This is a genomic window from Actinomycetota bacterium, from assembly GCA_019347575.1.
In the GTDB taxonomy this organism is placed as follows: domain Bacteria; phylum Actinomycetota; class Nitriliruptoria; order Nitriliruptorales; family Nitriliruptoraceae; genus JAHWKY01.
Map to the genome: position 1 here is coordinate 1 of JAHWKY010000004.1, position 115,343 is coordinate 115,343.

The 115,343-nt window shown below is 71.1% G+C and carries 104 protein-coding genes, 1 pseudogene and 1 riboswitch (1 of these 106 running past the window's edge); of the genes and pseudogenes, 76 read left to right on the forward strand and 29 right to left on the reverse strand.

Features of this window, described 5'->3' with window-relative positions; genetic code table 11:
* Positions 1-292, reverse strand: a 292-nt coding sequence (locus KY469_03265; GenBank protein MBW3662096.1) for a catalase-peroxidase, incomplete at its 3' end; no start/stop codon positions are given.
* Between the two features lie 158 nt (positions 293-450).
* Here KY469_03265 and KY469_03270 point away from each other — a divergent pair.
* Positions 451-900, forward strand: a complete 450-nt coding sequence (locus KY469_03270; protein MBW3662097.1) for a response regulator — start codon at positions 451-453, stop codon at positions 898-900.
* Positions 901-909: 9 nt separating this feature from the next.
* Here the strand turns inward: KY469_03270 and KY469_03275 are convergent, their stop codons facing one another.
* A complete protein-coding gene (locus KY469_03275; GenBank protein MBW3662098.1) occupies positions 910-1,665 on the reverse strand; it encodes a response regulator in 756 nt (251 codons plus the stop codon).
* A gap of 126 nt (positions 1,666-1,791) precedes the next feature.
* On the opposite strand from KY469_03275, the gene trpD reads away from it, so the two are divergent.
* The 3 genes from trpD (at position 1,792) to KY469_03290 (ending at position 5,343) form a co-directional block, all read left to right on the forward strand.
* Positions 1,792-2,802 (forward strand): anthranilate phosphoribosyltransferase, encoded by a 1,011-nt coding sequence (gene trpD / locus KY469_03280; protein MBW3662099.1) that lies wholly within the window; start codon positions 1,792-1,794, stop codon positions 2,800-2,802.
* Positions 2,803-2,848: 46 nt separating this feature from the next.
* Positions 2,849-3,193 (forward strand): tRNA-binding protein, encoded by a 345-nt coding sequence (locus KY469_03285; protein ID MBW3662100.1) that lies wholly within the window; start codon positions 2,849-2,851, stop codon positions 3,191-3,193.
* 92 nt (positions 3,194-3,285) lie between these two features.
* On the forward strand, positions 3,286-5,343 hold the full coding sequence (locus KY469_03290; protein MBW3662101.1) for a beta-propeller domain-containing protein: 2,058 nt from the start codon (positions 3,286-3,288) through the stop codon (positions 5,341-5,343).
* 6 nt (positions 5,344-5,349) lie between these two features.
* On the opposite strand, the gene KY469_03295 is transcribed toward KY469_03290, so the two are convergent.
* Positions 5,350-7,098 carry a DEDD exonuclease domain-containing protein gene (locus tag KY469_03295; protein MBW3662102.1) on the reverse strand — a complete coding sequence of 583 codons (1,749 nt, stop codon included), beginning with the start codon at positions 7,096-7,098 and terminating at the stop codon, positions 5,350-5,352.
* Between the two features lie 433 nt (positions 7,099-7,531).
* Entirely contained in the window at positions 7,532-7,843 is a 312-nt protein-coding gene (locus KY469_03300; protein MBW3662103.1) for a WhiB family transcriptional regulator, read from the reverse strand.
* 399 nt (positions 7,844-8,242) lie between these two features.
* Here KY469_03300 and KY469_03305 point away from each other — a divergent pair, with 399 nt between their 5' ends.
* Together KY469_03305 and KY469_03310 are read left to right on the forward strand one after the other, a co-directional pair.
* Positions 8,243-9,118: a 3-keto-5-aminohexanoate cleavage protein gene (locus KY469_03305; GenBank protein ID MBW3662104.1), complete on the forward strand. Its 876-nt coding sequence runs from the start codon at positions 8,243-8,245 to the stop codon at positions 9,116-9,118.
* A gap of 119 nt (positions 9,119-9,237) precedes the next feature.
* Complete coding sequence (locus KY469_03310) at positions 9,238-9,819, forward strand: DUF3152 domain-containing protein (protein MBW3662105.1); 582 nt, start codon at positions 9,238-9,240, stop codon at positions 9,817-9,819.
* An 8-nt stretch (positions 9,820-9,827) separates the two neighbouring features.
* Here the strand turns inward: KY469_03310 and KY469_03315 are convergent, their stop codons facing one another.
* Both KY469_03315 and mutM read right to left on the reverse strand, forming a co-directional pair.
* Positions 9,828-10,175, reverse strand: a complete 348-nt coding sequence (locus KY469_03315; GenBank protein MBW3662106.1) for a hypothetical protein — start codon at positions 10,173-10,175, stop codon at positions 9,828-9,830.
* Positions 10,172-10,990, reverse strand: coding sequence for a bifunctional DNA-formamidopyrimidine glycosylase/DNA-(apurinic or apyrimidinic site) lyase (gene mutM, locus KY469_03320; GenBank protein ID MBW3662107.1), 819 nt, complete (start codon positions 10,988-10,990; stop codon positions 10,172-10,174). Before mutM ends, KY469_03315 begins: the two co-directional genes overlap by 4 nt.
* Before the next feature lie 71 nt (positions 10,991-11,061).
* On the opposite strand from mutM, the gene KY469_03325 reads away from it, so the two are divergent.
* The 10 genes from KY469_03325 to KY469_03370 all read left to right on the forward strand — a co-directional run bounded on the left by KY469_03325 (position 11,062) and on the right by KY469_03370 (position 20,094).
* Positions 11,062-11,634 carry a DUF309 domain-containing protein gene (locus tag KY469_03325; GenBank protein ID MBW3662108.1) on the forward strand — a complete coding sequence of 191 codons (573 nt, stop codon included), beginning with the start codon at positions 11,062-11,064 and terminating at the stop codon, positions 11,632-11,634.
* A gap of 5 nt (positions 11,635-11,639) precedes the next feature.
* Complete coding sequence (locus KY469_03330; GenBank protein MBW3662109.1) at positions 11,640-11,906, forward strand: hypothetical protein; 267 nt, start codon at positions 11,640-11,642, stop codon at positions 11,904-11,906.
* A 190-nt stretch (positions 11,907-12,096) separates the two neighbouring features.
* A complete protein-coding gene (locus tag KY469_03335) occupies positions 12,097-12,399 on the forward strand; it encodes a hypothetical protein (protein MBW3662110.1) in 303 nt (100 codons plus the stop codon).
* Positions 12,400-12,430: 31 nt separating this feature from the next.
* Positions 12,431-13,561, forward strand: a complete 1,131-nt coding sequence (locus KY469_03340; GenBank protein ID MBW3662111.1) for an NYN domain-containing protein — start codon at positions 12,431-12,433, stop codon at positions 13,559-13,561.
* Between the two features lie 134 nt (positions 13,562-13,695).
* Positions 13,696-14,994: a DUF3071 domain-containing protein gene (locus KY469_03345; protein MBW3662112.1), complete on the forward strand. Its 1,299-nt coding sequence runs from the start codon at positions 13,696-13,698 to the stop codon at positions 14,992-14,994.
* Positions 14,995-15,096: 102 nt separating this feature from the next.
* Positions 15,097-15,786, forward strand: coding sequence for a hypothetical protein (locus KY469_03350; protein ID MBW3662113.1), 690 nt, complete (start codon positions 15,097-15,099; stop codon positions 15,784-15,786).
* Entirely contained in the window at positions 15,783-17,114 is a 1,332-nt protein-coding gene (locus KY469_03355; GenBank protein ID MBW3662114.1) for a M48 family metalloprotease, read from the forward strand. The genes KY469_03350 and KY469_03355 overlap by 4 nt, the downstream gene beginning before the upstream one ends.
* Positions 17,096-18,220 carry a glycosyltransferase family 4 protein gene (locus tag KY469_03360; GenBank protein ID MBW3662115.1) on the forward strand — a complete coding sequence of 375 codons (1,125 nt, stop codon included), beginning with the start codon at positions 17,096-17,098 and terminating at the stop codon, positions 18,218-18,220. The genes KY469_03355 and KY469_03360 overlap by 19 nt, the downstream gene beginning before the upstream one ends.
* A gap of 86 nt (positions 18,221-18,306) precedes the next feature.
* Positions 18,307-19,275 carry a DUF368 domain-containing protein gene (locus tag KY469_03365; GenBank protein MBW3662116.1) on the forward strand — a complete coding sequence of 323 codons (969 nt, stop codon included), beginning with the start codon at positions 18,307-18,309 and terminating at the stop codon, positions 19,273-19,275.
* A 30-nt stretch (positions 19,276-19,305) separates the two neighbouring features.
* Positions 19,306-20,094 (forward strand): alpha/beta fold hydrolase, encoded by a 789-nt coding sequence (locus tag KY469_03370; GenBank protein ID MBW3662117.1) that lies wholly within the window; start codon positions 19,306-19,308, stop codon positions 20,092-20,094.
* Here the strand turns inward: KY469_03370 and KY469_03375 are convergent.
* Both KY469_03375 and KY469_03380 read right to left on the reverse strand, forming a co-directional pair.
* Positions 20,091-20,519 (reverse strand): hypothetical protein, encoded by a 429-nt coding sequence (locus KY469_03375; GenBank protein ID MBW3662118.1) that lies wholly within the window; start codon positions 20,517-20,519, stop codon positions 20,091-20,093. The two genes, KY469_03370 and KY469_03375, sit on opposite strands and share 4 nt — an antisense overlap.
* Positions 20,520-20,578: 59 nt before the next feature.
* Positions 20,579-21,832, reverse strand: coding sequence for a caspase family protein (locus KY469_03380; GenBank protein MBW3662119.1), 1,254 nt, complete (start codon positions 21,830-21,832; stop codon positions 20,579-20,581).
* A 73-nt stretch (positions 21,833-21,905) separates the two neighbouring features.
* On the opposite strand from KY469_03380, the gene KY469_03385 reads away from it, so the two are divergent.
* The 8 genes from KY469_03385 to KY469_03420 all read left to right on the forward strand — a co-directional run bounded on the left by KY469_03385 (position 21,906) and on the right by KY469_03420 (position 29,470).
* A complete protein-coding gene (locus KY469_03385) occupies positions 21,906-22,406 on the forward strand; it encodes a hypothetical protein (protein ID MBW3662120.1) in 501 nt (166 codons plus the stop codon).
* Positions 22,403-23,125, forward strand: a complete 723-nt coding sequence (locus KY469_03390) for a zinc ribbon domain-containing protein (GenBank protein MBW3662121.1) — start codon at positions 22,403-22,405, stop codon at positions 23,123-23,125. Before KY469_03385 ends, KY469_03390 begins: the two co-directional genes overlap by 4 nt.
* A gap of 86 nt (positions 23,126-23,211) precedes the next feature.
* Complete coding sequence (locus tag KY469_03395) at positions 23,212-24,396, forward strand: ArsA family ATPase (GenBank protein ID MBW3662122.1); 1,185 nt, start codon at positions 23,212-23,214, stop codon at positions 24,394-24,396.
* Positions 24,393-24,752, forward strand: a complete 360-nt coding sequence (locus KY469_03400) for a hypothetical protein (protein ID MBW3662123.1) — start codon at positions 24,393-24,395, stop codon at positions 24,750-24,752. Before KY469_03395 ends, KY469_03400 begins: the two co-directional genes overlap by 4 nt.
* The gene (locus KY469_03405) at positions 24,749-25,684 is read left to right on the forward strand and encodes an ROK family protein (protein ID MBW3662124.1); all 936 of its coding nucleotides are present in this window, start codon (positions 24,749-24,751) and stop codon (positions 25,682-25,684) included. The genes KY469_03400 and KY469_03405 overlap by 4 nt, the downstream gene beginning before the upstream one ends.
* On the forward strand, positions 25,681-26,658 hold the full coding sequence (locus tag KY469_03410; protein ID MBW3662125.1) for a carbamate kinase: 978 nt from the start codon (positions 25,681-25,683) through the stop codon (positions 26,656-26,658). Before KY469_03405 ends, KY469_03410 begins: the two co-directional genes overlap by 4 nt.
* Positions 26,655-27,362, forward strand: a complete 708-nt coding sequence (locus KY469_03415) for a hypothetical protein (protein ID MBW3662126.1) — start codon at positions 26,655-26,657, stop codon at positions 27,360-27,362. Before KY469_03410 ends, KY469_03415 begins: the two co-directional genes overlap by 4 nt.
* Positions 27,359-29,470: a prolyl oligopeptidase family serine peptidase gene (locus KY469_03420; GenBank protein MBW3662127.1), complete on the forward strand. Its 2,112-nt coding sequence runs from the start codon at positions 27,359-27,361 to the stop codon at positions 29,468-29,470. The genes KY469_03415 and KY469_03420 overlap by 4 nt, the downstream gene beginning before the upstream one ends.
* Before the next feature lie 276 nt (positions 29,471-29,746).
* Here KY469_03420 and KY469_03425 read toward each other — a convergent pair whose 3' ends face one another.
* The gene (locus KY469_03425) at positions 29,747-31,066 is read right to left on the reverse strand and encodes a TIGR00300 family protein (GenBank protein MBW3662128.1); all 1,320 of its coding nucleotides are present in this window, start codon (positions 31,064-31,066) and stop codon (positions 29,747-29,749) included.
* Between the two features lie 32 nt (positions 31,067-31,098).
* Positions 31,099-31,305, reverse strand: coding sequence for a hypothetical protein (locus KY469_03430; GenBank protein MBW3662129.1), 207 nt, complete (start codon positions 31,303-31,305; stop codon positions 31,099-31,101).
* Positions 31,306-31,506: 201 nt separating this feature from the next.
* Here KY469_03430 and KY469_03435 point away from each other — a divergent pair, with 201 nt between their 5' ends.
* The 6 genes from KY469_03435 (at position 31,507) to KY469_03460 (ending at position 38,165) form a co-directional block, all read left to right on the forward strand.
* The gene (locus KY469_03435) at positions 31,507-32,229 is read left to right on the forward strand and encodes a 1-acyl-sn-glycerol-3-phosphate acyltransferase (protein MBW3662130.1); all 723 of its coding nucleotides are present in this window, start codon (positions 31,507-31,509) and stop codon (positions 32,227-32,229) included.
* Positions 32,230-32,381: 152 nt separating this feature from the next.
* Positions 32,382-34,109, forward strand: a complete 1,728-nt coding sequence (locus KY469_03440; GenBank protein ID MBW3662131.1) for an ABC transporter substrate-binding protein — start codon at positions 32,382-32,384, stop codon at positions 34,107-34,109.
* An 81-nt stretch (positions 34,110-34,190) separates the two neighbouring features.
* Positions 34,191-35,195: an ABC transporter permease gene (locus KY469_03445; protein ID MBW3662132.1), complete on the forward strand. Its 1,005-nt coding sequence runs from the start codon at positions 34,191-34,193 to the stop codon at positions 35,193-35,195.
* On the forward strand, positions 35,192-36,088 hold the full coding sequence (locus KY469_03450) for an ABC transporter permease (GenBank protein MBW3662133.1): 897 nt from the start codon (positions 35,192-35,194) through the stop codon (positions 36,086-36,088). The genes KY469_03445 and KY469_03450 overlap by 4 nt, the downstream gene beginning before the upstream one ends.
* A gap of 14 nt (positions 36,089-36,102) precedes the next feature.
* Positions 36,103-37,110 carry an ABC transporter ATP-binding protein gene (locus KY469_03455; protein ID MBW3662134.1) on the forward strand — a complete coding sequence of 336 codons (1,008 nt, stop codon included), beginning with the start codon at positions 36,103-36,105 and terminating at the stop codon, positions 37,108-37,110.
* 5 nt (positions 37,111-37,115) lie between these two features.
* Positions 37,116-38,165, forward strand: a complete 1,050-nt coding sequence (locus KY469_03460; protein MBW3662135.1) for an ATP-binding cassette domain-containing protein — start codon at positions 37,116-37,118, stop codon at positions 38,163-38,165.
* A gap of 7 nt (positions 38,166-38,172) precedes the next feature.
* Here the strand turns inward: KY469_03460 and glpK are convergent, their stop codons facing one another.
* Positions 38,173-40,038 (reverse strand): glycerol kinase GlpK, encoded by a 1,866-nt coding sequence (gene glpK, locus KY469_03465; GenBank protein MBW3662136.1) that lies wholly within the window; start codon positions 40,036-40,038, stop codon positions 38,173-38,175.
* On the opposite strand from glpK, the gene KY469_03470 reads away from it, so the two are divergent.
* Positions 39,947-40,726 carry a hypothetical protein gene (locus tag KY469_03470; GenBank protein ID MBW3662137.1) on the forward strand — a complete coding sequence of 260 codons (780 nt, stop codon included), beginning with the start codon at positions 39,947-39,949 and terminating at the stop codon, positions 40,724-40,726. The two genes, glpK and KY469_03470, sit on opposite strands and share 92 nt — an antisense overlap.
* 5 nt (positions 40,727-40,731) lie before the next feature.
* Complete coding sequence (locus KY469_03475) at positions 40,732-42,924, forward strand: PAS domain S-box protein (protein ID MBW3662138.1); 2,193 nt, start codon at positions 40,732-40,734, stop codon at positions 42,922-42,924.
* A gap of 161 nt (positions 42,925-43,085) precedes the next feature.
* On the opposite strand, the gene KY469_03480 is transcribed toward KY469_03475, so the two are convergent.
* Positions 43,086-44,555, reverse strand: coding sequence for an AMP-binding protein (locus tag KY469_03480; protein ID MBW3662139.1), 1,470 nt, complete (start codon positions 44,553-44,555; stop codon positions 43,086-43,088).
* 66 nt (positions 44,556-44,621) lie between these two features.
* Here KY469_03480 and KY469_03485 point away from each other — a divergent pair, with 66 nt between their 5' ends.
* Together KY469_03485 and KY469_03490 are read left to right on the forward strand one after the other, a co-directional pair.
* On the forward strand, positions 44,622-45,656 hold the full coding sequence (locus KY469_03485; protein MBW3662140.1) for a 6-phosphofructokinase: 1,035 nt from the start codon (positions 44,622-44,624) through the stop codon (positions 45,654-45,656).
* Positions 45,653-46,459, forward strand: coding sequence for an inositol monophosphatase (locus tag KY469_03490; GenBank protein MBW3662141.1), 807 nt, complete (start codon positions 45,653-45,655; stop codon positions 46,457-46,459). Before KY469_03485 ends, KY469_03490 begins: the two co-directional genes overlap by 4 nt.
* On the opposite strand, the gene KY469_03495 is transcribed toward KY469_03490, so the two are convergent.
* Positions 46,452-47,093 carry a maleylpyruvate isomerase N-terminal domain-containing protein gene (locus KY469_03495; GenBank protein MBW3662142.1) on the reverse strand — a complete coding sequence of 214 codons (642 nt, stop codon included), beginning with the start codon at positions 47,091-47,093 and terminating at the stop codon, positions 46,452-46,454. The genes KY469_03490 and KY469_03495 overlap by 8 nt on opposite strands.
* Before the next feature lie 105 nt (positions 47,094-47,198).
* Between KY469_03495 and KY469_03500 the strand changes: the two genes are divergently transcribed.
* Entirely contained in the window at positions 47,199-48,227 is a 1,029-nt protein-coding gene (locus KY469_03500) for a low specificity L-threonine aldolase (GenBank protein MBW3662143.1), read from the forward strand.
* A 227-nt stretch (positions 48,228-48,454) separates the two neighbouring features.
* On the forward strand, positions 48,455-51,874 hold the full coding sequence (locus tag KY469_03505) for a tetratricopeptide repeat protein (GenBank protein ID MBW3662144.1): 3,420 nt from the start codon (positions 48,455-48,457) through the stop codon (positions 51,872-51,874).
* A gap of 32 nt (positions 51,875-51,906) precedes the next feature.
* Here the strand turns inward: KY469_03505 and KY469_03510 are convergent, their stop codons facing one another.
* From KY469_03510 to aroF, 4 genes are all read right to left on the reverse strand, one after another.
* Positions 51,907-52,560: a hypothetical protein gene (locus KY469_03510; protein MBW3662145.1), complete on the reverse strand. Its 654-nt coding sequence runs from the start codon at positions 52,558-52,560 to the stop codon at positions 51,907-51,909.
* Positions 52,561-52,583: 23 nt separating this feature from the next.
* Positions 52,584-57,959, reverse strand: a complete 5,376-nt coding sequence (locus KY469_03515) for a DNRLRE domain-containing protein (protein ID MBW3662146.1) — start codon at positions 57,957-57,959, stop codon at positions 52,584-52,586.
* A 630-nt stretch (positions 57,960-58,589) separates the two neighbouring features.
* Entirely contained in the window at positions 58,590-59,297 is a 708-nt protein-coding gene (locus tag KY469_03520) for a conjugal transfer protein TraF (GenBank protein ID MBW3662147.1), read from the reverse strand.
* 135 nt (positions 59,298-59,432) lie between these two features.
* Positions 59,433-60,500 carry a 3-deoxy-7-phosphoheptulonate synthase gene (aroF, locus tag KY469_03525; GenBank protein MBW3662148.1) on the reverse strand — a complete coding sequence of 356 codons (1,068 nt, stop codon included), beginning with the start codon at positions 60,498-60,500 and terminating at the stop codon, positions 59,433-59,435.
* Between the two features lie 360 nt (positions 60,501-60,860).
* On the opposite strand from aroF, the gene KY469_03530 reads away from it, so the two are divergent.
* Entirely contained in the window at positions 60,861-61,934 is a 1,074-nt protein-coding gene (locus KY469_03530; GenBank protein MBW3662149.1) for a zinc ribbon domain-containing protein, read from the forward strand.
* Here the strand turns inward: KY469_03530 and KY469_03535 are convergent.
* From KY469_03535 to KY469_03545, 3 genes are read right to left on the reverse strand one after another with little or no spacing between them, the layout of a single operon-like run.
* The gene (locus KY469_03535) at positions 61,912-62,859 is read right to left on the reverse strand and encodes a DMT family transporter (protein ID MBW3662150.1); all 948 of its coding nucleotides are present in this window, start codon (positions 62,857-62,859) and stop codon (positions 61,912-61,914) included. The two genes, KY469_03530 and KY469_03535, sit on opposite strands and share 23 nt — an antisense overlap.
* A 22-nt stretch (positions 62,860-62,881) precedes the next feature.
* Complete coding sequence (pknB, locus tag KY469_03540) at positions 62,882-64,852, reverse strand: Stk1 family PASTA domain-containing Ser/Thr kinase (protein MBW3662151.1); 1,971 nt, start codon at positions 64,850-64,852, stop codon at positions 62,882-62,884.
* 3 nt (positions 64,853-64,855) lie between these two features.
* Positions 64,856-65,305, reverse strand: coding sequence for a hypothetical protein (locus KY469_03545; protein ID MBW3662152.1), 450 nt, complete (start codon positions 65,303-65,305; stop codon positions 64,856-64,858).
* Positions 65,306-65,368: 63 nt separating this feature from the next.
* Between KY469_03545 and KY469_03550 the strand changes: the two genes are divergently transcribed.
* The 7 genes from KY469_03550 (at position 65,369) to KY469_03580 (ending at position 70,684) form a co-directional block, all read left to right on the forward strand.
* Positions 65,369-65,719: a hypothetical protein gene (locus KY469_03550; GenBank protein MBW3662153.1), complete on the forward strand. Its 351-nt coding sequence runs from the start codon at positions 65,369-65,371 to the stop codon at positions 65,717-65,719.
* A gap of 63 nt (positions 65,720-65,782) precedes the next feature.
* Positions 65,783-65,893, forward strand: a riboswitch (TPP riboswitch).
* Positions 65,887-67,044 (forward strand): glycine oxidase ThiO, encoded by a 1,158-nt coding sequence (gene thiO, locus KY469_03555; GenBank protein ID MBW3662154.1) that lies wholly within the window; start codon positions 65,887-65,889, stop codon positions 67,042-67,044. Its footprint overlaps the riboswitch before it by 7 nt.
* Positions 67,041-67,253 carry a sulfur carrier protein ThiS gene (thiS, locus tag KY469_03560; protein MBW3662155.1) on the forward strand — a complete coding sequence of 71 codons (213 nt, stop codon included), beginning with the start codon at positions 67,041-67,043 and terminating at the stop codon, positions 67,251-67,253. Before thiO ends, thiS begins: the two co-directional genes overlap by 4 nt.
* Before the next feature lie 11 nt (positions 67,254-67,264).
* Positions 67,265-68,047 (forward strand): thiazole synthase, encoded by a 783-nt coding sequence (locus KY469_03565; protein ID MBW3662156.1) that lies wholly within the window; start codon positions 67,265-67,267, stop codon positions 68,045-68,047.
* Positions 68,044-68,373: a hypothetical protein gene (locus tag KY469_03570; GenBank protein MBW3662157.1), complete on the forward strand. Its 330-nt coding sequence runs from the start codon at positions 68,044-68,046 to the stop codon at positions 68,371-68,373. Before KY469_03565 ends, KY469_03570 begins: the two co-directional genes overlap by 4 nt.
* Before the next feature lie 71 nt (positions 68,374-68,444).
* On the forward strand, positions 68,445-69,053 hold the full coding sequence (thiE, locus tag KY469_03575; protein ID MBW3662158.1) for a thiamine phosphate synthase: 609 nt from the start codon (positions 68,445-68,447) through the stop codon (positions 69,051-69,053).
* A gap of 77 nt (positions 69,054-69,130) precedes the next feature.
* The gene (locus KY469_03580) at positions 69,131-70,684 is read left to right on the forward strand and encodes a M36 family metallopeptidase (GenBank protein MBW3662159.1); all 1,554 of its coding nucleotides are present in this window, start codon (positions 69,131-69,133) and stop codon (positions 70,682-70,684) included.
* A 10-nt stretch (positions 70,685-70,694) separates the two neighbouring features.
* Here the strand turns inward: KY469_03580 and KY469_03585 are convergent, their stop codons facing one another.
* Both KY469_03585 and KY469_03590 read right to left on the reverse strand, forming a co-directional pair.
* Positions 70,695-71,279, reverse strand: a complete 585-nt coding sequence (locus tag KY469_03585) for a DUF3105 domain-containing protein (protein MBW3662160.1) — start codon at positions 71,277-71,279, stop codon at positions 70,695-70,697.
* Positions 71,276-72,208: a twin-arginine translocation signal domain-containing protein gene (locus KY469_03590; protein ID MBW3662161.1), complete on the reverse strand. Its 933-nt coding sequence runs from the start codon at positions 72,206-72,208 to the stop codon at positions 71,276-71,278. The genes KY469_03585 and KY469_03590 overlap by 4 nt, the downstream gene beginning before the upstream one ends.
* A 96-nt stretch (positions 72,209-72,304) precedes the next feature.
* Here KY469_03590 and KY469_03595 point away from each other — a divergent pair, with 96 nt between their 5' ends.
* The 3 genes from KY469_03595 to KY469_03605 all read left to right on the forward strand — a co-directional run bounded on the left by KY469_03595 (position 72,305) and on the right by KY469_03605 (position 76,186).
* Positions 72,305-73,303 (forward strand): hypothetical protein, encoded by a 999-nt coding sequence (locus KY469_03595; GenBank protein ID MBW3662162.1) that lies wholly within the window; start codon positions 72,305-72,307, stop codon positions 73,301-73,303.
* Positions 73,304-73,424: 121 nt separating this feature from the next.
* Positions 73,425-73,670, forward strand: a complete 246-nt coding sequence (locus tag KY469_03600; protein ID MBW3662163.1) for a nucleotidyltransferase — start codon at positions 73,425-73,427, stop codon at positions 73,668-73,670.
* A 77-nt stretch (positions 73,671-73,747) separates the two neighbouring features.
* Positions 73,748-76,186 carry a glycosyl hydrolase gene (locus KY469_03605; protein MBW3662164.1) on the forward strand — a complete coding sequence of 813 codons (2,439 nt, stop codon included), beginning with the start codon at positions 73,748-73,750 and terminating at the stop codon, positions 76,184-76,186.
* 97 nt (positions 76,187-76,283) lie between these two features.
* Here KY469_03605 and KY469_03610 read toward each other — a convergent pair whose 3' ends face one another.
* Positions 76,284-76,556, reverse strand: a complete 273-nt coding sequence (locus KY469_03610) for a hypothetical protein (GenBank protein ID MBW3662165.1) — start codon at positions 76,554-76,556, stop codon at positions 76,284-76,286.
* Between the two features lie 197 nt (positions 76,557-76,753).
* On the opposite strand from KY469_03610, the gene KY469_03615 reads away from it, so the two are divergent.
* The 3 genes from KY469_03615 to KY469_03625 all read left to right on the forward strand — a co-directional run bounded on the left by KY469_03615 (position 76,754) and on the right by KY469_03625 (position 84,302).
* Positions 76,754-78,877, forward strand: coding sequence for a cell wall-binding repeat-containing protein (locus tag KY469_03615; protein MBW3662166.1), 2,124 nt, complete (start codon positions 76,754-76,756; stop codon positions 78,875-78,877).
* A gap of 213 nt (positions 78,878-79,090) precedes the next feature.
* Complete coding sequence (locus KY469_03620) at positions 79,091-82,792, forward strand: DNA polymerase III subunit alpha (protein ID MBW3662167.1); 3,702 nt, start codon at positions 79,091-79,093, stop codon at positions 82,790-82,792.
* 103 nt (positions 82,793-82,895) lie between these two features.
* Positions 82,896-84,302, forward strand: a complete 1,407-nt coding sequence (locus KY469_03625; protein ID MBW3662168.1) for a GAF domain-containing protein — start codon at positions 82,896-82,898, stop codon at positions 84,300-84,302.
* A 31-nt stretch (positions 84,303-84,333) separates the two neighbouring features.
* On the opposite strand, the gene KY469_03630 is transcribed toward KY469_03625, so the two are convergent.
* Positions 84,334-85,035: a VOC family protein gene (locus tag KY469_03630; GenBank protein MBW3662169.1), complete on the reverse strand. Its 702-nt coding sequence runs from the start codon at positions 85,033-85,035 to the stop codon at positions 84,334-84,336.
* Positions 85,036-85,183: 148 nt separating this feature from the next.
* Here KY469_03630 and KY469_03635 point away from each other — a divergent pair, with 148 nt between their 5' ends.
* Positions 85,184-86,383: a DNA polymerase IV gene (locus tag KY469_03635; GenBank protein ID MBW3662170.1), complete on the forward strand. Its 1,200-nt coding sequence runs from the start codon at positions 85,184-85,186 to the stop codon at positions 86,381-86,383.
* Here KY469_03635 and KY469_03640 read toward each other — a convergent pair.
* Entirely contained in the window at positions 86,366-87,091 is a 726-nt protein-coding gene (locus KY469_03640; protein MBW3662171.1) for a hypothetical protein, read from the reverse strand. The genes KY469_03635 and KY469_03640 overlap by 18 nt on opposite strands.
* A gap of 285 nt (positions 87,092-87,376) precedes the next feature.
* Here KY469_03640 and KY469_03645 point away from each other — a divergent pair, with 285 nt between their 5' ends.
* The 3 genes from KY469_03645 to KY469_03655 all read left to right on the forward strand — a co-directional run bounded on the left by KY469_03645 (position 87,377) and on the right by KY469_03655 (position 88,914).
* Entirely contained in the window at positions 87,377-88,174 is a 798-nt protein-coding gene (locus KY469_03645) for an enoyl-CoA hydratase/isomerase family protein (protein MBW3662172.1), read from the forward strand.
* A gap of 88 nt (positions 88,175-88,262) precedes the next feature.
* Positions 88,263-88,511 carry a flagellar FlbD family protein gene (locus KY469_03650; protein ID MBW3662173.1) on the forward strand — a complete coding sequence of 83 codons (249 nt, stop codon included), beginning with the start codon at positions 88,263-88,265 and terminating at the stop codon, positions 88,509-88,511.
* A gap of 76 nt (positions 88,512-88,587) precedes the next feature.
* Positions 88,588-88,914 carry a DUF3040 domain-containing protein gene (locus tag KY469_03655; protein MBW3662174.1) on the forward strand — a complete coding sequence of 109 codons (327 nt, stop codon included), beginning with the start codon at positions 88,588-88,590 and terminating at the stop codon, positions 88,912-88,914.
* Between the two features lie 95 nt (positions 88,915-89,009).
* Here KY469_03655 and KY469_03660 read toward each other — a convergent pair whose 3' ends face one another.
* From KY469_03660 to KY469_03675, 4 genes are all read right to left on the reverse strand, one after another.
* Positions 89,010-91,355: a DUF3488 and transglutaminase-like domain-containing protein gene (locus KY469_03660; protein MBW3662175.1), complete on the reverse strand. Its 2,346-nt coding sequence runs from the start codon at positions 91,353-91,355 to the stop codon at positions 89,010-89,012.
* Positions 91,352-92,605, reverse strand: a complete 1,254-nt coding sequence (locus KY469_03665; GenBank protein ID MBW3662176.1) for a DUF58 domain-containing protein — start codon at positions 92,603-92,605, stop codon at positions 91,352-91,354. Before KY469_03665 ends, KY469_03660 begins: the two co-directional genes overlap by 4 nt.
* Before the next feature lie 7 nt (positions 92,606-92,612).
* Complete coding sequence (locus KY469_03670; GenBank protein ID MBW3662177.1) at positions 92,613-93,578, reverse strand: MoxR family ATPase; 966 nt, start codon at positions 93,576-93,578, stop codon at positions 92,613-92,615.
* A 165-nt stretch (positions 93,579-93,743) separates the two neighbouring features.
* Positions 93,744-94,004 carry a hypothetical protein gene (locus KY469_03675; GenBank protein MBW3662178.1) on the reverse strand — a complete coding sequence of 87 codons (261 nt, stop codon included), beginning with the start codon at positions 94,002-94,004 and terminating at the stop codon, positions 93,744-93,746.
* A 258-nt stretch (positions 94,005-94,262) separates the two neighbouring features.
* On the opposite strand from KY469_03675, the gene KY469_03680 reads away from it, so the two are divergent.
* The 22 genes and pseudogenes from KY469_03680 to KY469_03785 form a co-directional block, all read left to right on the forward strand.
* Complete coding sequence (locus KY469_03680; GenBank protein MBW3662179.1) at positions 94,263-94,856, forward strand: TetR/AcrR family transcriptional regulator; 594 nt, start codon at positions 94,263-94,265, stop codon at positions 94,854-94,856.
* A 121-nt stretch (positions 94,857-94,977) separates the two neighbouring features.
* A complete protein-coding gene (locus tag KY469_03685) occupies positions 94,978-95,523 on the forward strand; it encodes an HNH endonuclease (GenBank protein ID MBW3662180.1) in 546 nt (181 codons plus the stop codon).
* A 317-nt stretch (positions 95,524-95,840) separates the two neighbouring features.
* The gene (gene mraZ / locus KY469_03690; GenBank protein MBW3662181.1) at positions 95,841-96,374 is read left to right on the forward strand and encodes a division/cell wall cluster transcriptional repressor MraZ; all 534 of its coding nucleotides are present in this window, start codon (positions 95,841-95,843) and stop codon (positions 96,372-96,374) included.
* Between the two features lie 5 nt (positions 96,375-96,379).
* Entirely contained in the window at positions 96,380-97,339 is a 960-nt protein-coding gene (gene rsmH / locus KY469_03695) for a 16S rRNA (cytosine(1402)-N(4))-methyltransferase RsmH (protein ID MBW3662182.1), read from the forward strand.
* A complete protein-coding gene (locus KY469_03700) occupies positions 97,336-97,764 on the forward strand; it encodes a hypothetical protein (GenBank protein MBW3662183.1) in 429 nt (142 codons plus the stop codon). Before rsmH ends, KY469_03700 begins: the two co-directional genes overlap by 4 nt.
* Before the next feature lie 13 nt (positions 97,765-97,777).
* Complete coding sequence (locus KY469_03705; GenBank protein ID MBW3662184.1) at positions 97,778-99,736, forward strand: penicillin-binding protein 2; 1,959 nt, start codon at positions 97,778-97,780, stop codon at positions 99,734-99,736.
* A gap of 124 nt (positions 99,737-99,860) precedes the next feature.
* Positions 99,861-101,405 (forward strand): UDP-N-acetylmuramoyl-L-alanyl-D-glutamate--2,6-diaminopimelate ligase, encoded by a 1,545-nt coding sequence (locus tag KY469_03710; protein MBW3662185.1) that lies wholly within the window; start codon positions 99,861-99,863, stop codon positions 101,403-101,405.
* Positions 101,405-102,793 carry a UDP-N-acetylmuramoyl-tripeptide--D-alanyl-D-alanine ligase gene (locus tag KY469_03715; GenBank protein MBW3662186.1) on the forward strand — a complete coding sequence of 463 codons (1,389 nt, stop codon included), beginning with the start codon at positions 101,405-101,407 and terminating at the stop codon, positions 102,791-102,793. Before KY469_03710 ends, KY469_03715 begins: the two co-directional genes overlap by 1 nt.
* Entirely contained in the window at positions 102,790-103,824 is a 1,035-nt protein-coding gene (mraY, locus tag KY469_03720) for a phospho-N-acetylmuramoyl-pentapeptide-transferase (protein ID MBW3662187.1), read from the forward strand. The genes KY469_03715 and mraY overlap by 4 nt, the downstream gene beginning before the upstream one ends.
* A complete protein-coding gene (gene murD, locus KY469_03725) occupies positions 103,817-105,202 on the forward strand; it encodes a UDP-N-acetylmuramoyl-L-alanine--D-glutamate ligase (protein MBW3662188.1) in 1,386 nt (461 codons plus the stop codon). The genes mraY and murD overlap by 8 nt, the downstream gene beginning before the upstream one ends.
* Entirely contained in the window at positions 105,195-106,385 is a 1,191-nt protein-coding gene (ftsW, locus tag KY469_03730) for a putative lipid II flippase FtsW (protein ID MBW3662189.1), read from the forward strand. Before murD ends, ftsW begins: the two co-directional genes overlap by 8 nt.
* Positions 106,382-107,533, forward strand: a complete 1,152-nt coding sequence (gene murG / locus KY469_03735) for an undecaprenyldiphospho-muramoylpentapeptide beta-N-acetylglucosaminyltransferase (protein ID MBW3662190.1) — start codon at positions 106,382-106,384, stop codon at positions 107,531-107,533. The genes ftsW and murG overlap by 4 nt, the downstream gene beginning before the upstream one ends.
* A 56-nt stretch (positions 107,534-107,589) precedes the next feature.
* The gene (murC, locus tag KY469_03740) at positions 107,590-108,894 is read left to right on the forward strand and encodes a UDP-N-acetylmuramate--L-alanine ligase (GenBank protein MBW3662191.1); all 1,305 of its coding nucleotides are present in this window, start codon (positions 107,590-107,592) and stop codon (positions 108,892-108,894) included.
* Positions 108,891-109,826: a UDP-N-acetylmuramate dehydrogenase gene (gene murB / locus KY469_03745; GenBank protein ID MBW3662192.1), complete on the forward strand. Its 936-nt coding sequence runs from the start codon at positions 108,891-108,893 to the stop codon at positions 109,824-109,826. The genes murC and murB overlap by 4 nt, the downstream gene beginning before the upstream one ends.
* Positions 109,823-110,578, forward strand: coding sequence for an FtsQ-type POTRA domain-containing protein (locus tag KY469_03750; GenBank protein MBW3662193.1), 756 nt, complete (start codon positions 109,823-109,825; stop codon positions 110,576-110,578). The genes murB and KY469_03750 overlap by 4 nt, the downstream gene beginning before the upstream one ends.
* A 192-nt stretch (positions 110,579-110,770) precedes the next feature.
* Positions 110,771-111,718: pseudogene (ftsZ, locus tag KY469_03755) on the forward strand (cell division protein FtsZ).
* A 200-nt stretch (positions 111,719-111,918) separates the two neighbouring features.
* Positions 111,919-112,626, forward strand: a complete 708-nt coding sequence (locus tag KY469_03760; protein MBW3662194.1) for a polyphenol oxidase family protein — start codon at positions 111,919-111,921, stop codon at positions 112,624-112,626.
* Entirely contained in the window at positions 112,623-113,414 is a 792-nt protein-coding gene (locus tag KY469_03765) for a YggS family pyridoxal phosphate-dependent enzyme (protein MBW3662195.1), read from the forward strand. The genes KY469_03760 and KY469_03765 overlap by 4 nt, the downstream gene beginning before the upstream one ends.
* Positions 113,411-113,905, forward strand: coding sequence for a cell division protein SepF (gene sepF, locus KY469_03770; GenBank protein MBW3662196.1), 495 nt, complete (start codon positions 113,411-113,413; stop codon positions 113,903-113,905). Before KY469_03765 ends, sepF begins: the two co-directional genes overlap by 4 nt.
* Complete coding sequence (locus tag KY469_03775; GenBank protein ID MBW3662197.1) at positions 113,902-114,159, forward strand: YggT family protein; 258 nt, start codon at positions 113,902-113,904, stop codon at positions 114,157-114,159. Before sepF ends, KY469_03775 begins: the two co-directional genes overlap by 4 nt.
* Positions 114,160-114,172: 13 nt before the next feature.
* The gene (locus KY469_03780; protein ID MBW3662198.1) at positions 114,173-114,805 is read left to right on the forward strand and encodes a DivIVA domain-containing protein; all 633 of its coding nucleotides are present in this window, start codon (positions 114,173-114,175) and stop codon (positions 114,803-114,805) included.
* 95 nt (positions 114,806-114,900) lie between these two features.
* Positions 114,901-115,343, forward strand: partial view of a hypothetical protein gene (locus tag KY469_03785; GenBank protein ID MBW3662199.1) — the 5' portion only. It continues 310 nt past the right edge of the window; the window shows 443 of its 753 coding nt (coding positions 1-443); the start codon lies at positions 114,901-114,903; its stop codon lies beyond the right edge, outside the window.

Below are 115,343 nucleotides of genomic sequence, written 5' to 3' on the forward strand. Positions count from 1 at the left end.
CAGCAGCGTGCCAGCTCATCCGGATGAACAGCGGCCCGTAGTGGCCGTAGTCGGCGGGCCACCAGTCCTGCGACGTCGTCATGACCTCGAAGACGTCCCGCTTCAGCGCTTCGACGTTGAGGTCCTCGAACTCCTCGGCGTAGTCGTAGTCCTCGCCCATGGGGTTGGCCCGGTGCGAGTGCTGGTGGAGCACCTGAAGGGCAAGCTGGTCGGGCCACCAGTCCCGGTTCGACCTGGGCCGGGTCCGCTCAGGCTCCGGGGCGGGGATGACGGGGTTCTCGCTCTCAGACACGTCGACCCTTCTCCTCTCGCGATCTCCACTTCACTGCTGGTGCATCGCACCCGCGAACGATGCGATGTAGCAGCATCGATGTCAGTCTAGTGGGGCCGAGTTGCTCGACCTGGATCCGTCCGGGAGGATGCTGGGTCACCACCCCCTGGAGGAGCCACGTGCGCGTCCTGATCGTGTCCGAGGATCCCGCCGTGCGCTCACGCGCGGCGACCGCGCTGCACCTGCACGGGGAGGCGGACGTCGTCCACGCCAGTGGGGCCGAGGAGGCGCACGCCCTGGTCACGGCAGGCTCGTTCGACGTGATCGTGATGGACGGCGACCTGTCGCCCGAGGGCGGGTTCTCGGTGCTGTACGAGATCCGTGCTCAGGGCGAGCTCCGCGGGGAACTCACCCCGCCGGCCGTGGTGATGGCGGGGCGAGCCGATGACCGGTGGTTGGGAGACTGGGCGGGCGCCAACGTCGTGCTGGTCAAGCCGGTGGACCCCTTCGTGCTCGCGGCGCGGGTCGCGGAACTCGTCGGCGCGGCACCGGCTCCCGCGGATGCTGGCGACGAGTCCGGAGGGGAGGTCCGGGCCGCACGCCACGACGGCATCGCGCCCGGCACCTGACGACGACCCTCAACGCTCGAGCAGGCGCGCCATCGTGTCGGCGACGTCGTCCGGAGGGACCCCTAGCTTGCGTGCGATGCGCTTGCGCGTGGCGTACACGTTGCTCCGGGACACACCCAACTCGTCGGCTAGCTCGCGGGCGCCGCGCCCCCACCCGAGCTGCTCGGCGACGTAGCGCTGCTTGTCGGTGAGCCGCGACAGGCGTGTCAGCTCCTCGTCCGTCGGAGCGTGCTGACCGCCCTGCGGCTGCGGGGCGCGCTCGATCTTGGACCAGCGGACACCGCCCTCGCCGGTGCGGCCCGAATCCAGCTCGGCCAGGCGCTGCAGCAACGTCCGGACGCGTTCACGGCGACGGTCACGTTCCTCGTCGTCCGGCTCCGTGAGGCTCTCCTCGACCGCTCGGAGCAACGTCGCCATCTCGAACGGCTTGGTGACGTAGCGGATCGCTCCTTGGAGGTGACCGCGGATGAAGTCGCGCTCCTGGCTGAGCGCGGTCAGCATGACGACGGGGATGTCCTGTGTGGCGTCGTGCTCCTTGAGCGATCGCAGCACCTGCCAGCCGTCGAGGACGGGCATCATCACGTCGAGCAGGACCAGGTCGGGGGGGTCGCTGCGGATGCTCGCCAGCGCCTCCGCCCCGTCCGCCGCCGTGTCGACGGTGTACCCCGCGAGCTCGAGGTTGATCCGGACGAGCTGGGACAGGTCGTCCTCGTCCTCCACGACGAGGACGCGTTCGCCGTCGCCCTGCGAGGGTGCTGGCCCCATGTACCTCTCTCCGCTGCCCGGATCGCAGCCGGGTTCCGTGCGTACCGTAGTGTGCAGCCTCATCCCGAGGTTGGAGGCGTTCCTGTGGGATCGGCCGAGGTCGTGTGGGGCGACGTGCTCGAGGGCCTGCTCGACGGTCACGATCTGAGCGAGGAGCAGGCCGAAGCGGTGCTGGGCGCGATCATGGCGGGCGAGGCCGAGCCGTCGCAGGCAGCCGGCTTCCTCGTGGCACTGCGCGCCAAGGGCGAGACCGCGGCCGAGCTGGCCGGCCTGGTCCGGGCGATGGTGGCGGCGGCGGTGCCGCTGGAGGTCTCCGGCCCCTTGGTGGACACCTGCGGCACGGGTGGTGACCGGGCGGGGACCTTCAACATCTCCACGGTGTCGGCCGTGGTGGTCGCGGCCGCCGGGGCGCGGGTGGCCAAGCACGGCAACCGAGCGGCATCGAGTGCCTGCGGATCGGCTGACCTGGTGGAGGCGTGGGGGATCGACCTCGAACTGCCCCCTGCTGCCGTCGCCACGACGATCGAGGAGCTCGGTATCGGGTTCCTCTACGCGCGGTCGTTCCACCCCGCGATGCGCCACGTCGGTCCCATCCGTCAGCAACTCGGCATCCGCACGGTGTTCAACGTCCTCGGCCCGCTGTGCAACCCGGCTCACGCCGAGCGGCAGGTCGTCGGGGTCGCCGACGCGGCCCTCGCCCCGGTGATGGCCGAGGCACTGGCCCGGCTCGGTCGACGGGCGATGGTCTTCCGGGGTTCCGACGGGCTCGACGAGCTGACGACCACCGGCCCCAGTGACGTGTGGGATGTGCGGGACGGCGAGGTCACACCGGGCACGATCACCCCGGACGAGCTCGATCTGCCCCGCGTGCGCCCCGAGGATCTGCTCGGGGGGGACCTCGACACGAACGTCCGGATCGCCGAGCGGGTGCTGGCTGGCGAGCCGGGACCCGCTGCCGACGCGGTGGCCCTCAACGCCGCGGCGGCGCTCGTCGTGGCCGACGTCGTCTCCGACCTCGCCGCAGGCGTGGCCCGCGCTCGAGAGGTGCTGTCCTCGGGAGCGGCCATGGAGCTGCGCGACCGGTGGGTGGCGCGAGTCCGCGAGCTGCAGGGCGAGGAGATGGTGGACGGTGACTGATCGGCACCGCATCGACCCCGCGACGCGCCCCTACGACCCGGCGGAGCTGGCGCGCAAACCGGAGGTCGAACCCGGTGACTTCTTCTCGATCGACCTGCGTGTCGGGCGTGTGGTCGCGGTCGAGCAGTTCCCGGAGGCGCGCAAGCCGGCGTGGAGGATCCGGGTCGACTTCGGACCGGTCGTCGGCGAACTGGCCTCCAGCGCCCAGATCACCAACTACTCGGCTGACGAGTTGAACGGACGGCTCGTCGCGGCCGCGATAAACCTGGGGGAGAAGCGCATCGCCGGCTTCGTGAGCCAGTTCCTGGTCCTCGGGGCGCTCGAGCCCGACGGCACCGTCCGGCTGCTCGAGATCCCCGAAGACGTCGTGCCCGGATCGCCGATCGCCTGACGTGGAACTCCGGCCCCCCGGGCCGCGTCCCACCCACCAGGCAGCGATCGATCGGGAGTCGGATCATGCGGCGGATGTTGGCAGGAGCGACCGTGGTCGTCCTCGCGGCGGGGGTGGCGCAGGTGGTGACGCAGGAGCCGGCGCCGCTGGAACCCGGTCCGGCACCGATCGCGGTCGGACACGCTGCCGCGCTGCGGACCTTCGAGGCCTGCGATGACGCGCTCGCGCACATCCGCGCGGAGGCGGCCGATCGCGTCGGACCGTGGGGCCTCGAGGGCCAGTACTGGGCGTTGGCCGACGGCCAGGCGGTCGCCGCCGAAGGCGATGCCACCAGTGGCGCGGGCCTCGACGACGCTGCAGCCCCGGCGGCACGCGTCGCGGGAGCGGACTACTCCACGACCAACGTCCAGGAGGTCGGGGTCGACGAGCCCGATCTGGTGAAGACCGATGGGTCCTACCTGTACACGGTCGTGCAGGGACGTCTGCGCGTCCTCGACGTGCGGGGGGCGGACCCCGCGGTTGTGCACGACGAGCCGCTCGGCAACTCGTGGGATCACCAGCTGCTGCTCGATGGCGATCGGCTGCTGGTCCTCAGCTCACGATCAGGCGTCTTCGCCGGCCGGGAGGCGCCCGTGGACCAGCCGATGTCGGACGTCGCCTTCACGCCGGTCCACGATCTCGGGACCGCCACCGCGACCCTCTACGACGTCAGTGATCCGGCCGCCCCGCACGAGATCGAACGCCTCGACGTGGAGGGTTGGCGCGTCGCCGCTCGGATGATCGACGGGGTGGCACGGCTGGTCGTGCGCGCGGACCCGGCCGGCATGCCCTGGGCGTTCCCGATGGAGGGCGGGCCAGAGCAGGAGCGGGCCGCGTTGGCGGCCAACCGTGAGCTCGTGATGCGTTCGACCCTGAGTGACTGGCTACCAGCGGCGGTCCACACCGATCGCACCGGCGCGACACCTCTCGTCAGCCGGGAACCGATCGTCCCCTGCGACCGTATCCACACGCCGGTCGAGTTCTCGGGGTTCGGATCGCTGTCGGTGCTGACGCTCGACCTCGCGGGCGGGTGGGACGATGCCGAGGCCGCCACCGTCCTCGCCGGAGGCGACACTGTCTACGCCTCGGCGACGTCGCTGTACGTCGCCACCAACCGGTGGATCGAGCAAGCCGCCGACGGGCAGATGGGGGACGGGGCCGACGACGCCATCTGGAGGCCGTGGGTTCCGGGAGCGACGCAGACGGACCTGCACGTGTTCGACATCGCCGACGCGTCGGGTGCGACCTACCTCGGGTCCGGCTCGGTGCCCGGTCAGCTGCTGAACCAGTTCTCGATGTCGGAGCACGACGGGTACCTGCGCGTCGCCACCACCGTGGAGGCCACCCCGGAGCGCCCCAGCCAGAGCGCGGTCCGGGTGCTCGAACTGCGTGGCGATCGCCTCGCCGAGGTCGGGTCCGTCGGTGGTCTGGGACTCGATGAGCGCATCTACGCGGTCCGCTACCTCGGCGACGTCGCGTACGTCGTCACGTTCCGCGAGACCGATCCCCTCTACACCGTCGACCTGTCCGACCCCACGGCCCCGCACGTCCGCGGCGAGCTGAAGATCCTGGGCTACTCGGCTTACCTGCACCCGGTCGGGGACGGCCTGCTGCTGGGCATCGGTCAGGACGCGACCGAGCAGGGGCAGACGCTCGGGACCCAGGTCTCGCTGTTCGACGTCAGCGATCTCGACGCGCCCCGCCGCGTCGCGAACACGACCGTGCAGCAGGGCTACTCCGACGCGGAGTACGACCACCACGCGTTCCTGTGGTGGGCGCCCACCGGGATGGCGATGCTGCCGGTCAGCATCTGGAGCGATACGGGATCGTGGTCAGGCGCCATCGGTTTGCGTGTGGACACCGGGGCGCGCACGCTCGACCGCGTCGGCCAGGTCAGCCACGACAGCATCCTGAACGGGGCGGTGGCGCAATCCGACCCGGCTGCGGACCCTGCTGCGCTGGAGGAAGCCAGGGTCGCTCTCGCCGAGGGTTGGGTCCCACCGATCGTACGCTCGGTCGTGATCGACGGGTCGGTGTACACGTTCAGCGAGATCGGCCTCGTCGTCGCCGATCTCGACACCCTCGAGGTGGAGTCGTCGCTGGCGTGGTGAGCGGTCTCACGCCCCGCGGCGTGCCACCTTCGTCCCGCTGAGCACCTGCCGGTCACGCCGTACGGCACGCTCGACGTGGCGGGCCTCGCGCCGGGTGATCGCGAGGGCGGCGCCGCCCGCCACGGGTTCGGCGTACGTCCCGTCGGACCAGAGCACGACCGCCCCGTCGTCGAGCCACGACCGCACGAGACGCAGCTCGGCGACGGCGTCGGGACCGATCGGTCCGGGACCGGGGGGCGGGTGGGGGAGCGCACCCAACCGTAGGCGCAGCTCGTCCACGTGCGGCAGGGTCGCGGCGACCTCGGTTGCGACGAGTCGCCCCTGCCGGATCAGCGCGATCTCCCAGCCTTCCTCCGAGGGACACGCTGCGAGGAGCTCGGGCACCCGCGCCAGGCTGTCCAGCCGGCGCGCTTCGCGCAGCAGCGTCGCCGCGGTGTGCAGGCGTGCGCGCACGCCGGCTGCCCGCTCGAAGCGCCCGGTACGCGCGAGCTGCAGCATCCGGGTCCGCAACGGTCCGAGCAGCGCGTCCACGTCGCCGGTGAGTGCGGACACGTACCGACCGACGGTCGCGCCGTAGTCGTCCACGGACTGCGTGCCGTCGCACGGGGCACCACAGCGCCCGAGCTCCTTCAGCACGCACGCCCCGTGGTCCTGGGCCACCCGGATCCGCATCGTGCACTGCCGCAACGGGATGGCCTCGTGCACCGCCTCGACGAACTCCTCAGCGGTTCGTCGCGACGCCACCGGACCGAGGTAGTGCGCCCCGTCGTCACGCGGCTGGGTCACGATGGACAGCCGCGGGAAGCGCTCGCGGGTCAGCTTGACGAACACGGCCCGCTGGGGGTGACGTGACCTGCGGTTGAAGCGCGGTCGCTCGTCCTGGATGGCCCGCACCTCACGCACCTGCGCCTCGAGGTCGGTCGGAGCGAGGTCCCACTCGACCCGCGCCGTCAGCCGCACCATGTCGGCGATCCGTCGGCGCCGGTCCTGGCCGAAGTAGCGACGGAGACGCTGGCGCAGGTTCCTGGCCTTGCCCACGTAGAGCGTCTCGCCGCGCTCGTCGAGGAAGCGGTACACGCCAGCCGCATCCGGTGCGGACCTGACGAGGTCCACCTTCCGGAACAGCGGGTCGGACGTCGAGCGGCAGTAGTCGAGCAGGTCCTCGAGCGTGACGACCCCGAGGCTCCCGGTGCGCTCGAGCAGGCCGTGGAGGACGTCGACGGTGGCACGCGCATCGGCCAGCGCCCGATGCTCGGGTGTGAAGCGGCTGCGGAGGTGGCGAGCCAGGGTGCTCAGACGGCAGTCGCGAACCTCGCCGCCCAGAGCCCGGCGGGCCAACCGTGCGGTGTCCACGACCGTGTTGGTCAACCGAGGCCGTCCGCTGCGTGCCAGCTCGTGGTCCAGGAAGCCGACGTCGAAGCCGGCGTTGTGCGCGACCAGGACCCCGTCACGGAGGAACTCGAGCAAGCTGGGCAGGACGGCCTCGATCGGCGGGCTCGAGCGCACCATCGCGTCCGTGATCCCGGTCACGGCCGTGACCGCCGCCGGCACTCGGCGCCCGGGGTGGACCAGGGTGTGGAACTCGCCCAGCACCTCACCAGCACGGACCTTCACCGCCCCGACCTCCGTGATGCGATCGCTCGCCGGTGACAGACCCGTGGTCTCGAGATCCACGACTACGAAGGTGACGTGGATGAGCGCCGGACCGAGGTCCTCGAACGATCGCTGCGTCGCCCCGGCGGTCTCGCCCACCACCGCTGCCCTCCGTTCGCCGTGGCGCGTGTCGGTCGTGCACCAGGAGCGCTGGCCGCTTGAACGTACGTTCCGTACGCTAGCGCGGCGGCGCTGCGGCCGGGCCGCACGATCAGCGGCAGCCCAGCGGAACCACATGCCTGTGGTTCATCGTGGTGGGAGGGTGTGACACAGCGAACTCCGCAGCCGTCGAGATCGAGCAGCCGGGTCAGCAGGTGGCCCCCCGAGCTGTGCGCTCGGAGCACACCCGGCGCCGTTGCCGCGGCGGGATCTACCCGGGAAAGACGACGCCCCGGCGCGGGGGGAGCCGGGGCGTCGAGGTGCGAGGCGAAATCACCGAGGATCTGGAGGGGGAAGCCAGACCTCTCGATGTTGCGGGGAGGACACCGGGACTCGGGCGGGGGGGTCCGAAGCCCGGTGAACTGCAGCTCGGCCGCTACGCGGCATCGTGCTGCTTACGACGGTCGCGTTCCTCGCGTTCGCGACGTCGTAGGTCTCGGATGATGGCGCGGCGTTCGGATTCCTGCATGCCGCCCCAGATGCCGTACATCTCGCGCTCCTGGATCGCGTGCTCGAGGCACTCGCGACGGACAGGGCAGGACTGGCAGAACTCCAGAGCGCGGCGCTGGTCGTCCTCGTCGAGGGAGAAGAACAGATCGATGTCCGCGTCGCGGCAGGCCGCGCGCTCCTGCCAACCACCGCCGGCGTAGGGGTGGTCGACGCCGAAGAGCGTGGGGGAAACGGCCACAGCGGTCCCTTCGTCGGTCGTGGCGCCAGGGTCTGCTCGTCTCCCTCGCGCCGTTCTGGTCCCAACCGGGAGGTGCGCCCTGGACGCTGACGAGCGGCCTGTCGGCTCAGGCTCGTCGAGCGCACGTCGTACCTCCCCGCGGTTCGCTTGCTCACGGTCCGTTCCGGCTCGTCGATGACGGGACGCTACGGTGCCGTCCGCCGCCCGGACCGGCGACACGTGGGAAGCATGGTCGATGCACCCGCTACCCGGTACCGACGGAAGTAGGGGTTCGGTCGCGCCGGCGCGGCCGCCGGTCCGTACGGCCAGGCACAACCCGGCCCTCGGGACCCCCGCAGACGGCCAGGGAGAGGGTCGAACAGCCTCGGAACGGGCAGTTCGGACACCAGGAGGAGCACCATGGCGTTCTCGGATCCGTGTGTGGTGACCTGTGCCATCAGCGGCGCGGTCACCACGAAGCAGCAGCACGACGCGATCCCCTACACCCCGGAGGAGTACGGCAAGGAGGCCCGTGGGGCGCGAGACGCGGGCGCCGCCGTGGTGCACATCCACGCCCGGACCCCCGACGGGACGCCGACCTGGGAGGTGGAGCACTACCGCGCCATCACCGACGCCATCCTCGAGGCCGCCCCCGACATCATCATCAACTACTCGACCGGAGCCGTCGGTGTGCCCCTCGAGACCCGCCTGCGGTTCCTGCGCGAGTTGAAGCCGGAGATGGGCGCGCTCAACATGGGCTCGATGAACTACGCGAAGTGGTCCAACTCGCGCGACGACTTCGTGTTCAACTTCATCTTCGAGAACTCGTTCGACGACATCATGGCGTTCGTCGAGACCATGCACGACAACGACATCCTGCCGGAGATGGAGTGCTTCGACGTCGGCCACGTCGAGTCCATCGAGCCGCTGGTGGCCAAGGGATGGCTGCGCGAACCGATGCAGTTCTCGCTCATCCTGGGGGTCCTCGGCGGTATCCAGGCCGACCCGCGCAACCTCGCGCACCTGGCGTCGCGGGTGCCGCCGGGCTCGAACTGGGAGGTCATCGGCATCAGCCGGGACCAGTGGATGCTGATCGCCGCCGCCGCGTCGCTGGGCGGCAACGTGCGGGCCGGACTCGAGGACAACTTCTACCTGGCGAACGGCGACTTGGCGTCGGGCAACGGGGCGTTGATCGCCCAGGCCGTGTCGATCGTCGAAGCGCAGGGCCGGCGCACCGCCACCCCCAACGAAGCACGCGAGCTGCTGGGTCTTCCGATCCCCGACCGCGCCCGCTGATCCGCACGATCGGCGCCCTCCTCGCCGCGGTGCTCGCGGCGTGCTCTCCAACGGCGCTGCCTGCCGGCTCGCCGACGACCTCGGCGGTCCCGGCGCCGGACCCTGGCTCGCCGGTGCCGATGTCCCCGACGTCGTCTCCGGAACCGCGCGGGACCGAGGTCCGCTACCGCGTCGAGGTGCTCGCGTCGGAGCTCGACCCGGCCGCGGTGACCGCTACGATCGATGCCATCCTGACCGATCCCCGCGGGTGGAGGCGTGCCGGCTTCCTCTTCGTCCTCGCCGATGGTGGGGAGCACGTCATCACGGTCGCGGAGGGCCCCGAGGTCGACGCGCGCTGCGCCCCCTACGACACGGGCGGTCGCTACTCGTGCCAGCTCGGCCCCACCGTCAACCTGAACGCGGACCGCTGGCGGACCGCGACGCCGCAGTGGCCCGGTTCGCTGGAGGACTACCGCGTCATGCTCGTCAACCACGAGGTGGGACACCTGATCGGACTGCACCACCCCAGGCCACAGTGTCCAGGTGCGGGTCTCCCCGCTCCCATCATGGCGCAGCAGTCCACCGAGCTGGGCGAGTGCCTGGCGAACCCCTGGCCGCTGCAGTGGGAGATCGACCTCGCAGCGAGCGGCACGGAGCCGTTCGCACCCGGCTACGAGTCCGACCCGCCGGGGCGGCCCTCACCTCCGCCGGTCACGCGGTGAGCGATCGATCACGCGACGTAGCTGTACACGAGGTAGCCGAGGGTGGCGAGGGTCGGCAGTATCGCGAGCAGGGCCCACCGGGTCCAGGGCGTGAGGACGAGCACGATCCGCGCGACGACGATCCCACCGACGTGCAGACCTGCGCCCACGAGGAGCATCCCGAGCGACCCGAGGAGGTTCGCGTCGCTGAGGCACCACGTCCCGTCGCCGCAGAACTCGGGGTCGACGCCGACGTAGATGCCGAAGAGCAGCGCTATGGCACCGAACCAGGCGGTGATGGCCACCGCCACGGCGGCACCGACCCAGCGCAGCGGCTCGAGCCGCACCTGATCGACGAGTCGCTGCCAGGCCGTCACGGGCGCTGACACCGGGCGCAGTAGGTCGTGCCCCGCTGCGCGACGACGATCTTGCGCATCGGGGTACCGCAGCGACGGCAGGGCAGGCCCTCCTGGCCGTAGGCGTCGAGGAAGTCGGCGTTGCGACCGCTCTCGCCGTTCACCATCCGGTAGTCGCGGAAGGTCGTGCCCTCACGCTCCACCGCCTCGCTCAGCACGGCACGGATGGCGCCGTGGAGCGCCTGGGCTCGTGAGCGTCCGACCCGACGCGACAGCGGGTGGATGCGGGCCCGCCAGAGCGCCTCGTCGGCGTAGATGTTGCCCACCCCCGCGACCAGACGCTGCCCGAGCAGCGCAGCCTTGACCGGTGCTGTCGTCGCGCTGAGCCGGGCCGCGAACGTGTCCGGGTCGAAGTCGTCGGTGAGCGGCTCGGGTCCCAGCGCGGCCAGCGTCGGGATCGAGGCGTGGTCGCCAGCGGGGACCACCGAGACCCTGCCGAAGCGGCGTGGATCACGGAACACCAACGTGCGACCGTCATCGAGATCGAAGGTCGCGCGGGCGTAGGCATCACGGCGGTCGAACGCGAACGAACCCGTCATCCCGAGGTGCAGCACCAGTTCCTGGTCGGGCTCGCCACCGGCGCCAGCCTCGACCAGGGGCAGCAGCAGGAACTTGCCACGTCGCTCGACCGCGATCACGCGGCCCCCGACCGCGTCGTCGACGTCGTTGAAGCGCTGCTGGGGGTGATGGTCCCACCACACATCGACGATCGTCCGGCCCGTCAGCTCGGGAGCGAGCTGACGGCGGACGGATTCGACCTCGGGCAGCTCGGGCACGGGCCGAGCCTAACGAGTGACGTCACCTACGCTCCCGGTGACGCTACGACTCAGAACACTCGGAGCAGACCGTGTCCGATGACCGACCACGTGACGTGCGCCGGTTCGACCGCGACCGCGATGCGGCGGGGCGGCCCGAGAACGCGCGACCGCGCGACCTGCTCGGGCAGCCACTGCCGTACGGGACGGAGCGGACCGATCTGGCGAGGGACTGGGAGTACGACACCGTCGAGGAGGCGCTCGCGACCGGTGTGGAGCTGTGGAACCACGAGCGCTACTTCGAGGCGCACGAGTGCCTCGAGGATGTGTGGCACCGCGCCCTGGACCCCGACCGGCTGTTCTGGCAGGGCGTGATCCAGGTGGCGGTTGCGTGCTGCCACCACCAGCGCGGCAACGCCGACGGCGCGAGCGCGCTGTTCGACCGCGCCGCCGACAAGCTCGAGGCGTACCCGGATGTGCACCACGGCGTGGACGTGGAGCAGCTGCGGGTCTTCGCGCGCGGCGCCGCGGAGGCGGTTCGCCAGGCCGGCTTCACGGTCGAGATCGGCTACCCGGAGTTCCCAGCGATGGACGACGGCCCGTGGTTCGAGCGGGGCGCCGCCGCCACGCCTCTGGGAAGGTCGGATGAACGGCGCACGACGTGAGCGACCTGGCCGCCGGACTCGAGCCGGGTCAGCGCTACCGCTGCGACGGTTGCGGCAACGTGACCCGGTTCGACGTGGTCGAACGGGCTCGCACCCGCCGCTACCACCACGTGGACCTCGCTGGCCACGCTCACACCGAGGAGGAGGAGGAGGTGCTCGAGCGCACGACCGAGTCGGTGACGTGCCGCTGGTGCGGCCGTGACGACGCCATCTCGGTCGAACCCGTGCCGGGGGGAACGGACGGATCGGACATGGACGCGTCGGCCTCGTAGATGCCCGCCGCGGGCCCCCCCGAGGCGGTACCGTGTGTGCATGGAGCCGAGCAGCAGGATCAGGTCCCGTCTCAGCGGGGGGACGGTTGCTTGGATCCTCGCCGTCGCTGGCGCCATCGTGGTCGGCACGATCGTGGTCGCGAGCCGTTCCCGTCGCAGGGCGGCCGATGCTCCGATCGTGGAGGCCGACGTGCCATCCGCATCGCCCTCGGGTGTCGTCGCCAGCGATCGAGAGGAACGACGCCGTGGTACGCCCCACGACCGCGGACGCATGCCAGCGTACGCGCTCGACGTCGAGCGGATCCGGACGCGGGAAGGCATGGAGCCGGTCGTGCAGTACCTGACGTTCATCCAGTCGCAGCGTGGAGACGACTCCACCCTCCTGTTCGTCAGGTACGAAGACATCGATGCCATGGCTGCCATCGAGGGCACCGAGACGGGCGACTTCCTCGAGCGCCTCGATCAGCTCGGTGTCGTGGTGTCCAACAACTGATCGGATGACCACGGCGGTGCCCGTACCGACCGTGGATCTGCTCCTGAGCCTGTCCTCCGATCACTGGGCGACGTTGCAGCGCCACGTCCGTGCGGTCATGCACGAGCTGGAGCCGCCGGAGCTCACGCCGCGCCTGGTCCAGCTGCGCGCGCTGCCGGCCGGTCGGCTCGTTGGTGGGCGCGCACGACGTGATCTGTCGGAGGCACTCGCCCAGGGCGGGGCGCTGTGGACCGCAGCCGTGGGCGCCCTCCGCCACGACCCCGCCGCGGGTGAACTCGTCGAGGTGCTGCGGGGAAGCGAGCAGCCGGAACCGGCGCCCGCGCCCCCACCCCAGGGCGATGTCGCGCCCGATGCAGCGTCCGACGCCCTCCGGCGGCGCGTTCGGGAGGTGCTCGAGGAACGCGACGACGCGCGGCGGCGGTTCGAGGGAGCCGAAGCGCGTGCTCGTGCGGCGGGGGAACGCGTCGCGGCGGGCACCGCCGAACTCGACGCTGCCAACGCGCGTATCGCTGAGCTCGAGGACGAGCTCCGCAGCGCCGACGAGCGGCACCGCCAGGCCGTCGACCGGGAACGCCGCCGCGCGCAGTCCGAGATCGACGCGCTGACCGACGAACTCCGCCGACACCGGCGCCTCGCGGAGGAGCGGCGTGCCCGCTCACGACGACGTGCGGAGCAGGATGCCGCGGAGCCGACGTCCCCGCCTCCGACGCCGCCGCGACGGACGCCGCCGAGGACTCCACCCGACCCAGCCACGCTCCGTGCGGGCACGACCGAGCACGCTCAGGCGCACCTCCGTCGCGATCGACGGGTCATCGTCGACGGCTACAACGTCACCCGACAGCACCGCGGCGACGTGCCGTTGGCAGATCAGCGCGCCTGGCTGGTCAAGCTGCTCGAGCAGGCCGTCTCGCGCTACGGCATCAGGGCGACGGTCGTCTTCGATGCCGAGGAGGCGCTGCCACCGGGTTCGACGGCGCCCTCGCGGATCGTGACCGTGGTGTTCGCGAGCCGGACGGCCACGGCGGACGACGAGATCGTGTTCGAGGTCGAAGCCGCCGAGGACGTGCTCGTCATCACCGACGACCGCGAGCTACGCGAGCGCGTCGGTGCCGCAGGTGGGGACAGCGTGGGCACGCTGCCGTTCCTCTCGGCGGTGCAGTAGCCTGCCGCCCGCGAACGGCTACGGCGGGGGGCGGCCCGAGTCCTCGCGTCACCGTTCGTGGCCTCGCAGGCCGTCGGAGGGGCCTCCGACGCCGCCCGCGTCCGACGGCGCCCCGACACTCCGCGGAGGAACCGGTGATCGACGTCCACCTGATCGGCTACACCGCCGACCTGCGGTACGTCGTACTGGACCTCGACGCCGAAGCCGGTGGCCGCTACCGGCTCCTCATCGACGGCGACCTGTTCGCCACGCTCGACGAGGTGCATGAGCTCCGGATCGAGTCGGGACTCGCCGAACCCGGTACCCGCTCGCCCGGGTCGGTCGACGAGGGCCTCGACGAGGATGGTGACGTCGAGCCGGACGACGAGGCCGCTGTCAGCACCGACCTCGAAGACGACGAGCCGTTCTCGGCCGACGCGGCGCCGTCCCCGATCCCGTTGCTGCGAGATGCGGCCGAGGGTCTCGAGCGTGATGTGGCCGAGGCGACCGCGGCGGCTGATGCTCCGTTGAGCTTCATCGACGAGCACCTCGATCGCGATCCCTTCGAGGACCGTATCGACGACCGGTCACCGTTCGCTCCGCCGCGTGAGGGCAGTGCGGGCGGGGGCGTGCGCATCGTGCCTCGACCCGCGGACCCGCCGCCCCCGGCGCCGCTGTTCGACAGGCTCGACCTCGACGAAGATGATGACGACGAGCTCGGCCCGGCCGCAGCGGCCGACGAGGTCGCCGATGTCGAGTCCGCTCCCGAACCGGAACCCGAACCGGAACCCGAGCTGCAACCCGAGTCGGAACCCGAGCCCGCGCCCGAGCCGGAACCGGACATGGCCGAGCCGGAGTCCCGACCCCCACCATCGCCTCCCGAGCCCGAGTCCCGACCGCGTTCGCCGAGTCCTCGGCAGGAGCGTGCGCCCGAGCCGGCTCCCGAACCGCAACTCAGCCCGGCGGAGATCCAGGCGCTGCTGCGGTCGGGGAAGTCGCCGCGGATGGTCGCCGAGCAGGCTGGGACCGACGAGGCGTGGATCGAGCGCTGGCTGCCACCCATCCTCGAGGAGCGCGCCCGCATCCTGCGCGACGCACAGTCGATCAAGCTGGAACGACCGCGGCTGGGTCGATCCCGCGATGCACTCGGGGATGCGGTCCGCAAGAGCCTCAAGCGGCGCAACGTCGATCCGGAGGACGCTTCGTGGGAGACGACCCGGCGCGCCGACGGCCGCTGGCGGGTGAGCGTCCGGTTCCGGCACCGTGGCCGGAGCCGCACGGCGTCGTGGGTCTTCGATCCTCGCGAACGCGAGCTCGACGCTTCGAGCGAGCTGGCCCGCGACCTGGGCTTCACCCGACGACGCAACGGCACCTCCCCGAACAAGTCGGGGTCACGGGGTCAGGGCTCGGGCCGCCCGAAGGGCGGCGCGAAGGGCGGCGCGAAGCGTCGCTGAGCTGACGCGACGAGCACGTACCCTCCCCGTCCCATGCGTCGTCCCGTCGCTGTGTTCTGTGCCCTCCTCGCCCTGGCGGCTCCCGCCTGCGGCGGTAACAGCGTGGGGTCGCAACCCACCGCGCCGGTCGACGACACCTCGATCCGCGTCGCCGCGCTCCATGACGAGATGGCCGAGGTCGCGGAGCACCAACAGGTCGCCGACCTCGCCCTCGCCGATGCGCTCTCGGCCGTGCGCCGGCTGGAGGAGGTCGTCGCGCAGCTGCGTGATCCCGAGCGGGTGGACGACGCCCAGGACACGTCGGAGGGTGTGGACGCGGCGTTCACCGGCGTCGATCCCGCCCGTCTGCGGCAGCCGTTCATCGACCTCGCGCTCGCGGTCGACGACGCTCGTGCCACGCTGCGTTCCACCCGCGAGGTCCTCGACGAGGACTGGCAGCGGGGCTACCTCGACGCCGAGGACCAGGTCCTGACGGCCGTGCGGGCCTACGCCGAGACGGCCGACAAACTGGTCCAGGTGGTCGTGCGCCACTGGCCCACGTTCGAGTCCGCCCACGCGGTCGCCGCGCGGTTCGTCGAGCAGAGGTGGTTCTACCGCAGCGCACAGGAGGCTGCCGACGCGTTCGAGGTGCAGATCGGCGATCTGCTCCCACGACTCAACTCCGCGCAGCGAGAGATCGCCAAGTTCGTGGCGCAGCGTCAGGACGCCGCGAGGGCCGTCAACGAGGCATCCGAGACCGCGTCCCGGCACTGGCGCAGGCGTCCCGGTGGCGATCCCACACCGACGCCGTGAGACGTCCGTCGGGACGCACCCTCGTGGTGGCCGTCGCGGTCGCACTGGCCGTCACCGGTGTGGTCGCGAACCTCTGGCGGCCGGTCGCCCCGCCGCCCTCCGGCGGTCCGCCGGCGGTCGCGACGTTCCCGGTGGAGGTGTTGGCGGTGATCGAGCGCTACGCGATGCCCCGGTACCTGGCAGCACTCATGAGCCTGGTCCTGGCGACCGCCGTTCCCATCCTGGTGGTCGCGACCCGTCCGGGACGCCGACTCGTCGCGTGGCTCGCCGGACCGGAGGGGCGGCCGCGACCCCTCGCCGCCTTCGCCGTGGTCGGAGGCATCGTGCTCGCGGCTGCGATCGTCACGCTCCCCATCGACCTCTGGCGCGGTTACCTGCACGAGCAGGCGTGGGGGTTGCGCACCGCCGGCGCGGTGGGTTGGTGGCGTGACCACCTGCTCGACGTCGGCATCGTGACCGTGGTGGCCGGACTCGTCGGAGCCGGCCTGTTGACGGCGGTCCGACGCTGGCCGGCTTCGTGGCATTGGGGGCTGGTGCCCATCGTGACGCTGCTCGCCGCCGCGTTCGCCCTGGTCCTCCCCCTGATCGTCCAGCCGCTGTTCCTGTCGACGCAACCGCTCGCACCCGGCCCGGTACACGACGCAGTGGCGGAGGTGCTGACACGGGCGGGGGAGGACGAGCTCGAGGTCGAGGTGGCCGATGCCAGCCGTCGCACGACCCGGTCGAACGCATTCGTCACCGGCCTGGGACCAACTCGGCGGGTCGTGCTCTTCGACAACCTCGTGGCCGCCCCGGCGGATCGCGTGGCCGCGACCGTCGCCCACGAGCTCGCGCACCGCGAGCACCGTGACATCGCCCGTGGGATCCTACTGACCGCGTCCGGCGTGCTACCCGTCGCGCTGGTGCTGCGATGTCTGTGGGGATCGCGATGGGCGGCCGCACGGATGCGAGCCCGATCACCATCGGACCCACGTCTGCTGGCGGTCGCGCTCGCTTTGGTCGCGGTCGCCCAGGTGGTCGGCCAACCGGTCGCCAACTGGGTCTCCCGTCGGGCGGAGGCGAGCGCTGATCACCGCGCGGCGGAGCTGACCGACCGGCCCGAGGCGCTCATCGAACTCCAGCGTTCGTTCGTGCTGCGCGACCTCGCGAACCCCTCACCACCCGGCTGGGTGACGCTGCTGTGGGGCACCCATCCCTCGGTCTCTCGACGGATCCACGCTGCGGCGACGCAGGCCGACGAGCTGGACTGCGAAGGTGTCGGCCCGCCGCCGGGCGAGTGGCATCCCCGCCTACCCGTACGCTTCGGTCGATGCGCGTCCTCTGGGTGACCAACGACCTGCCGCCCCGGTCGGGCGGGATCGAGCAGTTCGTGCACAACCTGCTCGTCCGCGTCCACGCCGCGACCACGGTCGTGCTCGGTCCTGCCCACGGCGATGCGCGCGCTCACGATGCCGATGTCCCGTACCGGGTCGAACGCGCGGATGGGCCAGTGCGGCCAACGCGGGCCATCCGCGCCGACGTCGAGAGGTTGGTCGAGGACCACGATCCGGTCGTCGTGGTGCTCGGGGCGTCCTGGCCGCTGGGCGAACTCGCACCCTGGCTGCGGGATGGGCTCGGCCTCCCCGTCGTCGGTCTCACCCACGGGCTCGAAGCGGGTCTGTGCCGGATCGGGCTGGGCGCGCTCGTGCGGCGAGCGACCCGCAGCCTCGCCGCTGCGACGACCATCAGCGATTTCGCACAGGATGCGATGGGCGACCGTCTCGCTGCGCAGCGCATCCGTCGCATCCCCCCTGGTGTTGATCCCGACGTCTTCGCACCGGCGCGGCCGGGTGCCCTGGCGATGCGCACGCGTTGGGGTGTCCCCGATGACGCCCCGCTCGTCGGCTGCATCTCGCGACTCGTCCGCCGGAAGGGCCAGGACACCTTGCTGAGGGCCTGGCCGGCAGTGCACAACGCTCATCCCGGCGCGTGGCTCACCGTCGTCGGCACGGGGCCACTGGAGGGGACGCTGCGTGACGCGGCGCGGGATCTGCCGAACGTGGTCGTCACGGGCGAGGTCTCGTGGGCCGAGCTCGCGGACGCCCACGCCGCGTTGGAAGTGTTCGCGATGCCGTGCCGGACACGGCTGCTCGGAACCGACGTCGAGGGACTCGGCATCGTCTATCTCGAGGCCCAGGCTTGTGGTGTCCCCGTGGTCGCGGGGCGCTCGGGAGGCGCTCCCGAGGCCGTGCGCGATGGTGAGACGGGCCTGGTCGTCGACGGACGCGACGAGACGGAGGTCGCGGCCGCCGTGACCCGGCTGCTCAGCGACCGGGACCTGCGCGAGGACCTGGGGCGCGCCGGTCGTGAGTGGGTGCTGCAGAGGTGGACCTGGGACGTTATCGCTGAGCGCTTCGAGGGGCTCCTGGACGAGGTCGCGGCGGCGAAGCCGTAGGTCCGGTCGGGCGATCGTCCACCCCGCCGGTACCTTGCCGCCTGCCGTCGCCCCACATCCCTCCTGGAGATCCTCTCGTCGACGCCGTGACCACCCGGGACGACACCGCCGACACCGAGCCCCGGCCGCCGCTCGGTATCGCCGGGCAGCTGGTGCGCGGCTTCGCCATGGGCAGCGCCGATCTCGTGCCGGGCGTGTCGGGCGGGACGGTCGCACTGGTGCTCGGCATCTACGAACGCCTCGTCGACACCGTCCGCGACGGCGCGGTGATGCTCGGGACGCTGCTGCGTGGTCAGGTCCGCGAGGGTGTCGCGCGGTTCCGCGCCATCGACTGGCGCTTCCTGCTGCCACTGCTCGGTGGGATCCTCGCCGCCATCGTGACGCTTGCTGGCCTGCTCGGGACGCTGCTCGACGAGCACCCCGTAGCCATGTCGGGGTTCTTCGCCGGCCTCGTGGCAGGATCGATCGTGGTCACGTTGCCGGACGTGCGCCGTTGGGACGCGACGCGCGGAGCCGTCCTCGTCGGTGTGGCTGTGCTCACGTTCTTCGTGCTGGGTCTGCGCGGTTCATCGCACGACGAGGCCGCCGTGGTCGCCCTCGTGGGCGCCGGTGCGGTGGCCATCTGCGCCATGATCCTGCCTGGGATCTCGGGCAGTTTCATCCTGCTGATGATCGGGCTCTACGACCACGTCCTCGACCTGGTCCACGAACGTCGGGTGCTCGACCTCGCCGCAGTGGCGCTCGGGGCGGTCACCGGACTCGCGCTGTTCTCGACCGGCTTGTCGTGGCTCATCGACAACCACCGTGACACGGTGATCGCCGCTCTCATCGGCCTCATGGCCGGGTCGCTGCGGGTCCTCTGGCCGTGGCCAGCGACCTCCGGGGTCGGCGACACCCGCATCGAGGCTCCTGGCGACGCGATCGTGGCCGCGACGTTGCTCGCGCTCGGGGCGTTCGTCGTCGTTCTCGCCGTCGGCCGGTGGGGCCGCGTGCGGACGCCTCCTACGGGCGAGCACCCTCTGGGCGCGGATCGAGGCGTCCCGCTCAGTGGCTAGCCTGCGCCGCGCCGACCGGCAGGAGCTCGTGTGTCGACGATGACCTACCCCGTCATGGACGGTGCCGAGGCGTGGTCCTCGCCTGGCAAGGGCGACACCGCGCAGACCGGCGTGGTCGTGGTCCACGGGCTCACCGGCAACCCCCACTCGACCCGACCCATCGGCGAGCTGCTCGCCGACGATGGGTACGCCATCGAGGTCGTCCGCCTACCCGGTCACGGCACGCACTGGAAGGACATGGCCGCGACGCGCTACCTCGACTGGCGCGGCGAAGCCGAGCGCGTGACCGATGAGCTCAAGGGTCGCTGCGACCGAGTGGTCCTCGTTGGACTGTCGATGGGTGGGACGATCGCCCTCGACATCGCGTCACGCAAGCCCGAGGGTATCGCTGGTGTCGTGGCGATCAACGCGCAGCTGCTCGACCCCGATCAGTTCCTCGCCAAGCTGAGCCCCATCCTGCAGCACGTCGTCCCAGCCGTGAAGCGTGACCTGGCGGGCCTGCCTTCCGACGACATCGCCAAGCCGGGTGGGGACGAGCGCGCGTACGCGATGGTGCCCAGCAAGGCAGCGCGCTCCCTCGTGGTCGAGCTCCCGCGGATCCGGGCGCAGCTCATGGACCTCGAGATGCCGATCCTCGTCGCGTACTCGCCCCAGGACCACACGGTCCCAGCGAAGAACTCCCTGGCCATCAAGCGGCTCGCATCGAGGGCCGACGTCACCGAGCTCGAGCTGGCCCGCAGCTATCACGTCGCCACCCTCGACTGGGACCGCGACCTGTTGGAGCAGGCGATACTCGACTTCGTGAAGCGGGTCTCCTAGGCGGGGGGTTCCAGGACGAGGTCGGGTGGGGGGTCGGTGGGGATGCGCCAGACGATGAAGGCTTTGTCGAACTCCACGTGGTAGCGGTTCGCGGCCTCGACCATGGCGTCGAACGCGGTGTTGAACGCCTCGAGGTCGCCGGCCTCGAGGGCCGCGAGGACGGGTCGGCAGTCCGCGTCGATGAACGCCGTGATGGACTCCTGGTACTTCGGCCGCACGATCGGCACCGTGCGGAGCACCTTCAAGCCCGAGCGGAACAGGTACCGGGTGAGGTCCCAGTTCCCCGCCTGGGCCGCGTGCCACGACCCACCGATCCGCGGCCCGACCTCGGCCATGAGGCGGGCGGTACCCGGCAACGTCATCCCCAGCTCGTCGAGCGTTAGGCTCGACTTGCCGGTCGGGATGCTGATGTCGTCGGCGGTCACGGACGCTCCGGTCGGGCGGGGCCCGGAGGCTAGCTGACGTCCGTGTCAGGCTCTGGGTCTCAGCGATCGCAGAAGGGGTCGGGCAGCGTGCAGGGGTTCGGCTGGGGTGATGGACGGGGTCCATCCGGTTCCGGTTCGGGCTCCGAGGAAGGGGGCGGGGGTGGCGGCGGCGGCGGCGGCGGCGGGGGGATCCTCAGCGACAGCTCGCCAGCGAGGTCGTCCATCACGACGGCGGTCTGAGGACCGTGGGACTGGCGCTCCGTGCGCGTGTGCGCGCGCGGCCCCGCGTAGTGGAACGCCTCCTCGACCGTGACCTCACCATCGCCGTTGCCATCGCCGTACCCGGCCAATGCCTCGAACAGGTAGTAGCCGTAGACGGTGTTGCCCGTGGAGGGGTCCTCGTACGATTTCTGGTGCTCCGCGGAGGAGAACGTCAGCAGCCGGCCTGGCTGGCGTAGCCCGGGATCGGCGAACCCCGCGGCCTCACACGCGACCAGGTTCACCCACAGCGTCCCCGCCCGTACCGCCGCCATCCGGGCGACGAACTCGCTGTCCACCATGCGGTCGTTGTCGGTCGGCCACAGCCCCTCGTCGGGGATCTCGCCGTCGCCGTCGACGTCCACACCGTGCCACTGCTTGGTGTGGCCGGCGTAGTGGAACACCGCGACCGAGTCACCGTCGGTCTTGCGAGCTAGCCACGCGATCCCCTGCTCGAAGTTCTCCCGCGTGGCGACGTGGTCGGTCACGAGCACGATGTGGTCATCGCGCCACCCGAGCGCGAGCAGGTGGGCGCGCAGATCCTCGGCGTCCTGGCGTGACGTGAGGTTGTCCCGGGTCCGACCCGAGTGCTCGTTGATCCCGATCAGCAACGCCCACCGGGTGGTCGCGGGATCCGAGAGGTCCTGCACCGCTGCGGCCTGCGCCGGGAAGATCCGCTCGAAGCGCGCCTGTGCGGGGTCCGGCGGCGGGGGTGGTGGCTGCGCGGCCTGGTCGGGCGCCATGGCAGGCGGCGGGGGAGGCGGACGACGCACGGCCGGCGCGGTCGCGTCGGCGCCGGCGTCGTCAGGTGTCGTGACGCGGAGGTCACCCGGCTCGGCGGTCTCCGTCGAGTCGGGCGTCTCGGTCGAGGCGTCCGCCCAACGGGGAGCCGCGGTCGGCGGCTCCGGCCAGCGGGAGAGGTCGTCGGCTGACACCTGGGTGACGGGCGGAGCGGCGGTCGACGCGCCGGACCCATCCTGGTCGGGGCGGTCACGGAGCCGTGCATCGAGCACGCTCAGCTGCACGATCAGCAGTAGCGCTGCCAAAGTGGCCAAGGGCCGCACGTCGCCGTCCCTCTCCCCAGCGGTCTCCCCACCGCCGGTGTCGAACGAGGCTACCGGTACGCTCGTGGCGATGGATCCGCACGACACCGCCCACCAGTCCACCGACCCTCCCCGTTCCGACCTGCACCTCGACGACGACGGTTTCGTTCGCGCCCCGGTACCGCTGGTGTACCGGCGCATCACCGACATCGCGGCGTGGGAGGAGTGGTGGCCGGGGTTGAAGGTCGAGCCCCGATCAGCCCCAGGGGAGGCCGAGCGGTTCGACCTCACGCTGCGGCGTCGGACCGCGCTGGGCTCGCTGCGACTCGAGATCCGCCCGCACTCGTGGCAGCACCACGACCGGTTCTCCTTCGAGTACCGCGGCGCGCTCGTCGGCCACGGTCAGTGGTGGCTCGAAGCCGGCTGGGGCGGCACGGTCGTGCACCACTGGTTCGTCGGGCACAGCGAACGCAGACAGCCCTTGAAGGTCCTCGCGGCCTACCGCCGCGCGTTGCGCCGTGGCCTGTGGGGGTTCAAGGACCACGTACAGTCGCTCGTGAGGACCGAAGCGGGGCGCCCCGCGTGAGGTGCCCGGCGTGCAACGCCCGCAACCCCGATGGCGCCGAGTGGTGCAGCCAGTGCTTCACCGACCTGCGCACTCCGACTCCGCAGCCCACACCTCCGCCGCCGGTCGAGGAGCACGATCGCCCCGTGCCCGCCGCGGTCGGCGCCGCGCCGTCCGTGCGGTCCGAAGGCGCCGTCGAGGGCTCGGCCCGGTTCCGCCGGACGGACCAGGGGATCGACTGGCGCTGCGCTGCCTGCGACACGTGGAACCCGCTGGAGGTGACCAGCTGCACGGTGTGCGGGGCGGCGTTCGCGCGGACCCTCCGTGCGGACGAGCCGGAGGGACCGCAGCCGGTGGAGCTGTCCGAGGGCGTCGCCCTGGCGGCCTCAGTCGCGCTGCCGGGCCTGGCGCACATCCTCGCCAAGCGCACCGCCACCGGCGTCCTCCGCGCGCTGTTCTTCGTCTCGTGGGTGGTAGGGGGCGTGCTGCTGGCGCGCGAAGCGGCCGGCAGCGGCCAGGCGATCACGGCCAGCCTGCCGCTCTTCCTCGGGGCGCTGATCATCTGGGTCGGTTCGGTCCTCGACGCCCAGGCGATCACCCGGACGGGCGAGGACGTGGTCCTCGTCCCGAGGGTGTTCATGTGGGTGGTCGTAGGCGTCGTGGGGCTGCTGATGGTGACGTTCCTGGCCACGTCCCTCAGTGTCGGTGGCAGCGAGACCACCGTCGACGTCCCGGGCTGACCCGCCCCCCGCTTCCCGTGTCCGACGGGCCTCCGCTAGCCTCGCGTGTCTCACGTCCGACCTCCCGACCGGCAGGGTCCACCCTCTTGCGTATCCAGCTGTTCACGGGCAAGGGCGGCGTCGGCAAGACCAGCGTCGCAGCGGCGACCGCGGTCCGCGCGGCCGATCGTGGACTGCGCACGCTCGTGACCTCGACCGATCCCGCGCACTCGCTCGCTGATGCCTTCGATGTTGTGCTCGGCGACCGTCCGACCCCGGTCGCGACCCGCCTCGATGCACAGCAGATCGACGCCCAGACCCGGCTCGAGCAGCACTGGCGTGACGTGCGCGACTACCTCGTCGAGCTGCTCTCCTGGGGTGGCATCGGCGACGTGCAGGCCGAGGAGCTGGTCCTGCTGCCCGGTCTGGACGAGATCTTCAGCCTCATCGACCTCCGGCGCCACGCCGAGTCGGGGGACTACGACCTCGTCGTGGTCGACTGCGCCCCGACCGCCGAGACGCTCCGTCTGCTCGCTCTCCCCGACGCTCTGCGCTGGTACGTCGACCGGATGCTGCAGCCCAGCCGGCGCCTGGCGCGGGCCGTCAGGCCGCTCGCGTCGCGCGTCACCGCGATGCCCCTGCCGGAGGACGGCGTCTTCAGCGTGGCCGAGCGGGTCCACGAGGATCTCGCCGACGTGCACGCGCTGCTGCAGGACAGCACGGTCGCCACGGTGCGGCTGGTCGTGAACGCCGAGCGGATGGTCATCGCCGAAGCCCTCCGCACCGCCACCTCGCTGTCGTTGTTCGGCTACGCGACCGACGCGGTCGTGGTGAACCGTCTCTTCCCCGACGACGTGACCGACCCCTACCTGCAGCGCTGGAAGGACGTCCAGGCGGAGCACCTCACCACCGTCCGGAGCTCGTTCGAGCCGACGCCGGTCCTCACCGCGCCCCTGTTCGCGGACGAACTCATCGGTGTCGGTGCCCTGCGAGCTCTCGGCGACGCGGTGTACGGGGACCGCGACGAGGCCTCGATCCTGCAGCGGTCGAATCCGATGGAGCTCGAACGCCGCGACGGTGGGTACCTGCTGCGCCTGCGGTTGCCCTTCGCGGGGCGGGAGGACGTGGACCTCTACCGCCGCGGCCACGACCTGTACGTCAAGGTCGCGGGTTCGAAGCGCACCGTGCCCCTGCCCAGCACCCTCCACCGTTGCGAGGTGAGCGGGGCCCGCCTCACCGACGGCGTCCTCGAGGTCCGCTTCGCCGTGCCGGCTACCACGGTGTCGTCGTGAGCTCCGCCTCCGCTCCGGACGGTGGGCCCCGCCGACCCTGGTGGGCGAGCCCGCCGGCCGGCGCGAGCGACGGGGCCGCAGCGTCTGGCGATCGACCACACGCGCCCGACACCGCGTCTCAGGACGGCGACCACGGTGGTGGCGACGCGCACGAACATGTGCACGTCGATGCGTGCCAGGTCTGCCCCGTCTGCTCGTTCCTGCGGGTCGCCGGTGAGGTCAGGCCCGATCTCGTGCACCACCTGGCCGAGGCTGCCCGGCAGGTGACGTTGGCGGCGAAGGCGGTCCTCGATGCGCAGGCACGAGGCTGGGACCGTCACACCGGGCTGCAGCACGTCCCGCTCGACGAGGAGTGAACGCCACGCCGATCCAGGCCGTCGGCATCGACGTCGGCGGTACCAAGCTGGTCGCGGCGGCGATCGCCCACGACGGCAGCATCGTCGAGCGAGCACGGCGCGTCAGCCCGGCGGGTGATGCCGAGGCGCTCCTCGATCTGATCGCTGCGCTCGCCGAGGAGCTCGGTCCGGGGGCGCCGGTGGGGATCGGCGTGGCGGGCATCGTGGACCGCGGGGGAGTGCTCGTCTACGCGCCCAACCTCGATCTGGTCGATCTGCCGATGGGGCCGGCGCTCGAGGAGCGATTGGGCCGCCGGCCCGTGGTCCTGAACGACGCCAGCGCCGCCGTCGTCGCCGAGAGTCGGCTCGGCGCGGCGGCGGGGTCGCGCGACGTGGTGCTGCTCACGCTCGGCACCGGCGTCGGGGGCGGACTGGTCGTGGATGGCTCGGTCGTCGAGGGGGCGAACGGCTTCGCGACCGAACTCGGACACCTCATCGTGCACGAAGGTGGTCGGCGCTGTCCCTGTGGGAACCTCGGTTGCCTCGAGGCCTACGCATCGGGCACGGCGATCGGAGTGCTGGGTCGCGAACGCGTCGAGTCTGGCGTCTCGACGACGCTCGCGGATGTCGACCCCATCGACGGCAAGGCCGTCAGCGCTGCGGCCCAGGCTGGCGATCAGGTGGCCCGCGACGTGCTGACCGAGATGGGGCACTGGCTGGGTGTGGGCCTCGCCGGCCTCGTGAACGCCCTCGACCCCGAGGTCGTCGTCATCGGGGGAGGGGCCGCCTCCCACACCGCCGGATACGTGCTGCCGGCGGCAACGGCGTCGATGTCCGCACGCGTGATCGGCACGCCCCGGCGCAAGCCGCCTTCGATCGTCCTGGCGCAGCTCGGTGACGACGCGGGCATGCTCGGCGCGGCGCTCGTGGCCGTCGAGCGGGAGGGCCCGTGAGGCTCGTCGTCGCCCTGGGCGGCAACGCGCTCGACGCCAACACGCGCGCCGGCGAACGCGCACGCATCACCCGCACCGCCCAGCAGCTCGGTGACCTGTGCCTGGCCGGTCACGAGGTCATCGTCACGCACGGCAACGGGCCTCAGGTCGGTGAGCTACTGCTGGACCAGGAGGCTCGGATCGGCGGCGGTCGGGCGCGTCCGCTGCGACTCGACGTGCTCGTGGCGATGACCCAGGCGCAACTCGGCTACCGGCTGCAGCAGACCCTGATCACCGAACTGCGCGGTCGCGGCGACGGGCGCGGGGTCGTGGCGGTGGTGACGCAGGTCGTCGTAGCCGTCGACGACCCGGCGTTCAGCCGTCCCACCAAGCCGATCGGGCCCCGGTACGAAGAGCGTCCCGGAGGCAGCGACAGCTGGGCGCGCACGAGCAACGGTCGCTGGCGCCGGGTCGTACCGAGCCCACGACCGCAGGAGATCGTCGAACGCGATGCCCTCCGGGCCATCGTCGCCGAGGGGATCGTCCCGATCTGTGCAGGTGGCGGCGGCGTCCCGGTCGTGGCGGCGGGCGAGCGCCTGCGCGGGGTCGAGGCGGTCGTGGACAAGGACACGACGTCGGCGCTGCTCTGCTCTGACCTCGACGCGGAAACCCTGCTCATCCTGACCGATGTCGACGCGGTACACGTCGGCTACGGGACGCCAGACGCTCGGCCGCTCGCGCGCTTGACCGTCGGAGACGCGCGTGACCTCGTCGTGTCAGGGGAGGCTGCGGCGGGCAGCATGGCGCCCAAGCTGTTGGCGGCCGCCCGGGTCGTGGAGGAGGGGCGGGGCGCGGTGATCTGCCGCTTGGGAGAGGCCGCTGCCGGCCTGGCAGGTACGGCGGGCACCCGGCTGGTACCGGGTCCGGCCAGCGGCGACTACCGTCGATCCGCTGGGGAGCCGGGACCGACGGCAACAGGAGAGCCGCGAGCGTGATCCGGTTGGTCAACTACAACACCAGCGGCGCGGTCGACGTGGACGCGCTCGGTGCGGTGATCCGCGGGCTGCGACCCGACGTGGTGTGCCTGACCGAGGTGGGATCGTCCCGGGCGGTGCGCCGCATCGCGAGTCGGAGCGGTCTGCACGTCGCCACACGGGTGGGGCGACGTCGAAGCACGGTGGCCATCCTCGCGGGCGAGCGGGTCCGCGTGCTGAGCCGATCCAAGCACGAACTCTCCGCGCCCGAGGGTGCCCCGAAGCGTGCGGCGGCACTGGCGATCCTGGGTCTGGGGTCGCTGCGTTTCGCCGTGATGGCGGTCCAGTTCGGCTTGAGGCCCGAGGTGCGGATCACGAACGCGGCCGAGGTCGAGACCGTCCTCGCCAAGGTGGAAGCGCCGATCCTGGTCGCGGCCGATCTCAACGAGACGCCTGCGGGAGGTGCGGCGCAACGGTTCGCCGAGGTTCTCCAGGACGCGTTCGCGGTGGCCGGCGAGGGCCGCGGCGAGACCTACCCCAACCCCGAACCCAGCGCTCGACGCGACATCGTGTACGTGGGACGCGAGCTGGAGGTATCGCGGTGCTGGGTCCCCAGCGCCGCGCCCGTCGACGTCGCGAGCCACCACCGTCCCGTGTGCGTCGAGTTCGCCGGTCGTGACGACGACGAGGATCATCTCAGGCGTACGGCGGAGTCCGCCGCGTGAACTCGTCCGACTTCCCGCGCCAGCTCGCGCAGACGCGCCGGTTCACGGCGGGCCGTCCGAGGTCGTTCACCGTCGCGCCGAGCGGGCGTCACGTGCTCTTCCTCCGCTCGTCGCGTGGTGACGACCCCGTGAACAGCCTCTGGCACCTGGACCTCGAGGATGTGAGCGAGACCTGCCTCGTCGATCCGCGCTCGCTGCCCGCCGGCGACGAGGATGCGGAGCTGCCACCTGAGGAGAGGTCGCGGCGGGAGCGGGCGCGCGAGATGTCGGCCGGGATCGTCCGGTACGCGAGCGACCGGGACGTGACCGTCGCGCTGTTCGCCCTCGACGGTCGCACGTTCCGCGTCGACACGGCCGATGGCGCGGTCGTCGAGATGCCGCTGCCGGACGGGGCGTTCGATGCCCGCCCGGACCCCGCCGGAAGACGGGTCGCGTTCGTCCACGGAGGAACGCTGCACGTGCTCGACGGTGACGAGGTGCGGACGCTGGTGGACGAGGGCGGCGACGACGTGTCCTGGGGCGAGGCCGAGTTCGTCGCTGCCGAGGAGATGGGCAGGACGCGCGGCTTCTGGTGGAGCCCGGACGGAGAGCGGCTCCTCGTGGCACGCGTGGACGTCGGCCACGTGGCGAGCTGGACCATCGCCGACCCCGCGCGCCCCGAGCTGCCGCCCTCATCTGTCCGTTACCCACACGCGGGTTCGTCCAACGCCGATGTCACGCTGTGGCTCGTCGGGCTCGATGGCAGCCGGAGGCAGGTGACCTGGGACCGTCAGGACCTGCCCTACCTCGCCACCGTGGCGTGGGACCGATCGGCGCCACCGACGCTATCGGTGCAGTCCCGCGACCAGCGTCGCCTCGTGGTGGTGAAGGTGGACCCTCAGGACGGAGCCACCGAGCCGGTCCGGGAGATTACCGACCGGCGGTGGGTCGACCTCGTACCGGGCGCTCCGGCCTGGCTCGATGGCGGCCTGCTCACCGTCGAGGTCGATGCCGACGTGGACACGTCCCGGCTCCACCTCGACGGCGAACCGGTCACGCCGCCGGGCATGCAGGTGCGCGCGATCCTGCACGCGGATGACGACGCCGCCTGGGTCAGCGCGAGCACCGATCCGCTCGACGTCGGCGTCTACCGGGTGACACGGGACGGTGTCCCCGAACGCCACGTGACCGCCCCGGGCGTCCACGGTGCCGCGGTCGAGGGTGACGTGACGGTGACCGTCGCCGCGACCCTGGAGCAGCCGCCGACCGTGACGGTCCAACGCGCGGGCACCGACGTGGCGACCATCGCCTCGATGGGGGAGGACCCCGTCGTCAGCCCCGCCCCGCGCTTCCTCGACCTCGGCACGTCATCGTTGCGGGCGGCACTGCTGCTTCCGACGCACGACGAGGGCGGGACGCTGCCGGTCCTGGTGTCGCCGTACGGCGGTCCGCACGCCCAACGCGTCCTGCACGCCCGCGACCATCACCTCGTGTCGCAGTGGTTCGCCGATCAGGGCTTCGCGGTGCTCGTGGTCGACGGCCGCGGTACACCCGGACGCGGGCCGGCGTGGGAGCGCGCGGTCCACCGGGACCTGGCGCAGCCCGTGCTCGAGGACCAGGTGATCGCGCTGCGCGAGGCCGCGGCGATCGAGCGGCGCCTCGACCTCGGACGCGTGGGGATCCGCGGCTGGTCGTTCGGCGGCTTCCTCGCGGCGCTCGCGGTCATCCGACGCCCCGATGTCTTCCACGCGGCCGTCGCCGGGGCCCCGGTGGCCGACTGGCGGCTGTACGACACCCACTACACCGAGCGCTACCTCGGGCTGCCCGACGCGGACCCCGACGCGTACCGGCGCAGTTCGCTGGTGGACGAGCACGGCCAGCTCGTGGACGCCTCCGAGCCTCCCCACGACCGCCACCCGGCCCTGCTCATCGTCCACGGACTCGCCGACGACAACGTCGTCGCGGCACACAGCCTGCGGCTGTCGCACGCCCTGCTGGCCGCGGGGCGGCCCCACGCCTTCCTCCCGCTCAGCGGTGTGACCCACATGACGCCGCAGACCGTCATCAGCGAGAACCTGCTCCGCCTCGAGCTCGACTTCCTCCGCGGGGCGCTCGGCAACTACTCGTGAGCAGGCGACGCTTGGAACGGTGGTTTCGCCGAGCACCCGGTCCGGGGCGCGGTGCTCCTCGGCACTGGCTCAGGCGTGCTCGCGGCGGTGCTGTTCGCAGTAGCTTTCCATGGCCCCTCCCCACTGGCGTCCGGCATCGGCACCGGCGTAACGATCGGGGTCTTCCTCTACATCGCTGATCGGGCGGGATGGTTCCCCCCGCCCTGAGACGCTCGACCGATAGCATGCGACGGAACGCGGTTGGCTCCAGCTGCTCCGTCCAGACCGTCGCCGCCGTCAGTCGGGGCGCCCCTCGCGGTATGTCGCTGCGTGCATCTGGGCCACCTCACGCGACCGCTGCAGCTCTTCGGCGAGCTCGGTGGGCGCGAGCTCCTCGGCGAGCTCCTTGACGAACAGCCCCACATCGGTCACGACCCCCGTGGCCTGCGCCGAGCCGCGGTCGGCGAGCTTGGTCACGGTGGCGAGGTTGATATCGACGCACACGAGCGGGACCTCGGCGGGGAGCATGTTCCCGGTCGCGATGCCGTGCAGCATCGTGGCCACGACCAGGCAGAAACCGACCCGTGGACGGTCCTCGGCATCCCACAGCCGCTCGCGCATCCGTGCCTGCGCGACCATCATGTCCAGGATGACGTCCGGGAGCGGACCGTCGTCACGCGGCGAGGCGGCGAGCACGACGTCGACACCGTGCTTCACGCACGCGTGCATGATCCCGCTGGTGACCACCCCGTCCTCGACCGCCGCCGCGATCGACCCGGCACGCCGCACCGCGTTCACCGCGCGGATGTGGTGACTGTGCCCGTGCTCGGTGGGGACACCGAGAGCCTGTGACACGCCCAGGCTCGTGCCGTACATCGCGGACTCGATGTCGTGGGTGGGCAGGGCGTTGCCGGCGAACACGACGTTCACGTAGCCGGCACGGATCAGCGCCACCATCGGCGCGATGGACCCGGTGTGGACGAGGGCTGGCCCCGCGACCCACAGCACTTCCTTGTTGGCGTCGCGACACGCCCGCATGCCGTCGGCGACGCCTTGGACGAGCAGTCCCTGCGGCTTCTCGCTGGAGACGTCCGAGGTCATGAAGCCGAACGTCTCGCCGACGCCGCGAGGCTGGCCGGGGGAGGGGATCGAGCGGTCGGGCCGCACGCGGACGCCCTGGTAGCCGACGACCAGCCGGTCGCCGACACGCACGTCCCCGACGGGGCGCGTGCGCGCCGTGACGGTTCCGTCCACTTCGCGCAGGACGATGCCGCAGTCCATCTCGGGTCGGGCGACGTCGACCCAGCGACCGGCGACCCGGACCTGAGTCGGCAGGTTGGTGGTCGAGTAGAACCCCGTCGGGAAGCAGCCGTCGAGGTCGGCTCGCGCCACCTTCGCGTCGGTGTCGACCAGAGGTGCCGCCCCGAAGTCCCCGATCGAGGCCAGGATGTCCGCGAGCTTCTCGGCGGTCGCCGCCGTCACCGAGAGCACGACGCGTGATTCGTCGTCGTGGCGCTTGCCGACGTCGAAGTCGGCGATCTCGTAGTCGGCACCGTGCTCGATGATGGTGTCGAGGACGAGCTGCAGCTGGCCACTGTCGATCAGGTGCCCGCTCATGTGGACGGTCTCAGATCGCACGTCCCGCTCCTTCACCCAGCCCCGGGCCCGTAGTCGCGGTCACGATCGCCTCGCCACGACCGCAGTGCGATGACGACGATCACCGCCCCGACGAACACGAGGATCCGGAACAGACCCGGGACGACCTGGATCGCGATCGTCGCGGCCACCACCACGACGATCAGCGGCGCCGCGTTCCGCAGGCGCTCCATCACCAGCGGCCGCTGTGGATCGTCCACGGGATCGTCGTTCAAGCTTCGCCTTCCCGTAACACGTCGGACACGCGGTGATGGGAGTATCGCGGCAGGTGAGCACGGCTACCACCACGCGTGGGAACCGGCGGTCGGGCAGCCTCGACTCCGGGGCGCCGACGCCGTAGGCTCGGACGTCGGGAAGCCGTGGTGTCAACGCTGTCGATGCGAGGAGCCGACGTGCCAGGGATGCGGGATGCGCCTCCCCTGTACCGGTTCCTCAAGAAGGTCCTCCCCCCGGTCATGAACCGGGCCTTCAAGGTCCACATCGAGGGCTTCGAGCACCTGCCGGATCGCCAGCCGGCGATCCTGGCCGCCAACCACCTGTCGTTCATCGACTCGATCTTCCTGCCCCTCAACGTCCCGCGGCCGGTGTACTTCCTGGGCAAGGCTGACTACTGGGACTCGTGGCGGACACGGTGGTTCTTCGCCGGCACCGGCGTGGTCCCGGTGGATCGAGCGGGCGGGGACGCGTCGGAGCGCGCGCTCAACACCGGCATCCGCATCCTGCGCAGCGGCGATCTGCTCGGGATCTACCCCGAGGGGACGCGCAGTCCCGATGGCCGGCTGTACCGCGGGAAGACCGGGCCCGTGCGCATGGCGCTCACCGCGGACGTCCCGATCGTGCCCGTCGGGCTCATCGGCACCGACCGGACGTTGCCCACCGGCAGCTACGTCCCCCGGCTCGAGCCCGTGACGATCCGCTACGGCCGTCCGCTCGACTTCTCGCGCTACCTCGACAAGGCTGACGACCCGTTCGTGCTGCGTTCGGCGACGGATGAGCTGATGTTCGAGCTCATGATGCTGACGGGGCAGGAGTACGTCGACGAGTACGCCTCCAACGTCAAGAGCGGCGAGGTGCAGCTCGACAGCCACGGTGGCGAGTCGGACGACCTGCGGCGCGCCGGCTGACGGCGAGTTCGCGCGGAGCGCGCGTCACGGTTCCTACTACCCCTATCGTAGAAACCCCGACTAGTCTGCCTTGCGGCCGCCACCCCACGCGGCTTCGCGTAGCACCGCGCGTGCGACCCACGCGTCACCCGAACCCGGAATGGGGGAAGTGCATGAGGATCAAGAGGCACCTGCGTCTCGTCGCGTCGTTCGCGGCGGTGGCGATGCTCGCCGTCGCCTGCGGCGGTGACGACACCACGGAGCAACCAACCGGAACCGACACCGGCACTGGCACCGAGACCGCCGAGCCGACCGAGACCGCTGCCGGCGACGGCACGCTCGTCTTCGGCACGTCCGCCGATCCCGTCGTGCTGGACGGTGCGCTCGTCTCGGACGGCGAGACGCTGCGTGCGATCGACCAGATGTTCGAGGGCCTGGTCGGGCTCGAGCCCGGCGGCACCGAGATCCGGCCGCTGCTGGCGACCGAGTGGGAGGCGTCCGAGGACGGTCTCGCCTGGACCTTCACGCTGCGTGAGGGCGTGACGTTCCACGACGGCACCGAGTTCAACGCCGCCGCGGTCTGCTTCAACTTCGACCGCTGGTACAACTTCACCGGCTCGTTCCAGAACCCCGATGCCACCTACTACTGGCAGACCGTCTTCGGTGGGTTCGCGACGCAGGACGTCGAGGGTGTCCCCGAGGAGTCGCTGTACGAGTCCTGCGTCGACAACGGCGATGGGACGGTGACCCTCAACATCACCAGCCCGTCGGCGTCGTTCCTGTCGGCGCTCGCGCTGACGAACTTCACCATCGCCAGTCCCACGGCGCTCCAGGAGTTCGGGGCGGACGAGGGTGAGGTTGGTGACGACGGCCTGTTCCGTCCCACCGGGACCTACGGCACCGAGCACCCGGTCGGGACCGGCCCCTTCATGTTCGAGTCGTGGACGCGAGGTGACCGGCTGGTCATGGCGCGCTTCGACGACTACTGGGGTGAGGTCGAGGGCAACATCGAGACCCTGATCTTCCGTCCGATCGCCGAGGGGGCCGCCCGCCTCCAGGCGCTGCAGTCGGGCGAGATCGACGGCTACGACCTCGTTGCGCCCGAGGACTTCGAGACCATCGAGAGCGACCCGGATCTGCAGCTGCTGACGCGTCCGGCGTTCAACATCGGCTACATCGGGTTCACCCAGACCGCCAACGAGGCGCTCCAGGACCGCGTCGTCCGGGAGGCCATCATGATGACGGTGAACCGACAAGCGGTCGTGGACGGCTTCTACGCCGGTCAGGGCGAGGTCGCGCACGCGTTCATGCCACCGGAGCTGTTCGGCTACGCCGATGACGTGACGCAGTACGAGTTCGACCCCGAGGGTGCCGTGGCGCTGCTGGAGGAGGCCGGTCACACGCTGCCGATCCAGCTGCAGTTCGCGTACCCGACGGACGTGTCACGCCCGTACATGCCCAACGCGCAGGCCAACGCCGAGGCGTTCGCCGCGGACCTGGAGGCCCAGGGTGCGTTCGAGGTCGAGCTGGTCTCCGACACCTGGAGCCCCGACTACCTCGGCAAGGCGTTCGCCGGTGACTACGAGCTGTACCTGCTGGGCTGGACCGGCGACTTCGGCGATCCCGACAACTTCCTCGGGACGTTCTTCCAGACGCCGAACCAGCCGGAGTGGGGCTTCGAGGAAGCGGCGATCCACGACATCCTCGACGAGGCGGAGTCGGAGACGGACGTCGACGCCCGCACCGCTCTGTACGAGGAGGCGAACCGCCTCATCGCCGACTACATCCCGGGCGTGCCGTACGTGCACACCCAGCCGGCGTTGGCGTTCCGTGCGAACGTGACCGGCTACCAGCCGAGCCCGGTCTCGCTGGAGCCGTTCTCGCTGGTCACGGTCAGCTAGCCAGGTAGTACGAACGACGAGAGGGGGGCGGCCACGTGGCCGCCCCCCTCTCGGCTGAGCCAGCACTTAGGATGCCCGGCCATGCTCCGGTACATCGGCAAGCGGCTGCTCGCGCTCATCCCGATCGTGATCGGGATGAGCCTCATCGTGTTCCTCTACGTGCGCGCCCTGCCGGGCAGCCCCGCCGACGCGCTGCTGGGGGAGCGCGCGACGCGCGAGACCACCGCAGCGCTCGAGCAGCAGCTCGGCCTCAACGAACCGATCCACGTGCAGTACTGGAACTACGCGACGAACATCGCGACGGGCGATCTCGGGATCTCGCTGCGCACTCGCCGACCGGTCTGGGACGAGCTCAGGGAGCGGTTCCCGGCCACGGTCGAACTCGCCCTCGCGGCGATGATCGTGGCCGTCGGCGTCGGGGTTCCCCTGGGCTTCGTGGCGGCGAAGCGCTACGGCGGCTTCCTGGACAACTCCAGCCTGGTGGCCTCCCTGATCGGGATCAGCTTCCCGATCTTCTTCCTGGCTCTGCTGCTGAAGTTCGTGTTCGCGGTGAAGCTGGGTTGGCTGCCGAGCATCGGCCGGCTGGAGGTGACGCGCAACATCGCCCATCCGACCAACCTGTACCTGGTGGACGCGCTGGTCGCGTGGGACTGGGGCGCGTTCTGGGACGCGGTTCGCCACCTGATCCTGCCGGCGATCGCGCTCGCGACCATCCCGCTCGCGATCATCGCACGGATCACGCGCGCTGCCGTCCTCGACGTGCTCAACGAGGACTACGTGCGGACCGCCCACGCGAAGGGTCTCCCGGGGAGGATCGTCGACAGCCGTCACGTGCTGAAGAACGCCATGCTCCCGGTCGTGACCGTCGTGGGCCTCCAGATGGGTCTGCTGCTCACCGGGGCGATCCTCACCGAGACGGTGTTCAACTGGCAGGGCCTGGGCCTGTGGATCCTCGACGCCATCCGGTTCCGTGACTTCGCGGTGCTCCAGGCGGGGATCCTCTTCTTCGCCGTCGTGGTCGCCGTTACCAACCTGCTCGTCGACATCAGCTACGCGTTCCTCAACCCCCGCATCCGGTACCGATGAGCGTCGCCGAAGCCGAGAGCCTCGAGCTCGCCGTCGAGCAGACGTCGGGGCTGTGGCGCGATGCCTGGGGCCGTCTGCTGCACAACCCGGCAGCGATCGTCGGGGCGCTCGTCGTGCTCGCCTTCATCGGCGTCGCGGTACTCGCGCCCGTACTCGCCCCGCACGGCCCGACCGACCGTGTCGGGGGCTTGGCCGCGGTTCCGCCCGGGCCGTCCTCCGAGTTCCCCTTCGGGCTCGACATCCAGGGCCGCGATCTGCTGTCGCGCGTGATCTTCGGCACCCGCCTGTCGCTACTCGTCGGCGTCGTCTCGGTGGCGGTCGGGTTGTCGTTGGGGATGATCCTCGGCTCGGTGTCGGGCTACTTCGGCGGTCGGATCGACGGCGTCATCATGCGGGTGATGGATCTGATGATGGCGTTCCCCGCCTTCATCCTCGCGATCGGCCTGGTCACCGTGCTCGGTCAGGGCCTGGTGCAGATCATGTTCGCCATCGGGATCGTCCAGGTCCCGATCTTCGCGCGGTTGTTGCGCGGCTCGATCATCGGCCAGCGCGAGGCCGACTACGTCCTCGCGGCGCGGTCGCTGGGCACGCCGGGTCCGCGCCTGCTCATGGGTCACATCCTGCCGAACTCGGTCGCGCCCGTGATCGTCCAGGCGACGCTCGCGATGGCCACCGCGATCATCGAGGTCGCCGGACTTTCGTTCGTGGGGCTGGGTCCGGATGACCCGAGCCTGCCGGAGTGGGGGCGCATGCTGGCCGAGTCCGCCGATCGGCTGCAGAACGCGGCGCACCTGGTGATCTTCCCCGGGTTCGCCATCGTGATCAGCGTGCTGGGCATCAACCTGCTGGGCGACGGGCTGCGTGAGGCCATCGACCCCCGGCTCAAGTCGTGACGGCCGGACCCGTCATGTCCGTACGTGATCTCGCGGTGCACTTCCGCACGCGCAAGGTGACGGTCCACGCCGTCAACGGTATCTCGTTCGACATCCACGCCGGCGAGACGCTCGGGATCGTCGGGGAGTCCGGGAGCGGCAAGTCGGTCTCCGCGCTGGCGATGCTCGGGATCCTGCCGAAGGCCGGACGTGTCACCAGTGGGCAGGTGCTGCTCGACGGCACGGACCTACTAACGCTGGGCAAGCGCGGACTCCGCGATGTACGGGGCAAGGACATCGCGATGGTGTTCCAGGACCCCATGACCTCGCTGAACCCGGTGCTGCGCATCGGCCGGCAGCTGACCGAGTCGCTGTCGGTGCACCTCGGCATGGACGACACCGCGGCACGGCAGGAGGCCTCCCGCCTGCTCGACCGGGTCGGGATCCCCGATGCCCACCGACGCCTGGACGACTACCCCCACCAGTTCTCCGGCGGCATGCGCCAGCGGGTCATGATCGCGATGGCGATCTCGTGTCGTCCGAAGGTCCTGATCGCCGACGAGCCCACGACGGCGCTCGACGTCACCATCCAGGCGCAGATCCTGGAGTTGCTGCGCGAGCTGGTCGACGAGGAGCGGATGGCGCTCATCCTCATCACGCACGATCTGGGCGTCGTCGCAGGCGTGTGCGAGCGGACCCACGTCATGTACGCGGGGCGCTTCGTCGAGACCGGACCGACCTCGCTGCTGTTCGATCGGCCCAAGCACCCCTACACGCTGGGTCTCCTGCGCTCGGTTCCGCGCCTGGACGCCGACGCGAAGGAGCGGCTTCAGCCGATCGGTGGGGTGCCTCGGGACCTGCGCGAGGAGCCGACGTTCTGTGCCTTCGCGCCGCGCTGCCCGAAGGCTCAGGACCGGTGTGTGGCGGAGCTGCCTCTGCTCGAGCCGAAGGACGGCCCCGGGCACGAGGCAGCGTGCTTCTTCCCGGTCACGCCGGAGGAGCTCGACCGCGGACTGATGCGCGGTGAGGAGCGGACGGCGTGAGTTCGATGACCATCGGCGAACGCCCCGCCGACGAGCTGGTCGGCATCGAGGAGCTCCGCGTCCACTTCCCGATCGAGGGCGGGATCCTGCTCGGCCGTGATCTGGGGGTGGTCAAGGCGGTCGACGGCATCAGCCTGTCCATCGGTCGCGGCGAGACCCTCGGACTCGTCGGCGAGTCCGGCTGCGGCAAGACGACGGTCGGACGCTCGCTGCTACGGCTCTACGAGCCCACGGCCGGACGCATCTGGTTCGACGGACAGGAGATCACCGCGCTGTACGGCAAGGAGCTGCGCCAACTTCGGCGTCGCATGCAGATGATCTTCCAGGACCCGTACTCGTCGCTGAACCCCCGCCGGAACATCGCGTCGATCGTCGGTGAACCGCTGCGGGTCCACGGCCTCGCCAACCGTGCCACCGCTGACAGCAAGGTCCGTGAGCTGCTCGAGGTGGTCGGGCTACCGCCGGACGCCATCAACCGCTACCCCCACGAGTTCTCGGGTGGACAGCGCCAGCGCATCGGCGTCGCGCGTGCTCTGGCGCTCAACCCCGACCTGATCGTCGCGGACGAGCCCGTGTCGGCGCTCGACGTGTCGATCCAGGCGCAGCTGATCAACCTCCTAGAGGACCTGCAGAACGAGTTCGAGCTGACCTACCTGTTCATCGCCCACGATCTGGCGGTCGTCCGCCACATCTCTGACCGCATCGCGGTCATGTACCTGGGCATGTTGGCGGAGGTCGCCCTGGCCGCCGACCTCTACCGCGAGCCGCTGCATCCCTACACACGTGCGCTGCTGTCCGCGGTGCCGATCCCCGACCCGAAGGTCGAGCAGACACGCGAGCGCATCCTCCTGCCCGGCGACCTACCCTCGCCGGCGAACCCACCGTCCGGCTGTCGGTTCCACACCCGCTGCCCCTGGCGCCAGCCGACGCGCTGTCACGACGAGGTGCCCCCGCTGCGCAGCCTCCGGACCGGCCACGAGGTCGCGTGCCACTACGCCGAGGAGATCGCCGACGGCGTGCTGCGCCCCGCCAGCGACACCATCGTCCGCGGCTGAACCAGGCTCACGGTGCGACGACGTGCGCCCAGTCCAGCGAGCGCCGCACCGCCTCGGTCCAGCCGCCACGCAGGCCCGCGCGTGTGATCGCGTCCATGCCGGGTTCGAAGCGGCGGTCGAGCCGCCACGCATCGGTGATCTCATCCGTCGAGGACCAGACCCCCGCCCCGAGCCCGGCGAGGTAGGCCGCACCCATCGCGGTGGTCTCGTGGACGACGGGTCGCAGCACATCGACACCGAGGATGTCCGCCTGGAACTGGGCGAGCAGGTCGTTGCTGGAGGCACCCCCATCGATGCGCAACTCGGCGAGTGGCTGACCCGACTCACGGACCATCAGGTCGGCGACGTCCGCCGATTGGTAGGCCATGGCCTCGAGGGCGGCGCGTGCCAGGTGGGCACGGGTCGTCCCTCGGGTGATCCCGACGATGGTGCCACGGGCGTCCTGGTTCCAGTGCGGTGCGCCGAGCCCCACGAAGGCGGGCACGAGGTACACGCCCTCGTTGCCGTCGGGCAGCGATCGCGCCAGCTCCTCGGTGTCCGAGGCGTGGGTGATCACCTCGAGACCATCACGCAGCCACTGCACCGCCGCCCCGGTCACGAAGATCGCACCTTCGAGGCAGTAGGTCACCACCCCGCCGAGCCGCCACGCCACCGAGGTCAGCAAGCCCTTCTCCGACACCGGCGCCTCGGAGCCGGTGTTCAGCAGCAGGAAGGAGCCCGTCCCGTAGGTGTTCTTCGACATCCCCGGGAACCAGCACCCCTGTCCGAACAAGGCGGCTTGCTGGTCGCCGGCGATCCCCGTGATCGGCGCCGCGATCCCGAGGAACGTCGCGGGGTCGGTGCGGCCGAAATCACCCGCCGAATCGCGGACCTCGGGCAGGACCTCCTCGGGGACGCCGAGCAGGTCCAGCATGTCCTCGCTCCACGCATCCCCACGGATGTCCCACAGCATCGTGCGGGACGCGTTGGAGGGCTCGGTCGCGTGCACCCGCCCCGCGGTCAGCCTGGCCACCAACCAGGTGTCGATCGTGCCGAACGCGAGCTCACCAGCTGTGGCTCGCCGACGTGCTCCCTCCACCTCGTCGAGGATCCAGGCCAGCTTCGTTCCGCTGAAGTACGCGTCGATGACCAGTCCGGTCGCCATCCGCACCTGGGTCTGGTTGCCCTCCTCCTTCAGCCGGTCGCACCACGCGGCCGTGCGCCGGTCCTGCCACACGATCGCCGGGTGGATAGATCGGAGGTCCGCACGATCCCACACGACGGTCGTCTCGCGCTGGTTGGTGATGCCCACGCAGGTGACCTCGGTGGGGGGCGTCGCCGCGACCGCGAGGGCCTCGGTGCACGCCTCGACGGTGGCCGTCCAGATGGCGTCGGGATCGTGCTCGACCCAACCGGGTCGTGGGAAGTGCTGCTCGAACTCGCGGTAGCCCGCCCCCAGCACGTTCCCGGCGATGTCGATGATGAAGCCGCGTACGCCCGTCGTGCCCTCATCGATCGCGAGGATGCGCGTCACGGGTTCCTCCCTGCCGACGCCACCGAACGTAGCTGGGTAGTCTCCGACCTCGGCTCGTCGAGCGGAACGCGGTTTGGGTCGCACGCCCGGTGTCACCGCCGCCGTGTTCGCGGCGGCACTCGCTGTGACCGTGGCGTGTGGGGCATCCGACGCCGCACCGCAGATGCCCCCGACGATCGGGATGCTCCGCGTCGTGCCGGACGAGGACCACGGCGTGTTCGTCTCCGAGCTGCGTGCACAGGGGTGGAACGTCGGGCCCGACGTGGTCGTGCTGCCTGAGGATCCCGAGCAGCTGTTCCCCGACGAGGAGGCGGCGAGGGTCGCGCTTCGGTCGTGGGTCGCGGGCGGCGTGGACGTCATCATCGCGTTCTCGACGCCGTTCGCACGGCTGGCTGCGGATGAGGGCCGTGGGTTGCCCGTGCTGTTCCTGCTGAACGATCCCGTGGCCGCCGGCCTCGTGGGGGACATCGGGCGCCCCGATCGGGGAGCGACCGGCGTCACGTTCCGCACCCCCGCTGACCGCACGCTCGCACTCGCCCAGCGACTGATCGGAACGCTCGACCACATCGGCTACCTGAGCCCGGACGATGACGCCGGCGTCGAGGGTCACCGTGCAGCGGTGCAAGCCGCTGCCGATGAGCTCGGCGTCCGCGTCTCCGAGTCGAGGTTCGCCTCCGATGGACAGGTCGCTACGGCGGTGGACGAGCTCGTCGCTGCCGACGTGGACGCGGTCTGGCTCGCGAACAGCACCGCGACCATCCAGGCGCTCGATCCGCTCCGGGCGGCGTTGGACGCGGCCGAGCTCCCCGTCATCGCGAACACCGACTTCATCGACTTCGCCGTGCTCATCGTCACCCCCGAGGGTGCCGAGCTGCGCAGACAGCTCGCGCGCCAAGCTACTCGGCTGCTCGCCGGCGCCGACGTCTCGGCGGTGCCGGTCGAGGATCCCCGGAAGTTCGTGGTCATCTTGAACCGCACGGTGGCGGCGGCGCTGGGCCTGCCTGAACCAGAACCGGAACTGCTCCGGCAGGCGGACGTGGTGCGGTGAACGCCATGAGCAGCCACGAGACGGGGGTGCGGGAGGCTCGGAGGGGCCCGAGCATCATCCGGCGCCTGGTGACGATCACGGTCGTGGCCGGCCTCGTCACCGGTCTGGTCGGCGTCTCGCTCGTCCGCCAGGCGGAGCGACGCGAGGTGCGTGCTGACGCAGCCGCCAAGAACCTCGCCGCTGCGGAGCGGACCGCCACCCTGCTGGACGGCCGGGTCGATGCCGTCCTCGGACAGCTCGAGCTGCTGGCAGCCCGCCGCGTGATCGCACAGTTCGATCCTCGGGCGACCGACGAGCTGGGGGTCGCACTGCGGGTCTCCGACGAGCTAGACGAACTGCAGCTGTTCGATGACAACGGGCGCGCCGTGTCCGCCGCAGCCTCCGCACTGCTCCTGACCCCCGACGACATCCCACACCGTCCCGGGCTCGTCGAGGGGCTGGGGTCGGGGCGGCGGGTCACGGTCATCCGTGATGGCCCCCTCCCCGTCGTGGAGCTGGTCGTGCCGGTCGAGGACCCGCCAGGACACGTCGTCGGCGCCCTCGTCGGGCGCACCCCGCTGTCCATCCTCACCGAGGAGGCCGAGGCACGGCTCCGCGGGACCGGCACCACGGCGCTCGTGGTCGCGAGCGATGGCACGATCCTGGCTCATCGGGAACTCGACCGCGTGCTCCGACAGGAGGTCTACCCGGTCGATGACGTGTTCTCGGGCGACCGGCGCGTCGCGACGCTCCGCGGTGACGACCGTTCCCCGACGCTCGCGGCGCTGGCCATGGCGGCGACGCTGCCGGTCTCGGTCGTCGTCGAGCAGAGCGAGGCGGACGCCCTCGCCCCGGTCGAGCCGGCCCTCGGGGGCGTGACGGTCGTCTTCCTCGCCGTGCTCATCGCCATCGTGCTGGCCGTGATCCTCATGGGCCGGCGCCTCCTGGCGCCACTGGGTGCACTCGCCGACGCGGTCGAACGGCTGGGGCGCGGCGAGCGTGGCACCCGTGTGGACCTGCACGGAACGACCGAGATCGACGTGCTGGCCACGGGGTTCAACACCATGGCGGACAAGCTGCAGCTGCGCCAGGAGGAACTCGAGGCCGCCGAACGGGCGGCGCGACGCTCGGAGGAACGCCTGCGGCTGATGGTCGAGGGCGTGGAGGACTACGCGATCGTGCTCCTCGACCTCGAGGGCAACGTCAGGACGTGGAACACCGGTGCGCGACGCCTGCTCGGTCACGAGGCCGAGGATGCCATCAGCAAGTCCTTCACGTCGATCGTCGCCGAGGGTGACCCCTCGATCATCGACGCCGCGAGCAGCTCGGGGCGCAACGATCAGGAGGGTTGGTGCAGGAAGGCCGACGGTTCGCGCTTCTGGGCGCGCACGGTCGTGACCCGCCTGCTCGATGAGGACGGCGCACCGTACGGCTTCGCGGTCGTCCTCCACGACCTGAGCGATCGTCAGGCTGCACGCGATGCGATGGAACAGGCCCTCCACCGTGAGCAGCAGGCCGCTGAGGAGGTCCGGCGTACCTCGCAGCTCAAGGACGAGTTCCTCGTCATCGCCGCGCACGAACTGCGCACGCCGCTGGCGACCATCCTCGGCGCCAGCTCGGTGCTGGCCGAGGACTGGGACGACCTGCCTGACGACGAGGCTGCTGACCTCGGTGCGATGGTCCACCGACACGCACAGGACATGCGCCTCATCGTCGATCGGCTCCTGGACTTCAACCGCCTCCAGGCGGGTCAGGTGAAGCTGTCGCCGTCGACGTTCGACCTGCGTCGGGAGATCGAGGCGGACATCGAGCTGTTGAGTGCACACCTCGTCGAGCATCACGTTCACGTCGATGCCCCGTCGCGCTCGGTGTGTCTCGACCGTTCCGCGCTGCGCCACGTCATCACGAACCTCGTCTCCAACGCGGCGAAGTTCTCCGCGTCGGGATCGCCCGTGATCATCAGCGGCGAAGTATCAGATGGAGAGGTCATCCTGCGCGTCGCCGACCAGGGCGTCGGGATCCACCCAGACGAGCGGGAGCACATCTTCGATCTGTTCCGGCAGGGGTCGCACCAGGTCTCGACGTCTCGTGGCACGGGCGTGGGGCTCGCCATCGTCAAGCGGTACGTGACCCTCGCCGGCGGTCAGGTCGAGGTCGACAGCACGCCGGGAGACGGGACGACGTTCACGGTGACGATGCCGCAGTCCGTGTCACGCTGATGGCGCCACCTCGTGTCCTGAGTCGCAGATACGTTGAGGAATTCCGGCCTCAGCTCGCCCCTGGCGGCGTTGCGGACTCGCCCACATAGCGCTGCTATGCGGGCTCGCCGCGCCTTGCCAGGAACGAGCTGAGCCTCGGACTTCTCTCAACAACCTACGACTCAGAACACTTGGCTGCGCTCGGTGATGAGGTCGCGCTTGCGGACCTTGCCGTTGGGCTCCCGTGGCAGTCGGCTCACCACTTCCCAGCTGCCGGGCACCTTGTAGTCGGCGATGCGCGAGCTGGCGAAGCGGGTCAGGTCGTCAGGTGTCGCCTCGCTGCCGGCACGCAGCTCCACGATCGCGTGGACGCGCTGGCCCAGCCGCTCGTCGGGTAGGCCGATGACCGCCAGGTCCACGACGTCAGGGTGTCCGGCGACGACGGACTCGACCTCCGCGGGGTAGACGTTGACGCCTCCCCGCAGGATGAGGTCGGTGCGCCGGTCGGCCAGGTACAGGTAGCCCTCGTCATCGAGCCAGCCCAGGTCACCGACGGTGAAGCGGTCGTCCACGTAGGCCGCGGCCGTCTTGTCGGGATCGTTGTGGTAGCGGGGCGCGTACCCGGGTACCGACGACAGGTAGACCGTGCCGACCTCGCCCGGCGAGAGGGGCTGGGCGTCGTCGTCCAGGATCGTGATCGACAGGCCCGGGAAGGGCCGCCCGACCGAACCGGGGTGCTCGAGCCAGTCCTCCGGCCCGATGACCGTCCCCATGCCCTCCGACGCCCCGTAGTACTCCCAGACGGTCCCCTCGGGGAACAGCTCGATGACGGCACGCTTGACCGGCTCGGGACACGGTGCCGCACCGTGCAGGATCCTGCGGATGGACGACAGGTCGTACCGTGCCCGCACCTGCGGATCGAGTTGCAGGATGCGGACGAAGTTCGCCGGCACCATGTGGCTGTTGGTCACGCCGTGCTCGTCGATCAGCCGCAGGCACCCCTCGGCATCGAAACGTTCCAGCACCACGACGGTCGCGCCCTCGACCAGATGCATCTGGGCGTAGGCCCCTGGAGCGGTGTGGTACGCCGGGCCGGTCAGGAGGTGCACGTCGTCGGCCCCGAACCCCCAGAAGTCCATGAACGGCTGGGGAGGCGCTTCGACGAGGGGGACCGGGTCGGGACGGTCGATCCCCTTGGGTCGCCCCGTCGTGCCGGAGGTGTAGTTCATCCACATCACGGGCGTGCCGAGGTGGTCGTCGCGCGGTGGCCACGGCGGGGCATCGTCTGGAACACCCCGTGAGACGTCCAGGGTGGCGACGTCGACGTCGGCGGTGCTGTCGTCGTGGACCAGCACCCGCGCCCCGCTGTCCTCGAGGACGTGTGCGACCTCGGGGCCCGCGGAGCGGTAGCTGATCGGCACGACGAGGCAGCCGAGGCGTGCGGCCGCGTTCCAGGCGGCGAAGATCTCCGGCCGGTTCCGGCAGCGCACCGCCACACGATCGCCAGGTCGCACGCCCCGATCCGCGAGCGCGTGGGCGATGCGGTTCGTCGCGGCGTCGAGCTCGCCGAACGTCCACGCTCGGTCGCCGGCGACGAGGGCCGCCCGCTCGGGCTCGGCGGTCGCGATCGCGTGGATCCCCCGGACTGACATAGCCGTCAGCCTACTGGCGTCCTCCGTGCCAGGGTTACGATGAGGCCGTTCGAGGACAGGTGAGGCGTGGTCTCCCGTATCGGGATCCTGACAGGTGGCGGCGACTGCCCCGGCCTGAACGCGGCCATCCGGGCCGTCGTGCGCAAGGCCGATCAGCACAACGTGCAGTGCTTCGGTTTCCCGGAGGGGTGGCGGGGCGTCATCGAGAACCAAGCGCAGCAACTGACACTGGGCTCGACGCGTGGCCTGCTCCACCGAGGCGGGACCATCCTCGGCACGTCCCGGACCGACCCCTACCGGGTCGACGACGGCATCGAACGCATCCACGACACCCTCGACATCCACCGACTCGACGGCCTGGTCGTCATCGGGGGCGAGGGCACGCTGTCAGCGGCCACGCGCCTCTACGTGGACGAGGGCGTCCCGATCGTCGGCGTCCCGAAGACGATCGACAACGACGTGGGCGGGACCGAGCTGACGGTCGGGTTCATCACGGCGGTGCAGGTCGCGACCGAGGCGGTCGACCGGCTGCACTCGACCGCCGAGTCGCACAACCGCGTGATGGTCCTCGAGGTCATGGGGCGCCACGCGGGGTGGATCGCCACCTACGCCGGCATCGCCGGCGGGGCGGACGCGATCCTGATCCCGGAGAAGCCGTTCTCCATCGACGACGTGGGTCGGCACCTCAAGCACCGCGTCGGTCACGGCCGCGACTTCTCGATCGTGGTCGTGGCCGAAGGAGCCCAGCCCGAACCCGGCACGATGGAGGTCCCCGAGCCCCCCAAGGACGAGTTCGGGCGGCCCCGGCTGGGGGGCATCGGGCACACGATCGCGCACGAGATCGAGACCCGGACCGGGTTCCCGTCGCGGGTCACGATACTGGGACACGTCCAGCGCGGTGGGACGCCCGAACCGATCGACCGCGTCCTCGCGACCCGGTACGGCGTCCGCGCGGTCGAACTCGCCAGGGACGGATCGTGGGGCGGGATGACGGCGCTGGCCGGCAGCGAGATCGTCTCGGTGCCGCTCACCGAGGCCACGAAGGAGTTGAAGCAGGTCCCGGCGACCCTCTACGAGGTCGCCGAGGTCTTCTTCGGATGACCACGGCGCCGGACGAACTGCTCGATCTCGCGGTCAGCACGGCGCGCGAGGCCGGTGCGCTCCTGCAGCGGTTCGCCGACGGCCGCGACCTCGACGTCGCGACGAAATCGTCCGCCACCGACCCGGTGTCGGAGGCCGACCACGCCAGTGAACGCCTGATCACCGAGCGTCTCCTCGGGGCACGACCCGCCGACGGCCTCCTGGCCGAGGAGGACACCGGGAACCGCTCGAGCACCAGCGGGCTCACCTGGGTCGTCGATCCCCTGGACGGGACGGTCAACTACCTCTACGGCATCCCGCAATGGTGCGTCTCGATCGCCGTGGAGGATGAGGACGGTCCCGTGGCCGGGGTCGTGTTCGATCCTGCGAAGGACGAACTGTTCAGTGCCGCTCGCGGCGGTGGCGCCCACCTCAACGGCGACCCCATCCGCACGAGCGGCGTCGCTGCACTCGCTGACACGCTGGTCGCGACGGGGTTCGCCTACGAACCGCCGATCCGCACCGATCAGGCGGAGGTCGCCGCGGCGATGGTGCGTGACCTGCGCGACCTGCGACGCGCAGGGGCTGCGGCCCTCGACCTCGCCTGGGTAGCGGCGGGACGACTCGACGCCTACTACGAGGGCAACCTCAAGCCCTGGGACTGGAGCGCGGGGCGGCTGCTGGTGGAGGAGGCAGGGGGCCGGACGACACCGTGCGAGGTGGAACTCGCGGGGCGCTGGCGTCCGGCGCTCGCCGCCTCGGGGGCGCCGGTGCACGATGCGCTCGTGGCGTGGGTCCGCGAGCACGGGGCGCGGCTCAGCTGAGCACCGGCAGATCCGGGTCGTCGTGCTCGCGACGCCCCGTGGCGGCGAGGATCCACCCGATGTCGTCGCGTTCGAGGTCGACCGGGCGCGGAGCGGCGAGGAGGGCGTCGAGCAGCGCCGTCGTGACCTCCACCCCCAGCGGCGTCGCCACCTCCTCGAGGTCGAGTCCGTGTCGCAGGTCGAGGCCGTGCACGGTCGCCTCGACCACGCGCGAGGTCAGGTAGTGGTCCAGACGCATCGCGCCGAACGGCGAGCGGATGACGCGGTCGGGACGCGCCTCCTCGGCCAGCTGCACGGCGGTGGTGGTCGCGCTGTGGTACGCGGCGAGCACGTCGGCCGGTGTGCGGTCGCCGGCCTGCTCGATGGTCCGTGCGGCGATGTCGTCGGGGCGTGCCTGGCCTCGCGCCCCGCGCCAGTAGCCGAGCCAGTCGAGGTCGGGACCGGGAGGCTCGGGGGCGCGCACGTAGGCGACGATGCGGTCGTAGGCGCGGGTGAGGTGCACCAGGAGCTGGCGCACGTTCCACGCCCCGAGCCTCGTGGGCTGGCTCCAGGCCTCGAGCGACAGCGCGTCGAGCGCTGGCGACAGGGCCTGTGCCTCGGCCTGCAGTGCGGCGATCGACAGCTCGAACGGCACGGGACATCGATCCGCTGGCCCCACGCGAGCTCCCACGTCGGTGCCGTCAACGTACCGTTGCTCGGTAGGGTCAGATCACCCGACACGGGAGGCTGCCCGGTGAGGCTGGTGGATCTGCGCTCGGACACGGTGACCCGACCGACCGATGGCATGCGCAAGGCGATGGCTGAAGCCGAGGTCGGCGACGACGTGTACCGCGAGGACCCGACGATCAACACGCTCCAGGAGCGCGCCGCCGAGATGCTCGGCTTCCAGGCCGGTCTGTTCACTCCCAGCGGCTCGATGGCCAACGCGATCTGGCAGCTCACGCTCGCCCGACCGGGCACCGAGGTGCTCTGTGAGGCGGATGCGCACATCGTCAACTACGAGGCGGGGGCGGGTGCGCTCTGGGCCGGCGTGCAGTACCGCACCGTGCCGGCGGAGCGCGGGCTGCTGACCCTCGAGCAGGTCGTCGCCAACGTGCGCCCCGACAGCTTCCCGGCGACGCCGACGACGCTGGTCAGTCTCGAGCAGACCCACAACCGCCACGGGGGGAGCGTCTACCCGATGTCGCAGCTGGCCGCGATCGCTGGCGCTGTCCACGACGCGGGGATCCCGGTCCACGTCGACGGCGCCCGGGTCTGGAACGCCGTGGTCGCCTCGGCGGACGACGCGAGCACGTACGGCAGCACCGTCGACGGTATGAACTTCTGCTTCTCGAAGGCGCTCGGCGCCCCGGTCGGATCGGTGATGGTCGGGGCGGCCGACGCCATCGAGCAGGCACGGTCGTGGCGCCGACGACTCGGCGGGGGCATGCGTCAGGCGGGCGTGCTCGCCGCCGCTGCCCTGTACGCGCTCGACCACCACATCGACCGGCTCGCCGACGACCACGCGAACGCGCGCCTGATGGCGCAGATCCTGGCCGACGCGGTGCCGGACCGGGTCGACGTGGCTGCGGTCGAGACCAACATGGTCTACGTCGACCTCGGCGCCGTCTCGCTGCCGGAGGTGCTCGGGGCGCTGTCCGAGGAGGACGTCCTCGTCGGTGCGATGGGCCCGACCACCCTGCGGCTGGTGACCCACCTCGACGTCGACACCGAGGGGTGCCGCCGTGCCGCCGAGCTGCTCGCCCGGATCCTCACGGGGCGTCGCTGACGACGCCACGACCCGCCTGCGTGGAGACCTGTGCGCATATCTGACGCCAACTCTCCACGGAGCCACGGCGGCGCGCGCGCCGTCCCGTCGCCGACGGGGGCAACGAGGTCTAGCCCCTCTACGCTGGCGTGATGGAGTGCCTCTCGTGCGGAGCCGTCGCGCCCTCCGGCTCGCGTTTCTGCCCCACCTGCGGCTACCTGCTGACACCGGTGGGTGACGAACGCCGCGTGGTGACCGTCGTGTTCGCCGACCTCGTGGGCTACACGCGTCTCGGCGAGAGCATGGACCCCGAACGGTTGAAGCTGCTGCTCGACCGCGGCTTCGAGCGTCTGAGCCGGGAGGTCACCGCGTTCGGAGGGACCGTCGACAAGATCGTCGGCGACGAGATCGTCGCGGTCTTCGGCGCCCCGACCTCGCACGAGGACGACGCCGAGCGCGCGGTCCGGGCCGCGTTGCGGCTGCACGAGACCCTGGCGGCGTACGGAACCGAGAGTGACCTCGATCTGCAGCTGCGGGTCGGGGTCAACACCGGCGAGGTCCTCGTCGGCACCATGGCCGGCGGCGACGACTACACCGTCATGGGCGACGTCGTGAACGTCGCCCAGCGCCTCGAGACGGCCGCGCGCCCCGGCCAGACGCTCGTGGGCGCAGCGACCTACGCGGAGACGCGCGACGTCATCGCGTACGACTCGGTCGGGCGCGTCCGACTGCGCGGCCGGGACGAGCGCATGGAGGCGTGGTCGGCGACCGCACCGACCGGCCCGCCGGGCTACCGGCAAGCCACGCGACGGACCCCGTTCGTTGGCCGCGATCGCGAGCTGACCGTCGTCCGGACGCTCATCGATCTCGCCATGACGCGGTCGCGAGCCCAGGCCATCGTCCTCATCGGCGAGGCCGGGGTCGGCAAGCGCCGACTCGCCGAGGAGGCGGGAGCGCTGGCGACGGCTGAGCACGGCGCCAAGGTGCTCGTCGGTCGCTGCCTGCCCTACGGAGAAGCCGGCCCGATGTGGCCCCTCGTCGAGATGATCCACGCGGCTTGCGACCTCCCGATCGACACCCCCGCCGACGAACTCGCTGACGTGCTGCGGACCGCGGTGCGGGCCGATCTCGAGGGAGTGCGCAGCGACGAGCACATCGAGCGCATCACCGAGGGCGTGCTGCACATCGTCGGCGTCCCCGGGGCACTCGACGGACTCGAGCCCGCGAAGGCGCGCGACGAGTCCTACCGCGCGCTCGTCGATTTCCTCGACGTGATCATCAACCAGGTCCCAGTCGTGCTCGCGTTCACCCAGGTGCAGTGGGCCGACGAGTCCCTCGACGTGTTGTTCGCCCAGGTCCTCCGACGGCTGAACGACCGTCGCTTCGTGATCCTCGGCACCGGCCGGCCCGACCTACTCCAGCGGTGGCGGCCCCCTCCACGGACCAACGTGACGGTCCTCGAGATCGCGCCGCTCGACGCTGCCGGCGCGAGCGGTCTGCTGGCTGCTCTGCTCGGGCGTGAGATCGCCCCCGAGCGCCGCGATGTGCTGCTCGAGCGCAGCGGCGGCAACCCGCTGTACCTCGAAGAGCTGGTGGCGCTCCTCGACGCGTCCGGAGGCCTCGATGGTCGCGGCGACGAGGCCGAGAAACCCGACGCCCTGCGCGTGCCGGGTTCCCTGCGCGGCCTGATCGGCGCTCGACTGGATGCGCTCGCGCCGGAGTACCGATCCCTGGTCGAGGACGCCGCCGTCGTCGGTCGGACCGGGCCACTCGGTGCACTGCGGATCCTGTCGGACCGGCGCGGAGCCGCGACCGAACCGTCGCTGCGGGGTGTGGGCGACCTGTTGGTGGCGCGGGACGGTGAGTACGAGTTCAAGTCGGACGTGGTCCGGGAGGTCGCCTACGCCCGGCTCCCGAAGGCGGAGCGAGCCCGCCGTCACGCGGCGGTTGGGTCCTGGTTCGCTGCGCGTCAGCGCGACACGGACCAGGACGTGCACGAGCACGTTGCTCAGCACTACGGGGCGGCCGCGCGCCTGGCCTCCGAGTTCGGCCACGTCGACGGTCTGCCGGACGATGTCCTCGACGCCGCCATCGTCGCGATCGACGAGGCGGCCACGCGCGCTAGCGAGCGTGATCTGCTCCCGGTGGCCGAGCGGTGGTACGACGAGGCGCTCGCGCTCGCCGCCGACCCAGGGCCAACCCGGACCCACTTGCTGCTGGGGCGAGCCCACGCGCGGGTCGGCCGCCGTGACCTCGACGGAGCTCAGGCCGACGTCGACGCCGTCCTGGACCACGTCGAGGACGACGATGTGGTCACGCGTGCCACCGCGCTGACGATCCTCGGTGACATCCGCCAGAAGCGCGGACAGCTCGACGAGGCGGTCGCGACCCTCGAGTCCGCGACGGCGCTGTGGACCGAGATGGAGTCCGATGGGTCACCGGAGGGTCCGGCCGAGACGATGCGGACGCTCGGGATGACGCACCTGTTCGCAGGTCGCATCGACGATGCGGAGAAGGCGATCGTCGACGCCCTCGAACTAGCCCGCCTCGCCGCCGACCGTCGGGGCGAGGCGTGGGCAGAGCAGAACCTCGCGTGGATCAGCTTCATGCGCGGCGATACCCGCGAGGCGGAGTCACGCCTCGAGTCGGCAGCGCTGCGGTTCGGCGAGATCAAGGACCGCGCGGGACTCGCGTGGGCGTTCGGCCTCCTGGGGTGGGTGCGCTTCTACGAAGGTCGTCTCGAGGACGCCGAGGCGCTCGCGGAGCAGGTGCTGCCCGAGGCCGAGGCCGTCGACGACCGCTGGGGTGGCGCGATCACGAAGGTCCTGCTCGCCGCTGTGAGGCTCTGGCGCGGTCGCGCGGCGCAGTCGGTCACGCTCGCGGACGAGGCACGGGCGACGTCCCGCGACCTCGGCGACGCGTGGGGGGAGCTGCAGTCGCTCCTGCCCCTCTCGCGCGCCCTGGTTGCGGTGGGCCGTCTCGCCGACGGTCGGCGCGCGATCGCCGACGCCCGGTCCCTGGCGAAGCGAGTCCCCGACCCCAGCGTGCGGCTGCTGATGAGCATGTACGCCGCGCAGATCGCCGTCACGGTCGGCGACGTGAAGGCCGTCCTGCGCGAGATGGAGGCGATCGCGGCCGACGTGGGCGAGAACGAGTTCGTCGACGACGCCGAGCGCCTCGGACTGCGCGGACTGGGCCGGCTCCTGGACGGTGAGGTCGGTGGGGCGCTGGCGGACCTGGCAGCGGCGAGGGAGGCTGCCGACACGGTGTCGCGCTGGGCGTTCGTCGGCGGGGCGTACGCCCTCGCCCTCCTCGCGGACGGGCAGGTCGACACGGCTGACGAGGTCGCCCTGGACGCGGCCACGAGCGCGATCACCTACCTCGACCGGCTCTTCGCCCACGCCGCCAGCGCGTTCGTGCACGTGCGGAGAGCGGACCCGGGCGGTGCCCGCGCCGCCCTGCGTGCCCTCGCCGAGGGCGTCGACGACACCGATGACGTCGTCGCGAAGGTCCTGTCACGCCTCGTGGAGGCGCGCGTGCTGGCAGCGCTCGGAGACGGCTCCGCTGCCGCTGTCCTCGATGATGCGCGGGGCCGCTCCCGCGAGCTGGGCATCCGTCCGCGGGCGTGGGAGGAGCTGTTCGAACGGCTCGCTGAGCCAGTCGGCTGACGCGACAGCCCCAACCAGCCCAGGAGGCGACGTCATCGGGATCGCCCCGCGGGTCGCATGGAGGGCGGGACATCTCCGTCCCAGGGTTCGAACGTGAACGTCACCGCCGCTCCTTCGGGGGCTTCCGTGATCCCGAAGTCCTTGTAGTTGACCGACATGGACGCCCCCCAGTGGATCACCAGCTCGCCCCCGAACGTCGCCGTGTCGGCCCTGGTGAGCACCACCATGTACGACAGCGCGCAAGCCTCGCCGGGCTGGCACCGATCAGGGTGCGTCGGGAACTCCCGATCGTCGACGGTGGATATCTGACGGACCTTCTCCTCCACCACCGCTCCGTCGGAGACGGGCGCTATGGCCGCCTCGACCACCGCGTAGGGGGACGCCATCACCCCACCCGAGGGCTCCGGCAACGTGATGGTGAGGGTGGGATCCCAGGGGAGGACGCCCCGGTCGTAGACGGCCCCTTCGACGTTCAGACTGATGGTGATCTGTCGCGCGACCGAGTCCTCGCCGGGGGCCAGGACGACCCGCTCCCAGGGGGGCGAGGACAGATAGAGGATCTCGGGTTGGCGGTCCGAGGGGTCGATGTTGCTCAGGAACACGCATCCCGCCAGGCCCAGGCTCAGCACAGCGAGCACACCCAGCAGGTAGCTGGCACGAGCGGTCCGGGGTCGGTGTCGGGGCATCGGTCGTGCCCGCCGCGTCGGGGTCACAGACTGTCGCTGTCCTTGGAGATGTAGCCGAGCATGAACGTCTGGGGCATGCCCAGGTTGGCGCCCTCCCACGAGTCCTCCTCGGCCAGCACCTGCACGTTGGCCTCAACCCCGTCCAGGGCGGCCTTGGCGGCGAACTGGTCGGGTGCCGCACCGACGAACAGGTCGAACGAGATCGACTTGCCCGGTGCGATCTGGCCGAGCGTGCTCGACAGCAGCAGGTCCATCTGGACGCCGTAGTCGGCGCTGCTGCCGAACGGTGGGCTCATGTTCTCGCCGTAGTCGATGCGGTGGTCGCTGTTGTTGAACGAGTCGATGATCTGGGGGTCGGGATGTTCGGTTCCCTTGGTCGTCAGCACGACATCGTCGGGGATCCCGGTGAGGAAGGTGTGCTGGTTGGTGATGAACTGCACCCCTGCGTAGTTGGCCTTCTCGACGTCCCAGTCCATCACTCGCCGGTAGAGGGGGTCGATGGTCGTGCTGCCGCGGTTAGCCAGGGTGACGCGGACCTTGAACAATCGCGGGTCGCCGGTCAGGCTGTACTGGTGCGTGACGCGCAGCCACACGTCACGGTCGAACGAGGTCACATCGATGGTGGACGTGGCGGTGGTGCCGCTGGAGTCGAAGTCGACGATGTCGAGGTTCTCCACCCCTCCCGGCAGGTTGACCAGCAGATGGTGGCAGCGGTTGACGCCGGTCGAGATGCCGCTGTTGAAGTCCAGGATGCCCCAGCCCTCGCACGGGTTGACAGGTTCGGAGAGCCCGTCGTTGCCGGTGTTGATGCTCCGTACCCCCCGCCACGGCGACTTGCGGTGCGGCGAGTCGTTGCTGGCGGGGGCACCGAGCGTGGCGCTGGAGGTCAGGCCCAGCTCCACGGAGCTGCTCGCGAGGGTCTGGTAGTCGTGGAAGTAGTCAGCGGTCCAGGACACGTCGACGCCGCGCAGCACCTGGTCGGGTCGTGCGCCGAAGGCGATCACCAGCGTGGCCAGGTCGCAGTCGGCGGGCATGTGGACCTCCAGGGTCATCACGTTGTCCACCCACACCCCGGTCCTGGCACCGGCGACGCAGCCGCTGGGCCACGCGCCCGAGGGAGCGAGGACGACGGTCACGTCACGTTCGCGGCTGGTCCGAACCTCCACGCGGAGCAGACCGGGCGGGCCGGTGGGGCTGAACTCGACGTAGTGGGCACCGCCCGGAGACATCTCGCCGCTGCCTTGCAGGCGGCTCTGGCCGATCGTGCGCCGGTCCGCCTTGGGCTTGGGGTTGTTGGCTAGGTGGATCCGCCGCCAGATCTCTTCGGGGTCCCGCAGTCCGCCCGGCATGGCGTCGGCGTAGGTGACGGGGTAGCGGTAGGTGTCGCGCCAGAAGTTGGCGACGACCTCGGGGAAGCTGCTGCCGTGGTTCTCCACGGTCTCGGTGATGCTGTGCTGGATGCTGTTGTCGAAGAACCCGTCACCGACGATGTCCCAGATCTGACGGATCACGTCGGTGCCGAACCGGTCCTCGAGGTGGGTGGCGAACACGAACGAGCCGTAGGCGCGGCCCGCCCTGGCGAACGGGTTGGAGATGTCGTTGAGCGGCTTGTGGGGTGAGGACAGCACGCTGCCGATGTCGTTGGCGTAGCGGCCACGCTGCTCGGCGTCGTTGAACAGTCCGTCGTCATCGGCGGGGACACGGTTCTTCTTCTCGAGGTCGACGAAGACGTGCATGGTGGCCCACTCGGCGGTGGCCTCCCCCCACCACAGGTAGTCGGTGCTCCAGTCGCTCATCGAGTAGTACTTCAGCTGCACGACGTGGAAGAACTCGTGGATGGGCAGGTTGATGCCGACGGTGCCGTTGTCCATCCAGATCGATTCCTCCGCGAACGGCAGCGGCGGCACCCAGCCCCCTCCGTCGGGCATGGCGGTCAGCAGCACCTGGGTCCGGGGCGGGGGCAGCAGGTAGCCCATATCGTCGTAGACGCGTCGAGCCTCCTCCAGCGACCACAGCACCCGGTCGACGATGTCGGGCACACCGTTGCTGACCCTATTGAGGGAGGCATCAAAAAAGTCGGTCAGCTGCACCGTGTTGAGGCCCTCGACGCGGTAGCGGACGGTGAAGTTGGCGCTGTCGCGTCTGCACTGGAAGAGGATCAACCCCGCGTCGGCGAACTCGGGCGTGGGACACTTGGGCAGCGTCGACTGCGTCGTCGCGTCCAGCGTCGAGGCGGTGGACCCGTCCAGTTTGACGGTGAGGTGGTCGGTGATCGCGTCGCGGGTGGCCTGGGTGAGGTCGTCCCAGCTCTGCAGGAACTGCATCCCGGCCTGGTCGGCGTCGAGCTCACCCATGTCGGTGGTCCGGTAGCGGTCAGGTAGACGGTCGGGGTTGGTCAGCGCGTACACGCCGTAGAGGGCACGGTCGTCCTGGTCCAGGATGCCGGCTTGGTGGTCGGCTTCGACCCGTTCGGCGGCGGAGAGACCGTTGCCGACCGTGACCTGCGGCCCGATGAGTGGAGGAGCGCTCTGGCCATCGAGGTCGAACACGACGCGTGTGCGGTAGGTGCCGTCGGGGAAGTCGGCCGCCCCATTGGTTTGGGACGTCGTGTCCCAGGACCCCTGCCACGTCCCGTCCGCAGCGGGGGTGTCGGTCACGGCGACGTCTCGCCACGTCGACTCGGTGGCGGCGGCGACCTGGAAGGTCGCGCTCGTCGCCGAGGCCGGTCCGAGCGCGGACAGCTCGACGGCGGACCACACGCTCTGGGCCTCGCCGGGCTTGACGAACGAGTAGCTGCCTGTGTTGACCGCGAGACGCACGTGAGCGGTGGTTCCCAGGTTGCCGGCGGCATCGCGGGCCCGTGCATGCAGCCACCACACGCCGTCGTCGACGCTCGCGAGGATGCTGCGGTCGCTGGTGGTCTGGGTCGGGACCGTGTCGGGTACCTGGTCGATCGCCCAGCGGTGCTCCCGCACGGGCGCGACGCTGGCCGGCGGCGTCAGCTCGGCCACCAAGCCTGCAACCGGGTGCCAAGCGTCGGGGTCGGGATGGGTGGGGAGGGTGACGGCGGGGGCGGCCGGCGCGGTCGCGTCGATGCGGACCCGGTAGTGACCGGTACGACCCCACAGCCCGGCGACGTTCCTGGCCCGGACGTGGAACCACCACTCTCCATCCGACAGGCCCGTGTAGAGCTGCGACGCGGCGGTGCCCTCCGAGACCGCGTCGGGTTCGGTGCCGGGCAGCTGGTCGAGCACGTACGAGTAGCCGTCGACCTGCACCCCTGAGACCAGCACGTTCCACTCCACGTAGAGATCACGTGACGCGCGCCACAGGTTCTGGCTGGGATGTGTCTGGGAGAACACCGCGGGTGCGGGGGGAGCCGGGCTGGCACCTCCCAGCAGCATCGGGCCGTACGCCACGTCGGGTGTGGCGTTGCCGGCCTTGTCGATGGCGCGTACGTGGAACCACCACTCGCCGGCAGCGAGCTTCGCACCTGCTGCGTTGGAGAAGGTCACGTCGGGGTCGCCGTCGCGGACCGTGTCCGCAGATTCGTCCTCGGATTGGTTGAACGCCCACGAGTAGCCCGCCAGTTCTGAGTCGGCGTCCGGCGACGATCTCCACCACACGCGCGGGTTGAACGTGTCCACCAGCTCGCGCCTGGGGGTAGACCCCGCCAGGACCTCCGGCAGCGGAGGCAGGGCATCATCGATCCGGATCCGGTGGTGCGACGTCGCACTCGCGCCGCCGGCCCGGTCCACGGCACGCACGTGGAACCACCACTCCCCCGCAGCGAGGTTGAAGAACGATCGGCTGGGCGCGGTCGTCATGACCTGCGCCGATGGCTGGGTGGTCGGCACCCTGTTGATCGTGTAGGCGTAGCCCGCGACCCCCGAGGTCGCGTCCGTCGCCGTCCACGACAGGCGCGGATCATCGCTGACGTACCAGCTCGCGGGGTCGGGATGGGTCATCGATTTCAGGTCGCTCAGGTCCGGCGACGCCGTGTCGACCCCGACCCGGAAGTGGGCGGTACCACTCCACAGCCCATCGCTTCGCTGTGCGCGTACGTGGAACCACCACTCCCCATCGTCGAGTCCGGGCAGGGTGACCGACGGTGTCGTGGTCGGGTTGGTGTCCACAGGGATGGTGGTCGCGGAGGTGTCCAACGTCCAGGTGTAGCCGGCGATGTCGGCTCCGTTGTCGATGCTCCACGCCAGCTCGACCTCGTTAGATGGGTACCAGGCGCCCTCGTCGGGATGCGTCACCGAGGACACCGTGGGGGCCGGCGGCGGAGGTGTGTAGTCAACCACGATCCTCGGAGCGTTCCCCGAGCTGTGCCTGCTCGAGTCGTACATGGGGCCGGCCACCGTCGTGGCCTCGTTGCCCAGCATCAGCGCGAACCCGTTGAACGGCGCGCCAGCGGTGACCCACGCCTCGACCTGGCTGGAGACGTCGAAGTCGTGCCATTCGGTCAGCCCCGACTGCCACGCGGGGCGATCGTAGGTGGCGAACGGCTGCGCCGCCGTGATCGCCGCCAGCTCATCCCAGGTCGACGTCGCGTCCCACCCGCCCGTCAGCTCGCGCAACTCGATGCTGTAGTCGTGCTCGTTGCAACGGAAGGTACTGCCCAGACACGCTCGCAGGTGCGCGCTGAAGGTGGCACTGTTGATGGTCGAGCCCGCAGGGATCTGGGACAGGTCGAAGCGGAGGAACGACCGGAGCTGGTCGATGTCGTATCCGTCCTCGTTCCACGACCCCGCCCCGAGGTGGATGTCGGTGGTGTTCAGCGCCCAACAGCCGCCACACCCCTCGGACTGGCGGTACGTGTAGGCGTCCATCACCAGCCCGCTACCGTCGCTGAAGTTGATCGTGGGGTCCAGCACGATCGGGTAGGACCGCCCCTCCAGCCAGCGCTCGTCGACCGACACCACCAGCTTCCATCCGTGAGCGATCGGCTCCACGGCGAGATGGGCACTTGCAGGATCCATGGCAACCGGGACGTGCCCCTCGCCGACGTCCTCGTAGGCGAACGGTGGCGGCAGCTCGACCCTGACCCCGCCCTCCAGGAGTCGGCTCGCCTGCAGACCGCCGGTGGGGGTCGCCTCGAGCTCGCCCAGCAGACGATTGGGGTCGATCAGCTCGAACGTGAAGCTGTGCGGTGCATCGGGCGACTTCAGCACCAACTTCTTGGTCACGCCCGCCGGCGCGACCAGGAACTGAAGGTCGGTGTCCGTCGCCACATCTCGGTAGACGACCCCTCCACCGCGGGGGTCAGGCAGAGGCTTGGCGATAGAGAGTTCCGGTGCCGCCACGCGCACCGTTCGGTTCTCCGCAAGCTCCACACGCAGCAAATCCGCAGGTGAGTCGCCGAAGACGATCGGTCGCCAGGCTCCGTCGGCCACGAACGGCCTCCCGCGATGTCCCGTCGCGCGCACCCCGGCATCCACCCGCTCGGGTCGGACCTCGCGCGTGTCGTGCACGGGAGCCGTGAACAGCTCCGTGGTGACGCTCCCGGCAGGGTTGACACGTCGATGCGTGAACGGTGTCCACGACTCCACGTGCTCCGGTGGACGGATCGGCACGTCGGCGACCGCACCGTCGGGAGCCAGCCCTGGCTGTCATCCTCCTGAGCGGAGGCCGCTGGCTGCCTCCACGGACCCGCCGTCGTCACAACGCTGGCCGCCAGCGCGGTCATGACGAGCCAGGACAGTCTCGATGAGCGCGGGCTTCGCATGGTGTTCTCCCCCGTTCGCCGCCGACCATGCGAGGCACCGCACCAAAGGCGGGGCTAGACCAAGTGCATCAGACGACGACCATGATCGCATCGGAGACCGAGGTCAAGCAGAACCCGCTATCGACGCATCGAACCGGACAAAGCGAGCGAAACCGAGCCGGTTCCGCACAGCCGAGCTGCGTCGGCGCACGCGGGGAGGGGCGATGCCAAGCTCGACGGCAGATCGGAGCAACCGCCGCTATCGCGTCCAGTGGCATGGTGGAGCGCGGAGGTGCGTCCGAGTAGCATCCCTCTGCGGCTACCGCGGCAGATCGAAGTGCATGCCCTCGGTCGGGTCACGTACCAGCGGATCGATGGGCGGCCCGGGTGTCCGTGTGTTCGACTTCGGCTCGCGTGGATCGTCAGGGTGCTCGAGGGTGGTGACGGGTACATCGAGTCGACGCGTGAGACGACTCGGTAGGTCGAGCTTCAACCAGCGCGACACGCCGGCGGGCAGGGTCGAGACGATCACCTCGTTCACTTCCGGCCAGCGTTGGAGGGCGAGCGTCACCGCTTCCAGCGGATCGGGGGGGCCGACGTCTCCGGTCACCACGAAGCCCTGCGCCTGCAGCTGCTTGACGACCTCATCGAGTCGGGATCCGGCGACCGTCCGTGCTGCCGAACGGCCGGCCTCGATCAGGTCGTCGTCGACGAGCTCCTCCTCGGTCTCGGGATCGGGCGGTGTGGCTGGCACGATCACGAACACCTGCAACCGTTGGGCACGGGCGCGTCGCCGCAGCTCTCTGTGGAGCGCGGGACCGGCCAGCGTCTTGTTGGCCACCACCAGAACCGTCCGTGTGGCGCTGGGGTCTCCCCGGAGGGCATCGAGCTGTTCCTGTAGCGCGCGCCGACGGGTCTGCAGTTCCGACAAGCGCTGGTGATCGCCCCGATCGACCGACGCGAGGTCCTCGTCGAGCGCGTCGAGTTCGTCGATCAGCCCCTGCAGATCCCGGCCCTCGTGTCCCACGTCTCGCCTCCCTGCGGCTGAACCACCATGCCAGCAGCATCCACGAACTCGGGTGCCGTCGGTGCCTGCCGGACTGGACGTGGTACCGGGTGTCGGTCACCGTCCGAACGGGCGGGGGTGACGAGCGGTGTGCGGTCAGGTGTGCGCGGACCGTCCCCACGCCCCCGCCTGTCGATCCCTCGACGGCTCGGCGAGGTCGCGACCGACGATGTCGGAGAGGCGGGTCACGGTCTCGCGGAGGGTCAGGAGGTCGTCGCGGATCAGCGCCTGCGGTCCGTCGCACAGGGCGTGCTCAGGTTGCGGATGCACGTCGATGATCACCCCGTCCGCACCCACGGCGATCGCCGCGCGCGTCAGCGGCAGCACCAGGTCGCGCTTGCCACCCGAGTGCGAGGGATCGACGATGGTCGGCAGGTGCGTCAGGCTCTGCGCGACCGGGATCGCGGAGATGTCGAGCGTGTTGCGCGTGGTCGGCTCGTACGTGCGGATGCCGCGCTCGCACAGGACGATCTGCAGGTTGCCGGTGTGCGCGATGTACTCGGCGGCCATGATCCACTCGTCGATGGTGGCGGTCATGCCGCGCTTGAGCAGCACCGGCTTGCCGGCGATGCCGACCTCCTTGAGTAGCTGGAAGTTCTGCATGTTGCGCGTGCCGATCTGCAGCATGTCGGCCTTGGCCGACACCACCTCCACGTCCGCGGGCGTGACCACCTCGGTGACGAACGGCACCTCGAGGTCTCGGGACACCTCAGCGAGGATGTCCAGGCCCTTCTCACCGAGCCCCTGGAAGGAGTAGGGCGACGTGCGGGGCTTGTAGGCGCCGCCCCGGAAGATGGTGGCACCCGCCTCCTTCGCCATCTTGCACGCCGCGCGGGTCTGGTCCTCGGTCTCGACCGCACACGGTCCCGCGATGAGGGTGAACGTGTCGCGTCCTATCGGTACATCGCCGACCCACACGGTGGATGGTCGAGGGTGGGTCTCGGTGGACACCAGCTTGTACGGCTTGCTGACGCGGATGACGTCCTCGACGCCAGGGAAGGCGTGCAGTGGGAGCTCGGCGAACTGGGTGATGTCACCCACGAGCCCGATGATCGTCTGGTGCTTCCCGCGTGACACGAAGGCCTCGCCGCCCACCTCCGTCACCGCGGACACGACCTTGGTGATGTCCTCGTCGTTCGCGGTGTGGCGCATGACCACGACCATGCTCGTGTCCTTCCCGTAGGCCACACGTACCTCGTCGGCTCAGTTTCGAGTAGACCCGTGCTACCCGCCCTCCGGGCTACTTGAGCACGGTACTCCTGTGCTACCGCCCTCCGGGCTACTTGAGCACGGTACTCCTGTGCTACCGCCCTCCGGGCTACTTGAGCACGGTACTCCTGTGCTACCGCCCTCCGGGCTACTTGAGCACCGGACACGTGAGCCCCGGAGCATCGCGCACCGGGGCTGATGAGACCAGCGTAACGCTCCGTGCAGACGGCCGACAACCGCATCCCGTGCTCGCGGCGGCCACACCGCTGCGTACCCTGCTGCGACGACGCCGCACCGGATCGAGAGAGGGCACACGTGTACTGTCCCGACTGCGGCGCCGGGGCGCGCGACGACGCCAACTACTGCCTGAGCTGCGGCTACGACCTGACCGATGTGCCTGGGAGTGGCATCGGTGCGCAGGGCCCTGCCGACCGTCCCCACGTGCAGGAGGCGGAGGGTCCCGGTGGTCAGCCCACCACACCCGTCACCCTGCGACCCGACGGGACGAGTGTCTCCCCGATCGAGATCGTTCAGCGTCCCGACATCGGTGCACGCCGAGTCGATCTGCGTGAGTGCCCCTCGTGTGGCGCTCCCAACGCCACCGACCGTGTCATGTGCGGCCGCTGCGGTGCCGATCTGTCCACCGGTGCCACGGGTGCCGTACCGCGGGCGGCGCGCCAGGATGCGTCCGCGACGGAGGCTTCGCGGAGTGAGGAGAAGCGCTCGATGGCGCGCCGGTCGCGACCGGGTCGGGGCACGATCACCGCCCTGATCGTCGTCCTCGGTGCCCTGCTGGGCGTGGGCCTCGGGTGGGCGGTCGTCAGCGGCCCGCTCGCGTCAGAGGAACCGCCGGGGACCCCCGCGACACCCACCTTCGACCCCCAGGTGTACGCCGTCGCCCCGCAACGTCTGGACGTGGCGACCGTCGAGGCCAGCTCGACCCAACCGCAGCAGGGCGAGAACCGCTACGACGCCCCGATGCTGTTCGACCGCGACCTCACCACCGCCTGGAACAGCCAGGGTGTCACCTCCGAGGTCGACGTCGGCGAGCTGCTTCGGTTCAACCTCACCGGACCCGCGTGGGTCAGCCAGATCCTGGTCGGTAACGGCTACCAGAAGGACGACGAACGCTACTTCGGCAACGCGCGGGTCCGGCGCGCACGCCTCGAGTTCGACGATGGCGAGATGTTCGCGGTCATGCTGCTGGACCAGATGGGGATGCAGAGCATCGATCTGCCCGAGCCGGTGCTGACCCGACGGGTGACGCTCAGGATCCTCGAGACCTACGCGGGCACGACCTACGCGGACGTCGCGCTGGCCGAGATCGAGATCCACGGGCACCCGGCGACCGGGCCCGATGCCGAGTTCACAGCCCCTGCTCGGAGCTGATGACGCCGGTCTGCGGGGCCGCCGTGAGATCGATGGGATCTCGGGAACGCAGCTCGGCCCACAGCATCGCGGCGAGGATGAGCGCCGCCCCGACGCCCTCCCGCAGCCCGAAGACCTCGCGCTCGAGCCCCGTGATGCCCAACGCGATCAGCAGGGGCACGCCCAGCCACGCCGTGGCCCAGGCGAAGACGGGCTCCATCACGAGGATGATCGCGGCACGCGTCGGCGGCAGGACGGCTTGAGCCGCCGTCTGGACGGCGAAGGCGATCGCCGACGCGAACACCGCGGTGAAGACGACCGCGGCCCACACGTAGAGGTCGGACGTCAGCCAGGGGTGATCCGACGTCGTGGCGACGTCCTGCACGATCCCGCCCACCGCGTGCAGCAGGGCGCCGACGCCGAGCTGGACCGTCGCCAGCGCCGCTGCGTCGTACCGGTGGCTCCACAGTCCGAGACCGACGATGTGGAAGGCGAACGCGATCGCACACAGCAGCACGAGTCCGTCGCCGAGGCCCGGGACCAGCGACCCCTCGAGCGACAGCAGGCCGAGCCCGAGGAACGACAGCAGCGCACTCGCCGACGCGGTCGCTCCTGGAGGCTCGCGCACGACGAGCGCCTGGAGCAGCGGAGTGAACACGACGAACATGCCGGTGATGAAGCCGGCCTTCGCTGCCGTGGTGAGCTGCAGACCGAACGTCTGGAAGGCGTAGCCGCTCCACAGCGCCACCCCGAGGAGGGCGCCGTGCCACAACCCCGAGCGGCCGAGCCGCCGCAGGCGAGGTCCGGCCACGAGCGCGAGTGCGACGGTCGCGATCGCGAACCGCCAGGCGTTGAAGACGAAGACCGGGAGGCGGTCCACGGCCTCCTTGACGACGACGAACGTCGCGCCCCAGACGAACGTGATCGCGATGAGCGCGAGGGTCATCCTCGCCGCGCGCGAACCCAAGTCAGTCCCAGACGAAGATCGTGACCTCGTCGCCCGCCTTCACCTTCTTGCCCGGTGCCGGATCCTGCTCGGCGACGACGCCCGGCGGTCGGAAGAACGCGCGGACCCGTTCCACCTCGACCACGAGGTCGAGGCCCTGCAGGATCTCGAGCGCGCGCTCCTCGGTCTCGCCGCGCACCTCGGGCATGTCGAACTGCTTGGGCCCCAGCGAGACCGTGAGCTGGACCTGGTCACCGCGGAACAGGACGGCGCCAGGTTCCGGGTTCTGTTCCACGACCCACCCCTCGGGGACCTCCTGGTGGTTGACCTCGTCGACGACGACGGCTTCGAGGCCGAGCGCCTCGAGCCGCTCGATGATGTCGTCACTCGGGGCGTTGAAGACGTCGGGAACGGTGATCGGCTCGCGTCCCCGGCTGATCAGCACCGTCACCGGCTCGCCCTCGCGTCCGACCGTGAACGCCGGTGGCAGCGTCCCGACCACCTGGTCCACGGGCACCGTCTCGCTGAAGGCGTCGCGGACCTCGGGCTCGAACCCCGCCTCCCGGATCACGTCCAGCGCGGTCGCCTCGTCAGCGCCCGCGACCTGGGGCACCTCGGCGCGCCGTGGGCCGGCGGACAGCGTCAACGTGACCGTGCTCCCGCGACGGGCGCGGTCGGCGGGTTCGCTCTGCAGGACGTGATCCGCCGGGGTATCCGCTGAGTACACGTAGAGCGGCGCGACGCGGACGTCGAAGCCGGCGGCCTCGAGCTCGGCGCGGGCGCTGTCGAGCGTGCCACCGGACACCTCCGGGACGTCCCGGAAGGGGGCGATCACGGTCGCCCACAGTCCACCCGCGACGAGCATGACGAGCAGTCCGATGAGCAGTGCGCGAGTGGCGATAACCACGGGGCGACGCGGCGGACGCAGCGCCTTGCGTCGCTTCCGCCGCTGCCGTCGGCTCGGGCCGGGCGCTCGGGCGTCGGGCTCGTCCGCCGTCCGCTTTCCCTTGCCCGGCTCAGACTCGTGGTCGCGGCGGCGGCGGGGCGCGGGGACCTCGGTGATGACCGACTCGGTCGGCAGCACGACGGTGTGGTGCTCGCCGTTGCGCAGGTCAACCGCGACGGGGCCCTCGGGGACCGCGGCGCCCAGAGCCTGCGCCAGTTCCCAGCCGTCGGCGAAACGATCGTCGGGGTCGGTGGCGGTCGCTCGCACGACTAGCGCATCGAGTGCCGGAGACACGCCGGCGATGTCGCGCGACGGTCGGGGGACCTCGTTGGCGATGTGCTGCAAGGCGGTCGCGGTAGGGGTCTCGCCCTGGAACGGCGTCTCGCCCACGATGGCCTCGTAGAGCACGACACCGAGGCTGTAGACGTCGGCGCGCGCATCGAGTTGAGCGCCGGCCACCGCCTCGGGGGCGACGTAGTGCGGGGAGCCGACGATCACGTCGGAGCCGAACGTGCTGCCGCTCTCGGCTGCGGCGCGCGCCAGGCCGAAGTCGGCGAGCTTGACCGTACCGTTGGCCGCGAGCAGGACGTTCTCGGGCTTGACGTCCCGGTGGATCATGCCGCGGTCGTGGGCGGCGGACAGCGCGGTGGCGACGGGGCCGATCAGGGAGAGGATCTCGCGGGCGGTCAACCGCCCGCGCATGCGCAGCACGTCGCGCAGGCTCATCCCCACCACCAGCTCCATCACGAGGTAGGTGGTCTCGTCGGTCTCGCCCCAGTCGTAGACCGCGACGATGTTGGGATGGTTCAGGGCAGCCGCGGCTCGCGCCTCCCGCCGGAACCGGTCGAGGAAGGCGGGGTCATCCGCGAGATGGGGGTGGAGGATCTTGATGGCGACGTCCCGCTCGAGGACCTGGTCGTGCCCACGGTGCACCGTCGCCATGCCTCCGCTGGCGAGCTTGTCGATGATGCGGTAGCGACCACCGAGGAGCTCGCTGGTCGCGCCGGCGGTGCCGCCGGAGGAGGAGGGGGAGCGGGCGTCAGGCACGCATCAGCCGCCGTGGTCTTCGACGTGGTTCTCGAACTGCGTTCGCAGCAGGGCGTGATCGTCAGCGAGCTGCTGCAGCTCCGCGCGGAGCGTGTCGAGGGTCGTCTGGACCGTCTGCAGCACCGACTCGAGGTTGCTCAGGGCAGCCAACTGTTCGGCGTCACCGTCCTCGCGAGCGGTTCGCTCCTCGTCAAGTCGTGTCGTGAGATCGCTGAGCGTCGTCTCGAGCGCGGTCAGACGCTCGTCGAGACCCGCGAGGACCTGCTCGTCGTCGTTGCCGACCGCCCCGAGTGCCGCTTCGAGGTCCGCGATGCGGTCGCGGAGCGCCGTCTGGGCCTGGGCTTGGGCGTCGAGGTCGTCCTGGAACCGGGACACGTCGGCATCGCCGCCGCCGCACGCGCTGAGCAGGAGCGCGGACGTCAACGTCGCGGTGGTCAGGCGGGATGGGGTCATGACGGCACGAGACTACCCTGGTCCGTGGATGGGACATCTCAGCGCACACGGCGAGGAGCGAGCGTGGTCGGCAACGGTGACCGCTCGACTGCGCTGGCTGAAGAGCTGAGCGATCTGGGGTTCGTCCGTCAGGGTGAGTCTCGGCGTGGCGGCACGATGTGGGAACTGGTGTTCAACTCCTACCTCACGTTCACGCTGCACGACTACGGGGACCACGTGGTGCTGACCTGGCGCTTCGAACTCGGCGACTACCTCCTCACACGCGGCCTGCAGGTCGGTGCCGGCGAGACGAGCTTCCAGGAGCTGTACCCGCAGCGGGACAGCCGATTGGAGCGCGAGCCCGACGCGCTCCGTGCTGAGATCACCCGCGTGCTCTCGACCCTCCGTTTCGACCTCGCCGATCCCGCGCTCTGACGCCGACCCGCCGCCCGGAGGAACGGTCCGGCACCCTGCGATGGTCGTCCTCGGCCGGTACCGTGGAGGGTGCACGGGAGCCCTCGAACGCAGGGCTGAGAGGGCGGCAGCGGGCCGCCGACCGTCGAACCTGATCCGGCTCGTACCGGCGGAGGGAGCACCCGACCGTGGATCGTGGCACCAGGACACCCACCTTCAGGGGTACCGACGTTGCGGTCGTCGGGGCGGGGGTCATCGGACTCGGCGTCGCGTGGCGGCTCGGGCAGCGCGGTGCCCGGGTCACCTTGATCGATCCCACGCCGGGGCGTGGCGCCTCCTGGGCTGCGGCGGGGATGTTGGCGCCCGTCACGGAGGTGCACTTCGGCGAGGAGACCTTGCTCGAGCTGAACCTGGCCTCGCAACGGCGCTGGCCAGCCTTCGCCCAGGAGCTGGCAGACGTCGCCGATCGCCCGTCGGGCTACCGCGAGTCGGGGACCATCCTCGTGGCTCGCGATCGCGATGACGTCGCGGCGATCGACCGCCTCACGGCCTTCCAGCGCGAGCTGGGTCTGCAGGTCGAGCGGCTCACCTCCCGCGAGCTGCGGCAGCTCGAGCCGTTCCTCGCCCCGACCGTGGTCGGCGGTTCCTACGTGCCTGGCGACCACCAGGTGGACAACCGTGCACTCATCGAGGCGCTGATCGTCGCGTGCGAACGCACCGGTGTCGTCTTCGAGCACCACATGGCGGTCGGGATCGCACACCGCGGTGAGTGTGCCACCGGCGTCAGGTTGCTGGACGGCCGCCTGATCGCGGCCGACGTGACCGTGCTCGCCGCCGGGCACGCCAGCGCGTCGCTCGAGGGTCTGCCGCCGGCCTGGCTGCCTGTGCGGGCGGTGAAGGGACAGCTGTTGCACCTCTCCGGCCCGGAGGGCCTCGCGCCCTCCGCGCGCAGCATCCGCAGCCTCGATGTCTACGTCGTCGCTCGCGGTGACGGTCGTCTGGTCGTCGGGGCGACGATGGAGGAACGTGGCGACGACACGTCGGTTACCGCCGGAGCGGTGCTCGACCTGCTGAGGTACGCCTACGAGCTGCTACCTGGCCTGGCCGAGCTGGAGTTCTCCGAGGCGACGGCGGGCTTGCGGCCGGGAACGCCCGACAACGCCCCGTTGCTCGGCCGCGGCCACCTTGACGGCCTGATCGTGGCGACCGGCCACTTCCGCAACGGGATCCTGCTCGGCCCCGTGACCGCGGACAGCATCGCCGAGCTCGTCGCGACCGGCTCCGTGCCCGACGTCATCGCTCCTTTCGACCCCCACCGCTTCGTCCGTGAGGAGGTGGCGGGGTGAACATCGTGGTCAACGGTGAAGCTCGGGACGTCGGGGACGGGGCCACGGTCGCCGAGCTCGTGGCCCAGTTGGGTCGGGACCCGTCGCGTCCCGGTGTCGCCGTCGCCGTCGACGAGGAGGTCGTGCCGCGGCGAGCGTGGGAACGGCGCCGGCTACGGGACGGCGACCGCGTGGAGGTCGTCGCGGCCGTCCAGGGAGGCTGCACGTGACCGCTGCGGGGATCGACCAGCCGCTACGCATCGCCGACCGCACCTTCGCGAGTCGGCTCATCCTGGGGACCGGCGGGGCGCCGAGCCACGACGCACTCGAGGCGGCCATCAAGGCATCCGGGACCGAGCTCGTGACGGTGGCGCTGCGGCGACTGGACCCGGAGGCCGAGGGGTCGGTGCTCGACGTCATCGAACGCTGTGGCTGCACGGTCCTACCCAACACGGCCGGCTGCTACACGGCACGGGACGCGGTCCTCACGGCACGGATGGCTCGTGAGGCGTTCCGGACCGATCTCATCAAGCTCGAGGTCATCGGTGACGACCGCACGCTGTTCCCGGATGCGGTGGAGCTGCTCGACGCCGCCGAGCAGCTCGTCGACGACGGCTTCACGGTGCTGCCGTACACGAACGACGACCCCATCCTCGCCGCGCGGCTCGAACGGGTCGGGTGCGCCGCCGTGATGCCGCTCGGCTCGCCCATCGGTAGCGGCGCGGGGATACGCAACCCCTACAACCTCCGCATCATCGTCGAGCACGCGCAGGTGCCGGTCGTCCTCGATGCGGGCGTCGGCACCGCCAGCGATGCGGCCCAGGCGATGGAACTGGGTTGCGACGCGGTCCTGCTGGCCTCGGCTGTCACCCGGGCCCGCGATCCGGCGCTCATGGCGGCAGCGATGCGGCAGGCGGTCGAGGCTGGACGCGCCGCTCGACTCGCTGGCCGCATCCCGAAGCGCTTGTACGCTGACGAGAGCACCCCGTCGGCGGGCATCCCCGAGTTCCCCGGAGCATCGTGACGACCCCCGAACCATCATCACCTCGCGACGGTGGCCACATCGTCGACTGGTCGCGGACGGCGCGGCGGCTGCGCCGGAGTGCGGTCGTGGCTGCCGGCGTCGGTGCGACCGGGTGGACCGTCAGCGCGGTCGCCGGTGGACCGGGCCTGGGCACGTGGCTGGGGATCGCGCTGGGTCTGATCTTCGTCGCGGAGCTGGTGATCGTCGGCGGCTCCGCGCTGCGGGGCATGCTCCGTGCGGGTGAGCGGGGCGAGCGGCTCGCGCGATCCGACGTCGGGCTGCTGCCTCCCCGTCTGGGTGGTCGTGACCGTCGGGGTGGGGTGTGAGCGAGCCCTTCCCGAGCCTGTCCGCGACGGGTACGCGGCGTCAGGCTCGGCTCGCGGACGCGCGACTCTACGTGGCGACCGATGCGCGCCGCGACCGTGGTGACCTCGAGGAGTTCCTCGACGCCATCTGCGACGCCAGCGTGGACATCATCCAGCTGCGCGACAAGACCGCAACGGAGGACGAGCTGCGGGCGGCGTCCGACGCCTTCCGGCGGGTGGCTGAGCGCCGCGGGGCGCTGTTCATCCTCAACGATCTCCCAGGTCTCGCCGTGCAGGTCGGTGCCGATGGCGTGCACCTGGGCCAGGAGGACGTCCACCCCGATCACGCCCGGAGCGTGGTCGGTCCCGATCTGCTGATCGGCCGGTCGACGCACGACGTTGCGCAGATCGACGCGACCGCTGACGAGGACGTCGACTACTTCGCCGTCGGGCCAGTCCACGCGACGCCGACCAAGGCGGGGCGTCCGGCAACCGGCCTGCAGCCCCTGCGGCACGCCGATCGGCACGCGAGCCATCCTTGGTTCGCGATCGGAGGCCTCGACGACGAGACCGTCGGGCCGGTGCTCGACGCCGGGGCGCGCCGCATCGTGGTCGTACGTGCTGTCTGCGACGCTGACGATCCGGCGGACGCCTGCTGGCGGCTGCGTCGAGCGCTCGCCACCTACCACCTGGATACCTAGGCCGGAGGAGGTGCCGCGGCCGCCCATGGCGAATAGAGGTGCTCAAGTAGCGAAGCGGTAGCACAGAAAGATCGGCCATGAGACGACTTCTCCTTACCTGCGTGGCCCTCACCCTGCTGGTGGCCGCCGCGCCCGCCGCCGACTCAGGCACGGACCGCGATGTCACCGACGTCGCTGCGCAGCTCCTCGCCGAGCACGGTGACCGCCTCGGGGTGGATGCCGCGGCGTTCACGCTCGACCTGGTCCGCACCAGCCCGATCGGCACCCACGTGCGCGGTCGCCAGATCCGTGACGGCGTCCCCGTCGCAGAGACCTTCGCCGCGGTCCACCTGCTGGACGACGGCACGGTGCTGGTCGATGCCCGCGCGACGGACGCGACCGGCGAGCCTGCCCGCGGGGCCGTGCTCGCCGCCGACGCGGAGCGTGCAGCGCTCGCGACGCTCGGTGCGGCGCAGCACGTCGTCGACGTCGCCACCGAGCGGACGTTGGTCGAGCGGGGCGCTCGTCTGCACGACACCTTCCGCGTGACCGTCCTCGCGCCGCGTGTCGCCGCCCGCGTCGACGTCGACGCCGCCACCGGCGAGGTGGTCGCGATCGACGACACGCGGACGTTCGCCGACGGCACCGCGAGCGTGTTCGATCCCAACCCGGTCGTGACGCTGCAGGACAACAGCCTGCGTGAGTCCGGTGTCGATGTGTTCGGCGTCGACACCGACCTCAACGACGCCAGGCTGACGGCCGCACTCGTCGCGCTGCCGATCCGCGACGTCGACGTACCGCAGACGGTGGCGGGACGGCTGGTCGGACCGTGGGTCAGCGTTCAGGGCCCGGCCCCGTTGCCGCCGACCCTCGACCTGGCGTTCACCCGCAACGACCCTCGGTTCGAGACGGCCATGGCGTACGCCCACCTCGATCGGCTCCAGCGCTACTTCCAGGATCTCGGCTTCACCGACGTGAACGCCGAACCGCAGGACGTCTACACCCTGCCGATCCTGGGATTCGACAACAGCTTCTACCTGCCCGTGGGTGACCTCATCGCGTTCGGTGCCGGAGGGATCGACGACGCCGAGGACGCTGAGGTCATCGTGCACGAGTACGGCCACGCCGTGCAGCACGCCCAGGTGCCGGGATGGGGTGCCACCCACGAGGGCGGCGCCATGGGTGAGGCGTTCGGCGACTGGCTCGCTGCCGCCTACTACGCGCGGGAGGTCAGCGGGGGCTTCCAGGACGCCTGCGTCGCTGACTGGGACGCCGTCAGCTACTCGGGCGCGAACCCCCCGTGCCTGCGGCGCACCGATACCCAGAAGGTCTACCCGGGCGACATGACCAACAGCAGCGTCCACGCCGACGGTGAGATCTGGTCGCGCTTCCTGTGGGACCTGCGCGAGGCTCTCGTGTCCGACGTCGAGATCGAGGAGCAGGAGCTCACGCCCGAGGAAGCCGCTGCGCTCCGCACGGACCGGTCGATCACGCTCGTCCTCGCGCACCACGAACTGCTGAGCCCGACGGCGACCTTCGCCGACGCGGTGGCGGCGCTGCGCGTGGCCGCGACCGCCCTCGGGCATCCCGAGTACGTACCGCTCATCGACGCCGCAGCGCAGGCCCGAGGCCTCCCACTCACGTCGGGGTGATGGCGAGCGCTCAGCCGTGCCCCGGTGCGCTCGGTAGGTGTGCCTCGATGAACGACGCGATCACGTCCGCGTCCACCTCCTGGCAGGCCTGACGCACGCCCCACCCGTTCAGAACGAGCGGAGCGCCCTGGTCCCGCGCCGTGAAGGGGGTCACGGTCAGCGTGCCCTCGTGCTCCGTCGCCGCGAGCTGTTCGAGCTCCGTCACCTCGTCCGCGCCGAGCGTCGCCGGGTCGTAGCTCGCGACCATCTGTCCGACCTCGAGGGCGAGGACGATGCGGGGCTCGCTCAGCTCCTCGTCGGGCCCGAACACGCCCGTCTGCGGCGCCCCGCCCGCGTGCCAGCCCGAGGTGCCGGGGGTCGAGCTGTACGGGACCGGCGGGTCAGCACCTTCGAGCAGGTGGCCACCCTCTTGGAGGCTGGGGAACTCGGTTCCCGCGCAGCCGGTCGCCGGCGTCGGGGAAGCGGTCGCGGTGGCGGTCGGCGGGGGGGAGACCGCGGGCTGGGGGGACGTGTCGTCGGCCGCGGTCTGTCCTCCGTTGCCGCACGCCGAGAGGAGGGTCACGGTCAGCGCCGCGATGGTCAGGCGGCCTGTCACAGGTTGGCCTCGACCGAGGCGACGAGCAGGTCCGTCGCCACCGGCCCGTCGAACTTGTCGATGATCGTGCCGTCGCTGGCGATCACGAACGTCCAGGGCTCGGTCGGCAGCTGCAGCTCGGTGACCAGGTCCGTCGGCGTGTTGCCGGCGTCGACGAAGACCTCGTGGTGGAGGAACACCACGTCGTCGCGCGCCACGGCGTCCCGCGCCGCGAGCACGACGTCGACCACCGGACCGCAGATGGCGGTCTGGCAGTACTTGGGCGTGGCGATCGTGATGACCACCGGCGAGCCTTCGGCGAGCGCTTGGTCCAGCGACACGCCGTGCATGCCGCAGTCAGGATCGCGCGTGCACAGCTCCTCCAGGTCACCGGGTTGCTCCTCGGTCGGGGTCGCGACCGATGGGAACGCGGTGCCGACCTGCAGGATGGGGGAGGTCTCGGGCGTCACGACGGTCAGAGGCACCACGCCTCCGTGGCTGCCGTCCGTGGTCCGCACGACCAGGTAGTGGGTGCCCGGTGCGGTGAACTCGCTCTCGAAGACGTAGATCCCCCGCTGGCCGAGTCCCTCGTCGTGGTACGTCGGCGTGACGGGCCCCTGCACGATGCTCTGCTCGGCGTCGTCGACCAGGAACACCTCGACCTGTGCCCCGGCCAGCGGAGTCTGGGTCTCGTCGAGCAAGCCGAACTGGAAGCGCCGTCCGCTGCCGGTCAGGATCTCGAAGCTCGCGACCAGCGGGGTGTAGTCCAGCGGAGCATCGACGCCCGCGGCGGCAGCGACCTGCTGGGTGATGTCGTTCTGCGAGGTCGTCGTCGGAGCTACCGTGCCCGCGTCGCCAGGCGGGTCGTCGTCCCCGCCACACGCGGCGAGGATGGCGGTGGCGCTCGCACCTACGAGGAAGCGGCGTCGGGTCAACCGGGGCGTGGGCATCGGGGGCTGCTCCGTTAGGTGGGCGAGGGACCGAGCGTCGGCGTACGAGGGTAACCAGCGCTGGAGTCAGAACGAGCGTCGCGACTCCGAGGTTCCGTGGCACCCTTGTCCGCCGTGCAACGTCTCCTGTGGTCCGCCCTCGCCGCCGTCCTGGCGTCGGCCTGTTCGGCTGTCGGACCCGAGGCGGTGCCCACCCCGACGCCGACGGCGACCGTCGAGCCGTTGCGCGTCGGCACCTCGCCGGAACACGAGGCCCAGCTCCTGGGGCACACCCTCGTCGCCCTGCTCGAGGACGCGGGGTTGCCGGCGACCGTCGAGACCTTCGACGGGGCGACGGACGCGCGGCAAGCGCTGGAGCTGGGTGTCATCGACGTGCTCCCCGGGTACACCGGTGCGGCCTGGCTGGAGGTGCTGGGTCGCCCCGATCCACCTGGCGATCCGCGCACCTCCTACCGGCGCGTGCGGCAGGACGACGCCGACGGAGGCGTGGTGTGGTTGCGGCCGCGCTTCGCTCTCGAGGAGGGTCTGCACCTCCCCCCCGCCAACGCCACGTTCGCCTTCTTCGTCCAAGGACCGCCCTCGATGATGGCGTCGCTGACGACGATGTCGCAACTCGCCGCGCGGTTGGGGGAGGAGCCCGGTGCACTGCTCTGCGTCGATCCCGAGTTCGCGGAGCGCTCCGATGGGCTCGAGGCGGTGCTCGATGCCTACGCCATCGCCGACGTGCGGTCGGCACCGGCGCCTCCCGATGAGGCCATCGCCGGTGTCGGGTCGGGGGAGTGCCTCGCGGGTCTGGCGACCGCCACCGACGGCGCTGCCTGGCGTGCGGGACTGCGGCCCTTGATCGACGACCTGCGCGTGTTCCCGGCGTTCGTCGTGACCGTCCAGGTCCCCGACGGTCTGCGCGTCTCGCGTCCGGACGTGGTGACGGCGATCACGCCGTTCACGGACCACCTCACCACGGAACGGCTGGGGCGCTGGAACGCCAAGGTCGTCGCCGGTGCCGACGTCGAACAGGTGGCCGCGGACGCGGCCCGGCGCCTCGCGGAGCTTGCCGAGATCGCAGGGCCGCAGACGACAGCGGACGGTGGTTGACCGTCGCGGTTGACCACCACCGGGTCGGCGAGTACGGTCTCGAACACATGTTCGGTCAGGCCACGATCGAGACACTTGCTCCGTGACCAAGCGCTACCGAGAACAGCTCGAGGACGTCGAACTGGCGCCCGACGGTGTGACCCCTGCCGGGTTCCGCTGGCGTGGTCGCTGCTACCGCGTGGAACGCGTCCTCGGGCACTGGCGCGAGGACCCAGGGTGGTGGCGCCGCCCCGATGGCGAACCTATCCGCATCGAGCAGGCCGACCTCTGGCGGGTCGAGGCCCGCAACGGGGTGCCCGGCCACGGGGTGTACGAGCTGGTCCAGCGCGCCGATGCCGGCTGGCGGCTCGAACGGGTCTGGGACTGACCCACTCCGAGCAGGAGGCGCAGGGGGCCGCGTCGAAGCTCCCTTCTGGCATCCCTCGGCCATCCTGGAGGCAGTCCGTGCACGCACATCCGCGCCTCAGCGAGATCGCAGCCCTCGTGACCACGCTGCTCGTCCTCGCGAGCGCCCTCGTGGCACTCACGATCGGCGGTGACGGCCTCACCGCTCCCGAGCGCCATTTGGCCGCCCAACGCCCCGTCGGTGAACCCGCCTCCGACTGGTTCCTCAGCGCACGCGGCGGCGCCGACCTCGATCCTGCCGCCGGGACCCGAGCCCGAGCCGAGGCCGCTGACGCCCGACACCGCACCGCGGCGACGGACCCCGCGCTCGCCGAAGCGCCCTGGACCTGGCTCGGCCCCCAGAACATCGGTGGTCGTGTCCTCGACATCGCCCTCGATCCGGCCGGTACCGACACCGTCTACGTCGCCACGGCTGGCGGCGGCGTGTGGAAGAGCACCGACGCCGGCGTCACGCTCGCTCCCAGCTGGCCGGATGTCGCACCGCAGGCGGTCGCAGCCATCGCGGCGGCGCCGGACGAGACCCTCTACGCCGGGACCGGCGAGCCGCCACCCGGTGGGGGATCGATCACCTGGGCTGGCGACGGCATCTACCGCTCCACGGACGGGGCGCAGACCTGGGAGAACATCGGACTGTCCGACTCGGGCACGATCAGCGAGATCGTCGTCGACTCCCGCGGCACGATCTGGGTGGCGTCGATGGGCCACGGCTTCGCCGAAGGTGGCGAGCGCGGGCTGTACCGCTCCGACGACGGCGGCGAGAGCTGGACCGTCGCGCTGGAGGCGCCCAACGGGCGGACCGGCGCCAGCGATATCGCCATCGACCCGGCCGATCCCGATCACCTCTTCGTGACGATGTGGCAGCGGATCCGCCTGCCCGACCGACGGCTGTACGGCGGCCCCGGCTCGACCGTGTGGGAGTCGCACGACGGCGGGGCGACCTGGGAGTCGGTCGATGCCATCACCGCTCAGGACTCGCGTCGTCAGCCCGGCCGCATCGCGCTGTCGTTCGCGCCCAGCGACGCGAGCAGGGTGTACGCCATCGTCGTCGACGACCTCGGCGGCTTCGACAGCTTCTACCGCTCCGATGACGGGGGAGCGACGTGGACGCAGACCGGTGACAGCTTCCTCGACACGTCGCAGTCGAGCTACGGCTGGTGGTTCGGTCGCATCTGGGTCGACCCCGACGAGCCCGACGTGCTCTTCGCTGGAGGCGTGGACCTCGTGTGGTCGGATGACGGCGGCGACAGCTGGCTGCCGCAGTCCAGCACCATCGCTGGAGTCGTGACGGGAGTGACGGTCGTGAACCCCCACGCCGACCAGCACGACATGGTGTGGGACGAGCGCGTGCCGGGGCGCGTCTACCTCGCCAACGACGGCGGCCTCTACCGCAGCGACGCCGATGGCCGCCTCGACTGGAAGGGCGCGCTGCAGCAGGGGTTCACCCAGCACTACTCGGTCGGGGTGAGCCAACAGCAGCCCAGCCGCGTCGTCTCTGGGCTCCAGGACAACATGTGCCAGCGCAACTACGTCGCCGGTGACCTCGGCCAACCGCAGACCTGGACCAAGTACGGCCTGTGTGGCGACGGACTGCAGACGCTGATCCACCCCACCGACGACCGCATCGTCTACGGCTGCGCCCAGTACGGCGGCAACTGCTCACGGTCCGACGACGGCGGCGGGGCGTTCGCTTTCATGAGGATCCCGGGCGACCGGCACAACTGGTGGGCGCCGATCGCGTTCGACCCGTCCGATCCGACGGTCATGTACGCGGGGTCCAACGTGGTGTCGCGTGGCGCGACCGCCGGCGGGGTCCGACCGGGACAGACCGGTTTCGCCGTGATCAGCCCCGACCTGACCTCGACGGCGGGCGGGGCGGAACAGCCCGACCCGCAGTACGAGTTCGGCACGATCACGACCCTGGCGGTAGCCCCCTCCGACGGCAACGTGCTGTACGTGGGGACCGACGAGGGCTGGCTCTGGCGGGGCGAGCTCGCGGGACCGCAGTGGGGCTGGGAGCGGATCGACACCGAGACCGACGTCCCCGAGGACGAGCGCGTCCTCCCCGACGGACTGTCGTGGGTGTCGCGGGTGGCGGTCGACCCGGGCGATGCCGACGTCGCCTACGCGACGTTCTCGCGCTACCGCAACGGCGAGGACACGCCGCTCGTGGTGAAGACGACCGACGGCGGCGCGAGCTGGACCGACATCACCGGCGACCTCCCCGACGCGCCGGTCAACGAGATCGTCGTGCTCGACGACAGCGCGCGCCTCGTCGTGGGAACCGACGTCGGGGTGTTCCTCTCCGACGACGGTGGCACGAGCTGGAAGGCGGTCGGGACGGGGCTCCCCACGAGCCCGGTGCTCGACATCGCCACGCATACGAGCACCGATCTGCTCAGCGGGGCGAGCACCACCTACTTGACCGCCGCCACCTTCGGTCGCGGCATCATGCGCGTCGCCCTCCCGTCGGCGGAGTAGCCCACCCGCCCTCCGCCATGGCCGACGCGCCCCGTGACGGGAGCGCGCGTGGAGGCGTGTTCGCGTCAGCCTGGCTCGGCGGGACGGAGGCTGCGGCTCAGGAAGCCACCGCCTCCCAGAGCGACTCCTCGCGGACCGAGACGATCGGGCTCGTGGTGAACCCGGGCCCGTCGAAGGAGTGGCAGTGCAGCCGCAAGCCGACCGAGCCGGGGACGATCTCCACCCGGTCGAAGTCGGCCACGAACGCCATCGGGCCGGCGGTGCCTCGGACGGGATGATCGCTGACGCGGGTCACACGGACGCGTCTACCGTCCGGTGCGCTGCTCACCAGGTAGGTCGAGGAGTTCTCGGTCTCGATCCGAAGCAGCACGTGGCACCCTCCGCCGGACGGTCCATCGTCGCACGCTGGGCCACCTCATGGCAACGGCACGGAGCGGCGTAGCCGTGGGACTCGTGCCGGGCGTGGTTCCCGCTCCGTCGGGCGGGGACGGGCACGGCTTCGGATGACTTCCGGCGGTGGGGGCGAGGTGACCGTTACCTTCTCGGTCCGTCGTATCGAGGGTCTGGGTGCGGGCAACGGCAGGGCGGTTGGGGCTCGTCGTCGCGGTGTTGACCGCGGCGCTCGTCCCCGTGCCACGGCTCGTCCCCGTGGCCCCGGCGGTCGCGGACAGCGCGCCGTCGATCCACACGCCCCGCCCGATGCCGGGCTCGATCGTGCCCACCGGTGAGCTTCTGTTGCGCGTGACGACGCAGTCCGATGCCGACACCGCCACCGTCGAGCTGTCCCTCGACGGGCGACCGGTCGTCGTGGCCCGCGGCGAGCGGGACCCCGACGGCGCTGCCTACGCGAGCGCGACGGTCACCGTGGCGCCCGGCCCCCACGAGGCGAGCGCGACGTTCACGGATACGGCGGGGCGACGGGTCCAGCGATCCTGGTCGTTCGTGGCTACCGACGTGACCGTGCGGCGCCACGCCGGACCGACACGGCTCGAGACGGCCGTCGCGATCAGCCGCGAGACGTTCCCTGAAGCGGGGAGCGCGTCCGCGGTCCTGCTCGCGAGGGCGGACGACTTCGCCGACGCCCTCGCGGGCGCCCCGCTGGCGGTGCACCTGGATGCGCCCCTGCTGCTCACGGCGCGCGATGAGCTGGCCGAGGTCGCGCGCCAGGAGCTGCGACGCGTGCTGCCACTCGGCGGCACGGTCCACCTGCTCGGTGGCACGGAGGCCCTCTCGCGTGCGGTCGCGGACGACGTACGTGCGCTCGGCTACCTCGTCACCCGTCACGCAGGCGAGGACCGCTACGCCACCGCGGCGAGCATCGCCCGCGCCCTGCCGGGTACGGGCGGGGCTCTCATCGCGTCGGGTGTGTCGTTCCCGGACGCGCTGGCCGCGTCCGCTCCCGCGGCACGCGATGGCGTCCCCATCCTCCTCACGCGTCGCGACGAGCTGCCGCACGCGACGACCGAGGTGCTCGATGACCGCGGGGTGGCCGACCTGGTGGTCGTCGGTGGACCGGCGGTCGTGAGTGCCGCCGTCGAGGAGCAGCTCACGGACACGATCGAACGGGTCGAACGGGTCGCGGGGGCTGATCGCTACGCCACCGCCGTGGCGGTCCTCGCCCGCTACTACGACCGTCCCTCGGGTGTGTCCCTCGCGAGCGGGACCGACTTCCCCGACGCGCTCACCGGGACGCGTCACGCTGCCGCCCTCCGCCAGCCCCTGCTGTTGACGCCAGCCGACCACCCGGTAACCGCCACGGACGCAGCGCTCCGGGCGGTACGGCCCAGGCACCTCGACGTCTACGGCGGCGCGGTGGCCGTCACCGACGCCACCGCTGGCGCCAGCGTCCGCGCGGTGGTCGACGGTCCCGACGCTCCGCGCGTCGTCACAGCGACCCCGGTCGAGACCGACGAGGCCAGCTACCTCGAGCGCGTCACGGTGACGTTCGACCGGCCCGTCGACGTCGGGGCGTCGTCCGTCTACCTCGATGTCGGCGACCGCGAGATCGTGGGGGAGGTCGTCGGCGTCGACGAACGGACCCTACAGCTGCGCGTGCCCGGGGGAGTGGCGGGCCTGGAGCGCGAGCTCGCACACGCGGGGCGGGTCACGGTCGCGGGCGTCGGGGCGGGAGCGGTGGGGCACCACGACGTCGCGTTCACCTACCTCGAGCCCGATCCGTGGTTCGCCACCGTCGCTGGCGTCGACCTGCACCTGCCGTCGCGTCACGTCGAGATGATCGGCTACCACCAGTCCAGCCACGACGGGGCGAGGGAGCTCAGCCCGCGTGACACCGCCACCGCGCAGCTGACCCTCCCCAGCCGCGGACGCGGGACCGGCCGGCACACCGCAGCGGACATCGTCGCCGACCCCGAGCTCGCGGTGTACTCGCCGGTGGACGGCGTCGTCGTCCGTGCCGGGACCTACCGCCTCTACTGCGACCACTACGACCACTACCTCGTCATCGAGCCCGACGCGCGCCCCGGCTACGAGGTCAAGCTGCTGCACTTCGAGGGCCTGGCCGTCGCGACCGGCGACCGGGTCGAGGCCGGGATCACGCAGGTCGGCTCGGCGCCCCGCACGCTGCCGTTCGAGTCGCAGGTCGACGAGTACTCCGGCCCCGACGCCTGGCCCCACGTCCACGTCGAGGTCGTGGACACCGCGATCCCCGATCGGGGCGGGGGCGGCTGCTGACGGACTGGCGAGCGCCCCGTCTTGACGACAACGCGCATCCACGCGTGTTTGCGTCACGGCCTGGCAGTGGCGAGCGCCCCGTCTTGACGACAACGCGCATCCACGCGTGTTTCCGTCACGGCCTGGCCGTGCAAGCGCCCCGGTTGACGCGCGGGACCAGGGCAGCGAACATACGTTCGACCAACGTCGCCCCGACCCCGCCGAGCCCCCAGCATGCGTCGTGCCACCCGCACCCCCGCCCCGCAGGAGGCGGAGGAGGATCGCGAGGAGCGTCTCGTCGAGGCGCGACGGGCCGCCGAGGCGGCGGAGGCGGTCCGTCAGCGCGGAGCAGGTGGTGGGCGTCTCCCACCGTTCGCGCACCTGGCGGTGCGGACCTGCTTCTCGCTGCGCGACGGAGCCATCCGACCACGTGAGCTCGCGGCGGCCACCGCGGCCGGCGGCATGACCCACGTGGCCATCACCGACCGCGACGGGCTCTACGGGGCGGTCCGCTTCGCGCAGGCGTGCCAGGTCGAGGGCGTCACGCCGGTGTTCGGTACCGATCTGGCACTGCGCCCCGACCTCGAGCGCCCCGGCTGGGCCATCACCCGCGCCGGCCGACACCGCCTCCCCACCGGCCACGGCCCGCAAGGATGGGTGGATGACGCGGCATCCCGCGCCAACCACGCATCCTCGCGCGACGATCCGCGCGCGCGGCGTCCCGCCAGCGGACCGGCGTGGCTCGAGGACGACGCCCCGCGGATCACCCTGCTCGCTCGGACGCAGCAGGGGTACGGCGACCTGTGCCGCGCGGTCACCGCTGCCCACCTCGGTGCGGAGCGGTCCTCGCCGCATCTGGCCTGGGAGGACGTCCCCCGCGCGGCGGCACGCCAGGGGTGCTACCTGCTCCTCGGGGTCGACTCGCCGGTGGGGCGGCTGCTGTCGGCGGGGTTCGAGGAGGCGGCGCGTGACGAGCTGGCGCGCTGGATCGAGGTGTTCGGTCGGGGCGCGGTCCTGCTGGGCGTGCGCAACTGGCTCGAACGCGGTGACGACCGTCGCACCACCCGCACCCTGCGTCTGGCCGACGACGTCGAGGTGACCCCGGTCGCGATCAACGACGTGCGCTACCTCGTCGCGGAGGACGTCTTCGTCGCCGACGTGCTGGCGTGCATCCGCAACCAGGTCCCGCTCGGCAAGCACCACCTGGGACGCCGAACCGCCGAGGGCTGGTTCAAGACCACCGCGGACCTCGCCCCGCTGTTCGCCGAGCGCCCCGACGTGCTGAGCAACACCCAGCGCATCGCCGAGACCTGCGACGTGGACCTCGGCCTGGGCGAGCTGCACGTGCCGCGCCTCACCGGCTTGTCGGATGAGGTGGCGGCCGGGGAACTGCACCGCCGGTGCTGGCAGGGAGTCGCGGGGCGCTACCCCCGGCTGACCCCGGCGATCCGTGAACGGCTCGAGCGCGAGCTGGCCATGGTGGACCGGCTGGGCCTGCACGACTACTTCCTGACCGCCGCCGAGGTGGTCGCCGGCATCCGGGACATGGGGGTGCTGTCCGCGTGCCGCGGGTCGGCGGCGGGGAGCCTGGTCTGCTACGCGCTACGCATCAGCGACGTCGATCCGGTCGGCAACGGGCTGATGTTCGAGCGCTTCATGAACCCCTACCGCGACGAGCTGCCGGATATCGACATCGACGTCGAGTCCTCCCGGCGCGAGGACGTCTACCGCATGATCATGGCGCGCTACGGCGAGCAGCGCACGGCGTGCGTCGCGATGGTGGAGACCTTCCAGGCACGTATGGCCATCCGGGAGGTCGGCAAGGCGCTCGGGCTGCCGCCCGACGAGATCGACGTCATCGCCAAGAGCTTCACCCGCACTCGCGCTCGGGACGTGCGTCAGATGCTCCGACGCGCCCCGGAGCTCGCCCGCGCCAACCTCGATGCCGGTCAGCTCGAGCGCCTCTTCGACGTCGTCGAGCGCATCGACGGCTTCCCGCGACACCTCGCGCTGCACCCCTGCGGGATCCTGCTCGCCGACACCCACCTGCAGGACCGCACCGCTCTCGAGCGCTCCGCTCCCCGTGGTCCCGACGACGACGGCTTCGTGATGAGCCAGTTCGACAAGGACGACGTCGCGGCTCTCGGGCTGCTCAAGCTCGACATCCTCGCGGTGCGGCTGCTCAGCTCGATGGCCCACACGGTCGAGCTGCTGCGGCACACCCGTGACGTCGACCTCGACCTGTCCGAGGTCTCCGACGACGACCCCGAGACCTACGAGCTGCTGCGGTCGACCCGCTCGATCGGGGTCTTCCAGGTGGAGTCCCCGGGCCAGCGCGAGCTGCTGGGACGGCTGCAGCCCGACCGCTTCGGTGACCTCATCGTCGAGATCTCGCTGTTCCGGCCAGGCCCCGTCAAGGGCGACATGGTCAACCCGTTCGTGTCCCGTCGGCACGGCGAGGAACAGGTCGTCTACCCCCACCCCTCGCTCGAGCCCGTGCTCGCCGAGACGCACGGGGTGATCGTCTACCACGAGCAGGTCATGGGGGTGATCGCCGCCATGACCGGGTGCGACCTCAGCTACGCCGACCTGATCCGCCGCCAGCTCGGTGACCACCAGCGGCACGCGGCGCTGCGGGCGTGGAGCATCGGCCGGGCGGTCGAGCGCGGTTTCGCCCGCCCCGTCGCCGAGCACATCTGGCACCAGCTCCTCCAGTTCGCCTCCTTCGGGTTCTGCAAGGCCCACGCTGCGGCGTTCGCCGTGCCGACCTACCGCTCGGCCTGGCTCAAGACCCACTACCTGCCCGAGTTCGTCGCCGGCTTGTTGACCCACGATCCGGGCATGTACCCGCGCCGGCTGCTACTCGACGAGGCGCGCATGTTCGGGGTCGCGGTGCTGCCTCCGGACGTCAACCGCTCCGAGAGCGCCTACACCGTCGAGGTCGTCGATCAGGGACTCGCCGACCACCTGCTGAGGTTGCGTGCCGATCACCTCCCACCAGGCTGGCGCGCCCCGACGCCGAGCGAGCCCACCGACCGTCCCGTCCCACCCGGAGGCTGGGACGCGGGCGACGCCGGCCACGGCTACCGCTACGCGGTCCGTATCGGTCTGCAGGATCTGAAGGGGATCACCGACACCGAGATCGGTTCACTCGTGCAGCAGCGACCGTTCACCTCGTTGATCGACCTGCGTCGCCGCGCCGCGCTGTCCCGCCCCACCGCCGAACGCCTCGTGGACGCCGGCGCGGTGGACCAGCTCGCCGGGGTGGGACGTCGGAGCGGACCGGACCGCCGCCGCGTCCGCCTCGCGGTCGAGGAGCTGTGGTCGGGGGTCGGCCGCAAGCTCCCACCTCCTGACGCGCCGCAGCAGGAAGCGCTCGCGCTCGATGCCGACCACGACCCGCAATTGCCTGCACCCAGCCACGCCGATCTCGTCCGTGAGGAGCTCGCGGTGCTGGGGCTGGACGTGACGCGTCACGTCCTGTCGTTCTACGAGCCCCTCCTCGAGCACCTGGGCGTCATCCGCAGCTCGGACCTGGCCGGGGCGCGGGAGTGGGAGCGGGTCCGGGTCGCCGGTGTGAAGGTGGCGGTTCAGTCGCCCCCGGTGAAGTCGGGCCAGCGGGTGCTGTTCCTCACGCTCGACGACCGCACCGGCGCCCCTCAGGTCACGTTCTTCGAGCGCGTCCTCGGGGACTGCGCCTGGACGCTGCTCCACGCGTGGCTGCTCCTGTGCGAGGGCCGGATCCGACGCCGCGGTCCCAAGGGTGTGACCGTCAACGGCGATCGGGTGTGGGATCTGTCGCGGTTGTGGCGAGCTTGGCACGAGGGCTGGCTACCCGACGCGCTCGGCGAGCACGGCACCCCGGCACCCCACGAACGCCCCGCGAGCCGCCCCGTCGGCCTGACGGCGGCCGAGTTCGGCCGCGGCAGTGCCTGATGTTGGTGACGCCGCATCCGAGGCGTCGTCGGGCACTAGTCAGTACGAGCGGTCCCTGTCGACGTCTCTCAACTCGCGGATCGCGATGCCGACGTAGGTGGGGATGACACGGCCCAACGACGTCGACCGCGCGGACGCCGCCCGCGTCATCGAGCCGATGCCGGATACCGACGTCGATGGGCACCGCCGCGACCTCGAGCGGCGTGACCGCATCCTGCAGGCGGTGGCCTACGCGGCCGGTCGGCTGCTGCGTGGCGGCGATTGGGAGCGGGATGTCGACGCCGCGCTGACGTGCCTCGGCGAGGCGACGGGGGTCAGCCGCGTCTACGTGTTCGAGAACGCCCGAGGTCCAGGTGGCGAGGTCGTCACGTCCTACCGGTTCGAGTGGACCGCGCCCGGCATCGAGCCCCAGATCGACCATCCCGCCCTCCAAGCTCTGCCCTACGAGACGATGGGGTTCGGCCGGTGGGCGCGGGAGCTGTCGCAGCAGCGCGCCATCCACGGCGACGTGAACGATCTCCCGACCCAGGAGCAGGCCCTGCTGCGTGAGCAGCACATCCGCTCGATCATCTGCGTGCCGATCTTCCTCGCGGGGCGGTGGTGGGGGTTCATGGGCTTCGACGAGTGCGTGACCGACCGGCGGTGGTCGGAGCCGGAGGTCGACGCTCTGCGCGTGGCTGCGGACGTGCTGGGCGCCGCCATGCAACAGCAGCGCGCCCGGGAAGCACTCCTGCACTCGCGTCAGGCCTACGCGTCGGCGTACCAACGTGAGCGCGAGGCGGTCGAGAGGCTGCGACGTCTCGATGACATGAAGGACAGCTTCCTCGAGGCCGTGTCCCACGAGTTGCGGACGCCGCTCGCCGGGGTGCTGGGTCTGGCCGAGACGGTGCGTCAGCACCTCGACCGCCTGCCGCCTGAGCAGGTCCAGCAACTGACGACGCGCATCGCCGCGAACGCGCGCCGCCTCGACCGCATGCTCGCGAACCTGCTCGACGTCAGCCGATTGCAGCGCGGCACCCTGACGGCGAAGCGGACCTGGGTCGGGGCGGCGGACTTCGTGCGCGATGTCGTGCGCGAGTGCGACGTTATCGATGGCCGCGAGGTCGTGATCGACGTCCAGGTCGACCGTCTCCACGTCGACCCAGCGCAGGTCGAGCGCATCCTGGACAACCTGCTCCGCAACGCTGTGCGCCACGGAGCCGACGACGAACCGGTGTGGATCCGGGTCGAGGCGGTGGGCGACGACGATGTCATGCTCGTCGTCGAGGATGCGGGTGAGGGCGTCCCCGACGAGTACAAGCGGTTGGTGTTCCAGCCGTTCGAGCGCGGTCCCGGGGTGGAGCGACACCGACCCGGTACCGGCATCGGTCTCGCCCTCGTCGCGCGGCTGGCGAGCCTGCACGGCGGCCGGGCGTGGATCGAGGACCGCGAGGGGGGCGGAGCGTCGGTCCGCGTCCGCTTCGATGCCGCCCGCCTGTCCGGTCAGGTCGAACCGGTCCGTACCTTCTGACCTCCCGGGGCAGCGTCACCACGGTCGTGGATCAGATCTCCGCCAGCGTGATGGGTTCCACGCCTGCACCGAGGACGGGGTCGGTCGGTGCGGCAGGTGCGTCAGCGAAGCGCAGACCCATCGGCCCTGGTGGCGTGCCCTGACGGATCCGTAGCTCCAGCGGCGCGTCCTCCCACCACACCCGCAGGCCCTCGTCGACCGGATCGACCGTCGCGCCCAGCCGTCGCCAGAGGTCGCCGGCCTCGTCGAGGTGCGGATGCTGTAGTCGTGGACCGACCAGCGTCGCGCCGCGCTCTGGTGGCGGATCCGGATCGCGAGGTGAGCGTGCCGACCAGGCGATCTGCACCACCCAGCCACCGACCTGTGAGGGGCGCAGGAAAGCCTCGTGCCAACGGGTGTCCTGGCGGATGTCGACCACGTCGAACCCCTCGGCTCGGAGGTGGCTGACCGCTTCCAGTAGGTCAGGCACGAGGAGGGTGATGTGGTGCACGCCCGCCCCGAACCGGTCGAGGAAGCCGGTGACGAAGCCTGCGGGCTGGGGAGGCGTCGGCTCGACTAGTTCGAGCTTGCCCCCTCCGCGGTAGCGGTACTGCTTCGTCGTGAAGCCGCGTCCGCTGTCGTACTGGCCGCACTGCACCCCCCCGAGCTGGTCGCGCCACCGGGGGAGGGCAGCATCGATCGACGGCACCGCCACGGCGACGTGGTCGGGACGCGTCACGAGTGGCCGGGCCAACCGGGGGTGCTCCTCGTCGCAGCCGGGTCACCGTAGAGGTGCGACTCCCTTCGACCGCTACCCTGCGCACGAACAGGTGTTCGTCGTCCAGGACCGCGTCGAGGTAGCCGTCGTGGAGCGTCCCGCGGAGTCGATCCTCCACGCCGACATGGACGCCTTCTACGCCTCGGTCGAGCAGCGCGACGACCCCTCGTTGCGCGGCCGCCCCGTCGTGGTCGGGGGAGCCGGTACGCGTGGTGTCGTCGCCGCGGCCAGCTACGAGGCACGACGGTTCGGGATCCACTCCGCGATGCCGATGGTGCGCGCGCGCCGGTTGTGTCCATCACTGGTGGTCGTGCCGCCGGACTTCCGCCGCTACCGCGACGCCTCCGACGAGGTGATGCGCGTGTTCCGATCGGTCACGCCGCTGGTGGAGCCGCTGTCGCTCGACGAGGCGTTCCTCGACGTGACGGGTGCCGTGCGGCTCTTCGGTCCCCCACGTGCCATCGCCGACCGCATCCGCGCCGAGGTCCGCGCCAGCGTCGATCTGCCTTGCTCCATCGGGATCGCACCGAACAAGTTCCTCGCCAAGCTGTGCTCGGCCAAGGCGAAGCCGGATGGCGTGCTGCATCTCCACGTCGACGAGGTCGAGGCGTTCCTCCGCCCTCTCCCGGTCAGCGACCTGTGGGGCGCCGGCCCGAAAACGGTCGAGCGCCTGCGCAGCTACGGCTTCCGTAGCGTGGGCCAGCTCGCCGATTGCGACCTGCGCACCCTCCAGCGCGTCCTCGGCGATGCCACCGGCAGCCACCTGTACCGGCTCGCGCAGGGTCGGGATGCCCGTGCCGTCGTGCCCGACGAGGCGGCCAAGAGCGTCTCGGCGGAGGAGACGTTCGATGAGGACATCGACGATCCGGCGCTGCTGCGCACGCTCATCCTCGGTCTCGCCGAGCGGGTCGGGCGGCGGCTGCGTGCATCCGGCCTCGCGGGCAGGACGGTCACGCTCAAGGTCAGGTTCGCGACGTTCGACACGATCACGCGCTCGTCGACCCTCGACCTGCCCACCGACCGGACCCACGACGTGGCCGACCTCGCTCGCGAGCTGTTCGATGGGTTGCGACTCGAGCGTGTCCGGGTCCGTCTGCTCGGCGTCGGGGTCTCCAACCTCACCGACGGTGATGCGGCCCGTCAGCTCTCGCTCGACGCGGACCCCCGCTGGGAGGATCTTGAACGCGCCAGCGACCTGGCCCGCGACCGGTTCGGGGGCGCGGCGGTCACGTTCGCATCGCTGCTCGACCACGAGCAGGAGCTTCGTTCATCCAACCGCGATGATCTTCGCGACCTGGATCGGGACTCAGGAGACGAACGGTAGGAACCGCACCCGGTTGTGCTGCCGGCGGCGCCCATCGAGGTACCCCGCCAGCGCCTCGTAGACCTGGTCACCCACCATCTCGCGTAGCTCGTCCTCCATGGTGCGGTAGGCGAGCTGGCGCCCGACGAACGCTTCCGGCGCCTCGGTGCACCACCAGTGGAAGTCGGCACCGCCCTCACCCCACGTCCCGCGCTCGTAGGGCCCGATGGTGTGGACCTCGACGGTCTCACCGTCGTTGCCGACCTTCTCGTCGATGTCACGGTGCAGCGGCAGCTGCCAGCACACGGTCGGTTTGGTGTCGATCGGTCGTTCGTCCTCACGGAGAGCGAGCAGGTGCAGGGCGCAGCCGCTCCCTCCCTCGAAGCCCGCACGGTTGAGGAAGATGCAGCCGCCGTCGTGCGTGGTGGTGTGCACCTCGCCCTCGTCGTCCTCCTCGAACATCCCCTCCCGACGCGCGAGCGCGTGGAACTGCATGATCTGGGGATCGAGCCGTCGGAACTGCTTCCGTACGAGCGCTTGGTCCTCGTCGTCGACGTACGCACCGTGCTCGCAGCAGCCCACGACCTCGTCGGGGCCGTCCTCGCGCACCCCCTGGCACCCCTGGCCGTAGATGCAGTGGTACGTCGAGAGCAGGAACGACACATCGAACGAGTACCGGAGGTGGTCGTCGTCGGGGTCGGTGAGGGTGACGTACTCGCGTTCGAACAAGCGCGTGAGCCTTGGAGCGGAGCGGGTCGGACGGCACGAGCGTACCTAGTTCTGTGCTACCGCTTCGCTGCTCGAGCACGGTTCTCGTGCTACCGCTTCGCTGCTCGAGCACGGTTCTCGTGCTACCGCTTCGCTGCTCGAGCACGGTTCTCGTGCTACCGCTTCGCTACTTGAGCACGGTTCTCGTGCTACCGCTTCGCTACTTGAGCACGGTGCGCCGCATGGTCCGCACCTCCTCGTCGACCGGTCCGCTCCTATCCTCGCGGGTCGAGCGAGGAGCAGACCGTGGGAGAAGTCGTCTCGTACGAGATCGTGGACCGCGTCGCGGTGATCACCATCGAGCGGCCCGAGAAGAAGAACGCGATGAACATGGAGGTCTTCGACGGTCTGCGTGAGCGCGCCGGTCAGGCGGCCTCCGACGAAGCCGCAGGTGCGGTGCTCGTTCGGGGGGCGGGCGGGGTCTTCTCCAGCGGCATCGACATCTCGGTCTTCTCGGGGTGGTCCGAGGCGACCGCTGGGGACGACGCCGAAGCGCTCGGGGCGGCCCTCCTCGACCGCCTGCAGGGCGCGTTCACGGCGATCGAGGAGATCGACAAGCCGGTGGTCGCGGCCATCGAGGGCTACTGCTTCGGCGGTGGACTGCAGCTCGCGATCGCGTGCCACGTTCGCGCGGTCGCTGCGTCCGCGGAGCTGTCCGTGCTCGAGGGCAAGTGGGGGATCATCCCCGACCTCGGTGCCACGCACCGCCTCGCTCGTCTCATCGGCCTGGGCCGGGCGACGGAGCTCGCGCTCACGACGCGGCGGGTCGACGCTGACGAGGCGCTGCGCATCGGGCTCGCCGAGGTACGGCTGGATGGCGACGACCCACAGGATCGCGCGCTGAGCTACGCGGTGCAGCTCGGTTCGGGGCCCGCGGCGCTCAGGCGGATGCCGCGGCTGTTCCGAGAGAACTGGTACCGCGCCCCGAACGACGCGCTCGCCGAGGACGGTCGCGTCCAGCTCGAGGTGATGTCGGGCCCGGACTTCCAGGAGGCCGTGGTCGCGCGCTTCGAGGGCCGCGAGCCGCGCTACACGGGACGATGACCGAGAGCGCGCCCTAAACCCGTGCCACGGCTGGCCGACGAGGGGGGAGCAAGTCGAACGGAGCTCGAACGGCACGAAGGGAGGGTCCGTGGTCCTCGTCCACCGCATGGATGGCGAGGCGGTGTTCCTGAACCCCGACCTCATCGAGCTCGTCGAGGTGGTCGGTCAGGCAACACGGATCACGCTCGTCGACGGTCGGTCGGTGGAGGTCAGCGAGACGCCGTCCGCGATCGCCGATCGGGTGCGTGATTTCCGTGCCGCCGTCCTCGTCGAGGCTGAACGTCAGGCTGGTATCGGGGGGGTCGCGTTGCGCGCCCTGCCCGATCTCGACCCCTGATCACTTCGCCCCGGGCTCCGGTGGATGGTCACGTATACTCGGGTGCACGGGCCGGATCGAAGCGCGGAGCACGGGCATGCCGCTGTCGGAGCACGAGGAACGGATCCTCGCCGAGATCGAACGTCGTCTCACCGAGGACGATCCCCGCTTCATCGAGCGCACACGGCGGGTCGCTGCGGCCGACGGCGCACGCCTGCGGTGGTCGGTCGCCGGTTTCGTCGTCGGCTTACTGCTGCTGTTCGGGCTGACCTTCCACATCGGCTTCGGCTTCGTCGGCTTCGCTCTGATGCTGGTCTCGGTGATCGTCGGTGTCCGCGCCGTCAAGGGGCTGCGTGTGCAGCGCGGTGACGACCTCTTCACGCGGTTCCGGCGCGGGCTCCAGCGCGAGGATCGCGAGAGCTGATGCGAGCGACGCCGCATCCGCGGCGTCGATGGGTACCTCGCAGTCACTCCGCCGCGAAGAGCGCGGTCTTCGCGGCTGGGTCGCCACGGGAACCGCTACCGCGCCCCACGGTGGCGTGCGCGTCGCACGACTTGACGTCCCGCACCCGCGATCCGTTCCGCCGGTAGCCGCACCGGCGATGCCAGGCGTGTACTCGTCGGGACCGATCGGGTCAGCTCCGCGACGAGGTCGTGGCCGAGCCGTTCCGATTCCTCGCCGGCGTCCGCTCCCAGCTCACCCCCGAACGCGGCCGCCTGCGCCAACTCGGCGAAGCGCCCCGCCGCTGCGCTGTCGGTGCGTCCGTCGTCGCTCCACCGTCGAGCCACGTCGCGCGCGGTCTCGTGCGGCCGTCGCCCGACGCCGACCCGCGCCGCGCTCGAGTACACGCGGCGCTGCGCTGCCAACACGCGGTCGGGAAGGTCCAGATCGGGTCGGTGCAGCCGTTCCCGGTACCGGCGCACAGCGATGGCCGCCAGCCCGACCCCGATGAGCATCAGCAGGACGAGGGGAGCATCGATGCGCCCGGCCTCCGCGCCGTCACCGGGGCCCAGGGGGGCGTCGAGCGGCCGGCCATCCGGGCCCAGGGGCTCGGGCCCAGCCAGGTCCTCTCGCGGATCGGGCTGCTCGCCCAGCTCCGGCGCGTCCCCACCGAGGCTGGTGCGCTCGGCGATGGTGAGCAACGGGTCGAGATTCTCTTCGGTGGGAGGCTGCACGAGTCCGTCGCTGCGCGGGGTCGGATCGAACTTGAGCCACCCGTACCCCGGCGCCAGAACCTCGACCCACGCGTGGGCGTCATCGGTCGAGATGACGTAGGTGCGGATGGGGCGGCCGCTGCCGGGATCGACGATGTCCTCTTCGATGTCGGCGGTGACGTCGGTTCCGGATAGGAAGCCCACCGCGACGCGTGCCGGGACGCCGGTCGCGCGCAACATGACGGCCATCGCGGTGGCGTAGTACTCGCAGTACCCGGTCCGGTCCTCGAGCACGAAGCGTTCGAGCGCTCCCGATCCGCGCAGTGGCTCGACGTCGGTCGTGTAGGTGAACGGCGATCCGTCTTCGATGAAGTAGTTCTGCAGTGCGAACGCCTTCTCGATCGGTGTGGCCGCCCCGCGTTCGACGTAGATCTGCTCGGCGAGGACCCCCAGCTGCTCGTACGCAGCCGGGAGCTGGAGGTGCTCGGCGAGCGCTCCGGGGTCGATCACGAGGTCGCGGACGTCGTCGGGGTCGGGTTGTGGCAGCGCGGAGATCACGCCGTACTCGAACCCCTCGACGATCCCGGTCACGAGTCGGCCGGCCAGCTCGTTGTCGGTGAGCTCGGCGCTGGCCACGAAGCCGCCGTCGGTGGAGTAGACCATCTGGCCCCGCGCTGGTCCGGTGACGCGCAACGGCTGGTAAGGGACGGGCGCGAAGATGTTCTCGAGGTCGAGCACGCGGATCTGCGCCCGTGCCTCGACGGCCCGCTGGATCGGAACCTCAGGAGGCAGGTCGGCGTCGGCGCGGTAGAGCTGCTCGTCGTTTGGGCGGAAGCTCGTCGATCCGGATGGGCCGAGGCGCCAAGTCGTCCCGTCGAACGAGTCGAGGGCCGCGAGCCGGTAGTACATGCGCCGGTCGCTTCGCACCTCGAGCACGTCGCGAGGTTCGGGCAGTTGCAGCCGGTCACCCACGTCCACGATCGGTTGATAGCCACGCGGATCGGTGCCCGCGCCGACGTCGTACCACGGCGGCTCCTGGTACCCCGGCAGCATCGCTGGCGCCATCGCGGCGACGGCGAGCGCTACACCGCCCACCGCCATACCGGCCGAGGTGAGCCGTTGCGCGGGACGATCGCGGGACCACCCGACGACGTCGGCGTCGGGCTCGAGCAGCAGCACGAGGGCGGCACCCGCGAGGAAGGGCAGCGCCTGCGGCCACGTGCGCCCCGGTGGCAGCGGTACCGCCAGTGGCACTGCCCATAGCACGGCAGGCGGCAGCAGGCTCAAGCCGGGGCGTCGGAACCGCACCAGCAGTTCGTGGGCGGCGAACGTGACCCACCAGGCGGCCCCCGTCACGATCACCAGCAGGCCCGGGAGCACCTCGGTGGGCGCCTCCGCTTCACGGAAGGCTCGCACCCCTTCGACGAGCAGGTCGCGGTAGGCAGCGAAGCTGGCGGTACCGGGGAACAGACCCTCGGTCTCGACGTGCGTGATGTACGAGAACGTGATGAACCCGACGAGGGACGCGATGGTGCTGGTGACGGGGCCCGCCCCGAGCCTCCGGATCGCCATCGCGAGCGCCAGGGCTAGCGCGATCGACACGAGCGTGGGTCCCTGCCACGAGCCGTCGGCGAACACTCGGGCGAACACCGTGATCGCTCCGACCATCACGGCCCCGACCGCAGCACCGAGGACCAGATCCCGTCTCACGCAGGTCCTCCTCCCGTACGTGCCAGCGGGGCCGGACGCGCCCGGCGGTGGACGACGAGCTCGCGCCACCGCTCGTCGAGCCGGTCGCCCTGGCGTAGCACCGTGACGCGCCAGCCCGCGGCCCGCAGCGCTTCGGTCGTCCGCGCAGGGTCCGGAGCGGCCCCGCGCCGACGCCCGAAGGTGCCGGCATCGAGCAGCACCGCCAGCCGCGTCGCGAAGCCACGCCCCGCGCGCACCATCGCACCCAGTTCCGCAGCGTCGGGTACAGGAACGATCGACACGAGCACACCGTTCCCGATGAGCCCGTGCGAGACCTGCAACCACAGCGGTACGAGCGTCTCGGCGTCCAGCGGCTCGATCACCGCGAGCCGGTCGAGCGTGACCTCCCACGGCTGCCACGGCGGTGGACGACGCACGGGCTCGGTCACGAGGCGGACCGAGTAGGTGCGCGAGCTGAGGTGGTAGGTCACGCTCGCAGCGCAGGCCACCGCGAGCTCGAACGACGAGGTCGGACCGTGCCCGGCGTGCACGTCCCGTCGCGTATCGAGGATGACGGTCGCCTCCGGCTGCTGCGGTGCCTCGTCCTGGCGCACCATCAGCTTCCCGCGGTGCGCCGTGGTGCGCCAATGGACCTTCCGCAGATCATCGCCGCGGACGTACTCGCGGACCCCGGCGAACTCGTCACCGGCCGCCATCGGTCGCGGCTTCGCATCGCCACCCGCTCCGTGATGGCCCCCGAGCGGGATCCCCGATGGGAGGTGCCAGACGGGCGGGTAGATCGTGACGTGGTCGACGCTGCCGTGCCGCAGCGTCCGCACGGCGACGCCGAACGGGTCGCGCAGGCTGACCGTCAGCGGTCCGATCGGGAACCGTCCTCGCTGGCGCGCCGCGAGGCGGTAGTGGACCGCCACGCCTCGTCCGGGCATCAGCGGCGACAGGATGAAGCGACCGCCATCCGTGATCGTCGCCGGAACGCGGTCATCGACCTGGAGCGTCGCGGTCGGCAGGTGGCCCACGTTGCGCAGGTCGATACGCACGGAGCCGGTGGCGTCGTAGAACAGACGGTGGGGGTGGACGCGACGGTGGACGTCAAGCCGAGCCGACGCGAGCCGGGTGAAGACGACCGCGACCACGATCAGGACGAGCACCGCCACGGCCGCCATTGCGACCTCGGCGACACCGAACATCCGGCTCACGAGCCACAGCACCACCGCAGCAACCACGAGCCCCTTGCCGCGGTCGGTGAGCACGGCCGGCCTACTCCGTCGGGGCGGGGACGCCCGCCACGACATCGTCGATCACGTCGACCGGCTCCCGTCCGTTGAGCTGTGCCTCGGGACGGAGGATCAGCCGGTGGGGGAGCAGATGCGGTGCGAGATCCTTGATGTCGTCAGGGACGACGTAGTCGCGTCCGCGTATCGCCGCCATCGCACGGCTCGCCCGCAGCATCATCAGGGATGCGCGAGGCGAGACACCCAGCTCGGCATCCTCGTGGTGGCGCGTCGCGCGGCACAGCGCCACGATGTAGCGCTGGACGACGTCGGCGACGTGGACCTCGCGGACGACGTGGATCGCCTCCGCCACGGTCGACGCGTCGGTCACCGCCCCGAGCGTCTCGATCCGGTCCTCGGCCCCGTGTGTCGCGAGGATCGCGAGCTCGCCCTCGACGTCCGGGTAGCCGATCGACAGCCGCAGCATGAAACGGTCGCGCTGGGCCTCCGGGAGCGCGTACGTGCCCTCGAGCTCGATGGGGTTCTGGGTCGCCATGACCATGAACGGCACGCCGAGCTCGTAGGTGATCCCGTCGATCGTGACGGTCCGCTCCTGCATCGCCTCGAGGAGCGCCGACTGCGTCTTGGGGCCAGCACGGTTGATCTCGTCGCCGACCACGATGTTCGCGAAGATCGGTCCTGGCTTGAACTCGAACTCACCCGTGTCCGGCGAGTACACGGTCACACCGGTCACGTCCGATGGCAGCAGGTCGGGCGTGAACTGGATGCGCTGCACGGAGCAGTCGATCGAGCGGGCCAGTGCCTTCGCGAGCAGGGTCTTGCCGACACCCGGGACGTCCTCGATGAGCAGGTGTCCCTCGGCGAGCAACGCTACGAGGGCGAGATCGATGGGGTCGGGCTTGCCCTCCACGACGCTCGCGACGTTGCCGCGGATGTCGTCGAGCGTCCCGAGCGCGCTGGCGAGGTCAGGGCGACGACGGCGTGTCGCGATCCGCGCCCCGGTTGCCTTCGTCCTCGCCACCCGTCACTCCATGCCATCGCGGACGGCACAAGGTACCGCGGTCGGCACGGTGCGGACCCGGGGAACGCTCGGGCCGCCCCGGGCGTCGGGGCAGCCGGGCGGTCGAGTCGTGCTACCGCTTCGCTGCTTGAGCACTCAGGTGTGCACGCGCTCCGAGAAGGCGCCGAGCTGACCGCCGATTGGCTCCTCGTCGGGCAGGATGATGGTCTTGAAGTCGTGGTCGTCCCACGGCGAAGCCTCGCCGATGGACGCGAACAGCTCGTCCGCGCACGGACGGCACAGCACCCACCGCTTCGCGACCTGCACGTCGACCCCGCGGGGATCGGTGGCCTCGGTCGAGATCACCACCCGTGCGGTCGCCAGCGTGCGGTCGCAAGCATCACAGTCGAACTTCACGGATCCTCCTGTACGCGGGTTCGGTCGGTCCCGTCCGACGTGTGTTCCGATGTCTCACGAGGACGGTATCGACGTTGACGTCGATGTCAACTCGAGGTCCCTCAGGGCCGCCCCCCCGATCTCGGCGTTACCCTGGCGAGCGGCGGGTGCGACAGGCTCGACGGACGTTCCCAACATGGTGCGCCGGTCGGGCGTGCCGGAGCGCCAGGCACCGTCGGGTGATCACCCGCATCCGTACACGTGGAGACGAGGGGCGCGGTGGGGGAGCGAGGCGGTCGAGCCCAGGACACCGCGGAACGGTTGCGCGACGCCGCGAAGGAGGCGTTCGACGAGCTCGGCTACAGCGCCGCCCGGGTCGAGGACGTCGTCAGCCGCGCGGGCGTGAGCCACGGCACCTTCTACACCTACTACCCCAACAAGGCGGCCATCCTCGAGGCCCTCGTGCGCGACACCGCATCCCGTCTCGAGGCGGTGGCCTCGGCGTCCTGGGAGGGGCCCGATGTCCACGCGGCGGTACGAGCCGTCATCGGCAAGTTCCTCGAGGTGTTCGCGGAGGAGGCCGACGTGGTGGCGTTCTGGCGCGAGGCGGCAGCCACCGACGCGTCGTTCCGTGACCTGCTCCGCGAGGTGCGAGCGGGCTACGTCGAACGTGTCGCCGAGCAGCTCGCGCCGCTGACGTCGCGCGACATCGACGCGACGGTCGCGGCCAGCGCCCTGGTCGCCATGGTCGAGGGTTACGCGGTGGAACGCTACGCGACCGCCACCTCCGTCGAGCGGCTCGCCGCGGTACGCACCCTCGCGGCGCTGTGGTACGGCGGCCTGACCGAGCTCGGCGGTGGCCCTGGACGCTGACGGGTGCGTCGCGGGGCGTACACTCCGCACCTCCAAGGCGACCGGACGACCGATGCGTCGAAGGGGTGGTGACGAGGACGCCGGCGGCGGTCCTGCGACCGCGCCGCGCCCAACCATCAGCCTGCCGGTGCTCGTCCTCAACGCCTCGATGGAACCGCTGTCGATCGTTCCCACCCGCCGTGCGGTGGTCCTGACGCTGGCCCAGAAGGCCGAGGTGATGCACGAGGACGGGCGCTGGTTGCGCTCGGAGTCGCTGCGTCTGCGCGCCCCGACTGTGGTCCGTCTGCAGCGGCAGGTGCGCGTCCCGGTGCGGCGTCGAGCCGGCCTCTCGCGTCGTGCGGTGCTGCTGCGCGACGGCCAGCGGTGTCAGTACTGCGGTGGCACCGCCGAGGACGTCGATCACGTCGTGCCGCGGTCGCGGGGTGGCGCGCACGCGTGGGAGAACGTGGTCGCGGCGTGCCGCCGCTGCAACTCCCACAAGCAGGATCGCACGCCCCGCGAGGCCGGGCTGCGACTCGCCCGCGAGCCGGCCGCGCCGCCGTCGGCGTTCTGGCTGCTCGCGCGGGTCGGCGAGCTCGACGAGGCGTGGCGTGGCTACCTCGCGCCCTACCTCGGGGCGCGCTGGACCCCCGTGCTCGACCTGCTCCCGCTGATCGACCGTCGCTGACGGAGCCTGTCTTCAACTTCGCTCCACCGTCGCTGACGCGCCGGACGGAGCCTGTCTTCAACTTCGCTCCACCGTCGCTGACGCGCCGGACGGAGCCTGGCCTCCACTTCGCTCCACCACCAGCGTCGCGAAGCGAGGCACCGTGCGGTCACCGCTCTGACGTGACAGTAGACGCGCGTTGCTCGCTCGGTGGAGGCGCCACGGTGGGGCGTGGTGGGGGCATCCGCGGACGCGCGAGATCGAGGGTGACTGGCCCGTTCGGGCGGTATCTGGCCGCTTCCGGCACCGTACGTTGACGTTCGGAGTGGAGTGGCGTAATGTGGCGCGTGGTGGAGGACATCGGTCCGCAGTGGCCCCCGGGTGGGGGCGACGGGACGGGACCGGGCTCCACGGCAGGCGGAGTCCTCGGAGCAGCGTTGTTCACGGGCGAGCACCAGCACACGCTGGACGCGAAGGGTCGGGTCATCCTCCCGGCCCGCTTCCGTGACCGCCTCGCGAGCGGGCTCTACGTCGCGCCGGGCCAGGACCGCTGCGTGGACGTCTACCCCGTCGGGGTCTTCGAGAAGCGCGTCGAGCACCTGCGCTCGCTGCCGCGCGAGCACGGTGGTGCCCGCGGCTACCTGCGGGTGTTCCTCGCCGGGGCGCAGCAGGAGACCCCCGACGGCCAGGGCCGGGTGACCCTCCCATCCCGGCTCCGGGAGTACGCCGGCCTCGAACGTGACCTCACGGTCGTCGGCAGCGACGACAAGATCGAGATCTGGGACCGCGAGACGTGGGAGGCCTACCGCGCCGCAGCGGAGGAGGCGTTCGCCACCCTCGACGTGCCGTTCGACTTCGGGACGGGTCGATGACGGTGATGACCCGCCCCGATGCACCTCACGTCCCGGTCCTGCTCGATCGGGTGGTGGACCTGCTGCGGGAGGCCCCCGACGGGGCCGTGGTGGATGCCACCCTGGGCGCAGCTGGGCACGCCGTCGCGGTCCTCGAGGCGCGCGCGCAGGCTGGCCGCACCACCCACCTCATCGGCATCGATCGCGACCCTGAGGCGCTGGCGCTCGCCCGCGAGCGGCTCGACCGGTCGTCGGCGCTGGCGCGTACCGACCTCGCCCAGGTGCGTTTCGACGCCTTCCCCGACATGCTGGACGATCTGGGCATCGACCGCGTCGCGGCCGTGCTGTTCGACCTCGGCATCTCGTCCATGCACGTGGACCGCCCGGAGCGCGGGTTCTCGTACCGTCACGAGGGGCCGCTGGACATGCGCATGGATCCCACCGGCGGCCGGTCCGCTGCTGATCTGGTCAACCACGCCGATGTGGCCGAGCTACGGCGGGTGATCCGCGAGTACGGGGAGGAGCGGTTCGCCGATCGGATCGCGCGCGCCATCGTCGCGGCGCGTCCGCTGCGATCGACCACCGCGCTCGCCGAGGTCGTGCGTGACGCCGTGCCCGCCGCGGCCAGGCGCACCGGCGGGCACCCCGCGACGCGCACCTTCCAGGCGTTGCGGATCGCCGTCAACGACGAACTGGAGGCGTTCTCCCGAGCGCTCCCGGCAGCGATCGACCGGCTGTTGCCAGGTGGGGTCGCGGTGGTGCTGTCGTACCACAGCCTGGAGGACCGCATCGCCAAGCGCGCCTTCGTCGAAGCGGCTCGCGGCTGCATCTGCCCCCCCGACCTGCCCGTCTGCGCCTGCGGTCGGGTGCCGCTGGTCGAGGTGCTGACCAAGCGCCCCGAGCGCCCCGGCCCCGAAGAGATCGCCACCAACCCCCGGGCCCGCGCCGCCCGTCTGCGCGCCGCCCGTCGGAAGGAACCGTCGTGAGCGCCGTCCCCGTCCGCACCCGCGAGCCGCGTCGCCGTCCCCGCCTGCGCGTCGTGCAGCCGCAGGCGCCACCCAACACCTTGCGGTTCGTCGTGCTCACCCTCTTGCTCGGAGCAGCAGCGGTGTTCGGAGCGGTCACGCTCAACGCCCTCGCGGCGGGCGATGCGGTCGCCGCCCGCGAGCTGGAGGCACGGGTCGCGCTCGAGGAACGGCGCTACGCCGAGCTCGTGGTCGCGGTCGCTGAGCTCGAGGACCCCGGTCGGATCCGCCAGGTGGCCACCGAGCGTCTGGGGATGATCCCCGCCCGCTCGCCTCGGTTCCTCCACGTCCTGCGCCCTCTGCCAGCCGACGGCTACGTGGCGGATCTCCATCCGGTGGGCGAGGCCACCGATCCGCTGAAGCCCGTCCTGTCCGCACACTCCTAGGAAGGACGGCCCGGTGACCCGCGCCCGCGCCCCGATCAGCACCGCCACGAAGCGGACGCGGTTCACCCGCGATCCGGTCGGACGGCGCGCCGTGTTCCTGCTGGTGGTCTACGTCGTCGCGTTCGTGGGGATCACCGCCCGCCTCGTCCTCGTGCAGGTCGTCCGCGCCGACGAGCTCGCGCTCGAGGGCATCCGCCAGCGTGTCCGCACCGTCGAGCTGCCGCCCCAACGCGGCCGTATCTACGACCGCGAGGGCGACGTGCTCGCTACCTCCGTCGATGCCGCAACCGTGTACGCCGACCCCCGCGCCTACCGGCCCGAGGAACGTCCCGACGGGCTGATCGCCCCGCCAGCCGGGGACGTCGGCACGACGGCGGCCACGCTCGCGCCCATCCTGGGGCTGGACGCTGACGCGATCGCCACCCAGCTGCGCAAGGACGCACACTTCGTCTACCTCGCGCGCCAGCTCGACTGGCGCGTCGGCGAGCACGTCCTCGATCTCGGTCTGCCAGGGATCGGTGTGCTGACCGAGCCCCGTCGGGACTACCCGGCAGGCGGGCTGGCAGGACAGATCGTGGGCTTCACGGGTATCGACGGTGATGGTCTGCACGGGCTCGAGCTGCAGTACGACCGTCTGCTCCGGGGTGAGCCCGGGACACTCGCACTCGAACGCGCGCCCGGGGGACTGGCGATCGCATCAGGCACCCGTCAGCTCGAGCCGGCCACGGCGGGCACCGATCTCGTGCTCACGATCGACCGCGAGATCCAGCACGTGGCCGAGACCGCGGCGCAGGGGGCGGTCGAGGAGTTCAACGCCGTCGGGGCGTCGGTCGTGGTGCTCGAGGTGCGGACCGGAGACGTGCTGGCGATGGCGAGTGCGCCGGGCTTCGACCCCGACGCGCTCGACGGATCCGACCCCGCGACCTGGCGCAACCGCGCGGTGACCGACATGTTCGAACCCGGATCGGTCCAGAAGGCCCTCACCGCCGCGGCGGCACTCGAGGAGGGGGTCGTCACCCCCGACACGGTCTTCGCGGTCGAGGACCGCATCCGGGTGGGCAACAAGACCTTCTCCGACAGCCACGACCATCCCACCGAGGACCTCACGTTCAGCGAGATCATCGCCGCATCGTCCAACGTCGGGACCATCAAGGTCGCGCAGCTGCTCGGGCCGGAACGCCTCGCGACGTACCTCGAGGCCTTCGGTTACGGCCAGCCGCTGGGGACCGGCTTCCCAGGGGAGGCGCCCGGGATGGTGCTCCCCGTGGACCAGTGGTGGACCACGAGCCTGCCCACGATCGCGATCGGCCAGGGTGTCGCAGCGACCTTGCTGCAGGCGGCCCACGCGTACGCCACGATCGCCAACGACGGCCTGGCCGTGCCGCCTCGCATCGTCCGCGGCACGGTCGCCGAGGACGGTCGGCTCCACCCGACCGTGGAGGGTGACCGACGCCGCGTGATCGGTGCCAAGACGTCTCGGGCTCTGCGCGAGATCCTCGCCGGAGTCGTCGACGAGGGCGGGACGGGCGGCAACGCCGCGGTCGCGAACTACGACGTCGCCGGCAAGACGGGAACGGCACGCAAGCCGCTCCCGGACGCCCGCGGCTACTCCACTGAGTACGTGGCGGCGTTCGTGGGCTTCGCGCCGGTCGACGACCCGCAGGTCGTGGTCGCCGTCATGGTCGATGAACCGCGGCCGATCTGGGGCGGTGTCGTCGCGGCTCCGGTGTTCGCCGAGGTCATGGAGTTCGCGCTGCTGCACCGACAGGTCGCTCCGACCGGGGGACCCGTCGGACTGCAGGAGCGGTTCGATGCGGCGGCACGCGAGGCCGCCGAGGCCGCGGCTCGCCAGGAGGGGCCGGCCACGCTGGCGGACGAGCCTGGGTCACCACCGGGGGGCGACCCCGTCGAGACACCGGACGCTTCCACCCCCGCTGACGGGGCCGGCTCCGAGACCGATCCCGCGACCTGACGTGGCCCTGCGCGGCGGGAGCGGTCGGACGGCCGGATGCGCATCCAACAGGTCACGGAGAGCGACCGTTACCCTCTGCCGGACAGCGGTCCAGCCGACCGAACGTGACCCCGGGGCCACCGTCGTGACCAGCAACCACCCCTGGCCGCCGGCCACGTCGGCGCGCGAGCCCGTAGCCCTCGCGGGTCTCGCCGGCGACCTCGCGACCCGAGGTCTCGGCGGCGAACTGCGCGGCGAGGGTGCGGTGACCGACGCCACCCACGACAGCCGCCAGGCAGGGCCCGGGTGGCTCTTCTGCTGCGTCCGCGGCGAACACGCCGACGGCCACGACTTCGCCGCCGATGCGATCGCCCGGGGCGCGAGCGGACTGCTCGTCGAGCGGTGGCTTGCCCACGACGTGGCCCAGGTGCGTGTGCCGGACGTCCGTGCCGCCATGGGACCGGCGGCGGCACGCATCCACGATCACCCCTCGCACCGTCTCCGCGTGGTGGGTGTGACCGGCACCAACGGCAAGACCACCACGACCTACCTCCTCGAATCCGCCTTCGGCGCTGCCGCCCTCGGGACCGGACTCATCGGCACGGTCGAGACCCGCATCCACGGCGAGGCGCAACCCGGCGTGCGCACGACCCCCGAGGGCACCGACCTGCAGCGGACGTTCGCGCACATGTACGACCGGGGCGTCGACGCGGTCGCGATGGAGGTCTCGTCACACGGGTTGGACCTGCGTCGCGTGGACGGTACTCGTTTCGAGGTCGTGGCCTTCACCAACCTGAGTCGCGACCACCTCGACCATCACCACACGATGGAGGCCTACTTCGCCGCCAAGCAGCGCCTGTTCACCTCGCGGTTCGCCGAGCGGGCCGTCGTGGTCGTCGATTCGATCTGGGGGCGGCGGCTGGCAGCCCGAACCAGCCTCGGGACCACGACGTTGGGCTTCCAGACCGGTACGTACCGCCTCACCGACGTACGCGTCGACGCTGAGGGGACCCGCCTGCGGTTGCGCGGGCCCGACGCCGACCGCGAGCTGCGGACCCGTCTGATCGGTGCCCACAACGGCCTGAACGCCGCAACGGCGTACCTGGCCGCGACCGTGGCCGGGATCGAGCCCGACGCCGCAGCCTCCGGGATCGCGACCGCCCCTCCCGTCCCCGGCCGGCTCGAGCCGGTCGCCGCGGGACACGAGTTCGCCGTGCTGGTGGACTACGCCCACACACCGGACGCGCTGCAGCACGCGCTCGCGGCCTGTCGGGCGATCGCTGAGGGTCGAACCATCGTCGTCGTCGGCTGCGGAGGCGACCGCGACCGTGACAAGCGGCCGCAGATGGGTGCCGTTGCCGCTACCGCAGACGTCGCGGTGCTGACCTCCGACAACCCCAGGTCGGAGCCACCCGAAGCCATCGTCGCGGCGGTCGAAGCGGGCGCGCGCGAAGCCGCACGCGCCGGTGCGCCCGCCGACATCACCGTCCGCCTCGATCGCCGCGAGGCGATCGCTGCGGCGTTGGACCGGGCCGAAGCTGGTGATGTCGTCCTCATCGCCGGGAAGGGGCACGAGACCGGGCAGGAGATCGCCGGTCGGACCGTGCCCTTCGACGACCGCCTCGTCGCCGCCGACCTGCTCGCGGACGCGACCGGCCGTGGCCGTCACGTGGCGGGGGGCACAGCGTGATCGAGATGTCGCTTCAGGAGGTGGCGGCAGCCACGGACGGGGACGTCGACGCGGCCGACGCGGCACGCCTGGTCCGCACGGTGACGACCGATTCTCGCGACGTGGGGACCGAGGCGTTGTTCGTGGCGCTGCGGGGCGAGTCCGCCGACGGTCACGACTACATCGAGGCGGCACTCGCCGCCGGAGCCACGGGCTACCTCGCCGAGACACGCGAGGGTGACCGCGCGCCAGGAGGTGTGCTCGTAGCCGACACGTGGACCGCGATCGCCCGCCTCGCCGGCGCCGTCCGCGATCGGGTCGACCCGACGGTCGTGGCGGTGACCGGCTCGGTGGGCAAGACCACGACCAAGGACCTGACCGCAGCGGCGCTTCGAGCCCAGCTGCGCACCGTCGCTGCTCGAGGGTCGTACAACAACGAGCTCGGGGTACCGCTGACGCTACTCGACGTGGAGTCCCGGACACAGGCGGTCGTCGTCGAGATCGGCGCGCGTGGTATCGGCCACATCGCCGCGCTGACACCGTACGTGCGTCCCGACGTGAGCGTCGTGACCGCGGTCGCGGCAGCCCACACGGAACAGTTCGGTGACCTCGACGCGGTCGCCCAGGCCAAGGGCGAGCTGATCGAGGCCACGGCGGTCGGTGGGGCAGCGATCCTGAACGCCGATGATGAACGCGTTGCGGCTATGGCGACCCGCACCCGTGCCACCATCATCCGCTACGGCTGGCGCGAGGCGCGCGACGCTGACGTCCGCGCGGAGTCCGTCGAACTCGATGACCACGCTCGCGCGTCGTTCCGGGCACGCACCCCCTGGGGCGACGCCGATGTGACCGTGCCCGTGGCCGGGGTACACCACGTCGGGAACGCGCTGGCCACGCTGGCAGTCGCAGGTCACCTCGGCGTGGACGTGGCAGCGGCCGCGGACGCACTGCGGTCTGCCACCGTGTCACCGTGGCGCTCGCAGCTCGCGGAGGCCGGCGGCGTCGCGGTGCTGAACGACGCCTACAACGCCAACCCGACCAGCGTGATCGCCGCCCTGCGCACGCTCGTCGAACTCAGCCGCAGACGCGGGGGGCGGGCGATCGCCGTGCTGGGACAGATGGCCGAGCTGGGAGCGGTCTCACGCGGGGCGCACGAGCAGGTCGGGCGTGAGGCGGGCGAGTTGGGCGTGGACACGCTCGTCGTCGTTGCGGGAGGGGACGCCGACGCCCTCGCCTCGGGAGCCGGCTCGTTGGCCGAGAGCGTGGCGGACGTGGATGCCGCCCTGGCGGTGGTCGTGGAGGTGGTGCGACCGGGTGACGTCGTGCTGACGAAGGCCAGCCGGGTCGCGGGTCTCGAACAGGTCGCCGATGGCCTGCTGACGCACCTCGGCGGGGAGCCGGGGCCGTGATCTCGATCCTCATCGCGGCCGCCGTGGCCGGCACGTTGACCCTGATCGGCACGCCGCTGCTGATCCGCGAGTTCCGTCGCCGTGGTTTCGGTCAGGCGATCCGCGACGAGGGGCCCGGCCACCACCACGAGAAGGCGGGCACCCCGACCATGGGTGGAGCCGCGATCGTCCTCGCGGCGCTCGCCGGCTACGTCGTCGCGCGGATCGTGGGCGTCCGGGTGACACCCGCGGGCTTGCTCGTGCTCATCACGTTCGTGGGCATGGGGCTGGTCGGCTTCGCCGACGACCTCATCAAGCTGCGGATGCGTCGGAACCTCGGACTGAGCAAGACCGCCAAGTTCGTCGGCCAGGCGTCGGTTGCCGCGACGTTCGGCTTCCTCGGGCCCGCCTTCGCCGGCGTTCCCCAGCACGTCTCGACGGCCGGGATCAGCGGCTGGGACATCGCCACCCCGGCCTTCCTGGTCTGGATGTTCCTGCTGTTCGCCGGCTCGTCCAACGCCGTCAACCTCACGGATGGGCTCGATGGCCTCGCCGCCGGGTCGGGCGCGATGGTGTTCGGGGCGTACACGATCGTCGCGTTCTGGCAGTGGCGCCATCCGGCGGACTACATCATCGACCCGGCGGCGGGGCAGGACGTCGCCGTGATCGCGGCGGCTGCGACCGCGGCGTGTGCCGGGTTCCTGTGGTGGAACGCACCTCCGGCACGGATCTTCATGGGCGACACCGGGTCGTTGGCGCTCGGTGGCCTGCTGGCTGGCCTGGCGACCGTCACGAACACCCAGTTGCTGCTGGCCGCCTTCGGCGGGTTGTTCGTGCTCGAGACGCTGAGCGTGATCGGCCAGGTCTTCACCTTCCGCGTGTTCGGTCGTCGGGTCCTGCGCATGGCTCCGTTGCACCACCACTTCGAACTGGGAGGTTGGCACGAGACGACCGTGATGGTGCGGTTCTGGATCCTCGGGGCGCTGGGGGTCTCGCTGGGCCTGGGGATCTTCTACGCCGAGTACCTCGCGAGGGTGGGGACCGGTGGCTGAGCCACGTCTCGACGGCGTCCGCCGTGCGCTGGTCATCGGACTCGGTCGGTCCGGTGTCGCGGCCGTGAACGCCCTCACCAGCCGCGGCATCGAGGTCGTGGCGACGGAGCGGCAACCGGATGCCGATGGCATCGCGCGAGCGCGTGCGGCCGGTGCCGACGTGCGGCCGGCGACCGATCCTGCCCCGATCGTCCCGACCGTCGACGTGGTCGTCCCCTCGCCGGGTGTCGCAGAGCACGCCCCCGCCATCGAGCGCGCTCTCGGCGAGGGCGTGCCGGTCTGGTCCGAGCCGGAGCTCGGCTGGCGTCTCGTGGCCAGGGATGTGGTGGGGATCACCGGCACCAACGGCAAGACCTCGGTCACCGAGCTGACGGCGGGGATGCTCAGTGCCGGTGGCGTCCGGGCCGAGACCTGCGGCAACATCGGCCGGCCCTTCACCGAGGTGGCCCTGGCCAGCGAGCCGGGCACGACGCTCGTCGCCGAGCTCAGCTCGTTCCAGCTGCGGTTCACCCACACCCTCCGTCCGCGCATCGGGACCCTGCTGAACCTGGCTGAGGACCATGCCGACTGGCACGGCGACGCCGCGGCCTACGCCGACGCCAAGGCACGCCTGTGGCGATCGCAGACCGCCGAGGACTGGGCGGTGATCAACCGCGACGACCCCCGCGCCCGCGGACTCGCTGACCGTGCTCCCGGACGCCTGGCGTGGTTCGGACACGCCGGGGTGACCGACGGCCCCGGGGTCGTGCTGACCGGCGACGCCATGATCGCGACCGCGCCCGACGGGGCCGTGGTCGAGATCGCCCTCCGCGAGCTCACGAGCACCGCTCCGCACCACGTCAGCAACGTGGCGGCGGCCACGCTCACAGCTCTGCTGGCTGGGGCGGGTGCGGATGGGATCGTCGAGACCGCGCGCGCGTTCCGGCCGGGGAGACACCGGATCGAGACCGTCGTCGAGCGTGACGGCGTGAGGTGGGTCGACGACTCCAAGGCGACCAACCCCCACGCGGCGGCGGCGGCCCTCGAGGCGTTCGATCGGATCCTGTGGATCGCCGGGGGCCTCGCCAAGGGAGTGGACCTCAAGGTGCTGGGCGATCACCTCGGTGCGGTCCGTCACGCCTTCCTCATCGGGAGCGCAGCGGACGAACTCGCCAGCGTCTGCGAGTTGGGCGGAGTGCAGGCCACGCACCACACGACGCTCGAGGGCGCCGTCCGCGCTGCGGCCACGATGGCACAGCCGGGCGACACGGTGCTGCTCGCCCCCGCGTGTGCCTCGTTCGACATGTTCCGCGACTACGCCGAACGTGGGGACCGGTTCGCAGCGAGCGCCCGCGAGGTCACCGATCCCCGACAGACCCCGGAGGCCGTCGATGGCTGAGAGCACCATCCAACGCCCCGGCGTGGCAGCCGTCGTCCGTGCACTCCTGCCGCAACGGGGCGCGCGCTGGACGTCGGAAGCGATCGCCCTGACGACCGTGGTCGGCGCGCTCACGGTGATCGGGCTGGTCATGAGCTTCTCCGCGTCGTTCGTGGACGCTGCCGAGACCGGCGATCCCTTCGGGGTCTTCCTGCGCCAGCTGCTGTGGGCGGGCGTGGGCGTCCCGGTGTTCCTCATCGCCGCCAACCTCGACCACGGCGTCTGGCGGCGGCTCTCGTGGCTGCTGATGGCCGGAGCACTCGGCGGGCTGGTCGCGGTCCTGACCGGTCTGGGCATCACCGAGGGTGGCTCGACCCGCTGGCTGGCGCTGGGGCCGCTGGTCGTCCAGCCGTCCGAGATCACGAAACTTGCGACCGTTCTGTGGCTCGCGGACGTGTTCACGCGCAAGCGGGCGCAGGGCATCGATCCGTCGACCGATCCCCGGCACGCGTTCCTGCCCGCGGTGCCCTTGTTGGTGGTCCTGTCCGTGCTCGTGATGGCCCAACCGGATCTCGGCACGACGCTCCTGCTCGGGTTGATCGTCGGACTCGTCCTACTCGTAGAGGGCGCCCCCCTGCGGCACATGGGCACGCTCTTCGTGGCTGGAGGGACGTTCGCGCTGGTGGCCGCCGTTGCCGCCCCCTACCGGTTCGCCCGCATCGCTGGTTGGCTCGATCCCGAAGCCGATCCGCTCGGCAACGGCTACCAGCTGTTGCAGTCGATGTACGCGCTGGGATCGGGGGGGTGGTTCGGACTCGGTCTCGGTTCCAGCCGCGGCAAGTGGAACTTCGTCCCGAACCCCGAGACCGACTTCATCTTCGCCATCATCGGCGAGGAGCTCGGTGTGGTCGGTGCCGTGCTGGTGCTCACCCTCTTCGCCGCGATCGTCGTGCTCGGGCTCCGGGTCGCCCGGACCGCACGCGACCCCTTCGGACGGACCGTCGCGTTCGTGGTGACCGGCTGGATCACAGGCCAGGCGCTCGTCAACGTGGCTGCGGTGACCGGACTGCTCCCCATCACCGGCGTGACGTTGCCGCTCGTCTCGGTCGGAGGGTCGTCGTTGGTGAGCACCCTGCTCGCGTTGGGCATCCTGGTCGCGATCGCCCGTGCTCGGGCACGTCCCCACCGGAAGGTCCCACGATGACGCGCACGATCCTGTTCGCAGGCGGTGGCACCGCCGGGCACGTGTACCCGGCTCTGGCGGTCGCCGCTGCGGTGGCGGAACGCGAGTCCGACCTCGAGCCCGTCTTCGTCGGGACCGAAGGTCGTCTCGAGGGGCGGCTCGTGCCGGCGTCGGGGTACCGGTTCCACCACATCGATGCGTTGCCGCTGCCCCGGCGGCCGTCGTTGGGGCTGTTCAAGCTGCCCGCGGCGCTGCGGGGCGCGATCCGTCGGTGCGAGGAGATCATCACCCAGGAACGCGCCGTGGCGGCCGTGACGTTCGGCGGGTACGTCAGCTTCCCGCTGGACTGGGCCTGCGGTCGTACCGACATCCCGCTCGTGATCCACGAGCAGAACTCGGTACCTGGTATCGCGAACCAGTTCGCCGCTCGATGGGCCGACCGCATCGCCGTGACGTTCCCCGGTTCGGCTGAACGCTTCCGCCAGACCGAGCGGGTATCGGTGACCGGCAACCCCGTGCGTGCGGACATGCTCAACCTCGATCGGGAGCGTGAGCGCGCCGAGGCGCTGCGCCACTTCCGTCTCCACCAGCGCCGGCGCACCGTCCTGGTGTTCGGTGGTAGCCAGGGTGCGCGGTCGTTGAACCGCGCGGCGGTCGCCAGCTACACCCACTGGGGAGATCCGAGCCGGGTCCAGATCCTCCACGCCGCGGGGCGCGCGCTCTACGGCGAGGCCGCATCGGCGTGGGAGCGCGCGCGAGCCGGAGGGGAGGGTCCACTCGTTCGCTGCGTCGACTACATCGACGACATGCGTGCGGCCTACTCCGCCGCCGACGTCGTCGTCTGCCGCGCCGGCGCGACCTCGATCGCCGAGATCACCGCCCTGGGCTTGCCCGCGGTACTGGTGCCCTATCCCCACGCGACCCGCGACCACCAGCTCGTCAACGCTCGCTCGCTGGCCGAGATCGGCGCCGCCCGGATCATCGAGGACGCCGAGCTCGACGGGAAGCGGCTCGCCAGTGAGGTCCAACCCCTCCTCGACGACCAGGACGAACGTGACGCCCTCAGCCGGGCGGCGCGGGCGTTCGGTCGGCGTGATGCTGCCGAGGTGCTCGCCCGCATCGTCCTCGAGGTCGTCGGGCAGCACCAGACCTCAGGGGTGCGAACGTGACGTTCGACCTCTCGCGATCCCGGCACGTCCACCTCGTCGGTGTGGGCGGCGCCGGGATGAGCGCCATCGCCCGCGTGCTCCTGCAGCGAGGCCACCGCGTCACCGGGACCGACCTGCACGATTCGCGCACACTCACGTCGCTGTCGGCGATGGGTGCGGAGCTGCGGGTCGGGCACGATCGCGATGCGCTCGGGGACGCGGAGGCGGTCGTCGTCTCGACCGCCGTCCCGGCGGAGAACCCGGAGGTCCTCGCCGCGGTGGAACGATCCATCCCGGTGCTCCAGCGTGCCGAGATGCTCGCGGCGCTGATGGACGAGCACCGTGCTCTGCTGGTCGCGGGCACGCACGGCAAGACGACCACGACGAGCATGGTGGTCGTGGCGTTGCAGAGCGCTGGCCTCGACCCCAGCTTCGCTGTGGGTGGTGCGCTCAACGAGGCGGGTTCGAACGCGCACGCAGGCGAAGGCGATGTGTTCGTGGCCGAGGCCGACGAGTCGGACCGTTCGTTCCTCGCTTACCGGCCCGATGCGATCGTCGTGACCAACGTCGAGCTCGACCATCCCGACCAGTTCCACTCGCTCGCGGACGTCATCGATGCGTTCACGGAGTTCGCGCAGCGGCGTACGGAGGGGGCGCCGGCGATCCTCTGTCGTGACGACCCGGGAGCACGTGAGCTCGCCGACCGCATCCAGGATCCCGTGCTGGGGTACGGCGAGGATCCGCGGGCGGATGTCCGGCTGGTCATCGAGCGGGGGAGCACCTCCGTCCGGGTCGGCGACGAGGCCGTGCCGCTGGAGCTGTCGGTCCCCGGGCGCCACAACCAGCTCAACGCCACGGCCGCGCTCGCTGCTTGTCACTGGGCGGGCGCCGACCTCGACGTCGCGGCGCGCGGATTGGGCGTATTCCGCGGGGCGCAGCGCCGTTTCCAGGACCTCGGCATGGCGCAGGGTGTGCGCGTGGTGGATGACTACGCCCACCATCCCACCGAGCTGCGCGCCACCCTCGCCACCGCGCGCGCCTCGACCGACGGGCGTATCGTGCTGGTCGTCGAGCCCCATCGCTACACGCGGACCGAGGTGTTCGGCGCCGAGCTGGGACGTGCGGCCGCCGGAGCCGACCTCGTGATCGTCACCGACGTGTACGCGTCGAACGAGGACCCCATCCCCGGGGTGACCGGCCGACTCGTCGCCGACGCGGCACGCGATGCCGGTGCGAAGGTGGTGTGGGAGCCCCACCTCGCCGCCGTGGGGGAGCGCCTCGCCGGACTCGTCCGGCCCGGCGACCTGGTCCTGACCACGGGCGCGGGCGATGTCACCAGCGTGGGACCCGAGCTGCTCGACCGGCTCGGGGGCACGACGTGAGCGACGATCGGCTCGTGGCGCAGCTCCGCGCAGCCTGCACCGGCGAGGTGAGCGCCGGTGCGACCATCGCCGACCTGACGACGCTGCGGGTCGGTGGTCCGGCGCGGGTCCTGGTCGAGGCGGAGAACGACGAGGACATCGCGGCGGTCGGTGCGGCCGCGGCGGAGCACGGTGTCGGCTGGCTCGTCGTGGGGCGCGGTTCCAACCTGCTCGTCGCCGACGAGGGCTGGGGCGGCATCGCCCTGAAGCTGGGGCGGGGGTTCCGCGGACTCGAGGTGCTCGATTCGGGGGACGTCCGGCTCGGCGCAGCTGAGCCGCTGCCGGTGGTCGCGGTGAAGCTCGCGAACGAGGGACTGACCGGCTTCGAGTTCGCTGCAGCCGTCCCAGGATCGATCGGGGGAGCGGTGCGGATGAACGCCGGAGCACACGGGAGCGAGATGGCCGACGTGCTGGTCGCGGCCGAGGTCGTCACGCCACAGGATGGCCACCGTCACCGGCTCGCGGCGTCGCAGCTCGGCCTGTCGTACCGGCACAGCGAGCTGCCGCCCGGGGGTGTCGTGGTCGCGGCGGAGCTGGCGCTGCGCCGAGCTGATGCCGCCACGATCCGTGCGGCCATCGACGAGATCAAGCAGTGGCGGCGCGAGCACCAGCCCATCAACGAGCCCAACTGCGGCTCGGTGTTCACCAACCCAGAGGGGGACTCGGCGGGTCGGCTCGTGGACGCCGCTGGCCTGAAGGGAACCGTCGTCGGGGGCGCTCGTATCTCACAGCGGCACGCGAACTTCATCGTCACCGAACCCGAGGCGACCGCGGCCGACGTCACCGCCCTGATCAGACGGGTGCGGATCGAGGTCGCCGAGCGGTTCGGGATCGATCTCATCCCCGAGGTGGTGACCGTCGGCGTGGATGTGGGTGAGGAGGGTCCGTCGTGACCAGGGTCGATGAACGGATCGCCCGGCGGCGTCGTGAGGTTCGCGACGAGGCCCGTCGGCGCCGCCTCCGCCGCACCATCACGTTCCTCGTGTTGCTCGTGCTCGTCGTCGTCGCGTTCCTCATCGAGCGCAGCTCCCTGGTCGCGCTGGACGAGGTCGAGGTGGCGGGAACGGTCCGGCTCGACCCCGACCTGGTCCGCGAGGCCGCCGACCTTCCGCTCGGGACGTCGACGCTGCGGCTGCGTCTGGGCGCCGCCGAGAGGCGCGTCGAGGAGCTGGCGCTGGTCGCGGACGCGGACATCCGCCGCGTCGACCCGCTGACGGTGCGCATCTCCATCACCGAACGACGTCCGGTGGTCGTCGCCGTGGGTGGCGGCAGGGACGCCTTGGTCTCCGAGGAGGGCGTCGTCATCGCGCCCGGCAGCGAGCCGGGTCTCCCCGTCGTCGAACTCCTCGCCGGTGGGATCCCGGCGGTGGGAGAGACGGTCGAGACCTCCCCTCCGCTGCACGCTGCCCTCGCGATCCACCGCGGCATCTCCGGGCCCCTGCGCACCGAGGTCGTGCGCTACGTCGCTCGCGCTGATGACGACGTCGACGCGGTGCTCGCCTCCGGCATCACCGTGCGACTGGGCAGCGCCGACCGGCTGGACGAGAAGTCACGCGCCCTCGGCGCGGTCCTCGAGGACCTCGCGGGTGCGGTCGTCGGCACGGTCGACGTGCGTGCGCCCCGAGCCCCCGTCGTCCGTCCGTAGCCGGCGGGCTTGACGACTCCGGCGGTCGTGTCTACCTTCCACCCTTACCAGAGGTTTACATAAGTATAGACCTGAAGTAGAGGTTCAGGCCTCAGCGGTCGAGCCCGAACCGCCGCCGACCGAGCGGTTGGCGGCGCTCCGTGCGCCAGGACGGACCAGGAACGGTGCTCTCGGGCACCAGGAGGAACCAGGATGGCGGCAGCACCAGCCCCACAGAACTACCTCGCGGTCATCAAGGTCGTGGGGATCGGCGGTGGCGGCGTCAACGCGGTGAACCGGATGATCGACGCCGGTCTGCGTGGCGTGGAGTTCATCGCCGTGAACACCGACGCGCAGGCGTTGCTCATGTCGGACGCGGACGTGAAGCTCGACATCGGCCGCGACCTGACCCGTGGCCTCGGTGCGGGCTCCGATCCCTCGGTCGGTCTGCAGGCGGCGGAGGATCACCGGGAGGAGATCGTCGAGGTCCTCAAGGGCTCCGACATGGTGTTCGTCACCGCCGGCGAGGGTGGGGGTACCGGGACCGGCGGGGCGCCGATCGTGGCACAGGTCGCCAAGGAGCTCGGCGCCCTGACGATCGGCGTCGTCACCCGACCGTTCATGTTCGAGGGACGCAAACGGGCCGTGCAGGCCGAGGGCGGGATCGCCGAACTGAAGGACGAGGTCGACACCCTCATCGTGATCCCGAACGATCGGCTCCTGCAGATCGCCGACGGCGAGACGTCGGTGGTCCAGGCGTTCCGTCTCGCCGACGAGGTGCTGCTCCAGGGCGTGCAGGGCATCACCGACCTGATCACGACCCCCGGTCTGATCAACCTGGACTTCGCCGACGTCCGCACGGTCATGAGGGACGCGGGATCGGCGCTGATGGGGATCGGCCAGGCACGCGGAGACAACCGCGCGCTCGAGGCCGCGAAGAGCGCGATCTCGTCCCCGTTGCTCGAGGCCTCGATCGATGGGGCTCGCGGCGTGCTCCTGATGATCGCCGGCGGCAGCGACCTCGGGCTGTTCGAGGTCAACGAGGCGGCCGATGTCATCACGAAGGCGGCTCACCCGGACGCCAACATCATCTTCGGTGCTGTGATCGATGACAGCCTCGGCGACGAGGTGAAGGTCACCGTCATCGCCGCCGGCTTCGACAAGTGGGAGGGCCTCGTCGAGCAGGAGGGCGCGTTCCTCCGCGAGGTCGACGAGGACGACGACCTCGCGAGCGTCTCTCCACTCATCGATGACGACGAGGACGAGGAAGCCGACGAGGTGTTCCGGCCACTGGTCGAACCGGATCGCGAGTCGGTGACGGCGGAGGCGGACGACGACCTGGACATCCCGTCGTTCCTACGGTGACGGTGCCGCTGGCGGAGGTGGATCTGCTCCCCGGCGTGGGAGCCTGGTTCACCACTGCCCGCGCCGGCAACCTGTCGCACCGCCGACCGCACCAGCCGCTCTTACTGGCGGCCGCCCGTCGTGCGGTCCGGCAGGCCGCTGGCGTGTCATCACTGCACCTGATGCGACAGGTCCACGGCGCCGACGTCGGACGCGTGACCGCCGCCACCGTGCCCGGGGCCGAGGTCCGTGGCGTCGACGCGCTCGTGACGGCGGAGCCGGAGCGGGCGCTGGCGGTGCAGGTCGCGGACTGCGTGCCCGTCCTGCTCGCGTCGACGGACGGTCCGGTCGGTGTCGTCCACGCCGGTCGACGGGGTCTCGAAGCGGGCGTGATCGACGCGGCGCTGCACGCGCTCGCCGTCGAGCCCGCGACCGTGCACGCCGCCATCGGTCCCGCCATCGGTGGCTGCTGCTACGAGGTCCCTACCGCGCTGCACGACGAGGTCGTCGCGAAGCACCCCGTGGCCAGCGCGACGACCACGTGGGGGACGACCTCACTCGACCTCCCAGCGGCTGCCTCGGCCGCGTTCGAGGAGCGCGGCGTCGCGACCATCACACCGACGCCGGGCTGCACCCGTTGCGATCCGGAGGGCCGCTGGTTCAGCCACCGTGCGGACCCCAACGCGGGACGGCAACTGGGGATCGTCGTGAGGCGTGGGGGGTGAGCGTGGACGCGACCACGCACGACGCGACCGCCGATCGGACGATCGCAGCCCGCCTGCGGACCGTGCGGCGACGGATCGAGGCGGCCTGCGACCGCGCCGGTCGCCGAGCGAGTGCGGTCGTGCTCATCGGCGTCACGAAGACGCATCCGCCGTCGGTCGCGCGCACCCTGGTGACCGCCGGCGTGGGCGACCTCGGCGAAGCCCGGGTCGGGGAGTTGCTGGCCAAGGCGCCACACGTTCCCGACGCCAGGTGGCACCTGGTCGGGCGTCTCCAGAGCCGCAAGGCACGGGACGTGATCGGCGAGGCCGTCCTCGTCCACTCCGTCGATCGCCACTCGCTGATCGACGAGCTGTCCCGGCGAGCCGAGAGCGCCGGCGTCGTGCAACGGATCCTCGTGCAGGTGAACGTCGGTGACGACCCCGCGAAGGGCGGGTGCGAGGTAGACGGGACTCTGGACCTCGTCGCGTACGCTCGCAGCCGACCGAACTTGGCGGTCGAAGGGTTGATGACCATGCCACCGCTGCCTCCGGACGACGCCGATCCGGTCGAGGCTGCCCGCCCCCACTTCGCGCTGCTCCGTCGCCTCCGCGACGAAGCCCGCGAGAGGTGGCCGGAGGTGACCCACCTGTCGATGGGGATGAGCGCTGATCTCGAGGCGGCGGTCGAAGAGGGGGCGACGATGGTGCGAGTCGGGACCGCTCTGGTCGGTCCGCGGCGTCCGCATGCCTGGGAACCGGGGCGCTCAGGTAGCGGAGCGGTAGCGCGACCGGAAGGTGACCCCCGATGAGCGGCCTGTGGCGCAAGACCCTGATCTACCTCGGCCTGGTCGAGGAACCGGAGGACCACGACGATCTCCACGACCACTACGAGCCCGTACCCGCCCAGCAGGTGAGCGTTCCGCAACCCGAGCCCGTGCCGACGCGGCCCTCGAACGTCCGACCGCTCCGCGGGGCACCCGAGCCCGGGGCGGCGCACGTGCGCCCCGTCCCGGCCGGCGGTGACCTCCGCATCAGCGTGGTGACCGTGCGAGAGTTCGACGACGTCGAGCAGGTCGGGGCGCGGTTCCGCAACGACCAGCCCGTCGTCATCGATCTTCGCCTCGCCGACACGACCGTGGCGCGACGGGTGCTCGACTTCGTCAGCGGGATGACCTACGCCATGCGAGGACGCCTCACCGGGGCGGGGAACCGTACGTTCTTGCTGACGCCGGACGGCGTCGAGCTCACGCCAGAGGAGCGCCGCCGCATCGAGGACCTGGCGCTCCGAGGTGAGGCGTGAGGGAACTGCTGTGTCTGGTCGTCTGGGCGTACTTCATCATCCTCCTAGCTCACGTGGTCTTCTCCTGGGTCCCGCGCCCACCCGAGCCCATCCAGCCGCTGGTGCGTGGCGTGCGGGCGCTCGTCGAACCGGTCGCGGCCCCGTTGCGACGCCTCATCCCCCCGGCGCAGATGGGGACCGTGGCGTTGGATCTGTCGATCCTGGTGCTGTTCTTCGCGGTCATCCTCCTCCGGGCCGCCGTGTGCGGATCCTGACGGAGGTGGTGACGTGGCCCTGACCCCCAACGAGATCGTCAACTACCCCCTGAAACAGGCGGTTCGCGGGTACTCGGTCCCGCAGGTCGATGAGCTGCTGGACCGCGTCGCGGACGAGCTCGAGCGTGTGCACAGAGACCTCGCGGAGACGCACGAGCGGCTGCGGCGGTGCGAGGAGCAGTTCGCCGCCGCCTCCGAGACCGAGATGACGTTGAAGCGCACCCTCGTCACCGCGCAGCGCGCGGCCGAGCAGTCCATGGAGGAGGCGAAGGCCCGTGCGGCCGAGATCATCGACGAGGCGCGCCGCGAGTCGATGGCCATGGTCGAGCAGAGCCGCATCGACGCGGAACAGCTCAAGATCGACGCGCTGCAGACCGCGCGTGCCGAGGAACACGAGATCCGTCAGCGCCGCCAGTCGCTCGAGTCGCACGTCGAGGCGTTGCGCGTTTTCGAGCGTGAGTACCGGACGCGGCTGCGCCGGCACCTCGAAGAGCAGATCCGCGCGCTCGACGATCTCGACGCGCGGCCGCCCCAGGCCCCCGCCGTGGAGCCCCCTGGAGAGGCGGCGAGCAACCTCCAGGTGCGGGTCCGGGGTGACGAGGGGCCGCCTCCGGCAGCGCCTCCGGCCGATACGGAGACCGGCTAGGTAGGGTTGGCCGGTCGGCCCGTCGGATCGGGGAGGTGACTTCCGGTCGGTCCGGTCGCCTGGCTACAGTGCGCCCGCCGCGACAAGAGGGGTACGTGCACGTGATCGTCCTCAGCTTCATCCTCGTTCTGGTGGCTGCGGTCACCCTCATCGTCGGTTTCTTCCAGGACACGCTCGCCTGGATCTACGTGTCCATCGGTGCCTGCGTCGCGGCGATGGTGTTCCTCGCCATCGGCTGGATGCAGCGTCGCTCCGCCACGGCTCCGTCGGCCGCCGAGACCGGCTATGGCCCCGGCGCCACGACCGCCCCGACCGCGCGCCCCGCGACCACGCCCGCCGCCACGCGAGGCGAGACCGCTGCGCCGACCGGCCGCAAGGATGTGAAGGTCGTGCCGAAGAAGAGCACCGGCGAGGCGGCGGCTCCCGCTGCCTCCGAGGGCGCGACCACGGTCGTGCGGAAGAAGGCCACCGCGAGCACCACCGCGGAGGCGGAGCCGCAGGAGCCCGCTGCCGAGAAGACCGCGAAGAAGAAGGCCAC

Coding starts and splice junctions, on each gene's coding strand:
- KY469_03510 (MBW3662145.1), bottom strand. CDS start 52,560: ATGCCCCGACACCGACCCCGGACCGCTCGTGCCAGCTACCTGCTGGGT.
- murG (MBW3662190.1), top strand. CDS start 106,382: ATGACGCGCACGATCCTGTTCGCAGGCGGTGGCACCGCCGGGCACGTG.
- KY469_03445 (MBW3662132.1), top strand. CDS start 34,191: ATGCTCCGGTACATCGGCAAGCGGCTGCTCGCGCTCATCCCGATCGTG.
- KY469_03625 (MBW3662168.1), top strand. CDS start 82,896: ATGACACGGCCCAACGACGTCGACCGCGCGGACGCCGCCCGCGTCATC.
- KY469_03450 (MBW3662133.1), top strand. CDS start 35,192: ATGAGCGTCGCCGAAGCCGAGAGCCTCGAGCTCGCCGTCGAGCAGACG.
- KY469_03590 (MBW3662161.1), bottom strand. CDS start 72,208: ATGCCCACGCCCCGGTTGACCCGACGCCGCTTCCTCGTAGGTGCGAGC.
- KY469_03620 (MBW3662167.1), top strand. CDS start 79,091: ATGCGTCGTGCCACCCGCACCCCCGCCCCGCAGGAGGCGGAGGAGGAT.
- murC (MBW3662191.1), top strand. CDS start 107,590: ATGAGCGCCATCGCCCGCGTGCTCCTGCAGCGAGGCCACCGCGTCACC.
- sepF (MBW3662196.1), top strand. CDS start 113,411: ATGAGCGGCCTGTGGCGCAAGACCCTGATCTACCTCGGCCTGGTCGAG.
- KY469_03305 (MBW3662104.1), top strand. CDS start 8,243: ATGGCGTTCTCGGATCCGTGTGTGGTGACCTGTGCCATCAGCGGCGCG.
- KY469_03490 (MBW3662141.1), top strand. CDS start 45,653: ATGACCACGGCGCCGGACGAACTGCTCGATCTCGCGGTCAGCACGGCG.
- KY469_03435 (MBW3662130.1), top strand. CDS start 31,507: ATGCGGGATGCGCCTCCCCTGTACCGGTTCCTCAAGAAGGTCCTCCCC.
- KY469_03535 (MBW3662150.1), bottom strand. CDS start 62,859: ATGACCCTCGCGCTCATCGCGATCACGTTCGTCTGGGGCGCGACGTTC.
- KY469_03580 (MBW3662159.1), top strand. CDS start 69,131: ATGAGACGACTTCTCCTTACCTGCGTGGCCCTCACCCTGCTGGTGGCC.
- glpK (MBW3662136.1), bottom strand. CDS start 40,038: ATGACGTCCACGCCGCCCGCGACCCACGACCGAAGCGCGACCCTCGCC.
- mraZ (MBW3662181.1), top strand. CDS start 95,841: ATGTGGCGCGTGGTGGAGGACATCGGTCCGCAGTGGCCCCCGGGTGGG.
- aroF (MBW3662148.1), bottom strand. CDS start 60,500: ATGGTCGTGGTCATGCGCCACACCGCGAACGACGAGGACATCACCAAG.
- KY469_03425 (MBW3662128.1), bottom strand. CDS start 31,066: ATGAGCGGGCACCTGATCGACAGTGGCCAGCTGCAGCTCGTCCTCGAC.
- rsmH (MBW3662182.1), top strand. CDS start 96,380: ATGACCCGCCCCGATGCACCTCACGTCCCGGTCCTGCTCGATCGGGTG.
- KY469_03635 (MBW3662170.1), top strand. CDS start 85,184: ATGGACGCCTTCTACGCCTCGGTCGAGCAGCGCGACGACCCCTCGTTG.
- KY469_03440 (MBW3662131.1), top strand. CDS start 32,382: ATGAGGATCAAGAGGCACCTGCGTCTCGTCGCGTCGTTCGCGGCGGTG.
- KY469_03275 (MBW3662098.1), bottom strand. CDS start 1,665: ATGGGGCCAGCACCCTCGCAGGGCGACGGCGAACGCGTCCTCGTCGTG.
- KY469_03455 (MBW3662134.1), top strand. CDS start 36,103: ATGTCCGTACGTGATCTCGCGGTGCACTTCCGCACGCGCAAGGTGACG.
- KY469_03655 (MBW3662174.1), top strand. CDS start 88,588: ATGCCGCTGTCGGAGCACGAGGAACGGATCCTCGCCGAGATCGAACGT.
- KY469_03475 (MBW3662138.1), top strand. CDS start 40,732: ATGAGCAGCCACGAGACGGGGGTGCGGGAGGCTCGGAGGGGCCCGAGC.
- KY469_03360 (MBW3662115.1), top strand. CDS start 17,096: ATGCGCGTCCTCTGGGTGACCAACGACCTGCCGCCCCGGTCGGGCGGG.
- KY469_03480 (MBW3662139.1), bottom strand. CDS start 44,555: ATGTCAGTCCGGGGGATCCACGCGATCGCGACCGCCGAGCCCGAGCGG.
- ftsW (MBW3662189.1), top strand. CDS start 105,195: ATGGCTGAGAGCACCATCCAACGCCCCGGCGTGGCAGCCGTCGTCCGT.
- KY469_03460 (MBW3662135.1), top strand. CDS start 37,116: ATGACCATCGGCGAACGCCCCGCCGACGAGCTGGTCGGCATCGAGGAG.
- KY469_03545 (MBW3662152.1), bottom strand. CDS start 65,305: ATGACCCCATCCCGCCTGACCACCGCGACGTTGACGTCCGCGCTCCTG.
- KY469_03310 (MBW3662105.1), top strand. CDS start 9,238: ATGTCCCCGACGTCGTCTCCGGAACCGCGCGGGACCGAGGTCCGCTAC.